Source organism: Chitinibacter sp. SCUT-21, from assembly GCA_041874755.1.
Taxonomy (GTDB): Bacteria; Pseudomonadota; Gammaproteobacteria; order Burkholderiales; family Chitinibacteraceae; genus Chitinibacter.
In genome coordinates, this window is record CP102611.1 from 2,420,585 (window position 1) to 2,535,927 (window position 115,343).

At 51.1% G+C, this 115,343-nt stretch carries 111 protein-coding genes and 4 pseudogenes (2 of these 115 running past the window's edge); 65 read left to right on the forward strand and 50 right to left on the reverse strand.

Annotated features, from left to right (window positions below):
- A protein-coding gene (locus tag NT239_11270; protein XGA70356.1) for a hypothetical protein crosses the window boundary here: on the reverse strand, nucleotides 1-58 show its 5' end (the start). The gene continues 920 nt to the left of window position 1, outside the view; 58 of the gene's 978 nt are visible here — the first part of the coding sequence; it begins with the start codon at nucleotides 56-58; the stop codon falls past the left edge of the window.
- Between the two features lie 326 nt (nucleotides 59-384).
- On the opposite strand from NT239_11270, the gene NT239_11275 reads away from it, so the two are divergent.
- Nucleotides 385-909, forward strand: coding sequence for a hemerythrin domain-containing protein (locus NT239_11275; protein XGA70357.1), 525 nt, complete (start codon nucleotides 385-387; stop codon nucleotides 907-909).
- Nucleotides 910-930: 21 nt separating this feature from the next.
- Here the strand turns inward: NT239_11275 and NT239_11280 are convergent, their stop codons facing one another.
- From NT239_11280 to purE, 6 genes are all read right to left on the reverse strand, one after another.
- On the reverse strand, nucleotides 931-1,326 hold the full coding sequence (locus NT239_11280) for a protease inhibitor I42 family protein (protein ID XGA70358.1): 396 nt from the start codon (nucleotides 1,324-1,326) through the stop codon (nucleotides 931-933).
- A 270-nt stretch (nucleotides 1,327-1,596) separates the two neighbouring features.
- Nucleotides 1,597-2,334 carry a dienelactone hydrolase family protein gene (locus NT239_11285; GenBank protein XGA70359.1) on the reverse strand — a complete coding sequence of 246 codons (738 nt, stop codon included), beginning with the start codon at nucleotides 2,332-2,334 and terminating at the stop codon, nucleotides 1,597-1,599.
- Between the two features lie 57 nt (nucleotides 2,335-2,391).
- Nucleotides 2,392-3,270, reverse strand: coding sequence for a phosphoribosylaminoimidazolesuccinocarboxamide synthase (locus tag NT239_11290; protein ID XGA72802.1), 879 nt, complete (start codon nucleotides 3,268-3,270; stop codon nucleotides 2,392-2,394).
- A gap of 114 nt (nucleotides 3,271-3,384) precedes the next feature.
- Nucleotides 3,385-3,873: a GNAT family N-acetyltransferase gene (locus NT239_11295; GenBank protein ID XGA70360.1), complete on the reverse strand. Its 489-nt coding sequence runs from the start codon at nucleotides 3,871-3,873 to the stop codon at nucleotides 3,385-3,387.
- A 313-nt stretch (nucleotides 3,874-4,186) separates the two neighbouring features.
- Nucleotides 4,187-5,329 carry a 5-(carboxyamino)imidazole ribonucleotide synthase gene (locus NT239_11300; protein ID XGA72803.1) on the reverse strand — a complete coding sequence of 381 codons (1,143 nt, stop codon included), beginning with the start codon at nucleotides 5,327-5,329 and terminating at the stop codon, nucleotides 4,187-4,189.
- A 255-nt stretch (nucleotides 5,330-5,584) separates the two neighbouring features.
- Nucleotides 5,585-6,073 carry a 5-(carboxyamino)imidazole ribonucleotide mutase gene (gene purE / locus NT239_11305; protein XGA70361.1) on the reverse strand — a complete coding sequence of 163 codons (489 nt, stop codon included), beginning with the start codon at nucleotides 6,071-6,073 and terminating at the stop codon, nucleotides 5,585-5,587.
- A gap of 333 nt (nucleotides 6,074-6,406) precedes the next feature.
- Here purE and NT239_11310 point away from each other — a divergent pair, with 333 nt between their 5' ends.
- On the forward strand, nucleotides 6,407-7,201 hold the full coding sequence (locus tag NT239_11310) for a transporter substrate-binding domain-containing protein (GenBank protein XGA70362.1): 795 nt from the start codon (nucleotides 6,407-6,409) through the stop codon (nucleotides 7,199-7,201).
- A gap of 4 nt (nucleotides 7,202-7,205) precedes the next feature.
- Nucleotides 7,206-9,881, forward strand: coding sequence for a response regulator (locus NT239_11315; protein ID XGA70363.1), 2,676 nt, complete (start codon nucleotides 7,206-7,208; stop codon nucleotides 9,879-9,881).
- Here the strand turns inward: NT239_11315 and NT239_11320 are convergent.
- The 11 genes from NT239_11320 to rpmH form a co-directional block, all read right to left on the reverse strand.
- A complete protein-coding gene (locus NT239_11320; protein ID XGA70364.1) occupies nucleotides 9,871-10,317 on the reverse strand; it encodes a spore coat U domain-containing protein in 447 nt (148 codons plus the stop codon). The genes NT239_11315 and NT239_11320 overlap by 11 nt on opposite strands.
- Before the next feature lies 1 nt (nucleotide 10,318).
- Nucleotides 10,319-12,610 (reverse strand): hypothetical protein, encoded by a 2,292-nt coding sequence (locus NT239_11325; GenBank protein XGA70365.1) that lies wholly within the window; start codon nucleotides 12,608-12,610, stop codon nucleotides 10,319-10,321.
- The gene (locus NT239_11330; protein XGA70366.1) at nucleotides 12,598-13,326 is read right to left on the reverse strand and encodes a fimbria/pilus periplasmic chaperone; all 729 of its coding nucleotides are present in this window, start codon (nucleotides 13,324-13,326) and stop codon (nucleotides 12,598-12,600) included. Before NT239_11330 ends, NT239_11325 begins: the two co-directional genes overlap by 13 nt.
- A gap of 62 nt (nucleotides 13,327-13,388) precedes the next feature.
- Nucleotides 13,389-13,847 (reverse strand): spore coat U domain-containing protein, encoded by a 459-nt coding sequence (locus NT239_11335; protein ID XGA70367.1) that lies wholly within the window; start codon nucleotides 13,845-13,847, stop codon nucleotides 13,389-13,391.
- Nucleotides 13,848-13,969: 122 nt separating this feature from the next.
- Nucleotides 13,970-14,422 carry a spore coat U domain-containing protein gene (locus tag NT239_11340; GenBank protein ID XGA70368.1) on the reverse strand — a complete coding sequence of 151 codons (453 nt, stop codon included), beginning with the start codon at nucleotides 14,420-14,422 and terminating at the stop codon, nucleotides 13,970-13,972.
- Nucleotides 14,395-14,670 carry a hypothetical protein gene (locus NT239_11345; GenBank protein XGA70369.1) on the reverse strand — a complete coding sequence of 92 codons (276 nt, stop codon included), beginning with the start codon at nucleotides 14,668-14,670 and terminating at the stop codon, nucleotides 14,395-14,397. Before NT239_11345 ends, NT239_11340 begins: the two co-directional genes overlap by 28 nt.
- Before the next feature lie 44 nt (nucleotides 14,671-14,714).
- Nucleotides 14,715-16,058 carry a tRNA uridine-5-carboxymethylaminomethyl(34) synthesis GTPase MnmE gene (mnmE, locus tag NT239_11350; protein ID XGA70370.1) on the reverse strand — a complete coding sequence of 448 codons (1,344 nt, stop codon included), beginning with the start codon at nucleotides 16,056-16,058 and terminating at the stop codon, nucleotides 14,715-14,717.
- Nucleotides 16,059-16,162: 104 nt separating this feature from the next.
- A complete protein-coding gene (gene yidC / locus NT239_11355) occupies nucleotides 16,163-17,821 on the reverse strand; it encodes a membrane protein insertase YidC (protein XGA70371.1) in 1,659 nt (552 codons plus the stop codon).
- Between the two features lie 35 nt (nucleotides 17,822-17,856).
- Entirely contained in the window at nucleotides 17,857-18,066 is a 210-nt protein-coding gene (gene yidD, locus NT239_11360) for a membrane protein insertion efficiency factor YidD (protein XGA70372.1), read from the reverse strand.
- Nucleotides 18,039-18,416, reverse strand: coding sequence for a ribonuclease P protein component (gene rnpA / locus NT239_11365; protein XGA70373.1), 378 nt, complete (start codon nucleotides 18,414-18,416; stop codon nucleotides 18,039-18,041). The genes yidD and rnpA overlap by 28 nt, the downstream gene beginning before the upstream one ends.
- A gap of 19 nt (nucleotides 18,417-18,435) precedes the next feature.
- A complete protein-coding gene (gene rpmH / locus NT239_11370; protein ID XGA70374.1) occupies nucleotides 18,436-18,570 on the reverse strand; it encodes a 50S ribosomal protein L34 in 135 nt (44 codons plus the stop codon).
- Between the two features lie 242 nt (nucleotides 18,571-18,812).
- Here rpmH and dnaA point away from each other — a divergent pair, with 242 nt between their 5' ends.
- The 3 genes from dnaA (at nucleotide 18,813) to gyrB (ending at nucleotide 23,945) form a co-directional block, all read left to right on the forward strand.
- The gene (gene dnaA, locus NT239_11375; GenBank protein XGA70375.1) at nucleotides 18,813-20,231 is read left to right on the forward strand and encodes a chromosomal replication initiator protein DnaA; all 1,419 of its coding nucleotides are present in this window, start codon (nucleotides 18,813-18,815) and stop codon (nucleotides 20,229-20,231) included.
- 103 nt (nucleotides 20,232-20,334) lie between these two features.
- Entirely contained in the window at nucleotides 20,335-21,441 is a 1,107-nt protein-coding gene (gene dnaN, locus NT239_11380; GenBank protein ID XGA70376.1) for a DNA polymerase III subunit beta, read from the forward strand.
- 86 nt (nucleotides 21,442-21,527) lie between these two features.
- On the forward strand, nucleotides 21,528-23,945 hold the full coding sequence (gene gyrB / locus NT239_11385; GenBank protein XGA70377.1) for a DNA topoisomerase (ATP-hydrolyzing) subunit B: 2,418 nt from the start codon (nucleotides 21,528-21,530) through the stop codon (nucleotides 23,943-23,945).
- Nucleotides 23,946-24,240: 295 nt separating this feature from the next.
- Here the strand turns inward: gyrB and NT239_11390 are convergent, their stop codons facing one another.
- The 3 genes from NT239_11390 to NT239_11400 all read right to left on the reverse strand — a co-directional run bounded on the left by NT239_11390 (nucleotide 24,241) and on the right by NT239_11400 (nucleotide 27,383).
- A complete protein-coding gene (locus tag NT239_11390) occupies nucleotides 24,241-25,737 on the reverse strand; it encodes a DUF3472 domain-containing protein (GenBank protein XGA70378.1) in 1,497 nt (498 codons plus the stop codon).
- Between the two features lie 409 nt (nucleotides 25,738-26,146).
- A complete protein-coding gene (locus NT239_11395) occupies nucleotides 26,147-26,800 on the reverse strand; it encodes an OmpA family protein (GenBank protein ID XGA70379.1) in 654 nt (217 codons plus the stop codon).
- Between the two features lie 253 nt (nucleotides 26,801-27,053).
- Entirely contained in the window at nucleotides 27,054-27,383 is a 330-nt protein-coding gene (locus tag NT239_11400) for an NIPSNAP family protein (GenBank protein XGA70380.1), read from the reverse strand.
- A 164-nt stretch (nucleotides 27,384-27,547) separates the two neighbouring features.
- On the opposite strand from NT239_11400, the gene NT239_11405 reads away from it, so the two are divergent.
- The 3 genes and pseudogenes from NT239_11405 (at nucleotide 27,548) to NT239_11415 (ending at nucleotide 29,381) form a co-directional block, all read left to right on the forward strand.
- A complete protein-coding gene (locus NT239_11405; protein XGA70381.1) occupies nucleotides 27,548-28,321 on the forward strand; it encodes an isocitrate lyase/phosphoenolpyruvate mutase family protein in 774 nt (257 codons plus the stop codon).
- Nucleotides 28,308-29,090, forward strand: a pseudogene (locus NT239_11410) (helix-turn-helix domain-containing protein). Before NT239_11405 ends, NT239_11410 begins: the two are co-directional and overlap by 14 nt.
- A gap of 12 nt (nucleotides 29,091-29,102) precedes the next feature.
- A pseudogene (locus NT239_11415) lies at nucleotides 29,103-29,381 on the forward strand (methylated-DNA--[protein]-cysteine S-methyltransferase).
- 81 nt (nucleotides 29,382-29,462) lie between these two features.
- Here NT239_11415 and NT239_11420 read toward each other — a convergent pair.
- The 3 genes from NT239_11420 to NT239_11430 form a co-directional block, all read right to left on the reverse strand.
- Nucleotides 29,463-29,813, reverse strand: a complete 351-nt coding sequence (locus NT239_11420; GenBank protein XGA70382.1) for a hypothetical protein — start codon at nucleotides 29,811-29,813, stop codon at nucleotides 29,463-29,465.
- 4 nt (nucleotides 29,814-29,817) lie between these two features.
- The gene (locus NT239_11425; GenBank protein ID XGA70383.1) at nucleotides 29,818-30,147 is read right to left on the reverse strand and encodes a hypothetical protein; all 330 of its coding nucleotides are present in this window, start codon (nucleotides 30,145-30,147) and stop codon (nucleotides 29,818-29,820) included.
- A 98-nt stretch (nucleotides 30,148-30,245) separates the two neighbouring features.
- Nucleotides 30,246-30,923 carry a Crp/Fnr family transcriptional regulator gene (locus tag NT239_11430; protein XGA70384.1) on the reverse strand — a complete coding sequence of 226 codons (678 nt, stop codon included), beginning with the start codon at nucleotides 30,921-30,923 and terminating at the stop codon, nucleotides 30,246-30,248.
- Between the two features lie 134 nt (nucleotides 30,924-31,057).
- On the opposite strand from NT239_11430, the gene NT239_11435 reads away from it, so the two are divergent.
- The 16 genes from NT239_11435 (at nucleotide 31,058) to NT239_11510 (ending at nucleotide 46,156) form a co-directional block, all read left to right on the forward strand.
- Nucleotides 31,058-31,696, forward strand: a complete 639-nt coding sequence (locus NT239_11435) for a nucleotidyltransferase family protein (GenBank protein XGA70385.1) — start codon at nucleotides 31,058-31,060, stop codon at nucleotides 31,694-31,696.
- 23 nt (nucleotides 31,697-31,719) lie between these two features.
- Nucleotides 31,720-32,352 (forward strand): CREG family protein, encoded by a 633-nt coding sequence (locus tag NT239_11440; GenBank protein ID XGA70386.1) that lies wholly within the window; start codon nucleotides 31,720-31,722, stop codon nucleotides 32,350-32,352.
- Between the two features lie 4 nt (nucleotides 32,353-32,356).
- The gene (gene rstA / locus NT239_11445) at nucleotides 32,357-33,085 is read left to right on the forward strand and encodes a two-component system response regulator RstA (GenBank protein ID XGA70387.1); all 729 of its coding nucleotides are present in this window, start codon (nucleotides 32,357-32,359) and stop codon (nucleotides 33,083-33,085) included.
- A gap of 187 nt (nucleotides 33,086-33,272) precedes the next feature.
- Nucleotides 33,273-34,577, forward strand: a complete 1,305-nt coding sequence (locus NT239_11450) for an ATP-binding protein (protein XGA70388.1) — start codon at nucleotides 33,273-33,275, stop codon at nucleotides 34,575-34,577.
- A 149-nt stretch (nucleotides 34,578-34,726) separates the two neighbouring features.
- Complete coding sequence (locus NT239_11455) at nucleotides 34,727-35,245, forward strand: hypothetical protein (GenBank protein ID XGA70389.1); 519 nt, start codon at nucleotides 34,727-34,729, stop codon at nucleotides 35,243-35,245.
- A gap of 75 nt (nucleotides 35,246-35,320) precedes the next feature.
- Nucleotides 35,321-36,136 (forward strand): trypsin-like serine protease, encoded by an 816-nt coding sequence (locus tag NT239_11460; GenBank protein ID XGA70390.1) that lies wholly within the window; start codon nucleotides 35,321-35,323, stop codon nucleotides 36,134-36,136.
- Nucleotides 36,137-36,227: 91 nt separating this feature from the next.
- A complete protein-coding gene (locus NT239_11465; protein ID XGA70391.1) occupies nucleotides 36,228-37,484 on the forward strand; it encodes a glutamate-5-semialdehyde dehydrogenase in 1,257 nt (418 codons plus the stop codon).
- A complete protein-coding gene (locus NT239_11470; GenBank protein XGA70392.1) occupies nucleotides 37,484-37,759 on the forward strand; it encodes a chorismate mutase in 276 nt (91 codons plus the stop codon). Before NT239_11465 ends, NT239_11470 begins: the two co-directional genes overlap by 1 nt.
- Nucleotides 37,760-37,769: 10 nt before the next feature.
- Nucleotides 37,770-38,396: a nicotinate-nucleotide adenylyltransferase gene (nadD, locus tag NT239_11475; protein XGA70393.1), complete on the forward strand. Its 627-nt coding sequence runs from the start codon at nucleotides 37,770-37,772 to the stop codon at nucleotides 38,394-38,396.
- 10 nt (nucleotides 38,397-38,406) lie between these two features.
- On the forward strand, nucleotides 38,407-38,793 hold the full coding sequence (rsfS, locus tag NT239_11480; protein XGA70394.1) for a ribosome silencing factor: 387 nt from the start codon (nucleotides 38,407-38,409) through the stop codon (nucleotides 38,791-38,793).
- A gap of 173 nt (nucleotides 38,794-38,966) precedes the next feature.
- Nucleotides 38,967-39,893 carry a sulfate adenylyltransferase subunit CysD gene (cysD, locus tag NT239_11485; GenBank protein ID XGA70395.1) on the forward strand — a complete coding sequence of 309 codons (927 nt, stop codon included), beginning with the start codon at nucleotides 38,967-38,969 and terminating at the stop codon, nucleotides 39,891-39,893.
- A 272-nt stretch (nucleotides 39,894-40,165) separates the two neighbouring features.
- On the forward strand, nucleotides 40,166-41,611 hold the full coding sequence (cysN, locus tag NT239_11490; GenBank protein XGA70396.1) for a sulfate adenylyltransferase subunit CysN: 1,446 nt from the start codon (nucleotides 40,166-40,168) through the stop codon (nucleotides 41,609-41,611).
- A gap of 360 nt (nucleotides 41,612-41,971) precedes the next feature.
- Nucleotides 41,972-43,018: a type II secretion system protein GspL gene (gspL, locus tag NT239_11495; protein ID XGA70397.1), complete on the forward strand. Its 1,047-nt coding sequence runs from the start codon at nucleotides 41,972-41,974 to the stop codon at nucleotides 43,016-43,018.
- Complete coding sequence (locus tag NT239_11500; protein XGA70398.1) at nucleotides 43,015-43,503, forward strand: type II secretion system protein M; 489 nt, start codon at nucleotides 43,015-43,017, stop codon at nucleotides 43,501-43,503. The genes gspL and NT239_11500 overlap by 4 nt, the downstream gene beginning before the upstream one ends.
- Entirely contained in the window at nucleotides 43,500-44,243 is a 744-nt protein-coding gene (locus tag NT239_11505) for a type II secretion system protein N (protein XGA70399.1), read from the forward strand. The genes NT239_11500 and NT239_11505 overlap by 4 nt, the downstream gene beginning before the upstream one ends.
- A gap of 197 nt (nucleotides 44,244-44,440) precedes the next feature.
- Nucleotides 44,441-46,156 (forward strand): hypothetical protein, encoded by a 1,716-nt coding sequence (locus NT239_11510; GenBank protein ID XGA70400.1) that lies wholly within the window; start codon nucleotides 44,441-44,443, stop codon nucleotides 46,154-46,156.
- A gap of 82 nt (nucleotides 46,157-46,238) precedes the next feature.
- On the opposite strand, the gene gspE is transcribed toward NT239_11510, so the two are convergent.
- From gspE to NT239_11525, 3 genes are read right to left on the reverse strand one after another with little or no spacing between them, the layout of a single operon-like run.
- Nucleotides 46,239-47,705 (reverse strand): type II secretion system ATPase GspE, encoded by a 1,467-nt coding sequence (gene gspE / locus NT239_11515; GenBank protein ID XGA70401.1) that lies wholly within the window; start codon nucleotides 47,703-47,705, stop codon nucleotides 46,239-46,241.
- Nucleotides 47,702-49,789 (reverse strand): type II secretion system secretin GspD, encoded by a 2,088-nt coding sequence (gene gspD, locus NT239_11520; protein XGA70402.1) that lies wholly within the window; start codon nucleotides 49,787-49,789, stop codon nucleotides 47,702-47,704. The genes gspE and gspD overlap by 4 nt, the downstream gene beginning before the upstream one ends.
- On the reverse strand, nucleotides 49,786-50,598 hold the full coding sequence (locus NT239_11525; GenBank protein ID XGA70403.1) for a hypothetical protein: 813 nt from the start codon (nucleotides 50,596-50,598) through the stop codon (nucleotides 49,786-49,788). Before NT239_11525 ends, gspD begins: the two co-directional genes overlap by 4 nt.
- A gap of 242 nt (nucleotides 50,599-50,840) precedes the next feature.
- Here NT239_11525 and gspF point away from each other — a divergent pair, with 242 nt between their 5' ends.
- The 8 genes from gspF (at nucleotide 50,841) to NT239_11565 (ending at nucleotide 56,722) form a co-directional block, all read left to right on the forward strand.
- Complete coding sequence (gene gspF, locus NT239_11530) at nucleotides 50,841-52,043, forward strand: type II secretion system inner membrane protein GspF (protein ID XGA70404.1); 1,203 nt, start codon at nucleotides 50,841-50,843, stop codon at nucleotides 52,041-52,043.
- 9 nt (nucleotides 52,044-52,052) lie between these two features.
- Nucleotides 52,053-52,553, forward strand: a complete 501-nt coding sequence (locus NT239_11535; protein ID XGA70405.1) for a GNAT family N-acetyltransferase — start codon at nucleotides 52,053-52,055, stop codon at nucleotides 52,551-52,553.
- A 59-nt stretch (nucleotides 52,554-52,612) separates the two neighbouring features.
- The gene (gene gspG, locus NT239_11540) at nucleotides 52,613-53,029 is read left to right on the forward strand and encodes a type II secretion system major pseudopilin GspG (GenBank protein XGA70406.1); all 417 of its coding nucleotides are present in this window, start codon (nucleotides 52,613-52,615) and stop codon (nucleotides 53,027-53,029) included.
- 377 nt (nucleotides 53,030-53,406) lie between these two features.
- A complete protein-coding gene (locus NT239_11545) occupies nucleotides 53,407-53,904 on the forward strand; it encodes a GspH/FimT family pseudopilin (protein XGA70407.1) in 498 nt (165 codons plus the stop codon).
- On the forward strand, nucleotides 53,901-54,269 hold the full coding sequence (gene gspI / locus NT239_11550; GenBank protein XGA70408.1) for a type II secretion system minor pseudopilin GspI: 369 nt from the start codon (nucleotides 53,901-53,903) through the stop codon (nucleotides 54,267-54,269). The genes NT239_11545 and gspI overlap by 4 nt, the downstream gene beginning before the upstream one ends.
- A gap of 4 nt (nucleotides 54,270-54,273) precedes the next feature.
- A complete protein-coding gene (gene gspJ, locus NT239_11555) occupies nucleotides 54,274-54,867 on the forward strand; it encodes a type II secretion system minor pseudopilin GspJ (protein ID XGA70409.1) in 594 nt (197 codons plus the stop codon).
- Complete coding sequence (gene gspK, locus NT239_11560) at nucleotides 54,864-55,760, forward strand: type II secretion system minor pseudopilin GspK (GenBank protein ID XGA70410.1); 897 nt, start codon at nucleotides 54,864-54,866, stop codon at nucleotides 55,758-55,760. Before gspJ ends, gspK begins: the two co-directional genes overlap by 4 nt.
- A 71-nt stretch (nucleotides 55,761-55,831) precedes the next feature.
- On the forward strand, nucleotides 55,832-56,722 hold the full coding sequence (locus NT239_11565) for a DUF6268 family outer membrane beta-barrel protein (GenBank protein ID XGA70411.1): 891 nt from the start codon (nucleotides 55,832-55,834) through the stop codon (nucleotides 56,720-56,722).
- A 66-nt stretch (nucleotides 56,723-56,788) separates the two neighbouring features.
- On the opposite strand, the gene NT239_11570 is transcribed toward NT239_11565, so the two are convergent.
- Both NT239_11570 and NT239_11575 read right to left on the reverse strand, forming a co-directional pair.
- Nucleotides 56,789-57,349 carry a hypothetical protein gene (locus NT239_11570; GenBank protein ID XGA70412.1) on the reverse strand — a complete coding sequence of 187 codons (561 nt, stop codon included), beginning with the start codon at nucleotides 57,347-57,349 and terminating at the stop codon, nucleotides 56,789-56,791.
- 15 nt (nucleotides 57,350-57,364) lie between these two features.
- Complete coding sequence (locus tag NT239_11575) at nucleotides 57,365-58,138, reverse strand: DUF2092 domain-containing protein (protein XGA70413.1); 774 nt, start codon at nucleotides 58,136-58,138, stop codon at nucleotides 57,365-57,367.
- A gap of 185 nt (nucleotides 58,139-58,323) precedes the next feature.
- Between NT239_11575 and NT239_11580 the strand changes: the two genes are divergently transcribed.
- Nucleotides 58,324-58,821, forward strand: coding sequence for a glycine cleavage system protein R (locus tag NT239_11580; GenBank protein ID XGA70414.1), 498 nt, complete (start codon nucleotides 58,324-58,326; stop codon nucleotides 58,819-58,821).
- Nucleotides 58,822-59,787: a hypothetical protein gene (locus NT239_11585; protein XGA70415.1), complete on the forward strand. Its 966-nt coding sequence runs from the start codon at nucleotides 58,822-58,824 to the stop codon at nucleotides 59,785-59,787.
- A gap of 10 nt (nucleotides 59,788-59,797) precedes the next feature.
- Here the strand turns inward: NT239_11585 and NT239_11590 are convergent, their stop codons facing one another.
- A complete protein-coding gene (locus NT239_11590; protein XGA70416.1) occupies nucleotides 59,798-60,964 on the reverse strand; it encodes an SAM-dependent methyltransferase in 1,167 nt (388 codons plus the stop codon).
- A gap of 68 nt (nucleotides 60,965-61,032) precedes the next feature.
- Here NT239_11590 and NT239_11595 point away from each other — a divergent pair, with 68 nt between their 5' ends.
- The 8 genes from NT239_11595 (at nucleotide 61,033) to NT239_11630 (ending at nucleotide 69,890) form a co-directional block, all read left to right on the forward strand.
- Nucleotides 61,033-61,767: a pteridine reductase gene (locus tag NT239_11595; protein XGA70417.1), complete on the forward strand. Its 735-nt coding sequence runs from the start codon at nucleotides 61,033-61,035 to the stop codon at nucleotides 61,765-61,767.
- Between the two features lie 106 nt (nucleotides 61,768-61,873).
- Nucleotides 61,874-62,824: a tRNA 2-thiocytidine(32) synthetase TtcA gene (gene ttcA, locus NT239_11600; protein ID XGA70418.1), complete on the forward strand. Its 951-nt coding sequence runs from the start codon at nucleotides 61,874-61,876 to the stop codon at nucleotides 62,822-62,824.
- Nucleotides 62,824-63,612, forward strand: coding sequence for a fused MFS/spermidine synthase (locus NT239_11605; GenBank protein ID XGA70419.1), 789 nt, complete (start codon nucleotides 62,824-62,826; stop codon nucleotides 63,610-63,612). The genes ttcA and NT239_11605 overlap by 1 nt, the downstream gene beginning before the upstream one ends.
- A gap of 139 nt (nucleotides 63,613-63,751) precedes the next feature.
- Nucleotides 63,752-64,255, forward strand: a complete 504-nt coding sequence (locus tag NT239_11610; GenBank protein XGA70420.1) for an RNA pyrophosphohydrolase — start codon at nucleotides 63,752-63,754, stop codon at nucleotides 64,253-64,255.
- Between the two features lie 42 nt (nucleotides 64,256-64,297).
- Entirely contained in the window at nucleotides 64,298-65,881 is a 1,584-nt protein-coding gene (locus NT239_11615) for a HAMP domain-containing histidine kinase (protein ID XGA70421.1), read from the forward strand.
- A complete protein-coding gene (locus tag NT239_11620) occupies nucleotides 65,865-67,244 on the forward strand; it encodes a sigma-54 dependent transcriptional regulator (GenBank protein ID XGA70422.1) in 1,380 nt (459 codons plus the stop codon). Before NT239_11615 ends, NT239_11620 begins: the two co-directional genes overlap by 17 nt.
- A 54-nt stretch (nucleotides 67,245-67,298) precedes the next feature.
- Complete coding sequence (gene ampD / locus NT239_11625; GenBank protein XGA70423.1) at nucleotides 67,299-67,889, forward strand: 1,6-anhydro-N-acetylmuramyl-L-alanine amidase AmpD; 591 nt, start codon at nucleotides 67,299-67,301, stop codon at nucleotides 67,887-67,889.
- A gap of 108 nt (nucleotides 67,890-67,997) precedes the next feature.
- Nucleotides 67,998-69,890: a potassium transporter Kup gene (locus NT239_11630; protein ID XGA70424.1), complete on the forward strand. Its 1,893-nt coding sequence runs from the start codon at nucleotides 67,998-68,000 to the stop codon at nucleotides 69,888-69,890.
- Nucleotides 69,891-69,914: 24 nt separating this feature from the next.
- Here NT239_11630 and NT239_11635 read toward each other — a convergent pair whose 3' ends face one another.
- From NT239_11635 to argB, 3 genes are all read right to left on the reverse strand, one after another.
- Nucleotides 69,915-70,532, reverse strand: a complete 618-nt coding sequence (locus NT239_11635) for a pyrimidine 5'-nucleotidase (protein XGA70425.1) — start codon at nucleotides 70,530-70,532, stop codon at nucleotides 69,915-69,917.
- Between the two features lie 68 nt (nucleotides 70,533-70,600).
- A complete protein-coding gene (locus tag NT239_11640) occupies nucleotides 70,601-71,032 on the reverse strand; it encodes a CBS domain-containing protein (protein XGA70426.1) in 432 nt (143 codons plus the stop codon).
- Between the two features lie 110 nt (nucleotides 71,033-71,142).
- Nucleotides 71,143-72,021, reverse strand: coding sequence for an acetylglutamate kinase (argB, locus tag NT239_11645; protein ID XGA70427.1), 879 nt, complete (start codon nucleotides 72,019-72,021; stop codon nucleotides 71,143-71,145).
- 185 nt (nucleotides 72,022-72,206) lie between these two features.
- On the opposite strand from argB, the gene NT239_11650 reads away from it, so the two are divergent.
- The 8 genes from NT239_11650 (at nucleotide 72,207) to NT239_11685 (ending at nucleotide 84,056) form a co-directional block, all read left to right on the forward strand.
- On the forward strand, nucleotides 72,207-72,836 hold the full coding sequence (locus NT239_11650; GenBank protein ID XGA70428.1) for a TetR/AcrR family transcriptional regulator: 630 nt from the start codon (nucleotides 72,207-72,209) through the stop codon (nucleotides 72,834-72,836).
- Between the two features lie 2 nt (nucleotides 72,837-72,838).
- Nucleotides 72,839-73,930, forward strand: coding sequence for an efflux RND transporter periplasmic adaptor subunit (locus NT239_11655; GenBank protein XGA70429.1), 1,092 nt, complete (start codon nucleotides 72,839-72,841; stop codon nucleotides 73,928-73,930).
- A complete protein-coding gene (locus tag NT239_11660) occupies nucleotides 73,923-76,997 on the forward strand; it encodes an efflux RND transporter permease subunit (protein ID XGA70430.1) in 3,075 nt (1,024 codons plus the stop codon). The genes NT239_11655 and NT239_11660 overlap by 8 nt, the downstream gene beginning before the upstream one ends.
- A gap of 66 nt (nucleotides 76,998-77,063) precedes the next feature.
- Nucleotides 77,064-78,401 carry a TolC family outer membrane protein gene (locus tag NT239_11665; protein XGA70431.1) on the forward strand — a complete coding sequence of 446 codons (1,338 nt, stop codon included), beginning with the start codon at nucleotides 77,064-77,066 and terminating at the stop codon, nucleotides 78,399-78,401.
- 84 nt (nucleotides 78,402-78,485) lie between these two features.
- The gene (locus NT239_11670; GenBank protein ID XGA70432.1) at nucleotides 78,486-78,803 is read left to right on the forward strand and encodes an H-NS histone family protein; all 318 of its coding nucleotides are present in this window, start codon (nucleotides 78,486-78,488) and stop codon (nucleotides 78,801-78,803) included.
- A gap of 115 nt (nucleotides 78,804-78,918) precedes the next feature.
- Nucleotides 78,919-81,066, forward strand: coding sequence for a UvrD-helicase domain-containing protein (locus tag NT239_11675; GenBank protein ID XGA70433.1), 2,148 nt, complete (start codon nucleotides 78,919-78,921; stop codon nucleotides 81,064-81,066).
- 63 nt (nucleotides 81,067-81,129) lie between these two features.
- Nucleotides 81,130-82,818, forward strand: coding sequence for a tetratricopeptide repeat protein (locus NT239_11680; GenBank protein XGA70434.1), 1,689 nt, complete (start codon nucleotides 81,130-81,132; stop codon nucleotides 82,816-82,818).
- Nucleotides 82,819-82,934: 116 nt separating this feature from the next.
- Nucleotides 82,935-84,056, forward strand: coding sequence for a porin (locus NT239_11685; GenBank protein XGA70435.1), 1,122 nt, complete (start codon nucleotides 82,935-82,937; stop codon nucleotides 84,054-84,056).
- A 90-nt stretch (nucleotides 84,057-84,146) separates the two neighbouring features.
- Here the strand turns inward: NT239_11685 and NT239_11690 are convergent, their stop codons facing one another.
- The 13 genes from NT239_11690 to NT239_11750 form a co-directional block, all read right to left on the reverse strand.
- A complete protein-coding gene (locus tag NT239_11690; protein ID XGA70436.1) occupies nucleotides 84,147-84,794 on the reverse strand; it encodes a thioredoxin domain-containing protein in 648 nt (215 codons plus the stop codon).
- Nucleotides 84,791-85,234, reverse strand: a complete 444-nt coding sequence (locus tag NT239_11695) for a disulfide bond formation protein B (protein ID XGA70437.1) — start codon at nucleotides 85,232-85,234, stop codon at nucleotides 84,791-84,793. The genes NT239_11690 and NT239_11695 overlap by 4 nt, the downstream gene beginning before the upstream one ends.
- A gap of 604 nt (nucleotides 85,235-85,838) precedes the next feature.
- Nucleotides 85,839-87,095, reverse strand: a complete 1,257-nt coding sequence (locus NT239_11700) for an ABC transporter permease (GenBank protein XGA70438.1) — start codon at nucleotides 87,093-87,095, stop codon at nucleotides 85,839-85,841.
- Entirely contained in the window at nucleotides 87,088-87,816 is a 729-nt protein-coding gene (locus NT239_11705) for an ABC transporter ATP-binding protein (protein ID XGA70439.1), read from the reverse strand. Before NT239_11705 ends, NT239_11700 begins: the two co-directional genes overlap by 8 nt.
- Nucleotides 87,817-87,843: 27 nt before the next feature.
- Entirely contained in the window at nucleotides 87,844-88,338 is a 495-nt protein-coding gene (locus NT239_11710; protein ID XGA70440.1) for a DUF2796 domain-containing protein, read from the reverse strand.
- A 63-nt stretch (nucleotides 88,339-88,401) separates the two neighbouring features.
- Complete coding sequence (locus tag NT239_11715; protein XGA70441.1) at nucleotides 88,402-89,061, reverse strand: DUF3299 domain-containing protein; 660 nt, start codon at nucleotides 89,059-89,061, stop codon at nucleotides 88,402-88,404.
- A gap of 84 nt (nucleotides 89,062-89,145) precedes the next feature.
- Complete coding sequence (locus tag NT239_11720) at nucleotides 89,146-89,850, reverse strand: transporter substrate-binding domain-containing protein (protein XGA70442.1); 705 nt, start codon at nucleotides 89,848-89,850, stop codon at nucleotides 89,146-89,148.
- Nucleotides 89,851-89,909: 59 nt separating this feature from the next.
- Nucleotides 89,910-90,674 carry a peroxide stress protein YaaA gene (gene yaaA / locus NT239_11725; protein ID XGA70443.1) on the reverse strand — a complete coding sequence of 255 codons (765 nt, stop codon included), beginning with the start codon at nucleotides 90,672-90,674 and terminating at the stop codon, nucleotides 89,910-89,912.
- A gap of 67 nt (nucleotides 90,675-90,741) precedes the next feature.
- Nucleotides 90,742-91,359, reverse strand: a complete 618-nt coding sequence (locus NT239_11730; protein ID XGA70444.1) for a response regulator — start codon at nucleotides 91,357-91,359, stop codon at nucleotides 90,742-90,744.
- On the reverse strand, nucleotides 91,349-93,655 hold the full coding sequence (locus tag NT239_11735) for a PAS domain S-box protein (protein XGA70445.1): 2,307 nt from the start codon (nucleotides 93,653-93,655) through the stop codon (nucleotides 91,349-91,351). Before NT239_11735 ends, NT239_11730 begins: the two co-directional genes overlap by 11 nt.
- Nucleotides 93,648-94,643, reverse strand: coding sequence for a 2-hydroxyacid dehydrogenase (locus tag NT239_11740; protein XGA70446.1), 996 nt, complete (start codon nucleotides 94,641-94,643; stop codon nucleotides 93,648-93,650). Before NT239_11740 ends, NT239_11735 begins: the two co-directional genes overlap by 8 nt.
- Before the next feature lie 4 nt (nucleotides 94,644-94,647).
- Complete coding sequence (locus NT239_11745) at nucleotides 94,648-94,908, reverse strand: hypothetical protein (GenBank protein XGA70447.1); 261 nt, start codon at nucleotides 94,906-94,908, stop codon at nucleotides 94,648-94,650.
- 177 nt (nucleotides 94,909-95,085) lie between these two features.
- A complete protein-coding gene (locus NT239_11750) occupies nucleotides 95,086-97,068 on the reverse strand; it encodes a lytic transglycosylase domain-containing protein (protein ID XGA70448.1) in 1,983 nt (660 codons plus the stop codon).
- 219 nt (nucleotides 97,069-97,287) lie between these two features.
- Between NT239_11750 and glyQ the strand changes: the two genes are divergently transcribed.
- From glyQ to NT239_11790, 8 genes and pseudogenes are all read left to right on the forward strand, one after another.
- The gene (glyQ, locus tag NT239_11755; GenBank protein XGA70449.1) at nucleotides 97,288-98,196 is read left to right on the forward strand and encodes a glycine--tRNA ligase subunit alpha; all 909 of its coding nucleotides are present in this window, start codon (nucleotides 97,288-97,290) and stop codon (nucleotides 98,194-98,196) included.
- Between the two features lie 14 nt (nucleotides 98,197-98,210).
- Nucleotides 98,211-98,699 (forward strand): hypothetical protein, encoded by a 489-nt coding sequence (locus NT239_11760; protein ID XGA70450.1) that lies wholly within the window; start codon nucleotides 98,211-98,213, stop codon nucleotides 98,697-98,699.
- A 65-nt stretch (nucleotides 98,700-98,764) separates the two neighbouring features.
- Nucleotides 98,765-100,834, forward strand: coding sequence for a glycine--tRNA ligase subunit beta (gene glyS / locus NT239_11765; GenBank protein XGA70451.1), 2,070 nt, complete (start codon nucleotides 98,765-98,767; stop codon nucleotides 100,832-100,834).
- Between the two features lie 51 nt (nucleotides 100,835-100,885).
- Complete coding sequence (gene gmhB / locus NT239_11770; protein ID XGA70452.1) at nucleotides 100,886-101,446, forward strand: D-glycero-beta-D-manno-heptose 1,7-bisphosphate 7-phosphatase; 561 nt, start codon at nucleotides 100,886-100,888, stop codon at nucleotides 101,444-101,446.
- Between the two features lie 140 nt (nucleotides 101,447-101,586).
- Complete coding sequence (locus NT239_11775; GenBank protein XGA70453.1) at nucleotides 101,587-102,321, forward strand: 1-acyl-sn-glycerol-3-phosphate acyltransferase; 735 nt, start codon at nucleotides 101,587-101,589, stop codon at nucleotides 102,319-102,321.
- Entirely contained in the window at nucleotides 102,318-103,022 is a 705-nt protein-coding gene (locus tag NT239_11780; GenBank protein ID XGA70454.1) for a M48 family metallopeptidase, read from the forward strand. The genes NT239_11775 and NT239_11780 overlap by 4 nt, the downstream gene beginning before the upstream one ends.
- Before the next feature lie 333 nt (nucleotides 103,023-103,355).
- Nucleotides 103,356-104,240: pseudogene (locus NT239_11785) on the forward strand (lytic polysaccharide monooxygenase).
- 72 nt (nucleotides 104,241-104,312) lie between these two features.
- A pseudogene (locus NT239_11790) lies at nucleotides 104,313-104,606 on the forward strand (chitinase).
- Nucleotides 104,607-104,696: 90 nt separating this feature from the next.
- Here the strand turns inward: NT239_11790 and NT239_11795 are convergent.
- Complete coding sequence (locus NT239_11795) at nucleotides 104,697-104,996, reverse strand: lipoprotein (protein ID XGA70455.1); 300 nt, start codon at nucleotides 104,994-104,996, stop codon at nucleotides 104,697-104,699.
- Between the two features lie 85 nt (nucleotides 104,997-105,081).
- Between NT239_11795 and waaC the strand changes: the two genes are divergently transcribed.
- Nucleotides 105,082-106,038 (forward strand): lipopolysaccharide heptosyltransferase I, encoded by a 957-nt coding sequence (waaC, locus tag NT239_11800; protein ID XGA70456.1) that lies wholly within the window; start codon nucleotides 105,082-105,084, stop codon nucleotides 106,036-106,038.
- A 33-nt stretch (nucleotides 106,039-106,071) separates the two neighbouring features.
- On the opposite strand, the gene NT239_11805 is transcribed toward waaC, so the two are convergent.
- From NT239_11805 to NT239_11815, 3 genes are read right to left on the reverse strand one after another with little or no spacing between them, the layout of a single operon-like run.
- Nucleotides 106,072-107,397, reverse strand: coding sequence for a deoxyguanosinetriphosphate triphosphohydrolase (locus tag NT239_11805; protein XGA70457.1), 1,326 nt, complete (start codon nucleotides 107,395-107,397; stop codon nucleotides 106,072-106,074).
- Nucleotides 107,394-108,653, reverse strand: coding sequence for a GGDEF domain-containing phosphodiesterase (locus NT239_11810; GenBank protein ID XGA70458.1), 1,260 nt, complete (start codon nucleotides 108,651-108,653; stop codon nucleotides 107,394-107,396). The genes NT239_11805 and NT239_11810 overlap by 4 nt, the downstream gene beginning before the upstream one ends.
- Before the next feature lie 3 nt (nucleotides 108,654-108,656).
- Nucleotides 108,657-110,024, reverse strand: a complete 1,368-nt coding sequence (locus NT239_11815) for an HD-GYP domain-containing protein (protein ID XGA70459.1) — start codon at nucleotides 110,022-110,024, stop codon at nucleotides 108,657-108,659.
- A 240-nt stretch (nucleotides 110,025-110,264) separates the two neighbouring features.
- On the opposite strand from NT239_11815, the gene NT239_11820 reads away from it, so the two are divergent.
- From NT239_11820 to NT239_11840, 5 genes are all read left to right on the forward strand, one after another.
- Complete coding sequence (locus NT239_11820; protein XGA70460.1) at nucleotides 110,265-111,353, forward strand: ABC transporter ATP-binding protein; 1,089 nt, start codon at nucleotides 110,265-110,267, stop codon at nucleotides 111,351-111,353.
- A 10-nt stretch (nucleotides 111,354-111,363) separates the two neighbouring features.
- Nucleotides 111,364-112,293 carry an ABC transporter permease gene (locus NT239_11825; protein XGA70461.1) on the forward strand — a complete coding sequence of 310 codons (930 nt, stop codon included), beginning with the start codon at nucleotides 111,364-111,366 and terminating at the stop codon, nucleotides 112,291-112,293.
- A complete protein-coding gene (locus tag NT239_11830) occupies nucleotides 112,283-113,059 on the forward strand; it encodes an ABC transporter permease (GenBank protein XGA70462.1) in 777 nt (258 codons plus the stop codon). Before NT239_11825 ends, NT239_11830 begins: the two co-directional genes overlap by 11 nt.
- A 163-nt stretch (nucleotides 113,060-113,222) precedes the next feature.
- Nucleotides 113,223-114,290: a spermidine/putrescine ABC transporter substrate-binding protein gene (locus NT239_11835; protein XGA70463.1), complete on the forward strand. Its 1,068-nt coding sequence runs from the start codon at nucleotides 113,223-113,225 to the stop codon at nucleotides 114,288-114,290.
- A 49-nt stretch (nucleotides 114,291-114,339) separates the two neighbouring features.
- Nucleotides 114,340-115,343, forward strand: the 5' portion of a protein-coding gene (locus NT239_11840; GenBank protein XGA70464.1) for a VanZ family protein. 100 nt of this gene lie beyond the right edge of the window; the window shows 1,004 of its 1,104 coding nt (coding positions 1-1,004); its start codon is at nucleotides 114,340-114,342; its stop codon lies off the right edge, out of view.

Sequence of the window (115,343 nt, forward strand, 5' to 3'; positions counted from 1 at the left end):
CATTGGCGTGAAGAGCGAAAGTAGCTGCGAGGGTTGCAGCGATAAGATGTTTAAGCATAGTGTCCTTACTCTATGTGACGCGGAGTTGCGCGGTCTCCGATAAAAAAACAGACGTCTTTGCGTCCTTATTGTGACAAAATTATTACATTGTTTGTTGTGCAATAGTGTGTCTTTAAGCAAAAGCTGACGAAATATTTTGCTAGCTGTTAATTATGCTGACGTCATTTTGGTGCAAATGTTCCCTTACTATTGGATCTATTTGGTAATTTTTACGGTTTACTAGTAAGAAAGTCGCGGCAAATCGATTTCCGCATGGCAATAAACACCTTGGCAAATATGCAACAGCAGCGTAATTTAAGAGGCCGACCTGCATTGGAGTTGAAGATGCTCAATCCTTTTGCAACAGAATCTGTCACGTTTGATACCCCCGTTGCGATGTTAATGGCCTGCCATGAACGAGTTCGGCATTACGCGGCATTAACCGAAACCCTGGTGCAACATGTGGCGCAACATGGTGCCGATGCCGCCGCGATTGCAGGGGCACAATCAATTTTGCGTTATTTTGATGTGGCGGCACCGCTGCATCATCAAGATGAAGACGAAGATCTCTTTCCCGCTTTATTGCAAGTGGGCTCTCCCGAATTGAAACAAACGATCGCAGCCATTATGGCCGAGCACGCCGAGTTAAGCGCTCTTTGGTCACAAGTGAGAGCGGCGTTATTGTCTTTGGTGGCTGGAAACGATAATGAGCTGACGGCCGAGCTGGCCCATCAGTTTGCCGAGCGTTATCGCGCTCATGCACGGCGAGAGGATGTGGATATCTACCCATATGCCAAAGCCTTGCTTGACGTGGCACATCTACAAGCCTTGGGGCGCAAGATGGCAGCCCGACGTGGGCAGCGAGTTTAGTCTGGTTGGATCGGCGATGCCTTAGCCGATCACTAAGCGATACTCGCGTACGTCTAAAGGTGGCACCTCAGTGCCTTGCCATGGTTTGCGATATACAAAGCGCAGTGTTACCTCACCGGTTTGCCGCATGCTAAAGCGCCATGTGGTATCACCTTGCCCGTGCGCATTACTATTTTTGCGTGGGGTAAAGCGCCAATCTTGCACCATTTTGATAGCATCAGAAGAACGACTCTCCGCATCGAGAAACCACATATAGCCTGTTCTCAAATCTGTGGGTAATGTCACGATGATTTGTTCTTTGGGTTTGACGGTAATAATTTGCTGATGCTCGAGTGGGCTAAGCTGTTTATCGGCATAACAAAATGGGCTCAATAAAGCTAAGCCGATCACGCCCAGTTTGGTGATTAATCGCATCATATGCCCTCCTCGTGATTGAGTAGGCTTTAGATTACGTTGGCATATAATTACTTGCAGTGAAAAACTGCCGCTTGCTTTGTGTAAAATTAAAACACCAAGGGTATTGGCTTGAGTATTTTATAGTTAAAGACTTTTCTGGCTATACCTGTAGCGGTATAGAGGTTGATATGGAAAATTACCTGCGCTAAACCGCGCTACAGATGCTGTTTAGAAGCGCAAAAAATATAAAAAGCCGCAGTGTCATGCGGCTTTTTATAGCGATCAAGAATCTTACTTTAGGTTACGGCGGAATAGGTCAAACGCCAATTGATAGCCGAGCAAGGCCAATTGCGGATCATAGCGATCGCCTTCATCGCGCATAAACGCGTGCGGGCCGTTAAATTCGTGCCAAGTGAAGGTTTTGCCTGCTGCAACCAGCTGCTGATACACCTGTGCGCGGCCTGCCGCTGGAATATGCGGGTCTTGCTTGCCCCAAATCATCAGCAATTCACCGCTAATGTCAGCCAGGCGCTCCATGCTGTGTTGGCCGGGCTGATTTGGAATTACATTGGTGTGCAGGTCAGTCGCGTAAAAACACGCTGTAGCTTTGATTTCTGGCTGCAGCGCGGCGCGGAATGCTAAATGCCCGCCGATGCAAAAACCCATCGCGCCAAAATCACCGTTGTGCCAGCTTTGCTGTTTCGCCCAAGCAATCATCGCCGCGTTGTCAGTGTCGTAGCCTTCAACCGATTTAGCCATTTTGTCAGCGTTGCCTTTATCGCGGCCGGCGTCGTCGTAGGCGAGCACGGTGCCGATCGGATTAAGCTCATGGAACACTTCTGGCACCAGCACGTTATAACCATGGCCGGCGATAATTTTTGCCGCGCGCTCGATCGGGCCGGTTTGCTGGAAAATCTCGGAGTAAAACAGAATCGTCGGGTATTGGCCTGCTTCAGCAGGGCGGTGCACATAAGTGCGCATTACGCCAGTGGCGGTGTTTAAATCGGTGATTTCGCTTTTAATCATCATGATGCAGGATCCTTGATAGAAAAAAACGCCCCGCAGGGCGTTTGAAAGCAGTGCTAGTTACTTGGTCAGCTTTTCCAGCGCTTCGCGGTATTTCGCTGCGGTTTTTTCCGCCACTTCTGCTGGCAATGCTGGTGCTGGTGGCGTTTTGTCCCAGCCAGTGGTTTCCAGCCAGTCGCGTACGAACTGTTTATCGTAGCTTGGTGGGTTGGTGCCCGGCTGGTATTGGTCGGCAGGCCAGAAGCGGCTTGAGTCAGGCGTCAATGCCTCGTCCATCAAGCACAGCACGCCATTTTCATCGAGGCCAAATTCAAACTTGGTGTCGCCGATGATAATGCCGCGGGTGGCCGCGTATTCGCTGGCGGTTTTGTACAAGAGGATCGCGGTATCGCGTACTTTGGCTGCGAGTTCTGCGCCCAAGATTTCTTCACATTGCGCGTAGCTGATGTTCTCGTCGTGGTCGCCCACTGCCGCTTTGGTTGATGGCGTGAAGATTGGTTCTGGCAGTTTGTCGGCTTCAACCAAACCAGCTGGCAATTGGATACCGCACACGGTACCTTGCTGCTTGTATTCTTTCCAGCCGCTTCCAGCGATATACCCACGTACAATTGCTTCAACAGGAACTGGTTTTAGGCGTTTGCACACCACAGCGCGGCCTTCCACTTGTGGCAGGTCTTCGGCAGACACGACGTCTTCCGGTTGATCGCCAGTGAAGTGGCTAGGCACCACATCTTTCAATTTTTCAAACCAGAAGTTTGAGATAGAAGTGAGGATTTTGCCTTTTTCTGGAATCGGTTCGGCCAGAATCACGTCAAAGGCTGACAGACGATCGGTGGCGATCATCAGCATGCGGGTTTCGTCGATTTGATACAAATCGCGCACTTTGCCTGAGTAGATTTTTTTCAGGCTGGTCAGATTAGTAGAAGTCAGGCCGCTCATCATTGCTCCAGAAAGGTGGGTTTTGCCCACTAGGACGATTTAATGGCGTATTTTGCCTGAATCTGGCTCAGCCTGCATGTACTTACGTCGGCCGAGCTTGTGCGAGCGGGGAAATTAAATCTGTTTGGTGAGTCGAAATACTTTGACTGCCTCGCCGCGATGATCGCTCCGCGTTTCCCAGCCCTCATTGCTAAAGCCTAGTGAGGCGTAAAAATCGTAAGCGCTTTGGTTGTTGGCAAAGCAGATCGTCGCCATTTCGGTCGCGCGGTGGCGCTGTTGCGCAATCGTGGTCAGGGCTGTGACTAAATAACGCGCCACACCCATACGCCGTGCCCGTGGGTTGACGATCAAATGGCCAATCCAAGCTCTACCTTGGTTTTTGGCATTGTATAGGCTGGCATAACCCAGTGTTCGATCATGGTCACACACCACAAAACCATCTTCATGGTTGGCCAAGTGCTCGAGCAATTTAAGTGGTTCCATGGGCCATTGGGCATGTGGAAACAAGTAGCGCAATTCTGTTGGAGACTCAGGCCACGTAATGACGGTACTGAGATCATCCAGTGTTGCGCGGCGTAGTTGGTAGCGGGTCATCACATTCATGTTGGCGTTGTTTTAAGCGGTAAAAACTGAACGGTAAATGGATTACAGCGTTAGAAATATTACTCCCATGGCCTCATCCTGGCAAAAACCCTGTTTGAAGCACTGTTTTTTACAACGCTACGGAGATGAGCCGCTATAGCGCAGGGGAGCTAGCTAGGCTGGTGCATTGACTTGCGGGAAGTGTATTTGATTTAGCTGGACCCGGGGTATTTGCCCTGGGGTTAATTTAAACCTGACTCTCTTGGCTATACGTATGGAGGTATCTTGGCCGGACCTAGCCGCATAGTCGCTCGGTCCGGCGGTTCTGGCGTTATTAGAGTGTTTCTTTAATTGCGTTGGCTTGTTCTAGCGCGTCTTGCGCGGTTTCGGCCAGCACGTTGAAGTGGCCCATCTTGCGACCCACTCGGGCCATTTTCTTGCCGTACAGGTGCAATTTGGTGTTCGGCGCCATCATCAACACATCCCAACGCGGCTCGCTGCCGTCCTCGCCCCACACGTCGCCGAGCAGGTTGACCATCACCGTTGGTTTGAGCAGATCGGGTTTGCCCGGATACAAGCCGCACATCGCGCGTACTTGCTGCTCGAATTGGCTAGTTAGCGTCGCGTCCAGCGTGTAATGGCCCGAATTGTGCGGACGTGGCGCCATTTCGTTGATGACCAACTCGTCACCTTCGAGTACAAAAAACTCGACCGCCATCACGCCGATGTAGTCGAGCTTTTCAGCCAATGTCATCGCCATGGCGCGGGCGCGCTCAGATAGGGCGGGGTCAACGCGGGCTGGCACAATCGATACATCCAAAATGCCATTAACGTGCTCATTTTCGGCCACTGGGAAGCTAACGACTTCACCTGCGCGCGTGCGTGTCACCACCACTGATACTTCAGCCACTAGCGGCATCATTTTTTCCAGCACACAGGGCTGGTGTTTCATTTCGGCGTGGGCAAAACGCGCTTCTTCTGCGGTTTTTACGCGCACTTGGCCTTTGCCGTCGTAACCTAAACGCGCGGTTTTCAAAATGCCGGGCAGGTAGGCCGATAAATCGCCGTCCAAATCGCCTGCGGTTTTGACCGCCACAAACGGCGCAACGCTTAAACCGGCGTCGCGAATAAAGGTTTTTTCGGCGATGCGATCTTGTGCGATCGCCACACAGTCGCCGCTGGGCGACACGGTAATGCCTTGCGCGGCCAGCCAGCGCATTGAATCGGCATTCACGTTTTCAAATTCGGTGGTAATGGCGGCACAGTGCTGCGCCATATACTGCAAGGCTTCAGGGTCAGTAAATGATTTGCACAAATGCACGTCGGCAAAATCGGCCGCCGGTGCGTGATTATCGGGGTCGAGTACGGTGACGCCATAGCCCATATTTTTGGCGGCTGCCGCAAACATACGACCGAGCTGTCCCCCACCTAAAATACCCAGCATCGCAGGTGGGAGGATAGGTTTAGTAGTGCTCATCATTGTCTTCCTTAAATTGCAGTTGAGCTTTGTACGCTTGATGTCGCGCAAAGCCCCATTGGCCAAAGCCGTATATCCCGCCAGCAATTATTGCCATTGGGTTGGCAGCCAATACCCCGTGTTGAAAAGGGTAAACGCCGCTGTAATGCCATAGTGCTGCGAGTAAAATCGAACAGGTCAGCCCCCAAAATAAACAGCCCTTGACCAGTATGAAATACCAGCAAGGGCGTACCGAAGGGGTGCTGTTTTTCAGTGTCATTCTACCGCAGGTAATTCCATCGCGAGCACGGTTTGTTTTTGTGTTTCGCGGAAATCGTTGAGTTGTTGCGCTAGCGCAGGGTTGCCGCCCGCCAGCATCGCCACGGCAAACAGGCCCGCATTCGCTGCGCCAGCTTCACCAATCGCAAAAGTCGCAACAGGAATGCCTTTTGGCATTTGGACGATAGAGAGTAGAGAATCTTCACCGCGCAGGTATTTAGAAGGCACGGGTACGCCCAATACGGGCACCGTGGTTTTTGCTGCCAACATGCCTGGCAAATGTGCAGCACCGCCTGCACCAGCAATAATGCAAGTTAAGCCACGTGCTGCCGCTTCTTCGGCATATTGAAACAGTAAATCAGGCGTGCGGTGTGCTGACACCACTTTGCACTCAAACTCGACGCCAAAGGCTTTAAGCTGCTTGGCCGCGTGTTGCATCACATCCCAATCGCTGTTGCTACCCATTACTACGCCGACTTGAATCATCGCCGTCAACTCCAAACGCAAAAGCGGTCAATTTTACCGAAAAAACAAGCAAGTCCGATAGGGTTTTGGATAAAAGGTTGATGGTTTTACGCACTAATTAAGTATATTAGATTTGACTTATGGAGTGGGGTGCTGCATTATCATGGCTATATGGTTTGCCTTGGGTTTGTGGGGCAAGCCGTGCTGTAGTGTTTCATTTCCATCCTATGTCTTAATTGAGCGCCGCAATCGGTTGATTGTGGCGTTTTTTTTGGCTGATGAATATTGAAGCTTGGGTGAGGAGTTATATTGCTGCTAGATTGAATCTCAGTAGTTTCTGCGTGGGATCAGTCCATGATTGCTCGTTCAGTATTTGGTGCTGTCATTGGTGTTTTACTGCTATGGAGCCCGCTAGTGGCCGCATTTGATTGCGGACAGCAACCGATTAAAGTGGCGTTTTATCAATTTGGCCTGCTCTATGACCAAGGGAAAGGTATCGATAAAGATGTGATTGATGAATTGCAAAAACGTACTCGCTGCCAATTTGCCATTCAAGTGATGCCGCGGGCTCGCATTTGGGCTGATTTGGCTAGTGGCCAGCTTGATATGAGTGTTTCTGCGGTTGCAACCCCGGAGCGAGAGCAATTTGCAAGATTTATTCCTTATCTAGCCGGCAGAAATCGCACCATCTTGGATAAGAAAACTGCAGCGAGAGTCAAAACTGCTGAACAGTTTTTGCAGCTTAAGGAAGCGCAATTCGCTGCGGTACGCTCGATCAAGCATGGTAAAGACTATGATTTGTTTTTGGATCAATTACGCATGCAACAGCGGGTTCAAGACAGCCCGGATTTGGACGCCACCTTTAGTAAGCTCAGAGAGGGGCGCGTTCAAGGGATTTTTGCGCAGAGTGTTTTATATCGCTATGAATTGCGAAAATTGAATATGGAGCAGCAGGTTGAAGTACAAAACTGGTTTCCCAACGATCAAGGGGTAAAGGCTGGTTTGGTATTGGCTAAATCACGATTTAGCGCCGAGCAGGCTCAAGCTTGGCAAAGCCAAATCATTGCGATGCGTACTGATGGCACCCTGTACAAAATTTGCCGGCAGTATCTGCCCGAGGCGGAAGTAATGCAGCTATTGGATTTCTAAATCGATGCGAAAATCGGAGTCATTATCCCGGTATTTATTCGGCAAAATCTTGTTCTACAGTTTGCTGTTATCGTTACTAAGCAGCCTAGTGAATGGCTGGATTAGTTACCAAGATAGTATCCAACGTAGCCAAGAGCAGGTTGAATCGGTGTTGTCTGCCTATCGAGCGACGCTGAGTAAATCCATTTGGGAAGTGGATTACGAAGCTGCGAAATCGCATCTTCGCGGCCTAGACCATTTTCCTGCAGTGTTATCGGCCCGAGTGACAAGCGCAGGGCCGTTAATTGAATACACCAAGCATGACGCTGATCTACAGCAAAAATCCCCAGTATTAACCTATCCCCTATTATCGCAAGACGGTCAACGTGATTTGGGCCGCTTGGAAATCCGTTTAGATCAACACGCCTTAAACTTTGCGGTTTGGCGCGACACGCTGCGCTTTACCCTGATTGTTGCGTTTGAGTTGTTTTTGCTGGCGGTCTTGATTTTCTTTCTCTTTCGTCGCCATGTCTCCAGTCCGATTCAGGCTTTATCTGAGCACGTTCAGTCTATGAGTGAGGCGCGTCTGAGCGAGCCCGCCCCGATGCCAACGCAACATATGCGTAATGAATTACACCAATTGGCCGAAGGGTTTACTCGGCTACAAAGTGATTTGTTGGCGCAATTTTCTGCTCGTGATGCCAGTGCCAAAGAGCTGGAAGCGCATCGTGATCAATTAAACCAACTTTTGCAGCAACAAGAGCATCAGCTTGATATGGTCTTGCACCATATGGCTGATGGCGGCGCGGTGCTGGATGGAAAAGGGCAAATTCAATTTGCCAATCCAGCTTGGGCGCGAATGATGAATCGACAAAATCCGCAAAATCTGATCGGCAGCTGGCCGACTCAATGGCTCAATAGCCCCCGCTGGTCTGAGCTCATTGCGCAATTAAGTGAGCTCGACACCCTGACGGGTGAGTCGATATTACTGAATCGAATCGAGGCGGCTCCGGTGCCGGTCGAGGCGAGTATTTCAGTGTTGGAGCGTGATACGCAAGGAGCAGTACAGCGAGTTCAAATCATGGTGCGCGATTTAACCTCGCGGATTGAATCCGAACGTGTGCTGATCGAGGCGAAAGAATCGGCACTGCAAGCCAGCTTGGCTAAATCAGCTTTTTTGGCCAATATGAGCCACGAAATTCGCACGCCACTCAATGCCGTGCTTGGCTTTGCAACTTTGTTAGCCGATACCTCGCTGGATGAATTGCAAGGCCAGTATATTCAAAGCATCCGTACCTCGGGCACAGCTTTATTGATGCTTTTAAATGATTTGCTCGATTTTTCTAAAATCGAAGCAGGCCAATTACAGCTTGAACAAATCGATTACGATTTGCGCCGCTTGCTTGAGGACACGCAAGATATTGTGTGTGCGCAAGCGCAAGACAAAGGCTTGGATTTGGTGTGCTTGGTCGATGCTTCGGTGCCACTTAATTTAGTGGGCGATCCTAGCCGATTGCGACAAGTGCTTATTAATTTGCTAAATAACGCGCTGAAATTTACTCCACAGGGCGAAATCGTGACCCGTGCGCGTTTGGTCGCCAATGATGGGCAGAAGATCCGCATTCGCGTCGAGGTGCAAGACAACGGGATTGGTATTTCTGCAGAGGCCCAACGCGCCTTATTTCAACCGTTTCATCAGGCTGATGCGTCAACTACGCGCCGCTTTGGTGGCACTGGACTTGGTCTCTCGATTTGCCGTCGCTTAGTTGAGGCCATGAACGGGCAAATAGGCGTTGAAAGTGAATTAGGCCATGGTGCTACTTTCTGGTTTGAAATTGAACAAACGCTGGGCGAGCAAAAAACACCGGTCGCCGCGCATGCCGAGCTGGCAGGCAAGCTGGTTTTTGTGTTGTCGCCCTCGGCGAGTAATCGCCAGAAGTTGGCCGAAGATTTGCGTCTAATGAAGTGTGAGGCTAGGTGCGTAGCATCCGAAACCGAGCTGATTGATTTGCTGGCGGCAGAGCAAACAGCGGCGGATTTGGTTATGGTTGATTTGCCCGTCGCGGTGGAAATTAATTTGCGCTTACCCGCGACCCTACACGCAACGCCAAGATATGAAACAACGCCGCTGATTTTGGCCGTGACGCAGGGCGCTTTGGGGCAGGGGGCGTTGGCGGAACAAGCGGGCTATGCCGCTTATTTGAGTAAACCGATTCATTTTGATGATTTGCAAAAGTGTTTGGTGCAATTGCTTGATCAATCAAAACCAGCAGAGCAAAAAACATTGCTGACCCGTCATCGCATCGCTGAAATTGATGCACAAAGTCGGCATGCGGTCTTATTGGTCGAAGACAATTTGATGAACCAAAAAGTAGCGGCTTTGCTGTTGGAAAAACTAGGTGTTCGTGTTGATGTGGCGAATAACGGCGTGGAAGCGGTCACTGCCGTACAGAATCACAGTTACGATCTGATTTTAATGGATTGCCAAATGCCGGTGTTGGATGGTTATGGCGCCACGCGGCAGATTCGTGCGCTACCCGAGCAGCAAGGAGGTATGCCGATTGTTGCGCTCACTGCCAATGCGTTTGCGGAAGACAAAGAGCAGTGTTTTGATGCCGGGATGAATGATTACATGACCAAACCGATTCAAATTGACACCCTTAAAGCGATGCTTGCCAAGTGGTTACCCGTTATGGCGTGATCGTGATGGTGACACTATCGCGATATAAGCCAGCGGCAGCTTGAAACTCGCCGCCATAGATGCGGGCAAAAAACGAGAATCGCCCTTGATTGCGATCATCGATCACCACGCTGCCGATTTGATTGCCCGAGTTGCCAAATATCTTTGAACAATTGCCGTCAAGGCATAATTGATAGCGCAGAGTCGAAGTCTGATTGCTGTGCTTAATTCTACGGTTTTCGATGCTGCCCGTGGTATGTGACGGCCCTGCGGTGATGCTGGCCATACCGCCACCGCCTGTGCAATTGAGAAAAATAGCGTATTGGCGAGTGACATCGATTTCGGGGGTATAAACTCCTAAGTCGCCAATCGGCATTGAGCTGATATTGCAGCTCATCGCAAAGCTCTGGATCGGAAAGGCGATTGCGAGACAAAAGCTGGCTAATTGCGCGCGCATCTTATTGCTCCGTCGCCGTTGTGCAGCGCACGGCCGCTAATTCGCTGATCGGCTCGTCGCTAGGGGTAATGCTTAGCAAGGCTTTGCAATTATTGCCTTCAAGCACATACTCCCCTGATCCCAATTGTTCTGTATAAAAATGACCATCCATGCTGGTGCTGAGTAATACGCGTTCTCCATCGTGTTCGGTACTAAAAAGTAAATTGGCGAGTGGTTGGCCCGCGTGATCAAGAATTTGCCCGCTAATAGCGCGGATTTTTTTAAGTTTAAATGCGAGACGGCGCCCATCGCGATTGCCACTGAGTAAATCGCGCTGGAGCCGATCAACGCTGTATTCGATTGGAATATCGTTTTGTACTAGGCCGATTTGCTGGTAATTAAAGCTCGATACGTCGGGCAACATCAGCCACCCATCCTCATTCGTTTTCCCAATGAGCGCGCCATTTTGGGTGACGCCCACCTCAGCCAGCCCTGTTTCGACCAGCCCAAAGCTGTCATAAATATAGCGCGTCGCCGCCCATTGCCCGTGGCTATACGCTAGTGCACCTTGCCAAGTGGCGCGCCAGTTATTGATATTGCGCGAACCGTCTTGGCTTTGTAGCAGGCTGGCGTTGAATTGGCCGTGGCGCAGATTGCGCTCAAGCCACGCCGTATAATCGTGCCCCGTTTCTTGTTCTTGCGCGCTCAGGCTATATCCCCAGCCCTCGCCGCTGGGGGCGCTTTGGCTGAAGGTGGCTGAATGTAGTGCCTGCTGATTTCGGTATTGCACGCCACCATACAGACTTTGGCCGGGGCCAAAATTCAGCGTTAGATTGACAAAACCACTCCATTTTTTGGTTTCTGGCCCGTTCAAACGTCGAATTTGCGCATTAAATGCGGCATTTTTCCACGGTGAAATTGAGTAATTGAGCGTGTAGCGGTGAAAGTCTTGAGCGGGAGATGGACTTTTTTGGCGACCATATTCTAGGCCAATATTGCCCAAATCACGATGTCCCCAATTGGCACCCAGATTGGCTGTCCAATCAATGTGCTCTGTGCTCAATAGTGTGTTCTGCGCTGGCCAATAGCTTGGACTTTGCCGTTGAGCATTGGCGTAGACGCTCCATTGCTCGTTGCTGTAACGATACTGCACTTGCTGGGCATGGCCTCGCTCTTGGGTATCGTGCGCTGACCAAGATAATACGCTGCCTAGAACCCCATACTGCCCAAGTTTGAAATTGCTGATCAGACCATAACTGCGATCAGTTGGATTGCCGCTCGCTTGTGCGCCCAGCGTCCACCAATCGGTGAGGCCGACACGGTGAAAGGCCGAATAGGCAAGGCCCGCATAGTCGTTAAAACTGCCATTATTGCGTTGCACGCCTAGGTTGTAATTAAATTCGTGCAAGCCCGCTTTGAGTAAAGAGTCATCAAAATAATACGGAATCGTGTAATGGCTGATGCCACCGTATTGATCTTTGATGATGAGCTCGACATTTTGCAGGCCAGAGAAATATTGCAAATCACTGAGCTGATACATGCCCGGTTGTAACTGAATGGTGTTGACGCGCTGGCCGTTGAGGTAAACCTCGGCGGTTGAGGGTTGGGTAATTGCGGCTTGGGTTTGAAAGCTGGGGGCGCTGTCAAAATCGGGCTGCATGCTAAACACCCGCGAAATGCCAATGCCGGCCATGGCTTGGTTAAAACCGAGTGCGGCTTGGCGCGGGCTTAAATCACCAAGCGTGGCGCGCAGCATCAAATCGGGCCGGTCGTAATCGAGCGTGGTATTAAGACGCCGCCATTGATCCTGCTGTGTGTTGTAGTCATGCTCGCTGCGGAAATTGAAGTTTTGCGCATTCACATTCAGCGTAGGGCTGATTTGATACTCCAAGCCGCCATCCTGATTGCTGTGTAACGCAGACAGCCGATAGCTTAAATACGCTGATAATGGCGCTGGTGCTGGGAATCGTTCGCTATGTTGCTGCTTGAGCGCAATATTTTTCTCGCCAAACGTGCTGGCTGGTGCATCGAGGTAAACCGTGAGCTCGGCGGCATCAATTTTGCTGACGATGTCGCTTAATTGATCGGCCCGGTAGTAATTCGTACCCGCCAAGGTTTGCTGCACGCCCTTTGGGGTATTGATTCCTGAGTTAATGAGGGTCTGTTCTGCAAGCCAATACCCATCTTGATCGTAAATGGCTTCGACGTCCCCTTGGGTAACACCATTGACGATTAGATGCACCACTACCGCCTCGGAGGCCGCAGCACTGGCGCAACAGGCGGTAAGCAAAAGGCTGGCAATTAGTTTTTGCATGCACTGGTAGGAATATCAATCGTTTGACGCAGGGTTTGCAAGTCGGTCTCAATTTGAATCTCGGTACGGCTTTCTTGGCATGCTTGCGCCGGTAAGTCGAGCTGATAAGCGCGGCGTACCCCAGGGTGCAAATACCATTGATCGAATTGTTTGATTTCAGCACCCGTTTTGCCAATCAGCACGCGGCTTAGGCGTTGCGTGGTGTTGCCGGTGTTGCTGAGTTCAAAATGCAGTTGCTGCTGCTTAATTTGAATTGGGCTGGCTTCAAGCTGGGTTTGCACAGGGCTAGGGCGCAGAAAAATGGGCACACCAAAGCTGACGACCATCGCCACTTGGCCTTGATTTTCATCGCTTTGTAGTGGCGGTTGTTCATTAATATACAGGCGATAGGCGCGCTCTTGCGCATTGGCGATCCCTTTGCGGCCAAGGCGGATCACCTGTTTTTGGCGTGGCGGCACTTCAAATTGGCGTGGGAAAAAAATCAGCTCGTCGGGTGCTGCGGTATAGCTTTCATTGCCACTCGCATCCTGAGTCCAGCGTTTGAGCTCAAGGGCGATGCGCAGTGGCGTATCGCCCTGATTGCTGACGGTAATTGCTTGTGATTTATCGTTGGCACCAAATTCGATCCGAATAGGCGAAACGGCAAATTGCCCAGCAAACAGGCTGCCATGCACCAACAGGAATAGGGCGATCAAGTAATTTCGCATTTTCATCATCTCGCAGCCTTAAAAACATAGCTGTTGTTTACTTTAGCCCCATTCTTCACTTCCAGCGCAGTTTATGGCGTTAGCGTTAGGACTACGGTGTCGGTGTAGCCTGCTTGCACTGGCGCAACATTGATCGCGCTTTCAAGGACGGTGGCGGTTAATTTAACGCTATCTGGTGAGCTGATCCCTGCGCCAGTGCCTGATGTTTTGCTCAACGCTAAATCATATGGCAATAAATCGCTGCCACTTTTCATGTTTTTTTGTGAGCCTGCCGCATTTTGCCCGTCATTGGCACTCAGGGTATAAGGGACACCATTACTACACCAAAATTGCGCATCACCTTGTTGAGTTTTATCGCCTGAGCCTGCTTTCAGGTCGCCCAAATTAATCGTGACGTCTACATCGCTCACAAAGGCGCAGGTGCCGACGACATTGGCATTGATAATGACGTTTTTGCTGGCCGCCATTGCTGGGGTGATGGTGCCCAAAATGAGGAGTGACGAGATTAAAGAGATTGCGCTTTTTTTCATGCTTGATGCCCCTTGTTGCTGGGGTTTATCAACATAATAAACCCACTTGCCCGCAAGTTTAATGGCATGCCATCTGCAATTTGGATGGAATAATCTACCGCAGCTCAGCGACAAATTACCATTTAGGGGTTAACGCTTAATACCACGGTATCGGTATAACTACCGAGCGGTCGGTTGGAGTAATCGCTCTCGCGCACTGTGGCGCTCAGTTGTAAATTGATTTGCCCGCCTTGGCTGACGCCGCGACTTGGGCTGACGGTGATGTCGTACGGTAGTTTCGCGGTGCCTGTGCGCAGCATCATTTGCCGCTGTGTGCCACTTGGATACAGGCCATCGCTTAAACGCGCGTTAAATTCAGTGCCATTTGAGCAGGTGATCGGTACCTGCGTTTGTCGCGTTCGATCGCCGTGACTAAGGGCGCCAAAATCTAGAATGATGTCGCCTGAAGTTACAAAGCTACAGCTACCGAGCACGGTCACTTGCATTTGCAAATTAGCGCTGCCGCCAGCCATGGCGTTCATGCTCAAGCCGATTAGGCAGGCCAGGCTTAATAATCGAAGGAGATGCGTTGCCATTGTTGCTCTTTGAATTGATGAACTTTTGCCCAAGCCATTTTAGCTTGGCAATCGAACTTCATTTCAACCCGATTAGCGTCAATTTTACCGCCCTTGGCCGGGCTCATTTCCATTGCACGGCATTGCGGCTCAATATTGGCGCGGATTCGAATATCTTTGGCTAGTCCGAGTAGCGGCCAGGCCGTGATGACGATAAAGAATACAAAGCGCATGGACGATTCACGCCGCAACTGAAGAGATAGATTCATCTTAGCCTAGCCTTGCTATGACGTGAGCATCTTCGATGGGCGTGCTATTTACCAATGCAGAAGCGGCTAAAAATCACGCCGAGCAAGTCGTCGCTCGTGAATTCACCGGTAATCTCGTTTAAGCAATTTTGCGCTAGGCGCAATTCTTCGGCGAGGATTTCAATTTGCAAATATGCCGCATCGGCTGTCGCCAAATGTTCGCGCGCGGCGCGGATTGCGGTGAGGTGGCGTTCGCGCGCGATAAATACGCCGTCGTTAATACCCTGCCAGCCTATTTGCTTGAGTAGCTTGCTGCGCAATTCTTTCAGGCCAATACCCTGCTTGGCTGAAACGTGGATTTCGTCTTCCGCCACTTCGCCCGGTACTTCACCGGTTAAATCAATTTTGTTAAACACGCGCAGCACTTTCAAGCTGGCGGGTAATTTGGCCAGAATATTCTGATCGTGTTCGGTAATGCCTTCGCGGCTGTCGAGCAGCAGTAGTGCCAGATCGGCCTTTTCGACCGCAGCCCAGGTGCGCTCGATGCCGATTTTTTCAACCGTATCGTCGGTGTCGCGCAGGCCAGCGGTATCGATCACGTGAAGCGGTACGCCGTCGAGCTGAATCAGCTCGCGCACCGTGTCGCGCGTGGTGCCGGCGATGTCGGTGACAATCGCGACGTCTTCACCCGCTAGCGCATTCATCAAACTCGATTTGCCCACGTTGGGCTGGCCGATCAGCACCACGTGCATGCCTTCGCGCAGTAATTTGCCCTGCGTTGCTGTCGCGAGCGTAGTTTCGAGTTGGGCGGCGATGCCCGCCAGTTTGCCGCGAGCGTCTGCGGCTTCTAAGAAATCGATATCTTCTTCGGGGAAGTCGAGCGTGGCTTCGACCAACATGCGCAGCGTGATCAGCTCGTCGACTAGGGTATGCACTTCGCGCGAAAATGCGCCGTCGAGTGATTTAAGCGCCGATTTCGCGGCGGCTTCCGATTGCGCGTCGATAATGTCGGCGACGGCTTCGGCCTGCGCCAAGTCGAGTTTGCCGTTTAAAAATGCGCGTTTGGTGAATTCGCCCGGTTGCGCGTGCCGAGCGCCCAGCTCAATGCAGCGCTTCAAAAGCATATTCATCACCACCGGCCCACCGTGGCCTTGTAGCTCGAGCACGTCTTCGCCGGTGAATGAAGCCGGGTTGGGGAAAAACAGCGCGATGCCCTCGTCGAGCGTGCTGCCATCATGGGCTTTGAAGTGCGCAAAATGCGCAAAACGTGGTTTGAGTGCTGATTGTTCGCGACCTAGCAAACCACGAATCACGGCAGATAAATCCTTGCCCGAAACGCGAATCACGCCGACACCTCCTCGACCTGGTGCGGTGGCAATGGCGGCGATGGTATCGGGTGTATAGAGCATGTTATATCCTGCTGGGTATGTCTTTCTATTGATTATATTTATTGCTATCCAGGGAAATACCCTGACTGCATAAACAAACGCCACCTTGCGGTGGCGTTTTGAGTTTAGCTATTTTTGGCTAACTGCGATTGTTTTTCAACTTGCTTGGTAATCACGTACTGCTGTGCGATCGACAAGATGTTGTTCACGACCCAGTACAGTACCAAACCGGCCGGGAAGAAGAAGAAGAAGACCGAGAACGCAATTGGCATCCACTTCATCATCTTCGCTTGCATTGGATCCGGTGGAGGTGGCGACAATGATGATTGAACATACATCGACACCGCCATAATCAATGGCAAGATGTAGAACGGATCTGGGATCGCCAAGTCGTGAATCCAGAACTCCCACGGCGCTTGGCGCAATTCAACTGCGGCCAACAGCATCCAGTAGAAGGCGATGAAGACTGGAATCTGTACCAGCATCGGCAAGCAGCCGCCGAGCGGGTTTACTTTTTCTGTCTTGTACATTTCCATCACGGCTTGTTGGAACTTCATGCGGTCGTCGCCATGGCGCTGTTTCAACGCTTCCATGCGTGGTGCCAATTGGCGCATTTTCGCCATTGAGCGGTAGCTAGCACTCGCCAATGGGAAGAAGGCCAATTTGATCAAAATGGTCACCAAGATAATCGACCAGCCCCAGTTGCCAACGTACTCGTGGATGAATTGCAGTACGGCAAACAACGGCTTACTAAAGATCGTGAACATGCCGTAGTCTTTAACGAGGTCAAAGTCTTTGGCAACCGCCGTCAGGCGCTTGGTTTCTTGCGGACCAACGTACAGACCGACTGATTTTTCCGCTTTTTGGCCCGCTGCAATCGTTGGAATATCCACGGTTGCGCTCACTGCAAACATATTGTCTGGCAGTGCTTTCATTTCATAACGGCAAGCATTCGGTGTGCACAAAGCGGCGCTGTCTTTCGGCGAGAAGATCCAACCAGAAACAAAGTAATGCTGAATCATTGAAATCCAGCCGTCTTTCGCGCTTGGTACGTATTTGGCTTCACCCTTGGTGATTTTCTCGAAATCAACCTTCTGGAATTTGCCTTCGTCGGTGTAGACCGCAGGGCCAGTGAAAGTGTGAGTGCCAAACATGCCTGGGTTTTCAACTTTACCGTCGCGGATGAGGCGATAGTAAGCGCTGGCCGTCACTGGTGCTGCGCTGGCATTGTTGATTTCATACTTCACATCAACCACGTAGTTATCGCGTTTGAAGGTGTAGATTTTGGCGATCTTCACGCCGCTCGCCGTTGTGGTTTCTAGGCGAACCGCCACTTCGTTTTGACCGTCGGCCAATTGGTAGCTGGTTTTGGCGCTGGTAAATTGATCTTTATGCGTTGGCAGGCCATCACCGAGCAAGCCAGTTTGCGCCACATAAATGTGTTCGCCTTCATCTTGCAACAAGGTAAATGGTTTTTTCGGATCTTTAGTGTCGCCGTGTTTCAGCAATTTCACTTCACGCAGGTCAGCACCGTTGGTGTCGATTACGGCTTGCAGCAAATCGGTGGTCACGGTGATGCGTTGGCCTTTGGCAAGGCGACCGGCTTCAGGTTGCGCTACGGTGCTGGTGGTGGCTGTTGCGCTGGCAGCGCCTGAGGCGGCGGCAACAGAAGACGCTACCGCAGGTTTTTTAATCTGCGGGTAGGTTTTCTCCATATACTGCTGCCAGAAATACAAAATGCCGAACGACAGCGCAATAAATACGATGAGTCTCTTGGTATCCATGTTATACGGACGAGCTCCCAACTCAGATTAAGGTGTTAAGGTACCGGATCGTATCCACTGCCACCCCAAGGATGGCAGCGACACAAGCGGCGCACAGTTAAACTCGAGCCTTTGACAGCGCCGTGTTTTTGAATCGCCTCGATGCAATAGTGCGAGCAGGTTGGCGTAAAACGGCAGCGTGGCCCTAATAAAGGGCTAATCATCAGCTGGTAAAGTTTCACAAATGCGATGATAAGGCGCGACACGAGCGAATTTTCTTGAATAAACTCAATAAAGCCGCACGTGCGGCTGCGCCTTCGTGGCGATTAAACGCCTTGCGTGAACGAACCACAATATCTAGCCCTGCCAATTGAGTGGCATTGAGGCGGAAAGTTTCGCGGATCGTACGCTTAATATAATTTCGGCCTACTGCCCGCTTGTCGGTTTTTTTGCCAACCACCAGACCTAACCGAGCTTCGGTGCTCTGATTGGGTTTGCCTAGTAGTTGAAAGTAATCATTCCCAACAGACGCGCGCAAACTAAAAACGGATGAAAAATCATCCGTTTTTAGTATGCGCTGTGTGCGCGTAAAGCGGTAGCAAGGCAAGCTACTCATACTGTCGTGTGCTTATTGATTAAGCAGACAGTACTTTACGGCCTTTAGCGCGGCGTGCGTTCAGAACGCGACGGCCACCTACAGTGCTCATGCGAACGCGAAAGCCGTGAGTGCGCTTGCGTTTGATTACAGAAGGTTGGAAAGTACGCTTCATGATAAATCCTAGATTGACAAAGGTGCAGTAAACACGCGATTTAATCAGTGAACCAGTCCCGTTGTCAAGCCAAAAAGAACGAGTGGGGGCGAAGGGGGATTCGCTTAATGCCTGTGGATAAGTTGCGAATAAAGCGGTACAATCGCTCGCTTCCCATGATCAACAATATATCCATTCACCAACCGCGCAAACGGCATGCATTGTAAAAGCAGTCGAAATGGCGTGGTGATGGGCTGTCCCTAATGCAAATAAACGTCTCAACTGAAGACCTATGGTCCCATTGTCTCAATGAGCTCCAGCAAACTCTGGCGGCTAGCCAGTTTAATATCTGGATCAAGCCGTTGGCCAATAGTGCGCAGGTAGTGGATGGCAGCTTGATCATTGCGGTGCCAAATCAGATTTTTTTACAGTTCATTCGTGACCGCTATTTAGGCATGATTGAAATGGCCGCTGCCAAGGTATGCAATGGTGTGCCACCGCATATCGAATTAAAAGTAGGCCTGCTGCCTGCTGCAGCGCCAGCCAAGGCGGCGACTAAGCCGCAAGAAAATATTAAAGAAGAAGTGGCCGAAGCTGCGCCTGCCCCTATTGCTGCGCCAAAGCCAGCAAAGCGCTTTGATGCCGCGGGTTCAAACCATGAGCTCATGCGTCTTAATCCGGGTCATACCTTTGATACTTTAGTCACCGGTAAAGCCAATCAGGTGGCGCGCGCTGCAGCGATGCAGGTCGCGGAAAATCCGGGTGTCAGCTACAACCCATTGTTTGTCTATGGCGGCGTGGGCTTGGGTAAAACACACTTGACGCAGGCGATTGGTAATTTTGTACATCAGCACAATCCGCAGGCGAAAATTCGCTACATCCACGCCGAAAAATACGTGCAAGACGTGGTGAAGGCGTATCAGCACAAGTCGTTTGACGACTTTAAAAAGTATTACCATTCGCTCGATGTGTTGCTGGTCGACGATATTCAGTTTTTCGTTGGCAAAGATCGCACACAAGAAGAATTCTTTTATCTATTTAATGCGCTGCTCGAAAGCGGTAAGCAGATTATCTTAACGTCGGACAAAATTCCACGCGAAATCGAAGGCTTGCAAGAGCGTTTAACGAGTCGTTTCTCATGGGGCCTGATCGTACCGATTGAACCGCCAGAAACCGAGATGCGCGTGGCGATTTTGATGAAAAAAGCCGAAGCCGAGCACTTTAAGCTCGATGCTGCGGTGGCGTTCTTTATCGCCAAAAACATCCGCTCGAATGTGCGCGAGCTCGAAGGTGCGTTAAAACGCGTGATGGCCTACGCGCGCTTTACCAATCAAGCGATCACGGTTGATTCGGCCAAAGAAGCCTTGCGCGATATTTTGGCTTCGGGCAATCGCCAGGTTTCGGTAGAAAATATCCAAAAAACCGTCGCAGATTTTTACAAAATCAAAGTCGCTGATATGCATAGCAAAAAGCGCACGCGCGATATTGCGCGGCCGCGCCAATTGGCGATGGCTTTGACCAAAGAGTTGACGCAAATGAGCTTGCCGGCGATTGGCGACGCGTTTGGTGGTCGTGATCACACCACGGTATTGCACGCATGCCGAACGATTCAAGATTTTCGTCAAAGCGACCAAGAATTGGCGCACCAATACAGTGTGCTGCTACAGATGTTGCGTTCCTGAACGAAAACCACGCTGCAGTCTTTCCCTAGACTGATGTGGTGTGTGATTTCAGGTAGAATTAGCTTTCTTTTTTTATTTATCGATTTGGACTGGGTGAGGGAAAATGCAACTGCTGCAAGCTGAACGCGATTCGCTCTTAAAACCGCTGGCAACCGTAACTGGTATCGTTGAGCGCAGACATACTTTGCCGATTCTCTCGAACGTGCTGATTAAAAAGGACGGCGAGCGCCTCGTCTTCACCGGCACCGACCTCGAAATTCAAATTAGCAGCCAGCAAAGCGAAGGCTTTTCGGGCGGTGATTTTGCTATTACCGTTGCGGCGAAAAAGCTCTCAGATATTCTGCGCGCGATTCCGGATAAAACCGTCGTGTCGTTCGAAGAGGCCGATGGCCGTTTGACTATTAAAGCTGGCAAGAGCCGCTTTGCCTTGCAAACGCTGCCGGCGAATGATTTCCCGCAATTGGCGGTCGATACTAATTTGCGCGCGACAGTGCGTATGCCACAAGGCCAATTGAAAGCGCTGCTGAGCCGCGTGCAATTTGCGATGGCGCACCAAGACATTCGTTACTACTTGAACGGTATGTTCATGGTAACTGAAGGTAATTTGCTTAAGCTCGTGGCAACCGATGGCCACCGTTTGGGCTTTGCCTCAACCGAGCTGACTAGCTCGTTTGAAAAAAACGAAGTGATTTTGCCGCGCAAAACGATTCTTGAATTGTATAAATTGCTGGCGGACGTGGATGACGAAGTGGCGATTGATATCGCTGCGAATCAAGTGAAATTTAGCTTTGGCAATATCGTGATCCACAGCAAAGTGGTCGACGGTAAATTCCCCGACTACAACCGTGTGATTCCGCAAAACAACACGCGTTTGCTCAGCGTCGATCGCCAAGCGCTATTGTCTTCAATGCAACGCGCGGCGATTTTGTCGAACGAGAAATTCCGTGGCGTGCGTTTGGTGTTGACCGACAATATGCTGAAAATCCTGTGCAATAACAATGAACAGGAAGAAGCGCAAGAAGAGCTTGAAGTGGTATATGGCCACGACCCACTGGATGTGGGCTTTAACATTCAATACCTACTGGATGTATTGACGAATCTGTCGGTGGAAACGCTGCATTGCTACTTTGGTGATGTCAATTCCAGCGTGCTGGTGACGATTCCTGATAACGAGCACTTCAAGTACATCGTAATGCCGATGCGTATTTAGTCGTAGGTGTGACTACAAAAAGGGCGTTTTCGCCCTTTTTGTATCTTGCAGCCTTGTCTCTCACACCGAAATTCTGAATGAGTCCTATGAGCGAAAATAATCTCCCCGAAGTTCCAAGCCCAGAATATGGCGCCGACAGTATCCGTATCTTGAAAGGTCTGGAGGCCGTCCGTAAACGTCCCGGTATGTATATCGGTGACACGGGCGATGGCACGGGCTTGCACCATATGGTGTTCGAGGTCTTGGATAATGCGATCGACGAAGCGTTGGCCGGGCATTGCGATACGATCAAAGTGATTATTCATGCCGATAATTCGATTTCGGTTGAAGACAATGGCCGTGGTATTCCAACCGCGATTAAAGAAGACGACGAATTCAAACGCTCGGCGGCTGAAATCGTGATGACCGAGCTGCACGCTGGCGGTAAGTTTGACCAGAACAGCTACAAGGTTTCTGGCGGTTTGCACGGTGTGGGGGTATCGGTTGTTAACGCGCTGTCAGATTGGCTTCGCCTAACAATACGCCGGGAGGGTAAAGTTCACTCGATGGAATTTCGTCAGGGTGAAGCTGTAGCGCCGCTGAAAGTGATCGGCGAGACGGATCGTCGCGGTACCGAAGTGCACTTTATGGCCAGCGTTGAAACCTTTGGCCTGATCGAATTCCATTTTGAGATTTTGTCGAAGCGTATTCGCGAATTGTCGTTCCTGAATAACGGCGTGAATATTCAGCTGATCGACCGTCGCCACGGCAAAGAAGAAAACTTCAACTACACCGGTGGTGTGCGTGGTTTTGTTGAGTACGTGAACCGTAATAAAACGGTACTGCATCCGCATATCTTCTACGCGCTCGGCGAAAAAGACGGCATGAGCGTTGAAGTATCGATGCAATGGAACGACTCATACCAAGAGTCGGTGCAGTGTTTCACCAATAATATTCCGCAGCGCGACGGCGGTACGCACATGACGGCGCTGCGCCAAGTGATGACGCGTACGCTGAACCAATACATCGACGGTCACGACTTTGCGAAAAAAGCCAAAGTTGAAACCAGCGGCGACGATATGCGCGAAGGTTTAACCTGCGTGTTGTCAGTGAAATTGCCAGACCCGAAATTTAGCAGCCAGACCAAAGATAAGCTGGTGTCGAGCGAAATTGGCCCTGTGGTCAACGAAGTCGTCAGCCAAGCTTTGGCCGACTTCCTGCTCGAAAACCCGAACGACGCCAAAATCATTTGCAGCAAGATCGTCGACGCCGCACGAGCGCGCGAAGCGGCGCGTAAAGCACGTGAAATCACGCGTCGTAAAGGCGTACTCGATGGCCTTGGCCTGCCAGGTAAATTGGCCGACTGCCAAGAGAAAAATCCGGAATTGTCTGAACTGTATCTGGTCGAGGGTGATTCCGCCGGTGGCTCAGCCAAACAAGGTCGTGATCGTAAATTCCAAGCGATTTTGCCGCTGAAGGGTAAGATCTTGAACGTCGAGCGCGCGCGTTTTGATCGTATGCTCGCCAGCCAAGAGGTTGGTACGCTGATTACCGCGCTCGGTTGCGGCATTGGTAAAGACGATTTCAATATCGAAAAACTGCGTTACCACCGCATTATTATCATGACCGACGCGGACGTGGACGGCTCGCACATTCGTACGCTGCTATTGACCTTCTTCTACCGTCAATTGCCAGAATTGGTTGAGCGCGGCTACATTTATATCGCTCAGCCGCCGCTATTTAAAGTAAAGCAAGGCAAGCGCGAAACGTATCTGAAAGACGAGCAAGAGTTGAAGCAATACTTGCTACGCGCCGCAATGGATGGCTCGGAGCTGCTGCCAAATGGCGCCGATCAAGACGGTATTTCGGGCGAAGCGCTGGAAAGTTTGGCGAAGCAATACTTCGTCACCGAAGCGGTCATCGAGCGCGAAAGCCGCTTTATCGATCCGATGATTTTGAACGCCATGCTAACGATGACGCCGCTGAGCCTCGATTCCCAAGCCGCCGCGCAAGCATCAGCCGAGCAATTGGCCGCAGCCGTAAATCACCCTGCGTTTACGTTTACTGCCGAAGCAGTTGAAGCAGGCTACCAAGTGCGCATCAATCGCCATCTGCACGGCGTAACGACGATGCAATACATCGACAACGATTTCATCTTGTCGGGCGACTATGCGCAAATCAAACGCATGGCCGAAATGTTGCTCGGACTGATCGGCGACAAAGCGCTGATTCGTCGTGGCGACCATACCCAGCCAGTGAAGAACTTCAAAGATGCACTCGAATGGTTGATGAGCGATGTTCGTCGTAATATGAGCATCCAGCGCTATAAAGGTCTGGGTGAGATGAACCCAGAACAGCTCTGGGAAACGACGATGGACGTCACCGTTCGCCGCCTGCTCAAAGTGAACATTGGCGACGCGATTGCTGCGGACGAAGTGTTCACCACGTTGATGGGCGACCAAGTAGAACCACGTCGTCACTTCATCGAGCAAAATGCGCTGGTGGCACGTAATCTCGACGTTTAATCTTTTTTGTAGGATCCCATTAACTTCTAGATATTTCCCACTTTTCTAGATTTTTGGGATTTCAGTTTGAAGCTAAAAAAGCCCCGCAAGGGGCTTTTCTATTGAATTCTTGCAATATTAATAAACAAAAATCATCGTAGGATTGGCAATAAGCACTGTCGGATGATGTCTGCTACAGGCCACCAAAGCTGAAATTCTCAAGCTCGTCTTTCAAGGTCTAATGCTCGCCCTAAGTCGGCACCTGTTTGCGAAACATAGGGCGATCAAGCGAGCCTAATTTTAAGCCCCGGTTAGTTTAGTCTAAAGACAAATTAACCCGACTTGCTTGTCCCGGCAGATTTAGCGGTTGTCCAACTACTTCACCGCCCGTTCCCATCCAGAACCGACCCTGTTCGGTACCAAAGGCATAATTGCTGCAAATTTCATTGTGCCATTGGTTATAGACCGCGCTGCCGGTCGCTTTGCGAATCTCTGTCCACTGACCAGTACTTGGGCTGCGGTATTTCACATTGCTAAAGTATGCGGCCCGACGCGTATTGGCTAGACACGAGGTTTTTTCTTCGTACCAATCTTCAACAAAGGCTGCTGCACCATAGGGCGAAACTTTGGCTTGATAGCGCATGGTGGCAAATTTGGTGCGCGCGCCACTTGGTAGCTCAGTGAAATACAGTGTGTAATCGGTTTTCTCGTCGCTGGTTGCTGCGACTTCCAATTCAAAGCGATACGTCACATTCACCTGTGGTTTGTAGGGCGCGTAGCATTTTATGCCTGTGCCTTCGCCGCCAAAGTTAGAGCAGGTAGCAATACCCTTATCAATCACCGTCGGGCTGATGCCATTGACGTCCCATAGCGAGAACAACAATTGGTTGGTTTGAATACCGGTATACCCGCCGGGGAAATTGATGGCGGAGTAGTAGGTGGTTGGCGCCCAAGATTGCGGCGTCACATCAACGCTAAAGCCATTCCAAAGCGGTGAGGACCAATTCAGATGAATCGAATTGGCGCGGGTGGTGTGGGCAAAAGCTTGACCGGTTATTTCAGTTTCGCGGCTACTGCCATCGGCCAAACGAATGCTGGCGCGCACTTGCTGTGCGCTGGCTTTGCCCGCTATCCACCACGCACTGACTTCGCCTTGGGCATTGGTCTTTTCGGCCAATGGGAATACCCAACCGCTGTCGTTGCCATTGATTGGAGTCCAGTTGACTTTACAACCAGCCAGCGCTTTTCCACCATTGCTGACTACCACTTTAATTGCTTGGGGTTTGTGGGTGTTATTTGCTTCTGATCGTATATTTGGGTCGTACAGCGTACTTGAATACACCGAACCCATCCGTGCTACGCCAGCGCTGCGAGTGATCGCGACGATGCTGCTGCCGTTGGCGCATGCATCTGGCGCAATGACTGTTGGTGTTGCGCTTGGGGCTGCTGTTGGTTTGTTAGTTGGCACCGGAGTGCTGGTCGCAACAGGAGTAGGCTTTATCGTCGCGATCGGGGTCGGTGCTAGGGTCAAGACTGGACGAGACGTCGGTTTTACGGTGGCGAGCGGGGTTGCTGTGGTTACTGGAGTGGGATTAGGTTTGGCCGTCGCCACTTTGATCCATGCGCCCCATTGACCACTTTTGCTAGGGTCCTCACCGCGAGTCCACCATTTGTTCTGGTAGATTTGTCCCTGATGGCTTACTTGCATGCCTGGCGTGGCGTACACTTGTTGCGCATTCCAAGGGCTTACGGTTGTCGCTTGCGCCAGTGTTGCAATCAGAGCGCTGCTACTCAGTACCAAAAGATGATGCACGATAGACTCCTCATGAACTTCAAATACCTTTGTGGGGTATGTTTGTGAAGTTTATTTTGTATTTGATCTTCATTTGTATACCTATTGTTTAGGTCGCAAATAAAGTGATTTACATGAATAACGATGGCTTGACGCCCGCGCGGAGTATATCAGTAATTGTTAATGTTATGACATGGGCATTGTGCCGCCCGTCTACTAGGGAGGGGAGGGCTACTTATTGTCTCGGCCATCCCGTGTAATGTTTGCCGCCTATTTCATCGCGGCTCAATAAGGCAACTATGGCAGTTCGTTCGATTAGGCTATTGCGTGTTTCCTCGCGGACATTTCGGTCATTTTCGTGTCGAAATTCAAAAAAAACAGCCCGCAAAACGGGCTGTTGTAGGCTGCTAACTAAAGTGGCTGAGTGAAATTACTGAGCTTTGGCTGGCTCGGCGACAAAAATTTCAACGCGGCGATTTTGCGCTTTGCCCACGGTAGTGCTGTTGTCTGCCACGGGTTCACGAGAGCCACGGCCTTCGATGTTGAGTCGATTGCTCGCTACATTTTTGCCGATCAAGTAGCTTTGCACTGCGGCGGCACGGTTGACCGACAACGGCTCATTAATAGCATCACTACCCGTGCTGTCGGTATGACCAACGATGCGTACTAGGGTGACTGGGTTCTGATTTAATGTCACGGCCAATTTGTCGAGCACTGGGCGCATATTGGGTTTAATAATGGCTTTGCCAGTATCGAAAGAGAAATCGCTAGGTACTTCGAGTTTCAATTCATTGTTGGGTGTTTTACTCACTTCAATGCCAGTGCCTTTGGCCGCTTCTTCCATTTCTTTGCGCTGTTTTTCCATGTGTGCAGACCAGGCATAACCACCAATTGCACCAATCGCCGCACCAATTGCGGCATCACGGCCGGTGTGGCTGCCTTTTGATGCTTTACTAATCAAAGCGCCTGCCGCTGCACCGCCTAAGGCGCCGATCATCGCGCCTTGTTGTTCGGGGGTGATATTGGCACACCCGGTAACGCTCAAACTTAAAGCAATCATGCTCGTGATCAGTAGTTTTTTCATTTTGGCGTGTCCTATTGTTTTCAGTGGCGTAATCAGACCATATTTAGATGACATATGCTGTTAAAAATTGCCACCTTCTCTGTGAATTTAGCCACCAAATGTCCGTTTGGTGTGAATCTATCCAGGCCCAGCTTCTCAAGCGGTTCGCTGTGAGGTGTGAATACCCCTCTATTTTTAGCAGAGCTGGCATGAATCAATCCTGAACAACATCGCTTTTTGCACCGTGCAATCGTTTGCGCAATGTTGAGCTGGGCTATTCATTTATCGCTTGGATGGTATTAGCGGGAGCAGATAACACGACATTGGTGCTCGACTCAATTAAACCCACAATCGCTTCACGTGGTCCAAGACGCCAAGCATCGCTGGCGTAGAAGGTTTCTTGTGACTGATTTAAATCGTCCATGTCTCGAAAGGCGCGTATTAAAACATAGGTATCGGCATCATATTGCGATGATCCAAAGGCAATCACGCGAATACCCCATTGGCGTAATAAGGGCACACTTTGCGCGGCAACTAAGTGGTGAAACATCTGACCCGTACCCGCTTTGAGTTGATAGGTGCGAATTTCAAGCAATATTTCCATCTTGTTCCTTCAATGCGGCAGTCTTTTGCCCGCGTAAAGCGCTAAAAACCGCGTAATTTGCCTTATTTTTTGCGGCTCAGCAAAGAAAAATACTTGTCCAGTTTTCGGTTGCGAGTGCGGTGGGGCTGCCGTACTGTAGTGCCATTATTTGATTGGAAAGCAGTATGAATTTCAACGCACTACATCAGCAAAATACGCCGCTATTACTCGCCAATGTCTGGGATGCCAGTAGTGCCCAGCGGGCACAACAAGCCGGTTATCAAGCGCTTGGCACTTCCAGTGCCGCGATAGCCGCAACTATGGGCTATCTCGACGGTGAATGTATGCCTTTTGCTGAATTATTGTTTCTAGTTCAGCGCATCAAATCAGCCACCCATTTGCCGCTGTCGGTTGATCTTGAGGCTGGCTATAGCCGTGATCCGCAACTGATTGCGGCTCATATCCAAAAATTAGCCCAGCTTGGTGTCGTCGGCGTTAATTTGGAAGACTCTCTCGTCACTGCGGGGCGGCGCATCTTACGGCCCGTGGATGAATTTACTGCAACGATTGCCCAAGTGCGGGTGAGTTTGCGTGAGCAAGACTGCGAGATATTTTTAAATATTCGCACGGATGGCTATGTATTAGCACTCGCAGATGCACGATCAGAAACGATTCTGCGCGGTCAGCGCTACCATGCAGCCGGTGCCGATGGTTTATTTGTACCGGGTATTACCGCCGTAGAGGATATCGCTGCGGTGGTTGCGGGCGTGGAGTTGCCGATCAATGTGATGAGCCTGCCAAGTCTGCCAGATTTTCAGGTATTACAGCAATTGGGTGTGAAGCGGATTAGTATGGGGAATTTTGTATTTGATCGTTTGCAGCAACAATTAAGCGAATTGTTCGTCGCGATCCGCTGCGATCAATCGTTTACTCGGGTTTTTGAATATGCGCATCAATGATGAGCAACAAATTGCGACTTACTATCAAGCGCTGCTCGATCGTTCGCCTGAGTATGTGGGTAGCTTTTTTGTTGGGGTGAAAACGACTTTGGTGTTTTGTATTGCCACATGCCGAGCGCGCAAACCCAAGCGTGAAAATGTCGAGTTTTATACCCAATTCAAAGAAGCATTAGACGCAGGCTATCGGCCGTGCAAAATTTGCCGCCCCACCGAAAACGCCCATTTGGCTCCACCGCTAGTAGAAAAAGCTTTGCAATTGCTACGCGCCAATCCCAAAGAAAAAGTCAGCGATGATCAGTTGCGCAAATTGGGGATCAGCCCCGAAATGTTACGCCGCTGGTTTGGTCAGCATTATGGGATGACGTTTCAGGCCTTTCAGCGCATGTTGCGTATAAATACCGCATTGGAGGAGCTTAAATTGGGAAAACGGAGCACCGAAACGGCATTTACCGTAGGCTATGAGTCGATTAGTGGCTTTGGCTATACCTATAAAAAAGTGCTCGGGCATAGCCCGATGCACAGTGCGGATGCGGCGGTAATTGTGATTCAGCGCTTAACTACGCCACTGGGGCCGATGTTTGTGTGTGCAACCGAGCAAGGCATTTGCTTATTAGAATTTGTCGATCGGCGCATGCTGGAAACCGAATTTAAAGATCTGCAGCGTTTGCTAAAAGCTCGAATTATTGCGGGTGAAAATCAGCATACCCGACAGGCTGAGCAAGAGCTAGCCGAGTATTTTGCAGGCCATCGCCAATATTTTGGTGTGGCGATACATACTCCAGGTACAGACTTCCAGCTCTCAGTATGGAAGGCGCTACAAGGCATACCCTATGGAGAAACGGTGTCGTATCAGACGCAGGCTGATGCCATTGGCAAGCCGCTGGCCGTGCGCGCCGTGGCGTCCGCCAATGGCTGCAATCGAATCGCGATCATCGTCCCGTGTCATCGAGTGATTGGTAAAGATGGCTCACTCACCGGCTATGGGGGCGGTTTGGAGCGTAAACGCTGGTTGCTGGAACACGAACAAGCGTACGTAAGAACAAATGACACCTTAATTTAGAAACGGACAGCCCCACCACGGTGGGGCCTAGATGGGGATATCTTCTTGTCGATTGTCCGCTATAGATTTGATGCGAATACCCTAGTTAAAAAATCGTCGCCATTCAGATGCTTTCACTAACTGGCGACAGTGATTGCTGTCGAGGCGGCGACCAAGATAGCGACCGCGATCGTAGGCGATGTTGCGAGCGGCAATGGCATCGAGTTTGCGTTTGGATGACATGGCGTCGACTTCTTTGAATGCACTGAGTCGAGCCAGCTTGTAACGTCCTTCGCGACGATCTTCGTGTTCGGCGCAATATTTCATTGCGCCAGCAAAAGCCCCAATGCGATGTGCGTCTTGGCGACTATCGGCCCAAGTGGGGGAAGCCATCAACAACAGGGCACTAACCATAAACAGCAAAATTTGAATCAACGTGAGTTTGTTTTTCATGAGCTTAGTTCCAACGGTCTTTACGGATTTCACGGCGAATTTCGCGGCGGGCTTCACGACGCTCTTGGCGAACTTCGCGCTCGGCTTTGCGTTTGGCTGAGCGCACTTCACGCGCACCTTCGCGAATCGCTTGGCGACGCTCCCACGCGTTATCGGCTTCGTAAAAATCTTTCGCGGCTTCGCGGCGCTCGGCAGCCACTTCGCGCGCACCGTCAATCTTGGCTTTGGTAACTTCCCGCACTCCATCGCGGTAGGCATCGTGAACGCTGGCTTGGCTTTGGGTGGCAGTCAGCCCGATCAATAGGGTGGCAATCAGGGTAAGAATGCGTGACATCTGTGGCTCCAATATGCTTTTGGCAATAAGCGGCATCATAGGGGCGCAAGATGGTGGGATGAATCGTTTGTGCGGTTTCGCACAAACGATTTAATGCGTCAAAATTCGTGTGGTAAGGCTTGTAAAATGCGAAACACACCGCGCTCGTCTTGGGTGATGTAGTTGCCATTGCGCAGTTGCGTCAGCATGCGATTGACCATTTCGCGCGATAGGCCGATGCGCTCGGCGATTTCCTGCTGGCTTAAAACCAAGCCGCTCTTTTGGTGGCCCGACTTGCTCGCGCGTCTATCCAATTGAATCAACAGGCGGCGCAGGCGGTGGTAGCCATTCGATTGGGAGATCAGATTAATCGTATTGATCAGGTGGTAGACGCCGTGCGCTAGCTCTTGCGCTACCGCTTGCCAAGCCGCAGGACAGAGGGCGAGCGCTTGGCGTAAATCGGCGAGCGGCAATTGTAAATAATGCGCGTCTTCTTGTACCGTGAGCTGAATCTGCATCGGCTCGCTAATAAAGAGTGCGTGCAATCCGGCAATCGAGCCTGCTGCCATATGGCCATACAAAAAACGTCGCTGACCCGCATGCGCATTCGCTGCCGCCAAAATGGTGCCGGAAGAAAAAAATAACACCTGATCAACGCTTTGCCCCTCAAGCCATAATTGCGTACCCGCAGGCGCATCAAATTCTTGCCCTTTGGCAATCAGCGCTTCTCGCTGCTCGGCGGGGAACGCCTGTAGTAGCGGAAATAGCAGGGGCAACATCGGGTCTTGGGTTGACATCGCGTGGGCTAATTGGGGTTGGGGAAGGCAATTTTCGCATTTTGCGGCGGAGTAAGGGGTTTTTCTTGTGATCTCTGGCCGCTTGAACACGATGATTGATTTAGCTTTGTTTGGCCCCCAATTAGGATGAGGCAATGTGTGCTGAAATACGCTTGGGGACGATCGATTTGCTGCCACAAAATATGCAACAGTTAATTCAGTGGATTCGGGCGGAAGAATCGCTAATGGCCGCGCTGCGCCTCGCTCGATCGCTTGAATTACCCCAGTGGTGTATTGCCGCAGGATCTATCCGTAATTTGGTCTGGGATCGAATACATGGCTTTGATTTTCAGCTGGCCGAAATCGATCTGATTTATTGGGATGACCGCGACATCTCGAGCGAGCGCGATCAGGCTGCGCAACAGCAATTGTCGCAACTCGCGCCCCACTGGCAATGGGATGTGTGCAATCAAGCTGGCGTGCATCGCTGGTATCGTAATCAGAACGGCCAAGCGATTGTGCCGTTTTCATCGACCTTGGCGGCCATGGCCAGCTGGCCAGAAACCGCCACCGCAATTGGCGCCTCACTCGATCAGCATGACGCATTGCACATCTGGGCGCCGCCCTTATACGGCGGAGAGTCGGCTTTGCTGGATTTATTCGCTTTGCGCTTACGTCACAATCCAACGCAAGTATCGCGCGCGGTGTTTGAGCAGCGAGTACAGGACAAGCAGTTTTTACAGCGCTGGCCCAAATTGCATTTGATGAAAGCATACAATCAGGCAGACTGTTAGAATGGAGGAAAAAAGGAGCTGCAATGTTGTGGTCTGAAGCGATTGCTTTGATTCGCCGCCGCCGTACACTGGCGCTGGCGAGTATGTCGGCGCAGATGCCCGGTTATCCGCATGTGTCTTGGCTGCCTATGGTGGCCGATGAGGCTGGGCGACCATTGTTGGTGATGAGCCGTTTGGCCGAACACACCCAAAATATTCTGCAAGACGCCAAGGTCAGTGTGTTACTGCATGAGGAAGAGATGGCGCTAGATAAAGCGCGCCTCACTATTGTGGGGGATTTGCAGCCCGCCACGCTCGATGAGCTGCTCGCCGCACGCTTGGCGCGTTACAATCCTGAATTAGCCAGTTATCTGCAAATGAGTGATTTTGCAGTGTGGCGCTTGTGGCCGCGCCGTGCGCGGTATATCGCCGGTTTTGGCAAAATGGGCTGGATCGAAGGCGAGCAGTGGGAAAGTGCTTTTGCGCTCAGTTTGCCGCAAGAAGCACAATTAATCGCCGAATTTAGCCCCGCCACGGCATTTGAGCTGGTGGGAGTTGATCTCGGTGGCTGTGATTTGCGCCGCGATCAAGTGTTGCAACGTTATGAGTTTGCACAAGCTGCCCGCAGTATTGATGAAGTTACAATGGCGCTAGAACAATTATTGCAAGGAATTTAATCGAATGAGCACGCGCGTTTTATTTGTGGAAGATGATGCTGATCTGGCCGAATTGATCGGTGGCTTTTTGCGCTCGTTTGAATTTTCGGTTGATGTTCTCAGTGATGGTAATGGTGTTATCGACAGCGTGAGAGCCAATCCGCCCGAGTTGATTTTGCTCGACATTATGTTGCCCGGCAAAGATGGATTAACGCTGTGTCGTGAGTTGCGCGAGTTTTACGCCGGCCCGATTATTTTGCTGACCTCGCTCAATAGCGATATGAATCAGATTTTGGGTTTTGAAATTGGCGCGACCGATTATGTGGTGAAAACCACGCCGCCATCGGTGTTGCTGGCGCGCATACGTGCGCACTTGCGCCATGTCGGCCAAAAAGGCTCGGATTTGATTGCCTCGGCGCCGGCGAAAGATCAATCGGTACTCAATTTTGGCAAACTACAAATCGACGCGCGCAATCGCAGCTCGAAATACCGCGGCCAGCCTATGGGTCTGTCGACCAGCGATTTTGATTTGCTGTGGGAGTTGGCCAGCCACGCCGGTGAAATTCTAAGTCGCGATCATTTGCTGAAAAAACTGCGCGGCATCGAATACGATGGCTTGGATCGCAGTATGGACGTAGCGATTTCGCGTTTGCGTAAAAAGCTCGATGACGATCCGCTGGATCCGCTGAAAATCAAAACCATCCGTAACAAGGGGTATTTGTTTGCGGCCGATATTTGGTGGCAAGAAGAGTAAGATACGCGGCGGGGTATGTTGTTTTTTGCCATTGCAGTTCTCGGCAAAGCCGAGCCCTAGAGTTAATGCTGTCGACTGCCGCCTTATGTTCTATTCCCACACCCCCCGCCCTCTCCTGGAGAGGGGACCTCGCTGCGCGAGTTGATGTGAACTGAATGGATAGCAATGCAATGATTGAAATGAGTCCATGATGCGCCAGGTTTTTATTCGCTTTTATCTCACCGTGGTGCTGTGCTTTTTGGTGTCGTCTTTGCTGATTGGCGGTTTATACAAGCAAATGATCGAGCGCACCAATCAGCGTTATTTGAGCGATATGTTTTTGTCGACCGTTTCGCTGATCGAGAAAGAGCTGGGCGATTTGCCGCAATCGATGTGGCACGACGAAGCTTCGCGCCTGCGCGGTAAATTGCCAGTGCCGGTGGATATTGAATCGCTCGATGCGTATGTGTTGTCACAAGAAAACCAAGAATCGCTCGAGCGCGGCGATATTATTCTGCTGAAAGATCGTGGCCTGTATTTGCACCGTATCCACCAAACCAAGCAAATGGTGGTGTTGGGCCCGATTCCGTTCTTGCAGTCGCTCGATGGCATTTCCTGGCCCGATATTTTGGCGCTGGTGCTGATGTGTTTGGCGCTGGGCATCCCAACCTGGCTGTGGTTACGTCCATTTTGGCGCGATTTGATTCAAGTTATTCGCCAAAGCCGTCGCCTGGGCGCGGGCGATTTTAGCGTACGGGTGAATTTGGAAGACAGCTCGCCCTTGGCGGCGCTGGGCTCAAACTTTAACCGGATGGCGCATGATGTCGAAGAATTAACCGCCTCGCGCCGCGCGATGATCGATGCGGTGTCGCACGATTTACGCACGCCATTAGCGCGCTTGCGCTATCGCCTTGAAGCCATTAAAGCGGGAGCCAATAGCCAATCGCAAGTTGAAGGGATCGAGCGTGACTTGGGGCAAATTGACCAGTTGATCGACGAATGGCTAACGATGTCTAGCCTTGATAGCCCGCAATTGCGTATGGAAGTGCAGCCCTTGGAAATTGTACCGTGGCTACAACGCTTGCTGGGTGAATACACGCTCGATGGTGCAGAGCCGACATTTGAGAATACCACCGGGCAAGAAAGCCCGCTATTGGATGTTGATAGCTATTACTTTGGTCGCGCGGTGGGCAACTTGCTGTCGAATGCGCGTCGCTATGGCGGCAAACAAATTCATGTGACTTTGCTGTGGCAAGACGGCACAGCCACTTTACACATTGACGATAATGGCGACGGTATTCCCGTTGAAGACCGCGCCCGCTTGCTGCAACCCTTTACCCGCCTGGAAGGTAGTCGCAATAAAGCCACAGGTGGTTTTGGTCTGGGTTTGGCGATTGTGGCAATGATTATGCGTGGCCATGGTGGCGCAGTCAGCATCTTAGATGCACCCAGTGGTGGTGCGCGTTTAAGCCTTACGTGGCCTACGCCGATGCGTTCAGTCGACTCACTGTAAGAACATGTAGTAAGGTGTAATCAAATTACGTACTTTGCGTTACACAATCTCACTAAGTATGTAGTGCAGGAATATTACCAAAACCGCATAATCCGCCGCGTTGAAGCATTCACGTTGAATGCCGTTAAAGATTATTGCGGAGTTTTAAGATGAACAAGATCGCTGCTGGCGTTATCGCTACTGTATTTGCTGCTGCTTCAGTTTTCGCTGTTGCAGCTCCTGCTAAGAAAGCTTCTGAAGCTTCTAAAGCGTCTAAAGTTGCTGTTGCTTCTAAAGCTTCTGCTGCACAAAAAGCACAAGCTAAAGCGGCTTCTAAAGCTTCTGTAGCGTCTAAAGCTTCTGCTGCACAAAAAGCACAAGCTAAAGCAGCGTCTAAAGCTTCTGTAGCATCTAAAGCTTCTGCAGCACAAAAAGCACAAGCTAAAGCGGCTTCTAAAGCTTCTGTAGCGTCTAAAGCTTCTGCTGCACAAAAAGCACAAGCTAAAGCAGCGTCTAAAGCTTCTGTAGCATCTAAAGCTTCTGCAGCACAAAAAGCACAAGCTAAAGCGGCTTCTAAAGCTTCTGTAGCGTCTAAAGCTTCTGCTGCTCAAAAAGCACAAGCTAAAGCAGCTTCTAAAGCTTCTGTAGCTTCTAAAGCATCTGCAGTTAAAGCTTCTGCTGCTAAATAATCTAGAATTTATTTCTAGCTTAGAGAAAAGGACGGCTTGCCGTCCTTTTTTTATGGTGGCTTGAAAGGATAAATCATGAAGCGTTGGGTAATTGCGGTGCTGGCTCTGTGGCTCACTTTGCCTGTTAGGGCCGAGGACGAAGCGCAAATTCAAAAAGAGCGCTTGGCGCTATTTTTTGGCCACGATGACCGCATCAATATTCCTGCGCCGTATGCTGCACCGTACAATGCGATTGGTCGGCTAGAAGTCAAATCGGGCGGCACGTGTACTGCAACCTTGATTGCACCTGATTTGGCGATCACTGCGGCGCATTGCTTTTTGATGACCCCGCGTAAAATTGATGCCGGTCGCTGGTTTATGGCTGGTTTTCATGACGGTAAATATCAGGCGCGCTATCAAGTCACTGGCCAAGTATTTCATCCTAAATTTCGCCAAGGTCTGCGCTATGAGGGTGACGATGTCTATATCGAGCCCAGTGCTGCACCGTATGATATTGCGGTCATGAAGTTGAAATTGAAAGACGGCCAAGCACCAGAGCCGATGCCATTTTTTCAAGGCAGCCGCAAACAGCTAATGCAAACGATTTTGCGCGCCGAGCAGCAAATTAATCAGGGCGGGTTTGCCGAAGACCACGATACGATTTTGTCTGCGCATTTGGGCTGCACGCTAACGCAGCTACGGCGCAATGGCACGATTTTCCATCGCTGCGATACCTTGTCGGGCGATTCGGGCTCGCCGATTTGGCTGGATTTGCCAACTGGGCCGACTTTAATCGCGGTGCAAAGCTCTGCGCCTGATTGGTTTAATCGCAAGCTGGCCGACAATGTGGGCGTGACGGTGCTGCAATTGCCGCCTGCTGCGCGCAAATTGATGAAAAATACAGGCCAGTAAGGCCGATTTTGCCGGCCTAATCCATTTCATCGCCACGCAGTAAGCGATACAATGGACTGATTCGATTATAAAAATAGCAGTGGAAGTGAATATGGATATCCAAGCCTATATGTTAAACGTGGGCCGTCAGGCTCGCGCCGCTAGCCGTGCGATGGCCAAAGCCAGCACCGGTGCAAAAAATACTGCGCTGAACGCGATTGCCGATGCAATCGTGCGCGACGCAGATAAACTGCTAGCGGCCAATGGTCGCGATATGGAGCAGGCGCGGGCGGATGGCTTGGAGCCGGCGATGCTCGATCGCTTGCAGCTCACCGAAAAAACCATCGCGACGATGGCGCAAGGTCTGCGCGAAATGGTGGCGCTGCCAGATCCAATCGGCAATATGGGCGACTTCAAATATCGTCCAAGCGGCATTCAAGTCGGTAAAATGCGCGTTCCGCTCGGCGTGATCGGCATTATTTATGAAGCGCGTCCGAATGTGACTGCGGACGCGGCAGGTCTCTGTATTAAATCGGGTAACGCCACGATCTTACGCGGCGGCCGCGAAGCATTCCATTGCAATCAGGCGATTGCTGAATGTGTTAAAGAAGGTTTGGCGGCAGCAGGCTTGCCAGCCACTGCAGTGCAAATCATCGAAACACCCGATCGCGCGGCGGTGGGCGAGTTGATTACGATGAGCGAGTTTGTCGATGTCATCGTGCCACGCGGCGGCAAAGGCCTGATCGAGCGTATTTCGCGCGACGCGCGCGTGCCAGTAATCAAGCACTTGGACGGCATTTGCCACGTCTATATCGACGACGAAGCCGATCCAGCCAAAGCGATTCGTATTGCGGATAACGCCAAAACGCATCGTTACGGCACGTGCAATACGATGGAAACTTTGCTGGTCAACGAAAACGTAGCCGAGCTGATTTTGCCTGAGCTGGCGAAAGTTTACGCCGCCAAATCGGTTGAACTGCGCGGCTGCGAAAAAACGCGCGCGATCTTGCCAAATATCGTTGCGGCGACTGAGGAAGATTGGGCGACTGAATACTTGGCGCCGATCTTGGCGATTAAACTCGTCGCCGATGTGGATGAAGCGATTGCGCACATTAATCAATGGAGCAGCGCGCACACCGACGCGATCATTACCGAAAACTACACTAAAGCGCGTCAATTTCTGCGTGAAGTCGATTCAGCCTCGGTGATGGTTAACGCGTCAACGCGTTTTGCCGATGGTTTTGAATATGGTTTGGGCGCTGAAATCGGCATTTCTACCGACAAAATCCACGCGCGTGGTCCAGTAGGCTTGGAAGGGCTGACGAGCGAAAAGTGGATCGTCTTTGGCGACGGCGAGGTACGCGTTTAATGAGCGTGCCCGCCGATTTGCAGGCTTTGCGCGAGCAGATTGACTTGCTCGTTCAGCAACTCTTTGCCGTGCTGTCCGAGCGTTTCAAAGTCACCGCACAAGTGGGGCAATTGAAAAAGCAGCATCAATTGCCCGCGCAAGACACAAACCGCGAAGCACAGCAGTTGGAAAAAACCGCCGCGCGCGCGGCACAAACCGGCTTAGATCCAGACTTTGCGCAACGTTTGCAGCGCTTAATTTTGGATGAGGTCGTTGCGCAGCATCAACGCTGCTAGGGCTGCGCCTATGCAAAAAATCGGCGTATTTGGCGGTACGTTTGACCCGATTCATTACGGTCACATCGAATTGGCGCGCTGCATGCGTGATACTTTGCAGCTCGATTGTGTGCGGCTGATACCCACCGGATTGCCGCCGCATCGCGCGCCATCGCGCATTAGCCCGCAGCAGCGTTTTGACTGGGTGAAGGCGGCGATTGCCAATGAAAAAGGTCTAGTCGCCGACAATAGAGAAGTGGTTCGTGATGGGTATTGCTATACGATCGATACCCTGATTGAGTTGCAGCAAGATACCCTTGCTGCTTTGCTGGTGTGGTTGATCGGTGCTGATTCATGGTTGAGCTTGAACCGCTGGCACCGTTGGCGCGAATTGCTTGATATCGGCCACTTGCTGATCGCCGCGCGGCCAGACTATGCTTTAGAAGGCTTAAGCGCTGATTTATCAGCAGAATTTCGCAATCGCAGTGTAATTGCCAACACCGAAACGCTGTCTCGGGGTAAAATCAGCCTATTATCAAGCCCATTGATGCCTGTTTCGTCGACGAAAGTGCGAGAAATGCTCGCACGTGGGGAAGATGTTTCAGCACTCACCCCAGTGTTTGACCAAATTAAAGCCAGTGGGCTTTACCGTTTTTGAAGGAAATACAATGAATGAAACTTTAAGCGCAATGCGCGATGTGGCTGTCAACGCTTTGGAAGACATCAAAGCCAAAGACATCCAAGTACTCGATACATCTAAACTGACTGATTTATTTGAATGCATGATCGTCGCAACGGGCGACTCAAACCGTCAAGTACGCGCTCTGGCCAATAATGTTGCGGTTGATTTGAAAGCCAAAGGCTACGAGATCATGAGCACCGAAGGTGAAGAAACCGGCGAGTGGGTCTTGGTTGATGCCGGTAGCTTGGTGGTGCATGTGATGTTGCCAGCTGTGCGTGATTACTACGATCTGGAACAACTGTGGGGCGGTCAAAAGCCAACCTTCAACCCAATGGGCCGTGCCTGGTCCGCAGCTAGTTCGGTTGATGATTAATCCAGCGCAGCAGCAATAAATAACAATGGCGGTTTAGGTTTATTCCTATGCCGCCATTACTATTTTGCTTATTGCATATTTAGATCTATGGATATAGCCACACGATCTTTTTAATTGCGGAATTTATCCGTAAATTCCGTTTCTTATGATTTTTAAGTCTGAAAGTCCACGCCATGAATACCTTGTCTGAAGCACGGCTGACGCACCTAAAGCAGCTTGAAGCCGAATCCATCCACATCATCCGTGAAGTGGCTGCCGAATTTGAAAACCCAGTAATGCTGTACTCAATTGGTAAAGATTCAGCCGTGATGCTGCATCTGGCCAAAAAAGCCTTTGCTCCGGGCAAGCCACCGTTCCCGCTGATGCACGTGGATACAACTTGGAAATTCCAAGATATGTACAAACTGCGCGAAAAGCAGAAAGCCGAGGGTTGGAATCTGATCACGCACGTTAATCAAGAAGGTGTTGATGCGGGTATTAACCCGTTTACCGCGGGTTCTGCCAAGCACACCGACGTGATGAAAACACAAGGCTTGAAACAAGCTTTGAACAAATACGGTTTTGACGCCGCTTTCGGTGGCGCGCGCCGCGACGAAGAAAAATCGCGTGCCAAAGAGCGCGTGTATTCATTCCGCGATAAGAACCACCGTTGGGACCCAAAAAACCAGCGTCCAGAATTGTGGAACATCTACAACTCGAAAGTCGACAAAGGCGAATCGATCCGCGTGTTCCCGATTTCGAACTGGACCGAACTCGATATCTGGCAGTACATCTACCTCGAAAACATCGAAATCGTGCCGCTGTATTACTCGGCTGAGCGCGAAGTGGTGGATTACAACGGTACCTTGGTGATGATCGACGACGATCGCATCTTGCAATACCTAACACCTGAGCAAAAAGCGTCGATCCAGAAAAAATGGGTGCGTTTCCGTACGCTGGGCTGTTACCCATTAACGGGCGCGGTAGAGTCGAAAGCGCAAAGCTTGCCTGAAATTATTCAGGAAATGCTGCTGGCGACGACTTCCGAGCGCCAAGGCCGCGCGATTGACCATGATAGCGCTGGGTCGATGGAGAAGAAAAAAATGGAAGGCTACTTCTAAACACGTCGATTCGCTGGCTGCGCGACTGCATGTCCGCGTTGTGCGCTCCTCGCAATCCGCATGGACTTGATGTCCATTTACGTTTGCTGCGGTGCTGACGCCTTGACCTGCAGCCGCTCGCGGCGCGACTGAACGTGTTGATGATGAAAGCCCGTACGGCCTTGAATGAAATAGTTGTGTGTAGGGTGGGTTAGGCCAAAGGCCGTAACCCACCATGATTACCACGGTTTCGCGGCCGTTTCGTACGAATATATTGAGATTGGAAGAACACTATGTCACATCAATCCGACTTGATCGCCAGTGATATCCTGGCCTATTTGAAACAGCATGAAAACAAAGACATGCTGCGCTTTATTACTTGCGGTAACGTCGATGACGGCAAATCTACGCTGATCGGCCGTTTGCTGCACGACTCAAAACTGATTTTTGACGATCACCTCGCGGCGATTCAAAAAGACAGTAAAAAATTCAACACCACCGATCAAGAAATCGACTTGGCCTTGCTGGTGGATGGCTTGCAAGCCGAGCGCGAGCAGGGCATTACCATTGACGTGGCCTACCGCTACTTCAGCACTGAAAAACGCAAATTCATCATCGCCGACTGCCCAGGCCACGAGCAATACACGCGCAATATGGCCACCGGCGCGTCAACGTCTGATCTGGCGATTATCCTGATCGACGCGCGTTACGGCGTGCAAACGCAAACGCGTCGCCACAGCTTCATCGTGTCGCTGCTAGGCATCAAGCACGTGATCGTGGCCGTGAACAAAATGGACTTGGTGGATTTCTCTGAAGCGCGTTACAACGAAATTCGCGCGCAGTACTTGGAATTTGCCAAAGAGCTGAACATCGCCGACATCCGTTTCGTTCCGCTGTCTGCGCTGCGTGGCGACAACGTCGTCAACGAATCGGACAAAACGCCATGGTACGAAGGCGAAACGTTGATGGGCTTGCTGGAAAGCGTGCAAATCAATAAAGACGCCAAGCTCGACGCATTCCGCCTGCCAGTGCAATACGTGAATCGCCCGAATCTGGACTTCCGTGGCTTCTGCGGCACGATTGCGGCGGGCCATGTATTGCCGGGCGACGAAATCGTTGCGCTGCCATCGGGTAAAAAATCGAAAGTCAAAGCGATTGTGACGTACGAAGGCGAGCAAACCGTCGCGTTCTCAGGCCAAGCAATTACGCTGACGCTGGAAGACGAAATCGATATTTCGCGTGGCGATATGATCGTTCGCGCGCAAGATGCGCAGCCGCACGTCGGTAGCGCGTTTGACGCGCACGTGGTGTGGATGAACGAAGCGCCGCTGGTGGTTGGTAAGGAGTATGTGGTTAAGCTCGGCGGCAAGCAATGCTTTGGGCGCATTACCTCGGTACAGTATCGTATCGACGTGAACAGCCTTGAGCACATCAACGCGAGCGAGCTCAAACTGAATGAAATCGCCTTGGCGCGTTTCGAGCTGACTGCACCAATCGCCTATGACAAATACAGCGATTGCCGTGGCACAGGTAGCCTGATTGTGATCGATCGCCTAAGCAATGCCACTGTTGGTGCTGGCATGATCGTTGCGCCAGCGGAGGCGAGCGCAGCTTCACAAAGTATTGCTGATCTGGATGAATTGAGCCGTCTGCGTGCGTTTGAAGCGGATCTGAATGCTCTTGTGCGCAAGCACTTCCCGCATTGGGGCGCGAAGGATATTCGTGATTTATTGAAATAATCATCGCAATGTGATGAGAAAACGGCAGCCAAGGCTGCCGTTTTTTATGGCTAGCCCTCCTCGCAAAGCGAGGCTCCCCTCAAGGAGGGGACGGGAGGGGTGGGAATAGATTATAAAGGCTGCAAATATGCCAGCCTGTTTGCTAGGCTCGGCTTTGCCGAGACTTGAATAATTAGGTTCTTCCACTTTGTTCGCAGCCTGACGGCAGCTTTGGCTGCCGTTTTTTTATGCTCAACTCGATTTTGCTGACTTTTTTTGCAACGGCTGCAGTGTAATGGTGTAAACCGTCATCATTTTCACGGCACAATACTGGGCTAAGCTTATTAAGTAGTGCGCCGTGGACGGCGCAGATAGGAATGTATGGCGCAAAATGTGTCCCGTGTGGTGCTGCGATTAAGTCACGAGCCGATCAAGGTGTATGACTGGTTCGCCTTTGATGCCGAAGGCGAGCAAATAGCGCATCAACTCACTAGCAATCAGCACTGGCCTAGTGCTGCTCAGCTCGATTTAGCGATTCCAGCGCAATGGCTGACCGCTCACCGCTTAGCTCTGCCCAAAGTCAATGAAAAACAGCGCCAGCAATTAATTACGCAAGCGCTTGAAGATCGCGTACTGGGGCGTTTGGACGACTATCAATGGCAAGCTGGGCCGGTTGAGAATGGCCACTGCACGGTGTGGTTGCTGGAAATTAGCAAATTGGCACAGCTCAAAACATGGGCGAACGAACAAGGCTTGCACTTCACGCGCTGGATTACGGAATTTGCGCTGCTGGGTGAGCAAAACGATTGTATGTTGGCTGCCAGCAGCGGCCTGATGGCGCGATTGGGCGGCGAGTGTGTTTGGTTGGCCGACGAGAGCGAATTGCTGGCGCTGCGCGGCGAGCGAGTGCTGCAGGCTTTAAATTTTAATCAAGTTGTCGCACCCAGCAAAACAGCAGTCAGCTTTTATCATGGCAAAACTCCTGCGGTATCGCTCCACATGTCTTGGCAGGATTGGCGTTGGGCGGTATATCTACTGGGGGTATGCATTGCGCTGGTACTGTTGAGCATGATGCTGCAATGGCGTACTTTGGCGCAACGTGAAAGCGCTTTGCGCCAAGAAATCCGCCAAACTTTTGCCAGCCTGTATCCGGGTATGCCGATTGTGGACCCGATGTTGCAATGGCAAAGTCTGCAAAAAAAGGGCGAGGTACGTGGCGGTGATGCACTTGATCTGCTGTATCGCAGCGCTGCGCAAATGGCTGGCGATTACAACGCGCACAGCATTAGCGTTAAAAATGGCAAAGTCAGCTTGATTGTTCCCGCGGCACAAGGCGCAGCTTTGCTGAGTCAATTGCAGGCGCAGGGCGCCCAAGTGCAAAGTACAAATCTGCCCGATGGGCGCTTGAATGTGGAGTTGCAACCATGAGCGACCCAATGATTAGCCACGGCATCATCAGCAAGGCACGCTTGTATTGGCAAGCGCGTAGCCCGCGCGAGCAACGCGCGCTGCAAATCTGGGCCGGCGCATTGTGTGCCGCCGCGCTGTATTTTGGCGTGTACGAGCATTTGCGAACGCAAATTGCTCGTTTAGAGCGCAGCGTGCCGTTGCTGGAAAGCCAGTTAATGACGATGCGCGGTAGCCAGAACGAGATCTCCATTCTAAAGCCTAATGCCGCGCAGGCCGATTTACGCTCGGCAGCATTTGCTGCTTTGAGCGCCAAACAAATCAGCGCCGATGTGCGCTCGATCAGCGCCAAACAAGTCGAGCTGAGCGCCACGCTGCCCAATGTCAGCGAAGCCGTGAATCTGGCGCACAGTTTACGCAGCGAAATCAGCGCCCAAGCGCTTAGCGTACAAATCACCGCGACCGAGCAAGGCGCGTCTTTGGTCTTAGTGTTGGAGCGGCCATGAGTCGGGGAAAGAAAATCAGCTTAGGCTGCGCATTGGCGCTGCTGTTCACCGCGATCTTATTGTTACGCATGCCGGTGGCGGCTATCCCCTTGCCCGCATCGATGTCGCTGGTACAGGCCAGCGGCACCGTGTGGCAAGGGCGAGCAAGCGCACTGGGCTTGGAAGGCGTGGCGATACAGCAAAATCTAAGCTGGCAATTTGAGCCACAAGCTTTATTGCACGCACAGTTGGCTTGGCAATTACATGCACAAGCGGCCTCCGCGCAAAATCCAGTACCGAGTCAGGCTCGCGTGGTAATCGGCTGGCGTGGACTCGCAATGGAAAATGTCGATATCACGCTACCGTTGGAAGGCGTGCTACGCAGCATGCCGAAGATCGCTAGTTGGGGGCTTGGTGGCACAGCGCAAATACGTAGCGCTCATTTATCCAAGCAGGTGGGAGATAGCGCCGAGCTGATCCTCAACCCCCTCTTTAGCCAGCTAGTGCCAGCGCTCAGCCCTTTGGCCACCCTGCGCGCCAATCTGCAAATGAATGAAACTGGCGCAAATTGGAGCATCAACCCCGCAGGAGCTAGCGCCATCAGCGTGAATGGCCAAGGCACGCTGCTATGGCAAGGTGGGCGACTGATCAGCAAACAAGGCGAAATCAATTTGCAGCCAGATGACAAAGTCAAACAACAGCTCGCGCCGCTGCTGCTGCAAATTCCGGCTACGGCGAATGGGTATCAGATTAAGTTCTAAGTTTTGATTGGCTCATACAGGTTAACTGGTACGTTGGTCTTCCCGTGTCTGCGTATCAAGAAATATTGCTATATTCTAATATTGACTTACATCATGTTTTCAAAATAAATACAAAATATCTGTGGTTTGCACCGTTGACATTCTTTTATTTGCTGACTTTTATTGTTAGCATATTCCCTTTCAAGAGGGGGTGTAGAATGTCAGGAAATAAATCTTTGGGGCTGTTGTTGTGCTTAAGCCTAGTGGCGTGTGGAGGCGGTGGTGGTGATGCGCCAACTGCTAGCGGTTCAATACCTGCTACAACTGCAATACCTCCTTCTGCAACTGCAGCGCCGAGTGCTGCGAAGTCAGTTTCTGGTGTTGCAGCTTATGGTGCGGCATTAGCCAATGCGGATATCATTATTAAAGGCGCTAACGGCAAAACCGTAACGGCCAAAGCCGATGCAAACGGTAAATGGACGGTAGCGGATGTGAGTGGCCTGAATGCGCCGCTGATTATTCAAGCCAAAGGCACGGTCGGTGGTGTAACTCAAGAGTTGTACAGCGTACTAAGCACCGCGCCTACAGGCCCAGTGACTGCTAACGTAACACCATTAACAACAGCCTTGCTTAGCCAAGCGGCAGGTGTAACGCCCGCTGCATTATTTGCAGATCCAGCCAAGATCGTGGCGCTGAGCCCGGCTAAAGTAGAAGCGGCTAAAGCCAAGTTGAAGGCGGCTTTGAGCGATTACATGACCGCACTCGGCGTTGATGCCAGCAAAGTCGATCTGATTTCCACGACCTTTGAGGCCAATAGTAAAGGCTTAGATAAGTTGATGGATTTGGTCAAAGTATCATCAAGTGGCACAGGTGATGCGACTGCGATTGTGATTAAAGATCATGGTACAGGTGAAACGGTTGAATTTAAAGCCGCTGAAACGCCGAAAAAGCTAAGCAAACCAAGTGTCGAAACCCAAAATCTAAACTTGGCAGGCATACGCGATTTGATCGCAAAATTTAATGCCCTTGCTCAAAGCAAAGATGGTGTTATGTCCAGCGATTTTGCAACGCTGTGGGATGATGCTTTCTTAGATGATGGCATTACTAAAGCACAAGACGTTTCTTACTTCCGTGAAGAATATAAAAAAAATCCAAACCTAGTGTGGAAAATTACTCTGCTTGATATCAAGGGGTGCGTTAAAGATGTCTGCAAACTCGATTTAAAATTTGAAAGTTCAAAGGGTGATATCGAGGTGGGAGGAGATAACCCAGTTCGCCAGAATGCCGCTGGAAAATGGCTGATTTATGGGAATCAGCAACAGCAAAAACGCTGGGATGTGAATAGCTATAAGGTATATGGCTACGATGGTAGCTTGCTGGATCAATCGCCATTTAGTATGAGCGAAAAATACGCGGCTATAACGATTGCCAATCAAACCATTCAAATGGAAGCGCTGGATGGCGGAAATTTAAAATTAACAGGCTGGAATGGCACTTACGCCCATAAGGTTGATCGCCGTGCAATTATGTTGTGCAATCCGGTGAGTAATGGCGTAAACCCTAGCGACACAGCTAAGTATGTACTGCTAGCAAATACTAGCCAAGCCGCTACTTTAAATGATCTTAAAGGGGCGAGATTTGAGCACAATGAAGGTTGCGGCTATAGCACATCGACTGTTGCTATTAATGCATCTGGTGAAGGCGTATTTACTGATGCAAAAGGCAGCGAAACCGTGCCTGCCACTGATATTGCAAAGGCTTTCTCGCCTAGTGGTTTGGATACGGGTGATGAAGTGATTTATTTAAAAGCATTCAAAGTGTTCTACCCTGGTCCAGAAGGTTACTACTGGCATATGGTAGTTGAACGCACCATGGTAAAAGCAGATCCTTCGAAAAGTTATCTGGCTTGGTGGAAAGAAACTGTCGCTCAATAATGTTCATTTGAGTTAGGTAAAAGTAAAAGCCACTGATGATTGTCAGTGGCTTTTTAATTCAACCGCTTCTCGTTGGCGTCAATTATCCCCGCGTAATTCTCAGCATCTCTTCCACACTCGTTACCCCTTCTAATACTCGCAATGCGGCGTCTTTGCGCAGGCTGTGCATGCCCAGTGTTTCAGCATGGCTGCGGATGTCTTGCTCATTAGCTGAGTTGTGAATTTGCATACGCATGGCTTCGTCGACGATCAGCAATTCATGAATGCCGGTACGGCCACGGTAGCCAGTGTGGGCGCAAGCGGAGCAGCCGATGGGGCGGTAGAGGGTAATACTCTGCTTGGTATCAATCTCTAGCTCTTTTAATTCTTTTTCGCTAGCGATATACCCCTGCTTGCAACTTGGGCATAAAGTGCGAACCAAACGCTGTGCGAGTACGCCTATCGTTGATGAGGCGAGCAAGAACGGTTCGATGCCCATATCGACTAGCCGCGTGATCGCGCTGCTGGCGTCGTTGGTATGCAGCGTGGCGAGCACCAAATGGCCGGTGAGTGAGGCTTGCACGGCGATTTGCGCGGTTTCCAAGTCGCGAATTTCACCGATCATGATAATGTCGGGGTCTTGGCGTAGGATGGCGCGTAACGCGCGGGCAAAGCTCATCTCGATGCGCGGGTTAACCTGCGTTTGGCCGATTCCGTCCAAATCGTATTCGATCGGGTCTTCCACCGTCATGATATTGCTGTTTTTCGCGTCCAAACTGGCGAGCGCGGCGTACAGCGTGGTCGTTTTACCTGAGCCAGTCGGGCCGGTCACCAGCACAATGCCGTGCGGTGCGGCGAGCAATTGCGTCAGTTCTTTCAGTGTTTTGTCGCCCATGCCGAGCTTGGCGAGCGACAGCCGGCCCGCAGATTTATCGAGTAAACGCAGCACAGCGCGCTCGCCGTGGCCCGTCGGCAAAGTCGAGACGCGCACGTCAACCGGACGGCCTGCGATGCGAAGGTTAATGCGGCCGTCTTGCGGTAGGCGTTTTTCGGCGATATCGAGCCCCGCCATCACTTTAATCCGCGATACCAGCGCGGCGTGCAGCGCGCGATTCGGTTCGATCACGTCGCGTAATGTACCGTCGACGCGGTAGCGCACCACCGAGCGCGTCTCGAACGGCTCGATATGTACGTCGGATGCGTTTTCGCGCAGCGCTTCGGTGAAAATGGCGTTAATCAGCTTGATGACCGGCGATGATTCTTCCGCTTCCATCAAGTCTGACACTTCGGGCATATCTTGAATCAGCCGCGCTAAATCGGCCGATTCTTCAATATCGTCGACCAAGTTGGCTGCGCCGCCTTGCTGGCTGCTGCTGAAGGTTTGATTCAGTAAGGTTTCAAACTCAGCGGTATTCACCGGATGCAGTCGGCTTGCCCCCAGTTGGCGACGCAATTCGCTCATGGCGGATAAGCTGCCGCCGTGGCGAAAATATATCGGTGTGACGCCATCGTGTTCTGCGCCGTCGAGCACACCAAATTCGCGCGCATAGCTATAGGATACAATCGTCATTGCGGGGTATTGCTCTGTACGGAAGGTTTATTCTTGTTTTCTGGTGAATACACCGATGAGCCTGCGTCTGGTAATTGCTCGGGTAATTGCACTTTCGGCAAATCTTGCAAGAACCAATGCTCGCCTACTTTGTACTCGCCCTGCTGATTGCGCAGGTATTGGTATCGATCGTTCGACAGGCTGAAATTCGATACCGCATCTTTGATCAATACCGGGCGCAGGAAAATCATCAAATTGACTTTCTGATAACTGCGGTTTTGGTATTTAAATAATTCGCCCACCACCGGAATATCGCCCAAGCCTGGAATTTGATTGCCTGAGTTGGCGAGCCTATCTTCAATCAGCCCGCCGAGTACGACGATTTGTCCGTCGTCGACCAAAACTTTGGTTTCAATTGTGCGCACCTTGGTCGCCAAACCGGTGCCATTGGTATTGACCGAGTTATCAATGCTGGAGACTTCCTGATACACATTCAGTGTAATCACGCCGCCCTCGGAGACTTGCGGGCGCACGCGCAGCTTGATACCGATGTCTTTACGCTCGACGGTGGTAAACGGGTTGGGGTTATTACCGGTCGCCGACTGAGTGCCGGTAATAATCGGAATATTCTGCCCGACAGTGATTTTGGCTTCTTCGTTGTCGAGCATCAGCAAATTCGGCGTTGAGAGCACATTGCCGTTGCCGCTGCTTTGCAGCGCCGATGCAATTACGCCCAGTGAAGCAGTGCCGTCACGCGGGTCACCATTAAACAGCCCCATCGTCAGGCCGAGCGGCACGGCGGCTGGCGTTTTATTGATAATCGCCGTCGCGATATTGCCCAAGGTATTGCTGCCAGTTGAAATATTACTCACGCCGCCGGCGCCGATTTTGTCGTTGCCACCCGCCACAATCCATTGGAAACCAAATTCCGATAGTTTGGATAAATTGACTTCGGCGATCATTGCCTCAACATAAATTTGGCTGCGTCGTACGTCGAGCTTGTCGATCACCGCGCGCAAATTGTTATACACATTTTGCGGCGCGGTAATAATCAGCGAGTTGGTCACGGTGTCAGCCTGCACGCGCACCGTCGCGCCAGCTACTTGCACCGTGGTGGCGGTGCTGGTGGTTTGCGGTGAGCTGTTATTAAACGCCGAGCTGTTGGCTGCGGAATTATTGTTATTAGTTTGCGGCGCAGGGCTGGCGTCGTCTTGACCGGTGAGCAAGCCTTTTAAGGTATTGGCGAGCTTGGCCGCTTCGGCGTTGCGCAGGTAGATTACATTAATGCTGCTATCGTTCGTCGCCGCTTCGTCCAATTGCGATACCAGTGCGCGCAATTGCGAGGTTTGTGCGGCATTAATCGCGCGGATCATTAAGCGATTACCACGCGGGTCGGGCACCACAATCGAGCGGCGTACACCATCGGGCGCAGGGATCGCGCTCGCGCCATTTTGTACGCTCACTTCGGGCATCAGTCGCGCGATATTTTGCGCCACATCCAATGCTGAAGCGTGCTCAAGTTTCAGGGTAAAGATTTCGCTGTTTTTTGGCTGGTCGATATTGTCGATAATGCGTGCCAGGCGGCGCACATTGTCGGCGTAATCGGTAATCACAATCGTGTTGCTGGTGCCCGATTGATACGCGCTGATCAGGCTATTGGGCGTGGCCAGCGGGCGCAGCATCGTCGCCATTTGATTGGCGCCTTCATTATTCAGATTAAAAATCTGCGTAATGATTTGCTCGCCATTGGCGTTTTCGCCGCGCACCAGTGTTTTATTGCTCAGCGCCTTGCTGTCCGCTTCGGGCTGGATTTTGATTGCACCATTGCTTTGCACTGTGGCAAAACCCGCTTGGCGTAGCGCCGATTGCAAAATCGGGTAGACCAGCTCTTTGCTAACGGGCTGAGTCGAGACGATATTAATCGTGCCTTTGACGCGCGGATCTAGAATGAAATTCTTGCCCGTAATCAGGCTAATGGCTTTGACCGTGGTTTCGATGTCTGAATTGACAAAATTCAGCATCACTTTTTCGTCGTTATTGGCCCAACTTAAGGAGCTCAGGCAACTGGCGAGCAAAACGGCCAACAGGGTATTTTTGATTTTCATGGATTTACGGTATAGCTCAGGTTCTGCTGTTGATCTTGGCGCGTAATCAGCACCGATAATTGGTTTTGCTGACTAAATGCGGCGTACAGCAAGGAAATATCGTCGAGTTTATTCAGCGGCCGCCCATTGACGGCCTTGATAATGTCGCCATCGCGTAATTGCAAGACTTGCGCCAATTGCTGCTCGCTGGCGCGCTCGACCGCAATACCACCGGCAGGGCTGGTATTTAAACCGCGGCTCCAATTGGCCAAATTGCCCCCCTGCAAAATGCCGGTAAGCTGGCCACGTGTCAGGCTAATGCCACTGCTCGCAACCGGTGCGACTGAGTTGCTTTGGGGTATGGTGCTGTGGCTAAGCTCTGAATTGGCTTGTTGGGCAATACCCGATGCATTCAAAAATACTTTGCGCTGCGCGCCATTTTTATCGAGCACGATATGATCACGATGGGCCGCAATTAATTTGCCGTATTGGCCCGCTTCTTGGCCGAGCTTAACGGCGACAGCGCTTGCTTCTATGCCATCAATAATCGCGACGCCGTTGCTGCCCGAAATCAGCGCGCGCAAGCTCAAGCTACTCGCTTCAGCGGAAACGGTGTTTTGGCCTGTTTGATTAAATAGCCGTGTTACGCTGGCAGGATCGATGTGTTGCACATTTGGTGCCGCTTGCGGTAAACGTATTGGGCGAGGCGAACTAGTTGGGGTGATTAATTGCCAAATTAGCCCCGCGAAGAGCCAAAGCGCCCATAGCCCGAGCAAGCTTTGTACTGCGCGTGCCAGCCATTTGGCATTCATAAACGAGGCTAATTGCATATTTCCTAATAAGCTAAAGCGATGAATTTTGATCGGCAAAATGAAGCACTAAAGTTCAGTGTAATAAATTCGCCGTTAAGGCTGTCTTTGTGTGTCATATCAAAATGATTTTGCCATAGAATAGTCATATTGAAGCATTGTTAAATGACTTCCTTGTGTATTACAGACGACTTGAACGATAAATTGAAATTTTTTTGTCGGCATAATGCCTTTTTTAGCTTTTTAAAGCGATTCCACCTGCTGTGACAGCCTTTCGTTATCAAGCCATTGCCGCGAGCGGTGGCAAACCCCAATCGGGTCAAATCGACGCCGAATCATTGCGCCATGCGCGTAGTCTGTTGCGCGAGCAAGGTTGGCATGTCTTGACGATTGCCGCGGCGAATGCCGAATCGGGTGCCGCGCAGCGCTTGCGCATTTCTAGCCAAGACTTGGCCACGCTAACACGCCAATTCTCGGCACTACTTGACGCCGGTTTAACCATTGATGAATTGCTTGTCGTGTTGGCCGAGCAAGCCGATCAGCCTAAAGTGCAGCAAATTTTGGCGCAATTGCGCCAAGACGTGATGGCCGGCATGCCGCTCTCGAGCGCGATGGATTCTTTCCCGCGCGTTTTCCCGCTGCTGTATCGCACACTGATTCGCGCCGGGGAGGAATCGGGCAAGCTCGCTGGCGTAATGCAGCGCTTGGCCGATTATTTAGAAGCGCGGGGCGAGCTCAATAGCAAAATTGCAATGGCGTTTATTTATCCTGCGGTCGTGATGTTCGTCTCCGCCCTCGTGATTTTGGGCATGCTGACGTGGGTGGTGCCGCAAATGGTGCAGGTGTTTGAATCGGCCAAGCAAACCTTGCCGTTTTTAACCCGCGCGCTGCTGTGGATCAGCGCCGCGCTGCAAAGCATGGGCATTTGGATCGCGCTTTCAATCGCAATCGCGGCCGTGGCCGGATTTTATGCACTCAAAAAACCCGAGCTTAAATTTCGTTTTCACACTTGGCGTTTAACATGGCCAGTCTTGGGCTACCTTGATCGCATTGCCAATACCGCACGCTTTGCCAGCACGCTGTCGATTTTGGTCGGTAGCGGCGTGCCGCTGCTTAAATCACTCGACGCCGCCGAAGGCGTGATGAGTAATTTAAAGCTGCAGTCTGCGGTGGGCGAAGTGGCTGGGCAAGTGCGCGAAGGCGTTAGCCTTGCGCGCGCGATGCGAGCAGCCAATGAATTTCCGCCGCTAATTTTGCATTTGGTCGCCAGTGGCGAAGCTACCGGGCGGCTCTCGCAAATGCTCGATCGCGCCGCCTCCGAGCAAAGCAAAGAGCTCGATCGCAAAGTCACCGCCTTCACCAGCCTACTGGGCCCTGCGATGGTGCTAGTGATGGGCGCGGTGGTGATGATGATCGTGCTGGCGATCTTGTTGCCGGTGTTTGAAATGAACCAATTGGTTAAATAAGGGTAGGGAATGACGACTGTTCAGATTCGCCATAGCACCAGCGCGGATATCGATGCGATTACGCGGATTTATGCCGGAAAAAAAGCCTATACCGGCACTTTGGGCCTGCCTTATCCGTCGCTAGAAGTTTGGCAAAAGAAACTCGGCACGATGCCTCAAGGCTCGTATAGCCTAGTTGCCGATTTAAATGGCGAAGTGGTCGGCAATTTATTTTTGGGCGTCGAGCAAAACCCGCGTCGTAAACATGTTGCGAGTTTTGGGATTTGGGTGCGCGATGATCTGCAGGGGCAACAGATTGGTAGCCAGCTGATGGCGGCAGCGATTGATCTGGCCGACAATTGGCTCAATGTGCATCGGCTTGAAATCACCGTTTACACCGACAATGACGCGGCAATTGCTTTGTACCGTAAATTTGGCTTTGAGATCGAAGGCGAAGGTAAAGATTTTGCCTTTCGCGATGGGAGCTACGCCAATGTATTTTACATGGCGCGAATTCGCTCTGCTGCATGATGTATTGCTTTGAATGACTTTTTGGGCTTTGATTGTGGGGCTATACCCCTGAGGATGAAATGAAAAAGAACCGTGGTTTTACCTTGATTGAGATTTTGGTCGTTGTGTCGATTCTGGCGATTTTGGGCGCGCTAATTGTGCCTAAGATTATGGATAGACCGAATGAAGCGCGCATTGTGGCGGCCAAACAAGATGTGGCGTCGATTATGGCGGCGCTTAAACTATACAAATTGGATAACGGCCGCTACCCAACGACCGAGCAAGGGTTGAAAGCCTTGGTGCAAAAACCGCAAACCGAGCCGGTGCCGAATAATTGGAAAGCGGGCGGCTATCTGGAAAAAGCGCCGAAAGATCCTTGGGGGGCCGACTACGTGTACTTGAACCCCGGTGCGCATGGTGAAATTGACGTGCTGAGCTACGGCCCGGATGGGCAGGCTGGGGCGCCGGAGACCCAAATCGGCTCGTGGCAGCAATAAAACAGCGGCTGCGAGACTCGATCACGGCGTTAGAAAAGCACTCAAAATCCTCATGTACTGCAGTACATTCCGGTTTTTCGTGCTTTTCTGCCTTGTGCTCAAGCCTCTCGCTCGCCGTTTTGTTTGAGCGGCAAAAGAGCGATATGTGTCAGGCTGGGGCTTGAAGTCCCGTGTAGCGAAAACCGCAGCAAGGAGAGAGACAAACGGCTTTATCGTTTGGCTCACGACGAAGCAAGGGCAGCGCGGAGCGCTTTTCGCCCGGGGCGCCTTCTCTTGCTTACTTCTCTTGGCGAAGCAAGAGAAGTAAGTGCCGCGGCGCATAGCCGCCAATCCAAGGTTCAATATTTGAAGCACGTTCTAGTGCCACCAGAGATATTTTGAAAAAAGCGCACTCACAATCCGGTTTCACCCTGCTCGAAATTCTGGTCGTTACCGCGATCATTTTGATCGCGACGAGCATGGTCGCGTTTCAATTTAATCGCGGCAGCGGCGTGCCGGAGGCGGGTGAGCGGCTGGTGTTGCAATTTGAAGCGGCGCGCGATGAGGCGGTGGCGAAAGGGCGGATGGTGGCGTGGAGTAGCGATGGCGCGGGCTATCAGTTTTGGTGGCAAAACGAGCGCCTTGAATGGGAGCCTATGCAGCATAACGACAGCTTGCGCAGTACACGTTTGGCCGATGGAGTGCGTATTCGCGCTCAGCGCGTCAATCAGCAAGAACGCCCTTTGGGCGAGCGAGTGTTATTCCCCAGTGATGGTGTGATTGAGCCCTTTGTGATTGAAATCAGCGGCGGCGAGCAAACCCTGCTGCTGAGCGCCGATGTGATGGCGCGCTTTACGCTGGCCGATAGCGCCATCCACGCGACACATACGCCATGAAGACGCAGCGTGGTTTTACCTTGGTTGAAGTTTTGATCGCGCTGGCGGTGTTGGGGATTACCTTGGCGGCGGCGGCGCGGCTGGTGATCGGCAGTACCGATACCTTGATCGATTATCGCACGCGCACCTTGGCGAGCTGGGTGGCGAGTAATTTGGTTAATCACAGCTTAGCGACGCGTGCTTTTCCTGAAACTGGCTCAACGCAGGGGCAAGTTGAGCAGGGCGGTGAGCAGTTTATTTACCGCATGAATGTCAGCCCCACACCCAATTACAGTTTTCGGCGTATCGAGCTCTCGGTGATGGCGGCCGAGCGGCCTGAGCATATTTTGTCTTTACAGGTGTTTTATGCCTCTAGGGCGGAGTAATGTGATGCAGGCTAGATCTAATATGGCTTGTAGCGGTATACCCAATAAAGCTACGCAGCGTGGCTTTACCTTGCTTGAGCTGTTGGTTGCGCTGGCGATTTTCGCCATCATGAGCCTGATTACTTATCGCGGCGTGAGCATGCTGATCGATACGCGCAGCGCGGTGGTGAGCGAAACGCAATATTGGCGAGAGCTGACTTTGGCTTTTGAGCGGCTTGAAAACGATTTAAGTCAATTGGCGCCACGCCCTTGGCGTGATCAGCAAGGCCAATGGCAAGCGCCGTTGCGCAGCACCGAGCAGGGCTTGGAATTTATCCGCTTTGACGCTAATCGCGCGCCGTTGCATGGGGTGTATGAGTGTAGCGAGCAAGCGTTGCGACTCAAACTTTACCCGCAAGCCGATTTAGCTTCGGGCGATCAAGCTGCGGTGCATGTGTTGCTCAAGCCCTTAAGCCAGTGCGAGTTTGCGTTTATGGATAAAAATAATCAATGGCAAAGCAGTTGGCGCGAGGCCGAAACCAGGCCACGTGCGATTCGGATTCGGCTCGCGATTGCGCAGCGGCAAGGCGTGTACGAACGGGTGTTTTTAATTCCATGACGATGCCGCCAATTCAAGCTCACTCAGGTTCACGGCAGGCGGGCGTCGCGATTATTGCCGTGTTGATGGTCGCCGCCTTGGTTGCGTCCATTGGTGGGTTGCTGATGTTGCGTCAGCAGCGGGCTTTGCAGCAATTGGAGGTGCGTAAAGACAGCGCCGAAGCGCGTGCCGCCACATGGTCGGTTTTACAATTGGTTCGCCTCACTTTGCGTGACGACGCGCGCCTGGCCCAGCCCGACCATATGCTCAAACCGTGGGCGGTGCCGATTCCAGAAATTCAAATTGAAAACGGTGGTTTAAGCGGCCGGCTGATTGAGCTAAATGGCCGCTTTAATCTAAACCATGTGCTCAGCACTGACGGTAAAATCGACGCGCAGGGCTTGGCCGCGTATCGGCAATTGCTGGTCAATTTGGCGCTGCCCGCGCAATTGGCCGATGCGCTTGAGCGATCTTGGCCCACGCAGGCGAAAAACACGCCGCTGCAAGCGGTGGTGGAAATTAACGAATTAGCCAAAATAGACGGGTATAATGCCGCCGTTCTGCAAAGGCTGGAGCCGCATTTAGTGGCGCTGCCGGTTAGCACACAAATCAATGTGAATTTTGTGTCGGCTGAGGTGCTGGCCGCGTGGATGCCAAAGCTTGGGGTATCTCGTGCTGAGCAAGTATTAGCAAGCCGTAGGGGTAAATACTTCGCCAGTGTCGATGAGTTTGCCGCTGTGGTGCCTGCTCAATTGCGCGGTGATATTCCGCAAGCGAAACTCACGGTAAAAAGCAGTTTCTTTTGGGCTGATATGGGCGCACGCTTTGGCTCTGTATTTTTGCAGCACCGCGCTTTGCTTGATCGCTCGAAAGCCGATATGCCCACGGTATTGTGGATGCGACGAATTTATTAAAAATACCCGTTGATGCGATCAGCTCACGGAAATATAAGGCCAATAGTTGGCTCAATTACAGAGAGATGAATATGTTAAATAAAGCCATCACCTGTGCAGTTCTCAGCGCCGCGGCGATGACTGCGCAGGCCAGCGATACCACGATCAGCTACGCCATCACGCCCGTGATGGTGCCCGAGTTTGATTTAAACAAGGGCGGCACAGCTGATGCCACGTGGATGATGGCGTCGATTGGCGTCAATAAACAGCTGGATGCGCAACGCAGCATCGGTGTTGATGTCTCGGCAATGCGCCAAGATTGGAATTTTAACCAGCCTGTTGCTTGGGGTAATGTGAATCCGCCGTGGGGCACTTTGCACCGCTGGACGATGAGCGTGCCGATGACTTACGCCAGCGCATCTGGCTGGCTGTACAACATCAGCCCGGGCGTTGAGCTATCGTCTGAAAGTGGCGCTGAAAATTCGGATAGCCTGAGCTATGGTGCTACGGCATTCGCGGCCAAGATGTTTTCGCCTAGTTTGCTACTGGGTTTGGGTTTGAGTGCTTGGACAGGGTTGGAAGAGGGAGAGCTTTTTCCATTTGTGGTCGTGAAATGGAAAATGACCGATAGCCTCACATTACAAAACCCATTCCACGCCGGCCCTGCCGGCCCTGCCGGCTTGGAAGTGAGCTGGCAAGCAACGCCAGCACTCGAAGTGGCTGCTGGCGGTACGATTCGTCAATTTACCAGCCGGTTGTCAAACACCAATGCCGTTGCCGCCAATGGTTTGCTGGAAAACAGCTCTACGCCCTTATTTGTGCGCGCAGCTTATACGATCAGCAAAGAAGTACGCTTTGATGTGTATGGTGGTGCGGCAATGGGTGGAGAGCTGACCATCAGCGATCAGCATAATCAACAGGTCAGCACGGAAAAATACGATGCAATGCCATTTTTGGCCTTGTCGTTGTCGGGCCGTTTCTAAGTCTGTCCGTTTGAAAAAAAAAGCCCGTTTTCATACGGGCTTTTTTCTTTAAAGACTCGGTTGCGCTTAACGCGGGGCGTTGACCACGATGTAGTTTACCGTGCTGCCTGAATATTGGGGCTGATACCAGGTGCTGCCACACTGTTGGTAGGTAATGCCGTTGATATTCACGGGCACGCAATTGCTTGGCACTGAGTTGACAATCGAACCAATCACTGCGGCAGTACCAACGACTGCTGCGGTCGTTACAATGGCTTGACCTACATCCCAATCATCATCGTCATACCAACCGCCGCAACCATGGTGGCAACCGCCATTACCGTTCACATTGACGTTTACATTGCGATTGTTGTCGACATTGACATTGCGTTTGCTGTTATCGATGTTGACCTTGTTGTTGCCCTTATTCACTGTGTTGCCAGAGGCTACTTTATTGCCTTTTACCGCGCGATTATTGCTCACCTTTGGCGCCGACTTCATATTGGCTTTCGGCGCAGGGCGTGCCGCCGCAGCTTTGCCGCCGCCACCTCCCACGGCACGTGGGCCTGCTTGGACAACGGGTACACTCAAGGCAAGGGTTAACATGGCACAAATTGGAAGCACGGTAGTACGTAAAATATTCTGCATGATCAATTCCCCGGATTATTGAGCAGCACGTTCGCTGAATTTGATTGCCGTTGCATTGGCGGGAGCTTTAAACGTGAAATGTGTCGCGGCAAATTTCGGCGCAGTGTTCCAGTCTAAAATTTCAACGTGTTGTGGCATCGCTGCATCAGCTGTGTTGGTGATGGCAACTTTGCGGGGCAGCAATCGCTCGGTGCTTTCAATCCAGATTTGCCAATCGACGCTGCCTTGGCGGAAGGCATAGTGATCACACAATACTTCGCCGACGAAATCGCGTCCCACATAAATGGCTGAGTCAAATTGGACGTTGTCAGCTTCTGGGGTGCCCCAGATAAACAAATCTTTTAAAGGCACGGCTAAGCCATATTTGCTCTCAACCGTATCGAGCATTTCGCGCACGCTGCCGGTGTAATCTACGGTGCTGTAATACCCTTTTTTCGGGCTGTAAAGTGTTGCTTGTTTGCCATCAAAATAAAAATCGACGGCTTTATTCGCGGTTTCAACGCTAGCGTTAAATTGATTTGGGGCGACGTATTCAATGAGGGTGGAGCCACCAATTTGGATTTTTTGTCCGTTGGTTAACACTTTTTCATGTGTTGCTTGCGTTGTGATTTCAAATGCCTTTAACTCTCGTAATGCCGCGCCCATCCGTTTTAGTGCGGTGATCGGGCGATAATCAATATTGACTTGCTCAACCACCACCGTCGCTTCGGTGGCATGGCTCAATGGCGATAGTGTGGCGAGGCCAATTAGGCAGCTGCCGAGTAAGGTTCGATACATGTGAGGATGCATTGCTCAACTCCTTGGGTGCGATGAAAAGTGAGTTTGAAACCTGATGTGCTTGCAGCACGCTGTAGTGAATTACTCATTGTTTTTATAAGTAAATGTAATTATGCGTCAATAATTTTTTATTTGGCACTGTTTTTGTGTAAGTTTAATCAAAGAATGGGTATTTTTGCGAGGGCAACAAGGTGGCGATGAATGTATTAGTAGTTTCCGTTTTAGGGAAAGATAAGCCGGGCTTAGTTGAGCAGTTGGCCGCTTTGATTTCAGCGCAAGGTGGCAATTGGCTCGAATCATCTTTTTCCCGCTTGGCTGGGCAATTTGCGGGCATTGTTAAAGTCGCAGTCGAAAAAGACGGTGCGGCTTTATTGGCGGCTTTGCAGGCGGTGCCTGATTTAGACGTGCGTGGTGTACTCGATCAAGACCAAGTCGCACAATCGCAACAATTGTTTGGCTTGCATCTGGTTGGGCACGACCGAATTGGAATTGTGAAAGACGTCGCGTCGATTTTGGCGCGCTATCAAGTAAACGTCGAAAAATTGACCACTTGGCTAGAGAGCGCTCCGATGTCGGGTGACACGATGTTTCATGCCAATGCTGATTTATCAGCGCCTGCCCAGCTGGATTTGGCGACTGTTCGCATCGCGCTTGAAGCTATTGCCGATGATTTGATGGTTGAATGGATCGCTTAAATGCGCCGCCATGCCTTGCTTGCCACGCTGCTTTCGTTGCCAATTTCACAGGTAATGGCCTTGCCCTTGGTCACAGTGGTGGAGAGCTACCATCCAGAGAATGCATGGGACAAGGCATATTTGCAGGGCATTAAAAGCAAGCTTGATGGGGTGGCTGAGCTGCAATTTATCGCACTTGATACCAAGCGCTTGCCAACCGATGAGCATTTGCAGCAGGCGGCTTTGGCGCTGGAGCAAATTCAGCGGCAACCGCCAGCCGTGGCTATCTTGGGCGACGATGCCGCGCTGGCCTTGCTTGGGCCCAAACTCTCGCGCATGAATATCCCCAGTATTTTTTTGGGGATTAACGCCAACCCTGAGCGCTATTTTGACGGTGCAAAGTTGCCAAGTAATGTCAGCGGCGTACTCGAGCGGCCGCAATATAAAAGCAGTTTTGCGCTGATTCGCGAATTGATTCCTACTGCGCGGCGCATTTTGGTGCTGCTTGATCAGGATCGCTCTGCTGCAATTTTGCACGATGATATCGTGCAGTTGAAAGATGCGCATGTCGATGTGTTGATGGTAGCGAGCATTGATGAGTGGAAAAAAAGCATTCATCAAGCTGCAGGCAAATATGATGCAGTGCTCGTTGGGACTTACCAAGCCTTGGTTGACGAAAAAACGCAACAAAATATCGAAGCGGATGTCGTCATGAAATGGACGAACACCAATAGCAAAGTGCCCTTATTTGGTTTTTGGGATTTCCAAGTGGGGCGCGATGCCACCGTGGGCGGAGCGGTGATTGCCGGTTTTGAGCAAGGCGAGGTCGCAGGGAAAATGACCAAGTCGCAATTGCAATTGCCCAAGCAAAGCCAAGCCATCAAGCAAGGCAGCACGGCTCGTTTGATGTTGAGCCGCACTTTGGTTGAGCGCTGGAAATTAAGCATCCCCAGCGCGATGCAGAACCGAATTAGCTGGCTGCCTTAAGTAGCAAGGCTTATAGCTCGCCCGAGCGATCTTGCCCACGCAAGCCTGGCGCGGTTGCGCCTTCCAATCCGCGCGAGAAGGCGATGACTTTAAATAATTCGCCCATCTCTGCCTGACCTAATAATTTTTGCAGCGCCGCTGCGGTGCGTAAGTATTCAACCGATTTGCTATCGAGTTGCGCCGCGCGATCCAAAATGCCGCAATCAATTAAATAGCTGGCCTGAGAGGTATAGCCGTCTAGCGCAAGGCCGGATTGCTCTGCGGCGCTATACATCGCAGAAAAATCCACGTGGCACGTTAAATCGGTCAGGCCCGGAAAGTGGAACATATCGTGCACCGTGTGGTGGCGATAATGGCCGATCAGCGTGCCCATGCTGCGCTCGGGATGATAAAACTCGCCGGCTGGAAAACCGTAATCAAGCATTAAAATCATGCCGCGTTTGAGGCTATTGGATAGCGCCTTGATAAAGCCTTGCGCTTCGATCTGGATTTCGCTGGTGTAGCCCGGAATCTGCGGCCACGTGGCGCAAGTGGCCAAAATCGCCGCGTCTTTGCTTGGATCAAGCTGGCGGCTTTCCCATGCGAAACCGTCGTCGTTCGCGACAATGCCGCGCCGTTGCCATTCGCCATCGTGAAGCTGTACGACTTCACACGGCATCGCGTCGAGCACTTCATTGCCAACGATGACGCCGGTAAACTCGCTCGGTAGCGAGTCTAGCCACACCGCGCGATCGGCCAAATGCGGCACCAAGGTTTGCAGCGTTTGCAATTGGCGCTCGCGCAATTCGCCCGATAATTCCAAAATGCCGTATTGCGCCGGCAATTGTTCCAATCGCTCAAGTTCAGCCAGAATTTGCGCCGCCAGTTGCCCCGTTCCCGCGCCGACTTCGATGACATTGCCGCCACTTTCGGCGAGCACATGTGCAATCGTCGTCGCGACGCAGCCGCCAAATAGCGGTGACAAGCCCGGCGCGGTAATAAAATCGCCTGCCGTACCAAACTTAGCCGCGCCGCCGCTGTAATAACCTAAACCGGGCGTGTAGAGCGCGAGTCGCATATAATCGACAAACGGCAGCCAGCCGCCGTTCGCGGCGATTTGCGCGCGAATGTGTTGGCACAGTTGCTCGCTGGCGGCGAGTGCTTCGGGGCTTGGGGTAGGCAGTTGCGCTTGAGTCATGGTGCGGGCAAGTCAAATTCAAACAAAACGCTATTGTATTGGGTTTTCATCGGTGAGATTGCGAAGTGATGAATAAAGTCGTTCTGATTACCGGCGGTGCCAAGCGCGTTGGCGCGGGTATTGCGCGCTATTTGCACGCGCGCGGCTGGCGCGTGTTGCTGCACTATCGTGCATCCAGCGCCGAGGCGCAGGCTTTGGCCGATGAACTCAATGCGCTGCGCGCCGATTCAGTGGCTATTTATCAGCTCGATTTGCTGCAGATTGAACGCTTGCCCGAGCTCGTTGCCGCCGCCATCGCGCAATTTGGCCGCCTTGATGCGGTGATCAATAATGCGTCGTCTTTTTTCCCGACGCCGATTGGCGAGTTTAGCGAGGCGGCGTGGACCGATTTGCTTGGCTCAAACCTGAAAGCGCCGCTGTTTTTAGCACAAGCCGCGTGCGATGAGTTAAAGAAAACCCAAGGCTGCATCGTCAGCATTGCCGATATTCACGTCGAGCGACCTTTTCCGTTGCATACCTTGTATACCGTGGCGAAAGCGGGTTTGGTTGCGATGACTAAATCACTGGCGCGTGAATTAGCGCCAAATGTGCGCGTCAATGCCGTGGCGCCCGGCGCAAATATTTGGCCGGATGACGGGGGTATCTTTACGCAAGAATCGCGCAGTCAGATCTTGGGGTCGATACCACTGGGACGTATTGGTCGGCCCGATGATTTGGCGCAAGCGATTCACTTTTTACTCGAAGCGCCGTATCTGACGGGCGTGGTGTTGCCGGTCGACGGCGGGCGCAGCGTCGTTTTGTAGGCTGTATTGCCGGCTAAAAGGCGCGACTTGTAAGGCGTTTTGCGGTAAAATCGCTGGCAATTCAATCATCTATCACGGGGCGGCCAAGCTGCCCCGTCGCTTTTTTATGACCGATACCGTGCTTACTGACGACGAAGTTGCGCGTCAAACCGAGGCTGCGAAAAAGCAGCAATATAATTTCAATAAACTCGCCAAGCGTTTGCGCCACAATGTGGGCGACGCGATCAATCATTTCAATATGATCGAAGAGGGTGATCGGGTAATGGTGTGTCTGTCGGGCGGCAAAGACAGCTACACGATGCTCGATATTTTGCTCAGCCTGCAAAAATCAGCACCGATTAATTTTTCGATTGTCGCGGTCAATCTCGACCAGAAACAACCGGGTTTTCCTGAGCATGTTTTGCCTGAATATCTGAGCAAAATCGGCGTTGAATACCGCATTGTCGAAGAAGATACGTATTCGATTGTGACGCGCGTGATCGAGCCGGGCAAAACCACCTGTAGCCTGTGTTCACGCCTGCGTCGCGGCATTTTGTACCGCGTGGCCGATGAGCTGGGCGCGACCAAAATTGCTTTGGGTCACCACCGTGATGATATTTTGGCGACGCTGTTTTTGAATATGTTCTACGGCGGCAAACTCAAAGGCATGCCACCGAAATTGGTGTCGGACGACGGCAAGCATATGGTGATTCGCCCGCTGGCTTACTGCAAAGAAAAAGACATCGAGAAATACGCGATCGCGAAAGAATTCCCGATTATTCCGTGCAACCTGTGCGGCTCGCAGCCGAATTTGCAGCGCCAAGTGGTGGGCGAAATGTTGCGCGATTGGGATAAACGCTTTCCTGGCCGTTTGGAGACGATGTTCTCTGCGACGTGCAATGTGGTGCCATCGCATTTGAATGACCCAAGCATTTATGACTTTGTAAACGCCAAAGCTGACGGCACACCGCGCGCTGATGGCGATAAAGCGTTTGATAAAGAAGAATTTAAAGACCCAAGCCGGATTTCGATTTTTGCGACTAAATCGCTCGACAGCGGCTGCGGGAGCGACGATTAATGTTATTTCGCTCTAAACGATTTTCTAAAGCCAACGACGACGACATCGTGATCGATGTGTCAGAAGAGGGCGGCATTCGCAAACTGCATTTTGGTCAAGACGATACGCAAAGCGCGATGAAAATTAACGCGCCAAATGAATTGCTATTGGCCTACTCGCGCTGCGTGTTTGGTAGCCTGCTATTTCTTGATCCGCCGCGCGATATGTTGCTGATTGGTTTGGGTGGCGGCTCGATTGCCAAATGGGTGCATGAATATCTGCCGGAAACCAAGCTCACTTGCGTTGAGTTGCACCAGCAAGTGGTGAATGTGGCGCGCAGCATGTTTTACCTGCCGCCCGACGATGAGCGCTTAACGGTGCTGACCGCCGATGGCGCTGCGCATGTGTACGGCATGGAAGACGAATCGGTCGATATGATTATGATGGACGCGTATTCGTCGACTGGCATTGCCGCGCCACTGGCGAACGCCGATTTTTTCCAAGCATGCAAAAATAAGCTGACCGATAACGGCGTGCTGGCGGTCAATTTGTGGAGTATTGATCGCAAATTTGATCAGTATTGCGCGCAAATTTCGGAAATCTTTGACGGCCGTTTGCTGTGTCTGCCGGCGCGGCAAAAAGGCAATGTGATTGCATTTGCGTTTACCCGTGGGCAAAACAGCCCGCAGTGGGAGCGTTTGGCGGATAAGGCGAAAAAACTCGAAGCGCAATATGGCTTGGAGTTTGGCGAGTTTGTCAGCGATTTGGCCAAAATGAACCCGCATAACGATAGACGTTTGTTTATCTGATTTTACTTTTGTGCTGCAGTAACGGCGTTTGCCGATGTGCCACGCTGAAAGTCGCGCGCAGATTGCATTTAAAGGTTTGCAAGAGCGCGCGGATGTGAAAAAATTAAGGTAATCAACGAAATCTAACATAGGTAGTTTTATGCTCGACCGTGACGGCTATCGGCCAAACGTCGGCATCATCATTGTTAACCGCCAAAACCAAGTGTTTTGGGGCAAACGGGTGCGTGAGCACTCATGGCAGTTCCCGCAGGGTGGTATCAAGCAGGGGGAAACCCCAGAGCAAGCCATGTTCCGCGAGTTGGCCGAAGAAGTTGGTCTATTGCCGGAGCATGTTGAAATCGTCGGTCGGACGCGGGATTGGGTGAAATATGATGTGCCGACCAACTGGGTGCGCCGCGAATGGCGCGGTACCTATAAGGGTCAAAAGCAGATCTGGTTCTTGTTGCGACTGATCGGACGCGATTCCGATGTGTGTTTGCGCAAGACGACGCATCCAGAATTTGATGCGTGGCGCTGGAATGAATATTGGTCGCCGCTGGATGCGGTTATTGAATTCAAGCGCGGGGTCTATGAAGCAGCATTGGGTGAACTGGCGCGTTTAATTGGTCAGACACAAGATCCGCCGCTGTTGGGTGGTAATTAACACACGGGTGGCTTTGGCCGCCCGTTTTTATTTGTGCGAAGAATGACGCAAACCAATCGCAGTATTAGCGAAGCGCTGTGGCGCTCACTGGCCTTATTTAATGTATTTCGATTGCTGACCATTATCGGTTTGATGGTGGGCATCTACACGTTCACCCATGCATCTTGGGCGCGCGGTGACGAGCGCCTCGTTATCTCGGCGATTCTGGGTGTATACACGCTGTTTGCTTTGGTATTTATCTGGGCGATAGCCAAGCGCTGGCCGCGTTTTGATTTGCAATTGTCCTGCCAAGTAATGGTCGATATCACGATGATTGTCGGCTTGATGCATTTTGGTGGGGGAATTAAAAGCGGTCTCGGTATTTTGCTGTTACCGTATCTAGCCGCTGCCGGCTTGATTGCGCGTGGCCGAATGAGTTTGTTTCACGCATCGATTGCGACGATTGCGCTGTTGTTAGAGTTGAGTTGGGCGTACTTGACGGGGGATGTGGACGAAATCAACCCAATGTCGAGCGCGCTGCTATCAATTGCTAGTTTTGCCGTCGCTTGGTTGGCGTTTCGTCTATCCCGTTATGCGGAAGAAAACCGTGTTCTGGCCGAACAGCGTAGTATTGATTTGGCTAATTTAGCTCAGGTCAACGAGCGTATTTTGCAAGACGTGTCCGACGGTGTCTTTGTGGTGGATGAGCAAGGCTTGATCCGCCAATACAATGAACAAGCGGTGCGGGTGACAGGGCTTAGACCCGAAATTGGTTCACAGTTGTCAGCCGATATTCCCGAGTTATCTGCCCCTTTGGCACGTTGGCGCTTGCAGCAGGGTGTGGCGACGGAATTGGTACAAACCGCCGATGGTCGCAATACGCTGCGGGCGCGTTTTGTGCCCTTAAGTGCCGACGGCAATAGTAGCGTGTTAATTTATCTGGAAGACATGGCTCGTTTGCGACGCGAAGCGCAGCAGTTAAAGTTAGCTGCTTTGGGGCGTTTAACGGCCAATTTAGCGCATGAGATTCGCAATCCATTGGGCGCCATTAGCCACGCAGCTGAGCTGTTGCAAGAAGAGGCGAATGAGAGTCCTTATCTGCAAAAACTCACGCGGATTATTACCGATAATAGCCAACGACTTGAGCGGATGGTGAAAGATGTGCTGGAACTTAATCGGCGTGATCGGGTGAATCGACAAGATATTAAGTTGGCTGAATGGTTGGCAACGTTTAATGAACAATTTGAATTGCAAGAAAAAACAGGCGTGGCGATCTCGATAGAATGTGATTCACACGTTTTGGTGCGCTTTGATTCCGGGCATCTACAGCAAGTATTGTGGAATTTGGCGCGCAATGGTTGGCGTTATTGCACCCAAAAAGCCGGTAGTTTGCATATGGTCGTAACCCGTCAACATGATTTTTGGGTGCTCGATGTAGTTAATGATGGGCCGCCTGTGCCGGCGGATGCGCAATCACAATTGTTTGAACCTTTTTTCACCACTGAAAGTAAAGGCACGGGCTTGGGCTTGTACATTGCGCGTGAAATTTGTGCAGCGAATGGTGCTTTGCTCGAATATATCTCGCCGCCCAACGGCGGAGCTTGCTTCCGTATAGTTTTTGGATACTCTGATGGCCAAAAAATCTAAAGTTCTACCGCGCGTGCTCGTCGTCGATGATGAGCCCGATCTGGCTGATTTACTCGAGCTGACCTTATTAAAGATGGGCTTGGATGTGGTCAAAGCGAATGGCGTTAGTGTCGCTAAAAAACAGCTCGATTCACAGCGATTTGATCTGTGCTTAAGTGATATGCGCATGCCGGATGGCGAAGGGCTTGAGTTGGTCAAGCATATCCAAGCTCAGCGTTTAGACGTGCCGATTGCGATTTTTACCGCCTATGGTAGTACCGATAATGCGATTGCCGCGTTGAAAGCGGGCGCTTTTGACTATTTGGCCAAACCTGTTTCGCTGGAGCAACTACGCACCTTGGTTAAATCGGCACTCAAGTTGGAGCCGGTCGAAGCCGCGGTGCAGCAAGCTGTTTCGCCCGACAACCCATTGTTGGGCTCGTCACCCGCGCTGCTGCACGTGCTGGGCTTGGTCGATAAATTGGCGCGTAATTTGGCACCCGTGTATATCACTGGTGAATCAGGCTCGGGTAAAGAGCGGGCCGCACGTTTGATTCACGCTAAATCAGCTCGGGCGGATAAACCGTTTATTGCGGTGAACTGTGGCGCAATTCCTGAAAACCTGATGGAAAGTGAATTTTTTGGTTATCGCAAAGGCGCATTTACCGGTGCCAATGAAGACCGCGATGGTTTTTTTCAGGCAGCGCATGGCGGAACCTTGTTTTTAGATGAAGTCGCCGATTTACCCTTGGCGATGCAGGTGAAATTGCTGCGCGTGATTCAAGAGCGCAAAGTACGCCAAGTCGGTGGCGTGATCGAAACTGATATTGATGTGCGTATTATTTCGGCCACGCACCAAAATCTGGCGAAATGCGTCGAGATCGGCAAGTTTAGGCAAGATTTGTATTATCGGCTGAATGTGATCGAGCTCAAAATGCCGCCGTTGCGGGAAATGGGCGAAGATGTATTGCTGATTGCGCAGGCGGTGCTGAAGAAAATCGCGCAACGACATCATCTCGATGCGCCGACCCTGATGCCCGATGCTTTGCAGGCGCTGCGCCGTTATGATTTTCCGGGCAATGTGCGTGAGCTAGAAAATCTGCTGGAACGTGCATTAGCGCTGTCCGATGGCGCGCATATTTATGCCGAAGATTTGCATATTCAGCAAGATAGCGCCGATCGCGCTGAAGCGCAGGCGGCCAATTTAGGTGACACTTATCCATTGCAGGATTACCTCGATCGCGTGGAAAAAGCGGCAATTTTGGCGGCGCTGGATAAAACCAATTTTAATCGCACCCAAGCTGCAAAACTGCTAGGCATCACGTTCCGTAGCATGCGTTATCGGCTTGATCGCCTTGGAATTTGCCAAGAAGGCGATGAATGATGCAGGGTATTGCTCTGTAGCTATTGTTAAATAATTATTAAGAGGCAATACCCTATGCAGGATTTGCAGCGGTTTCAAATTGATGACGCCGGTTGGTGTGCCGCGGCGCGTTGCGTGCCCAGCCCCAATTGCGATGAACGTACGCCTGCAATGCCTATTGATATGGTCGTCATCCATAATATCCATCTGCCACCTCAGCCGCCCGGATGCCGCGAGTTTGGCGGCGCAGATATTGAGCGGCTGTTTACCAATTGCTTGAATCCAGATGATCATGCTTGTTACGCCGAGTTGGCGAACTTGCGAGTTTCGGCGCATTTTTTGATTCGCCGCGACGGAGAATTACTGCAATTTGTTTCGTGCAATCAACGGGCTTGGCACGCGGGTATTTCTAGCTGGCAAGGACGAGAGCGGTGTAATGATTTTTCGATAGGTATTGAGCTAGAGGGCTCGGATTTCGTGCCTTTTGAAGCCATACAGTATGTGGTGCTGAATAATTTATTATCTGCTTTGGACGTGCGTTACCCATTGCAATCTCTGGTTGGGCATTCTGACATCGCTCCGCTGCGAAAAACTGATCCGGGGCCTTTTTTTGACTGGGCAAATTTGCCTTTGCCGCTGCAGAAATTACGACAAACTGCCTCCTAACGACAAAATGTCTTATTTTGGTGCATTGCCGCAACGTTTGTATTGAAATCATGCATTTACGGTGGAGCGGGCATATAATCCGCTTCCCATTTTGGACAAATTGACATCATGTCTCACCCTCACACCCACGATCCCAAAAAATTGGCCGGCCTTGTTGTTGGCGCGATTGGGGTTGTTTATGGCGATATTGGCACCAGTCCGTTGTATACACTCAAAGAGTGTTTTAACGGCCACGTCCCGCTAGAGCTCAATGCCTTCAATGTTATGGGTATTCTATCGCTGATCTTTTGGGGCCTGATGCTGGTGGTGTCGCTCAAATATGTGGCGGTGATTTTGCAGGCCGACAATCGTGGCGAGGGCGGTATTTTGGCTTTGATGGCCTTGGCGCTGCGCAGTGCGACGAATAATAAGCAAAAAGCGCTCAAGCTAGCGATTTTGGGGATCTTTGGTGCGGCGTTGTTTTCGGGGGAAAGCATCATCACACCGGCCATTTCGGTGCTCTCGGCGTTAGAAGGGATTAGCCTCGTCTCGCATACTTTAGAACCGTATATTCTGCCCGTGGCCATCATGATTATGGTCGCACTGTTTGCGATGCAATCGCGCGGAACCGCACTGGTCGGCAAGCTATTTGGCCCGATTATGGTGACTTGGTTTGTCGTTTTGGCTGTGTTGGGCATCATCAATATTATCAAAGCGCCGCAGGTCTTGGCCTCGGTCAATCCGCTGTATGCGATCGAATTCTTCTTTGCCCATCCGTGGGTGAGCTTTGTGCTGCTCGGCGCGGTGGTGTTGTGTTTGACTGGGGTTGAGGCGCTGTATGCCGATATGGGTCACTTTGGCCGCCCCGCCATTCGATATGCGTGGTTTGTGCTGGTGCTGCCGGCCTTGATGCTGAATTATTTTGGTCAAGGTGCGTTGCTGATTTCAACGCCAGAGGCGATCAAAAATCCGTTTTATTATCTTGCGCCAAGTTGGGCGCATATCCCGCTGGTGATGTTGTCGACGATGGCGACGGTGATTGCGTCACAAGCGGTGATTTCAGGCGCGTTTTCGGTGGCGAATCAAGCGGTGCAATTGGGTTTTTGCCCGCGCATGGATATCCAGCACACTTCAGAGCGTGAGATGGGGCAGATCTATATTCCCGGCATTAATTGGTTCTTGCTGCTGTCGGTTATTCTATTAATTTTGGCGTTTCGCACCTCGAGTAATCTCGCCGCCGCTTATGGTTTTGCCGTGACGTGCACGATGGTAATGACCACATTATTGGCCTTTGTCGTGGCGGGGCATTACTTCACTGGTCGCAAAAAATGGGCATATTGGAGTTTATTGGCCTTCTTGCTGGTGATAGATCTGGCGTTTTTCTCTGCCAATATCCTCAAAATCCACGAAGGCGGCTGGTTCCCACTGATGCTCGGCTTGGTGGCCTTTACTTTGATGATGACGTGGAAGCGTGGCCGAGAATTGCTCTCGACGAAATTGCGCGAAGGAGAAATGCCGCTCTCTGGTTTTGTTGAGAGCTTGGAGTCTAGCCCACCACAGCGTGTCGAAGGGTTGTCGATCTTTATGACCGCCAATTCTGATACGGTGCCGCATGCATTACTGCATAACTTAAAACACAATAAAGTGCTGCACGAGCAGGTCGTGTTCCTCACGATTCGCACCGACGATGTGCCATTCGTACCTAGCCGCGAACGCGTGGTGGTGCGGAAAATGGGTGAATCGTTTTATCAGGTGATTGCTACATTTGGCTTTAAAGAAGAGCCGAGTGTGCCGCTGGTATTGCAGCAAATTACTCAGCTGCAGCCGGAACTGGAATTCGATGATATGAACACCTCGTTCTTCTTATCGCGTGAAACGATTGTTGAGGCGAAATATCCATCGATGAGCTGGTGGCGTAGACGTTTGTTTAGCTTGATGAGTCGGAATGCAACACGTGTGACCAACTTCTTTAAAATCCCACCCAACCGCGTGGTTGAAATGGGGATGCAAGTTGAGTTGTAAAAAAGCAGCCTGCGGGCTGCTTTTTTATTTGACGAGTTGATGTAACTGTTGAATGACCATATCAGCTGCTGGGTGATTGCGGTTTGACGGCCGTAACCACACGGTGCGCATCCCCAGGCGTTTGGCGGTTAAGAGATTATCTACGCTGTCTTCCACCATGATGCATTGCTTGGCTTGAAGCCTAAATTGGCGCAGCATGGCCCGATAGCTACTGCTAAATGGTTTGGGCTGTAGTTTTACTGTATCGATAGCCGCGATGCCGGAGAAATATTGGCTAATTCCGAGTTCAAACAGCATCATCTCGGCATACTGCAGGGGGCCATTGGTAAATAAATATTTTTTACCTGGTAATTGCGCGAGCGTGGACTTTAGCCTGGGCATTGGATGAAGCTGTTGTTTGAGCTGCTGTAATGGGTGGCAGGCGGCAAGAAAATGATGGGGGTTGAGGTGTTGGTGGTGTTTGCGCAAACCCAGCATCGTTGCCCCATAACGTCGCCAGTATTCTTGCCGGATTTGATTAGCTGCATCGTGATTTAGATTGAGGTGAATTTTGAGCCATTCGGTCATCGCCGCATCAATCACTGGAAACGCATGCCGACTGGCATTGTGCAAAGTGTTGTCGAGATCAAAAATCCAATTCATGTTGCGCATCATAAAAATAGCCGACTGGTAAGCCGGCTATTTTATCGTTGAATGTTTAATATGGGCGTTTAACCATAAATGTAATGCGTCATTTGGTCGATAACGAATTCTTGATCGGCGATTTTTTCGCGCACTAAATCGCCAATTGAGAGGATGCCCAGTACCTTGTCGTTTTCCAGCACGGGTAAATGGCGAATGCGCTTTTCGGTCATTAAACCTAAGCAATCATCAACCGTGGCCGTTGGTGGTACACACAGCAATTTGTGGGTCATGATTTCAGAGATTGGTGTGCCAGCCGACGTTTTTCCCATTAATACGACTTTGCGGGCGTAATCGCGTTCAGAAAAAATGCCGACTAATTTTTCACCATCCATAACCAGAATGGCGCCAATATTATTGTCGGCCATGATTTGCAAAGCTTGATATACGGTGCCACTAGGCGCAATAGAGACTGTACGTCGCTCGGCTTTGTCGCCTATTAATTGGCGCGCTGTTTTCATGGATAGACTCCCGTCTGGTGTGGGTACTATCACTTTAGTTGGCGGTAATTAATAGGCAAGAAAAAGGGGCGTTGTTGCGCCCCTTTTTTTGTTAAAACACTGATTTACAATTACTTCGCGCGAATCATCGTACCCACACCTTGCTCGGTTAAAACTTCCAGCAAGAGCGCGTGTTTAACGCGGCCATCAATAATGTGTACTGAATTCACGCCGCTTTTTGCCGCGTCGAGTGCCGAGCCAATTTTTGGCAGCATGCCCCCAGAAATCGTACCGTCGGCAAACAATTCATCAATGCGTTTAGCGGTCAGTTTTGTCAGCAAAGTACCTTCTTTATCCAATACGCCTGGGGTATTGGTCATCAGAATTAATTTCTCGGCTTTCAATACTTCAGCAAGTTTGCCTGCAACGAGGTCGGCATTGATATTTAAGCTTTCGCCCGTTGCATCAACGCCAATCGGTGCGATCACGGGGATAAAATCGGCGGCATCCAAGTGCTGCACGATGGCTGGGTCGATTTTGTCGATTTCGCCGACTTGGCCGATATCGACCGTTTCTTCGCCTGCTTCGTTTTTCAACATCATTTTACGGGCACGAATGAAGTGACTGTCTTGACCGGTTAAACCAATCGCTTTGCCGCCATGCTTATTGATCAGTGACACGATTTCTTTATTAACGTGGCCGCCCAATACCATTTCAACCACGTCCATGGTTTCCGCGTCAGTCACGCGCATGCCCTGAATGAACTCGCCTTTTTTACCAATCCGATCGAGCAAATCATTGATTTGTGGGCCACCACCGTGAACCACGACTGGGTTCATGCCGACTAATTTCAGCAGTACCACGTCGGATGCAAAGCCGTCTTTTAACTCTTCATCGATCATGGCATTGCCGCCGTATTTGATCACGATGGTTTTATCAAAAAAGCGCTGAATATAGGGTAGCGCTTCAGACAGAATTTCGGCTTTGGTTTGGGCGGTGATGTCGTTCATGACTAGCTCCGGCAGCAGATAAAAGAGTGCGCAGATTGTACCGCAGAACAAGCATTGCTTAGCGCGATTTTACAGTGATTTCAGTGACTCTTTTGCTGTTGGAATATGGTTTCAACTGCTTGACGTTGTCATTAAGCAAGGTGGATAATAAATGAACGTTCATTTATTTATTTTCGGTGCGCACTATGAATTGCCCGATCAAGCGCTGGACTCGCCGCAAAGAAGCACGGCCACAGGAAATACTGGCAGCCGCATTATGTTTGTTTGTCGAAAAAGGCTATGCCGCAACCAAGATTGAAGACATCGCGCGTGCCGCAGGGGTGACGCGCGGCACGCCGTATTTGTACTTTGCTAATAAAGAAGAAATTTTCAAAGCGGTGATCAGCGAGCTATTGCTGCCGCAAATCGCGCAAGGCGACGAAATTGTCAACGGCTGGCAAGGCTCGGCGCGTGATTTATTTATCGAGTTGATGCGTTTTTGGTGGGGACAAATGCGTAACCCGCAGCTTTCCGCATTGCCTAAACTCATGCTCGCCGAAGGCGGTAATTTTCCTGATGTATTGGAGCTGTATCGTGAAGGCTATGTGCAATCAGGCAACGCGCTGATTCGCCGTGTGCTGCAACTGGGTATCGACCAAGGCGAATTTACGCCCTGTGATTTGGATTACGCAGTCCATGTGGTGTGTTCGCCCGTCATTATGGCCCTGATCTCGCAGCACTCTTTGAACTGTTTACCCCCCGATTATGATCCGGAACGTTATTTACAAACGATTTTGGATATTTTGTTAACCGGACTTATGCACCGCAAAGGCTAAGCATGAAACTCCTTACTATCGTCGCGCTTTTGGGCGCATTTACCTTGGTTGGCTGCCAAAAACCAGTAGAAACTGTGCAAGATATTCGTCCGGTGCGAACGATGACGGTGGGGGCGCTACACGCGAGTTCCATTGGTGAAGTCTATAGCGGTGAAGTCAAAGCCCGCCATATTGTGCCGATGGGCTTTCGCATCGGCGGCAAGATTAATGCGCGCCCGATTAATGTGGGCGATGTGGTCAATAAAGGCCAAGTCTTAGCGACGCTAGATCCGAGCGACGTGCGCCTGACCGCCGATGCCGCGCGCGCGCAGTTTGAATCGAGCAAGGCGCAATTGGCGCAAGCTGAGCTCGATTACCAGCGTGGCAAAGAGTTGCTCGCGCAAAAATTCATTAGCCAAGCCGAAGTTGATAAACGCTTTACGCTGCTCACCGCGGCCAGACAAACCTTTGAGCAAGCGCGCTCGCAATCGCAATTGGCGCAAAATCAAAGTAATTACGCGCAACTCATTGCTGATCAATCAGGCATTGTCACCGCCACCTTGGCCGAGCCCGGCTCTGTCGTCGCGGCAGGGCAAGCCGTATTGCAGTTGGCGAAAGATGGCGATCGTGAAGCGGTGATCGATGTGCCGGAAAACAAAGTCAAAGCCTGGCGCGAAGGCCAAAAGGTGACCGTATCGCTGTGGGCGGGTGAGCAAAGTGATTTTGAAGGCGTGATCCGTGAAGTGGCGCCAGCGGCTGACGCACTCACTCGCACCTATCGCGTTAAAGTGACTTTACCAAAATCGGACAATATCAAGCTGGGTATGACTCTGCAGGTAAAACAGCAAGCTGATCAGAAAGAGATACTTGCAGGTGTATCTTTGCCTTTGCCCGCTTTGTTTGGTAAAGAGCAAGCGCAGCGCGTTTGGCTGGTGAGCAATATCAAGGGCGAGCAAGGCGTGGTGAAAAGCATTCCGGTGAGCATTGTTGGCGTAGCTGGCTCAACGGTGAAAGTGAGCGGCGTACAAGCGGGCCAAGTGGTTGTCACTGCGGGTGCCAATTTGCTGCGCGAAGGCCAGCAAGTGCGCGTGTTGGCGGGGGCGAGCCATGACTAAGCCGAGCGAGTCTTTTAATTTATCGGCGTGGGCACTTAAGCACCAATCGCTGGTGCTGTATCTGATGGCGGTGCTGTCGCTGGCTGGGATTTTGGCCTACACGCAGCTGGGGCAAAAAGAAGACCCAGAATTTACTTTTAAAGCGATGGTCGTGCGCTCGTTCTGGCCCGGTGCTTCAGCAAGCGAAGTCGAGCAACAAGTCACCGATAAGCTCGAAGAAGCGCTGCAGGGCATTGCGTATATTGATTACACCAAAAGCTATTCTCGTGCGGGCGAATCGCTGATCACGATTATGCTGTACGAGCATGTGCGCGCCAAAGAGGTGAACGACGCTTGGTATCAAGTCCGCAAACGCTTGAACGACACCAAAGGTAAGTTGCCGCAAGGCGTGGCGGGGCCATTTTTTAACGATGAATTTGGCGAAACCTATGGCAGCTTGTATGCGTTTACCGCCGATGGTTTTAGCTCGGCAGAACTCAAAGAATACGTTGAAAAAGTACGTACCGAGCTGCTGCGCATTCGCGATATCAATAAAGCCACGTTGATTGGCGCGCAAGATGAAAAAATCTACGTGCAATACAGTAGCGCCAAGCTCGCAACGATGGGCGTGACGCCGTTTCAAATCAACCAAGTGCTGGCGGCGACCAATACGATGAGTCCCGCTGGGGTCGTGGAGGGGCAGGATGAGCGTGTGTTTTTGCGCGTGACCGGTGGCTTTGATGCTATCGATACGATTAAGAATACGCCAGTTACGATCAACGATCGCACCTTCAAAGTCGGCGATGTGGCCGATGTGTTTCGCGCCAATATCAACCCGGCAACGAGCAAAATGCGCTTTGCCTTGCAGGGCAATACTGGGCAAGAAGCGATTGGGCTTGGTATTTCAATGAAGCAGGGCGGCAATGTGCTGGCGATGGGTAAGCAGATTGATGCCACGCTGGAAAAAATGAAACGCGATTTGCCGATTGGTATCGAGTTTCACGCGGTATCCGATCAGCCTGCAGTGGTGAAAAACGCTGTGCATATTTTTATGAAATCGCTGCTCGAAGCGGTGGTGATTGTCTTGGCGGTGAGCTTTCTATCGCTGGGCTGGCGCACGGGCATAGTGGTGGCCTTGTCGATTCCGCTGGTGTTGGCACTGACTTTCTTATTTATGAAAGTGTTTAATCTGGAATTGCAGCGCATTTCGCTTGGCGCTTTGGTGATTGCCTTGGGGTTGCTAGTTGACGACGCGATCATCGCAGTTGAGATGATGGCGCTGAAACTCGAAGAAGGTTGGGATAAATTTCGTGCCGCAACCTTTGCCTATACCTCGACAGCGTTTCCTATGCTAACGGGTACGCTCATTACTGCGGCGGGGTTTCTGCCGGTAGGTCTTGCTAAATCGAATGCCGGTGAATATACCTTCTCAATTTTTGCTGTAGTGGGTTTGGCGCTGATTCTGTCGTGGGTCGTTGCGGTCTTGTTTACGCCGTATCTGGGCTATCACCTGTTGCCAGAAAATCTGAAGCCGCATGGTTCGCACGATGCGCATTCTGGGAAGTTTTATACCCGTTTTCGCCGCGCAGTCACGTGGTGCATTACCTACCGCAAAACGACGATTGCACTGACTGCTGGGGCGTTTGTGGCGTCGGTGCTGCTGTTTGCGGTGGCGGTGCCCAAGCAGTTTTTCCCCGCGTCCAGCCGGCCAGAGTTAATGGTTGATCTGTGGTTACCGTATACCGCATCGTATGAAGCGACCGAGCGCGAGGTGAAAAAGATCGAAGCGATCATGCTGAAAGACCCAGATGTAGTCTCGGTGACAAGCTACGTTGGTGTCGGTTCGCCGCGTTACTACATGCCGCTCGATGAGCAAATGCCGAATTTGAATTTTGGCCAGCTCACGGTGATGACCAAGGATGAACACGTTCGCGAGAATGTATTAAAGCGAATTAAAACGCTGTTTGCCAATGATTTTGCTAGCGTGCGAGGTCGGGTGACACGGCTGGAAAACGGCCCACCGGTGGGTTACCCAGTGCAGTTTCGCATTATTGGCGACGACCAGAAAAAACTAAAAGAAATCGCCGAACTGGTGGCCGAGCCGATGCGTGCGCATCCTAACTTGCGTCAAGTGCATACCGACTGGGGCGAGAAGGTCAAAGTCGTACGTCTGAATATTGATCAGGATAAATTGCGCCAATTGGGGCTAACCAGCCAGCAATTATCGCAAACGCTACAAATGGCCGTGTCGGGTGTCACTGCGACGCAATTGCGCGAAGATAATTTGCTCATCGATGTGGTTAGCCGGCTCGAAGACGCCGAGCGCACGCAGCTCGACTTTTTGGAAAACTTGCCCATTGCCTTACCAAACGGGCGTAGTGTGCCATTGGCGCAGATCGCCAAGTTATCGATCGAAAACGAGGAAAGCATTATCTGGCGGCGTAATCGCGTTCCTGCACTGACGGTCAGAGCCGACGTCAGCGGTGCGCAAGCCCCTGATGTGTCGATGGCTTTACTACCGAAAATGAAAGAGATCGAAGCTAAGCTGCCCGTGGGGTATCACATCGAAGCGGGCGGCACATTGGAAGCATCGAAGATTAGCCAAGATTCGATTGCTGCGGTGATGCCCTTAATGCTGATTGTGGTGATGACTTTATTGATGCTGCAATTGCAAAGTATTCAGCGTATGTTGATGGTATTGCTGACCGCGCCGCTTGGCATGATTGGTGTCACGCTGGCTTTGTTATTGTTTCAAGCGCCATTCGGTTTTGTTGCCACGCTGGGGGTAATTGCGCTATCGGGCATGATTATGCGCAATTCAGTGATTTTAATGGATCAAATCGAGCAAGATATTGCCGCGGGCGTTACGCCATGGGATGCCGTCATCGATTCGGCGGTACGACGTTTTAGGCCGATTATGCTGACGGCGCTGGCGGCGATTTTGGCGATGATTCCACTGACGCGCGATACCTTTTGGGGGCCGATGGCGATTGCAATTATGGGCGGCTTATTTGTGGCCACGGTGCTGACACTGTTGTTTTTGCCTGCACTGTATGCCGCATGGTTCCGCTTGAAGCCTAGCAATTAAATGATTTCCTGCAGTCAACGTTTTGGCAGATAAAACGTTGATAGAACAAATGCAAAAGGTTAAACAATGAAATTAAAATCAAGCTTAATGGGTTTGAGTTTGCTGTGCCTGTATGCGCAAAGTGGTGCGGCAGATTTACTGCAATCGTGGCAAGCGGCATCTAAATATGATGCACAAATATCCGCTGCCCGTAATGCGCAAATCGCTGGACAAGAAAAAGCCGAACAAGGGCAGGCTTTATTACTCCCCAAAATCACGCTCAATGGCAGCACCGCATATTCGCAAACAGAATATCAACCGGGGCGTAGTGGTTTGCCCGATACAAAAGGCGATGGCGAAAGCTATGGATATTCGATTTCAGCTGCGCAGCCGATCTACCGCGCCGAAGCTTTTGCTGCCGCCGATCAATTAAAGAAACAAACGGATTTAGCGAATCTGCAATATCGGCTGGCGGAGCAAGATTTAATCTTGCGCGTAGCAAAAACCTATTTTGAGTTGATTGCAGCGCAAGAAAAAGTGCAATTGGTTCAGGCGCAAAAACAAGCAGTGGCCGAGCAATTGGCTTTTGCGAAAAAATCATTCGAAGTGGGTGTGGCGACGATCACCGATACCGATGAAGCACAGGCGAGTTTTGATAGCATTTTGGCGGCAGAAATTTTGGCGCAAAATGATTTAGCGGTGAAGGCGAGTGCTTATACGCTATTAACTGGGCTAGATGCAAAGCAATTGGCCAGCATTGGTGATCAACATCAGCCAACCGCTCCTGTTCCAAATGATTTAGCCGCTTGGCTAGAAAAATCTCAGGCGAATAGTTTAAGCAATACGGGTCAACAATTGGCCTTAGATATTGCGACACGTGAAATAGACAAATATAAGGCTTTGAGTGCCCCAACCTTAGATTTAGTGGCCAGCTATGGCAATGATTGGACGGGAAGTGGATTATCGCGTTCGGGGGCGACGGATCAAAGCAATGCTGGTGCCATTAAATTGCAATTATCAATTCCAATTTATACCGGTGGCGATCGCTCTTCTCGGTTGCGTGAAGCGGCTGCAAAAAAAGATCAGCAGCGCGATACGGTCGAGGCGACTCGGCGCGATGTTGAGCAATCTACGAAACAAGCATTTTTAGGTGTTAACGCTGGAGCTGCGCAAATTCGTGCTTTACAGCAAGTTTTAAAGTCGAGTGAAAGTCTACTGGCTTCAAGTAAATTAGGCCGTGAAGTAGGGGTAAGAACAACGATCGATGTCTTGAATGCCGAACAGAAATATTATGCCACGCGATATGATTTAGTCGTGGCGCGTTACACCTATCTTTATGCTCGATTACTACTCGCGGCGGCCGCTGGCGAATTGGCAGAAAAAGACCTAATTGCTGTGAACGAATGGTTGGTAAAAAATAATTAATTAATTATTTCACCTTGAATAATTTAAAATCGGGCCTCATAATCATAGGGTATAGTAATTAATCAGCCTTTCGGGAGTAATGCAATGGATTTATCAAACTTCGATTATCAGCAATTGGTTGAACTACGCGCTCAAGTTGACGTTGAGTTGGTGCGTCGTAAAGAGCAAGAAAAAGCACGTATCTTGAGCCAATTGCAAAGCGCAGCAGCTGCAAGCGGTTTCACTGTGGCTGAATTGCTTGGTGAAGTATCAGGCGGCAAAAAAGGCAGCAAAAAGCCAGTTAAAGCACAATACGCTAATCCAAGCGATCCAAGCCAAACTTGGACTGGCCGTGGCCGTAAACCACAGTGGGTACACGATGCATTGGCAAATGGCGCTACTTTGGACAGTATTCGTATCTAATTGCACGCCAAGATCAAAAAAATGGGGCAGCGATAGCTGCCCTTTTTTTTGCCTCCCCCAAGGCGCAATTTCCGCGCTAATATAGCTAGCTTAAGCCTTAATAGTAGAAACCCTTATGTCACACCCATTAACTGCCAAACTCAATCCAGAACAAGCTGCTGCCGTTGAATTACCCGCAGAGCATGCGCTTATTTTAGCGGGAGCGGGCAGTGGTAAAACACGGGTATTAACAACACGAATTGCATGGTTATTATCGACGGGGCAGATTAGTCCTTCGGGATTAATGGCGGTGACATTTACGAATAAGTCCGCCAAAGAAATGATGTCGCGGATTACCGGTATGTTGCCATTAAACCCACGCGGTTTATGGGTGGGTACTTTTCACGGTTTATGTAATCGAATGTTACGTTTGCATCATCGTGATGCCGGATTGCCAGAAACGTTTCCAATTTTAGATACACAAGAGCAATTAGCTGCGATTAAACGAGTATTAAAACTACTTAATTTAGACGACGACAAATTTCCGCCGCGCACAATACAGCATTACATCAATGGGCATAAAGAGAATGGCCGCCGAGCGGGTGATGTTGATGCATGGGATGATTATTCTCGCCATTTGCGAATTGCATATGAAGAATACGAAAAACAATGTAATCGCGAAGGCGTGGCTGATTTTTCAGAATTGCTGCTGCGCTGTTATGAATTGCTTAGCCATAATGCAGCGATACGCGCACATTATCAGCAACGATTTGCGCATATTTTGGTCGATGAGTTTCAAGATACTAATCGCTTGCAATACGCATGGTTGCGATTATTGGCCGGGGATAAAGGCGCGATCTTCGCCGTGGGTGACGATGATCAATCGATTTACGCTTTCCGTGGCGCGAACGTTGGCAATATGCAGGATTTTCAACGCGATTACGCGGTCAAGCACGTGATTCGCTTGGAGCAAAACTATCGCAGCCACGGCAATATCTTAGATGCAGCCAATGCGGTGATTGCCAATAATAAGCAGCGCTTAGGCAAGCAATTATGGACCGAAGCCAGCACCGGTGAGCCGATTCGCGTGTTTGAAGGTGCGAGTGATTTTGAAGAATCGCAGTTTATCGTCGAAGAGGCGCAAACCTTAATCCGCGAAGGCATGCCGCCTTCTGAGGTCGCCATTTTGTACCGCAGCAATGCGCAATCGCGCATTATCGAGCACGCGCTGTTTAGCGCTGGCGTGCCGTACCGAGTGTATGGCGGTTTGCGCTTTTTTGAGCGCCAAGAGATCAAGCACGCGCTGGCCTATTTGCGCCTGATCGCTAATCCGTCGGACGATAATGCTTTGCTGCGCGTGATTAATTTCCCAACCCGTGGCATTGGCGCGCGTTCGGTCGAAAGTGTGCAAGAAAAAGCGCGTTTAGAAGGTTCTACACTGTGGCAAGCGGCGTGCGGTGTGGGTGGGCGCAGCGCCGCGTCGATTGGCAAGTTTGTGCATATGATCGAAGCGATGCGCAATCAGGCCGATGGCCTGCCGATGACCGAAATCGTCGACATGATGCTCGACTTATCGGGTTTGCTCGAGCACTACCGCAATGAAAAAGATGGCGAAGAGCGCGTTGCCAACTTGGAAGAATTGATCAACGCAGCAGCCACCTTCCAAGTCGAAGAAGATCAAAACCCACTGATCGCGTTTTTATCGCACGCCAGCCTTGAGGCGGGCGACCATCAAGCAGGAGCGCACGAAGAAGCGCTGCAGTTGATGACGGTACACGCGGCCAAAGGCTTGGAATTTAAAGCGGTGTTTTTATCTGGCCTCGAAGAAGGCTTATTCCCACACGACAATAGCGCCAACGATCCGCAAGGCATCGAGGAAGAGCGTCGCCTGATGTATGTGGCGATTACGCGCGCACGCGAACGCCTGTATCTGACTTTGGCACAAAGCCGCATGCTGCATGGTCAAACACGTTACGGCGTAGCCAGCCGCTTTATGGATGAAATTCCGCAAAATTTGATGAAATTTTTAAACCGTGGTTATGCGCCAAGTAGCTACAGCTCGGGTAATAGCTATAGTGGCAATAGTAGCTACGCCGCGCCAGCGGTCAATAAATCCACGCCTGAGCATGGTTTGGGGATCGGAACACAAGTTGAGCACCATAAATTTGGTCGCGGCATTGTGACCGACCACGAAGGTGGCGCTAGCGGCAATGTGCAGGTGAATTTTGAGCTGCATGGCAGTAAATGGCTGGCGGTGGCGTATGCCAAGCTCACAGTGATCTAAGGGTATTTGCTTGTAGCTATTCATAGAAATGGTTTGCAATTAAATACATTAATGGAGTATTCAATGCCCCCCAAAGTGAGAGCATATTCTTTTGTCGATCGAGCGCCGGTAGATGCCGCGCCCGAAGTCGACGTGCGTGATTTATCCCAATTTAAAATTTTGGTGATCGATCATGTACCTGAAATGCGCACCACGATGGGGATGACGCTGAGCCAGTTTGGCGCGCAATCGGTGGAATACGCCAACCGCAGTGCCGAGGCCATCGGCATGCTGCGCCGCACGCCCTACGATATTGTGTTGTGTGCTTACGATTTAGGTACCGGTTTTGATGGCCTGTATTTATTCGAAGAAGTACGCCGCCACGGTCTGCTCAAAGCCAGTTGCGTGTTTATGATGCTGACCGGCGAGCGTCAATCGACCAAAGTCATCGGCGCGGCTGAGCTCGCTCCCGATGCGATTATTTTGAAACCCTTTAAAGGCGAGGCGCTGTACGAGCGATTAGTGCGGGCGCTGCGCAAAAAGCAGCGCCTCAAACCGATTGATGCCGCCAGCCTGGCGCACGATTATTTGCGCGCTATTTCGCTATGTAATTTTGAAATCGAGCAGGGCGGTGACGATGCGCTCGATTTTCTGCGCATGAAAGTGCATTTAATGCTCAAAATCGGCGATTGGACTGGCACGCGCGATTTATGCCGCACGCTCTTGGTTAAAACCGATTTGGCTTGGGCCAAAATGGCCTTGGGCAAGGCGCAATTGCAATTGCGCGAATACGACGAAGCGCAGCTGATTTTCCAGCAAGTGATCGCCGAGCATGAATTGGTGCTCGAAGCCTATGATTGGCTGGCACGTGCACAGCAAGCGCAGCATCAAGTGGACGAAGCCAAGCGCACTTTAAACCGCGCAGTTGAAAAATCACCGTTTGTCGTGAATCGTATGCGTGAATTGGGCGAAGTCGCGATGGTCGCCGGAGATTTAGCGCTGGCCGAACAATCGCTGGCTGAAACGGTGCGTATGGCAAGGTTTTCGTTTTGGCCGCAGGTTAGTGACTACGGGCTACTGTCTGATGTGCAATTAGCGCGTGGCGATGTGGCTGCGGCGCGCAAAACGGTAGACAACCTACGAAAAGATTTTCGCGCCAGCCCAGATCGCATGATGGCCGATGTGCTTGAAGTAGATGTGGCTCTGAAAATGGGCGACAAAGCCAAAGCGCAGCAGTTGCTCGATGGCGCCTTGTTTATGCTGAAAGGGCATCTAGAGCCCAATCCGGCGATTAGTCTGGCGCTGGCCAAAAGCTGCTTAGCGCAAAACCGCACGACTGAGGCACAAAAACTCACCAAGCAAGTGCTGAAAAACCGCCACGACGATCCGCTCCTCGCCGCCAAAGTGACGCGTATTTATAAAGAGCAAGGTTATGAAGACGACGCGCTAAAACTGATCGAAACTACGGCTGCTGATATTGTGGAAATGAATAACGAAGCCGTTCGATTGGCACAAAGCGGCGATTTGCAAGCCGCCGCCGAACGCTTTTTGAAAGCCGCCAAAGAAATGCCGTCGAATGTGCAAGTGTTACTCAACACGATCAACGCTTTGCTCGCCTTTGTGAATAAAAATGGCTGGCATGTAAGCTATATGCAGCGCGCGCAAGAGCTGTTGACCCGCGTCACCACGCTAGAGCCGGCCAACGGCAAAGCCTTGCAAATGGCTGAGGTCTATCGCAAAACGCAAAGGCGCTTTGGCATTAAGACTAGCTAAGCATGGATTGTGGCCTTTTTTAGCACAAAAAGGTTTGAAATTAGTTGCTTGATTGAAGTCAGTTTTTCCCTGTTATTGACCGTGTTATGCTTTATGCCAACTAAATAGGGGGAATTATGAAACGACTAAGCTTGGCTGTTCTATTGGCGGGTATCACAGCAGGAAGTGCAATGGCCCAAGATTTTGGTGCTGTTGCATTGAGCGGTTCAGCAGAGATGGATTTGTTCTATCGCACCAACAATACCGCAGATGGTGATGGTAAGTTGCTCGAAGAAATTGCCATCGTGATTAATCTGGATGGCAAAGAAAAGCTAGATTCTGGCAATACGCTGAAATGGCGCTTGGCACAGAAAGTGGCAACCGATTATCGTTTTGATAGTTTTGGTCAACGTGAAGCTTGGATTGGCTATGCAGGTGGCTGGGGTGAATTACGTTTTGGTAACCAGTTTTCCAATGCTTATTTAACGAATGATTGGCCGTATGGCGCAAAAGGCGCAACCAATCTAACGGGTGATTTTGGCGCGCACAGCGTGCAATACACTCGCGCGATTAGTTACTTTTCTCCAAATTTAAACGGTTTTAATCTGCAGGCCCAGTATGATTTGGGGACGGGCGACGGTGATTTATATGCCTACGAAGTAACGGGCAGCTACGCCGCAGGCCCACTTGCACTGGATCTTGGTTATACCAATGGTCATGGTTTTAATAATGGCACTGAGGCATTGGCACCGGGTTGGGACGGCGGCTGGGGTAAGGGTGGCAAATACAGCGCAAGCAATCAAGATTCAGGCCAAAGCACTTATTACATTGGCGCACGCTACAACCACGAAAGTGGTTTTGGCTTAGCCGCATTGTATAAGCACCATGAATGGGATAAAGGCACTTTTGGCGGTTGGGGCAATGCTGGATCGACGTCAGTGAGCTACAACAATGCCAGCGCAGATCAATGGTTGATTCGCGGTTCGATGAGCGTGGGTCAGCATTCATTTGCATTGGGCTACCAAGCAATAACTGATATGGATGTAGACAGTGGCAAGCTCAATTCGGGAATTAGCCAAATTCACTTCCAATATGATTATCCATTATCAAAAGCCACGGGTTTCTTCGTGCAAGCTCGTCACGAAATGATGGATAAACAAGCCGGTATCGTAGCGCCTGGCGGTTACCAAATCGATGGCTGGAATGGTAAATCGGATAATGTAACTCGGGTCTTGGTTGGTACTTGGACTGGTTTCTAATACCCAGACTACGAAGATTGCGTTTAAAAAAGAAAACCCTCGGTTTAAGCCGAGGGTTTTCTTTGCCTAGGGGCCGCTCAAATACAGGTTTTATTTGGCTGCCAAGGCCTGATTAATTAAGTTTTCCAGCTGCTGATAGCCAAAGCTTTGCAGCGGTTGGCCGTTTACATAATAACTAGGCGTTTTATTGACGCCCAAGGCCTGCGCATCGGCAATGTCTTGCTGCACAATCGCTTGTACCGCAGGCGATTGCATATCGGCTTGCAGTTGCGTCATATCCAAGCCCAGTTGCGCCAAAATCGGCAGCGTGCGATTGACGTCGGCTTGGTGATTAATCGCCCATTGCGCTTGGGTTGATAGCAAGGTTTCCAGCGCTTCCCAATATTTACCCTGTTTGCGCGCCGCTTCGAGTGCCGCAACCACTTGATCCGCGCCTTGATGCAGTGGTGCATAACGCACGACAAGGCGAATCTGCTCGGGGTTTTTCGCCATAATGTCTTTCACAAAGGGATAAAACGCTGCGCACGCTTCGCAAGCGGGGTCGAGAAATTCAACAATCGTCACTTTGGCGTTTTGCGCGCCCATAATCGGTGAATGCATGCGCATTAAGGCTTGCTGGTTCACCTGAACTTGTTCAACCACTTGTGCTTGCTGGTTTTGTTTAAATAACAACGTGCCACCAATAAATAGCGCAACAAGGACAACGGCGGCGGAGATGAAAATGGTTTTTTGTTTCATTTTTTGTCTCGAATAAAAGTGGCGAAAAGGGAAATATTAATCAGCGCAAACGCGCCCACCGACATCAGCGGAATCGTTAAAAAGCCAAACCACTCGGCACTCACTTCCGAGCATGAGCTGCCTTTGGCGCACGGGCTGGCGCTGGCGGGGATGAGCCCCAGCTGCAATAGCCAATGGTAAACCGCAAAACCGAAGCCAAGCAGCGCCAGCGGCAGTGCGTAGCGCACCACTTTTTCATCCAGTGGAAACAGCGCCAGCGGCAGGAATATGGCGAGCGGGAACATGAAAATGCGCTGATACCAGCACAGCGTACACGGCGCGATGCCCATCACTTCGCCAAAAAACAGCGCTCCAAGCGTACTGCCCGCGGCGATTAGCCAAGCAAAAAAGATCAAGCACCACGTGCTGTTCAGTTCGTTGGAATGGGGTTGTTGCGGCAAGATAAACCCTTAGCCCAGCGGGCAGCCAAAATACGATAGACCGTGGATTGTAATTTGGGTTCAGGGAAAAGAAGAGGTAGTTTTACCTTCGCATCTACTTTTACTTTGCGGAGAGGTTGGTTTGTGATGCTGTTATTTAATTTTTACGAATGCTTATTTATATATTCCTTTGAGTTTGTGCCTGAATTCTTGTACCAATCTTTAGGGAATCTTGACTTGAAGGCATAGTTTTTAAGTTCTTCTGGTTTCATGCAGTCAAAGCGTATCAAAAGTAGTCCACCTAGCCATGCAACTGTGACTCCCGCGAAATAAAGGCAGATAGGTAAGGATAAAAACCATAGCGCAGTCCAGGCTAGGACGGTGTTTGACCCACTAACTGGAGTGTTGAAATCCATGTTTAGAAGTGAAGCAAGGCCTATCGAAGTGTAGTACATGAGTATTGCCGCAAGACATGCAGCTAACGTTCCGATTATGGATGTGATCCAATAGAATTTGGGTTGCAGCAATTTAGTCGAGTTCGCGTTGGCTAGTATTTCTTTTAGAGAGTTCATTGATTTCATTTCACAACATTTGTTTGGCATCGGCCTAGTGGCCTGGGTCAGTTTTAATGCGGGCTCAGACCATCGCTCAGCGACATTCGATACGCGCGCCAGGCGGGGATGGCGCCGATTAGAAAGCCGGCGAGCAAGGTCGCGGCGATCAGTTGCCATTCGAGTGGGCTGGGCGCGTTGATGGCGATATTCAGGCTATATACCTCGCGCAGTATTGGCTTGCAGGCCAATAGCAAAGCATAGAGTAGGGCAATACCTGCGGTGATGCCTGCGCTAACTAGTAGTAAAGTCTCGCCCATGACCAGCGCAAAAATCTGCCACGCGCGTGCGCCGACTGAGCGCAAGATCGCCATTTCACGCCGCCGCTCGTTTAAGCCCGTCAGCAGTGCGGTCAGCATGCCCATCAGCCCGATCACCAGTACAAAGCCCGATACGACGGCGAGCGCTTGCTCGGCAATGCGCATTAGCTGCCACAGCTCAGACAGCGCCACGCCGGGCATAATCGCCATCAGCGTTTCGTCGGTGTATTGATTCACTGCGCGTTGGTAGCTAAAAATCGCCGTGCGCGATTTGAGCCCAACATAAAACGCGGTGATGCTGCTTGGCGGTGGCAGGGCGCGATTTTCGTCGGCGGCCAACACGCCTGTGCTCGATAGCAGCGATGCGCTACCCGATTCCCAGCCTTCGTGAATTGCGGTCAGGCCGTCGAGCGACACATGCACCGTGTCGTCGACCGGCGTGCCAGTGGGCGCGAGTATGCCGACGACGGTGAAGGGTTGGTCGCTGTGTTCCGACATTGCGCCTTCACCGCTACCGTGCGTTAGCACGATTTTTTGCCCTAGCTTATAGCCCATTTTGCTGGCGACGTGCGCGCCGAGCACGGCTTCATGCGTCTTTGCGAAAGGCTGGCCCTTGCTAAATTGCAAAGCCGAGTTTTCGCTGTAGCGCAGGTATTTAAAATAGTCGCCCGTCGTGCCAAGCACCGCAAAGCCGTGGTGGCTGTCGCCGAGCGAGACGGGAATCGTCCACGCCACGCGGCGATCTTTGGCCAGCGCTTGGTAGCTGTCCCAGCCGATATTATTGGTTGCGCTGCCGACGCGGAACACGCTGTACAGCAGCAATTGCACCGAGCCGGTGCGCGCGCCGACGATCAGATCGGTGCCGCTGACGGTATTGGCAAAGCTATTGCGTGCCTCGCTGCGTAGGCGCTCGACGCCGAGCAACATCAGCACCGACAGTGCGACGGTCAGCACTGAGAGCAATACGGTGAGGCGGCGGTTGAGCAGACTGTTCAACGCGATTTTAAACATGGCAGCCTCCTGCGGTGTTAATCGCACTCAGGCTAACGCTGCGATCAAACGCCGCGGCCAATTGCGGGTCGTGGCTGACCATCAGCACGGCGGTGTTGTGCTCATGCGCGCATTCAAACAGCAGTTCGATAAAGGCGCTGCGGCGCTCAGCGTCGAGCGCCGAGGTTGGCTCGTCGGCAATCAAAATTTCCGGCGCACCGATCAGTGCGCGTGCCAGCGCGACGCGTTGTTGCTGGCCGACCGACAGCTCGCTAACCGGGCGCTGCAAATAAGCTGTTAGGTCTAGCCGTTCGAGCAAGTGCAAAGCTTGTGCCTTGGCGGTACCAGAAAATTGCTCCGCGCGCGTGCGGCGAAGTTTGGAGAACTGGCACGACAGCAACACATTGTCGAGCACCGACAAATAGCTGAGTAAATTAAATTGCTGAAACACATAGCCAAGGTGATCGGCACGAAAATGATCGCGTTGCGGGCCGGAGAGCGCGGCCAAATCCTGCCCCAAAATCGTTACCGAGCCTTGCTGCGGCAAATGAATGCCGGTGAGTAAAGAGAGCAAAGTACTTTTGCCGCTGCCGCTTGGCCCATGCAAAAACAGCCGCTCGCCTGCCGCAAGGCTAAAACTAGGAATGGCCAGCGTGGGCTGCGTGGCGCCACGCCAAGTAAATTGCAGATTGCTCAGCTCGATTAACAACGCGATGATCCTTGTTGGGCGCGGGCGGGGCATGCGCGCCGCCCTGCAAACTGATGAGGCTTATTTCAAATTCAAATCTTGCGCTGGCTTGAGCTTGATTTGTTTTTGCCCCTGCGCCGTGGCGATATTGGCGTTCAGGTTTTTAAATTTCGGAAAATTTTTCCACAGCGGCAGCGCAACGCTGCTGGGCACGCTGGCGCAAGTGAATTGATATTCGGCGCTAATATCGCTGTGCTCGCCTTTTTTAAAGCTGGGCATCGTCACCACGGGTGCGGCGGCTTTGCATTGCGCTGTGGCGGCGGGCGCGAATAATAATTCGGCTTTGTTCAATTGCTCGGTCACGGTTTTAAGCTTGGCTTTTTCCGCATCGGTTTTCGGTGCACGCTCAAAGCCGAGCAAATTATCGGCTGGGCTTTCGAGTGTAATCAGCAAAGTTTTGCCATCAATCGCCACGTCGATTTCGGCTGCGCCATGCACGTGGGCGCCGTGACTGTGTTCTTTAGCAATAGAGAGTAGGGGTATTGCCATGCAGGCAACAGCAATTAAGCGTTTCATATCGATACCTTGTGGTGGCCGACAGTGATTGATAAAAAATCACCTTGGCTGCGAAAAGTTGAATTATTTACCAGTAGCTTTTTTGTATTCGCGTACTTCGTTAGCAGCCAGCGTATAGCCAACAGGCACATCGCTCGCGCCGTCGGCCAAGCTTAAATTGGCGGTGGATGACTTAATCGCCAATTTGCCGCTGACGGTGACTGCAGCAAATAAATTACTTTGCTCATAGCCTTTCGGGTATTGCACGACGATCAGCTGATTTGGCGGTGGCGCAGGCACGTGAATACAGGCGCCAATCACCGGCACCAGTAAAAACTCGACGACTTTTTTGCCATTTTGCTTCAGTGGCAAGAGGTAGCCATCGATTTCCACCACTTGGTTATTCAGTGCCGGAATCATTTCCTTGGTACGCTTTTTCTCAAAAGCTTCGATCTCAGCGATCAGCGGTTTTAGATCGCTGTAGTTTTCTTTGATCAGCTTGATGTCATTTTGCGTTAAATCGGACGCTTTGAGCTTGCCGTTGTCGAGCATGATTTTGAGCTCGCGCTGCTGCACCGCGCGCATCAGACGAGTTTTTTCGTCTTGGCTCATTTTATTCACGGTGGCACGCAAGGTCGGCGAATCGGGTTGCAGGTCGGACCATTTAATATTTTTAACGTCGTTCGCCCATGTATTGAGCGAGAAGACGGTGAGAGCAATCAGTAGTAATTGACGAAACTTCATCGCCTTTCCTTTCTATAAAATTCAGCTGGTATTGTAACTAAGTTGCATTTGTTTGTGCGCTGTTTTGCGCATTAGTTCCAAGATTTATTGCGCAGCAATCGGGGGTGGGTTGCGAAACAACTGTTGATAGCGCGGTAATGAGCCGTCTTTTTGCATGCTTTTTAGTGCGCTACTTAATTGGCGGGCGAGGGGCTGGTGCCGTGGTAAAAGCCAAAGATGCGTAGTTAAATGGGTAAATTCACTTAAAACTAGTGCAGGTTTGGCTTGGGTAAACTCGGCATCTGGCGGAATACCGGCCGATAAAATACACACATCAATGCGCCGCGCTTTCAGCATCCGTACACAGGCGCTCGCGCTATCACTGGGGCTTAATGGGCTGCGCTGCTGTAATTGATTTTCCACTAACACTACGCCACGGATATAGCCCACTTTTCGTCCGTAAAGCTCGGACCATTGCGTGATTTTGAGCTCGCGCGTAATGGCAAATACGGGCAGGCTAAAAAAGCTGGGTTCAACACGCAGAGCGCTTGGATTCTGTTTCGCGAATTCGCCGGTGCGACCGGCATCACCGTCAAAATGCCCCGCCTTGAATTCGAGTTCAGCACGTTTGGCTGGGCGAAACACTAACTGTACTGGGGTATGGATACGGGCAAATAGGTCGTTGATAAATCGTACTTGCACCTGGCCGGTCGGCGATTCTAAGGGCACGATCGTGACGAGCTTAATCGGGCCTTGGGCCAGACTAAGGGTGCTAAAGCTCAAGAACAATAAAGCACTGAATACGCGCATCAGGCAAAACACAGCAACAAGATGGTCTAGTTATAGGTTTTTTGCTGATGCGCTGCTGATTAATCGATTAAGTTGCGACGAAATAGCCAGTGTGTTTCGCTACTTTCATCGCGCTCGAATCGGTAGCCTTCAAGGTCAAAGTCTTTTAGCTCGTCGGCATTTTGAATCTGATTCAGCGCTGCGTAGCGCACCATCAAACCGCGCGCGCGTTTGGCATAAAAGCTGATGATTTTATATTTGCCGCCTTTAAAGTCTTCAAACACAGGGGTGATTAAACGCGCGTTCAGTAGCTTGGGTTTAACTGATTTAAAGTACTCGTCGCTAGCCAGATTGACCACGGTTTTGTGTTCAAGCGCATTGATCGTGTCGGTAATGCGCGTGCCCCAAAACTCATACAGGTTTTTGCCGCGTGGGTTGGCCAAACGCGTTCCCATTTCCAAACGGTACGGTTGCATTAAGTCGAGTGGGCGTAATAAGCCGTACAGCCCCGACAAAATGCGCAAATGCTGACTTAAGTAATCCAGCTGCTGCGCGTTCATGCTGTTCGCCGCCAAGCCTTCGTACACATCGCCCATAAATGCTAGTACCGCTTGCTTGGCATTGCTGGGGTTAAATTCAGGTAGCCAGCTGTGATAGCGGCCGACGTTGAGAACCGCTAATTCGTCGGAAATCTTCATCAGCTCGGCAATCTCGGCTGGGGATTTTTTGCGCAACACGTCGATCAAGAGTTGCGATTCGGCTAGAAAATCGGGTTGGCTAAATTGCGGCGTCGTCGGTGCGGTGGTGTAATCCAGCGTTTTGGCTGGCGAAATAAGCATTAGCATTTTTAGAGGGTATATGAATAAAGGCCAATACTAGATTGGCCTTGGGGTTGATACATGCAAGAGTATATTAGTTGACGTCAACGCCCGCGTCGCGCAGACGAGCGGCAAGTTCCATGGCGGTTTTGACCTGCATTTTTTCTAAAATACGCGCGCGGTGCACTTCGACCGTTTTCATCGAAATCGACAAATCATCGGCGATTTGTTTATTCAGGCGACCTGTTAGGATCAATTTCATCACTTCGGTTTCACGTGGGGTGAGGCAAGCCAGACGCTCGCCGACCGCAGTGCGGTTTTCCCATTCGCTGCGATTCATTTGATCCATCGACAGGCAGCCTTCGACCAAGTCGACGATATCGTTATCGGAAAACGGTTTTTCAATAAAATCAGCCGCGCCTTGTTTGAGCGCCGCCACCGCCATCGGCACATCGCCGTGGCCGGTGAGGAATACGACTGGTGGCGTGTAGGAATGTTCTTGCAGCTTGCTAAAAAGCTCCATGCCGCCCATGCCCGGCATGCGCACGTCGAGAATCAGGCAGCCAAATTGATCTGGGTTGTATTGCGCGAGCAACTCTTCGGCGCTGGCAAACAGCTGAACGGAATGATTTCGCGTTGAAAACAACCACGACAGCGCGTCGCGGATAGCGTCGTCGTCATCAACAATGGCAATGTGGCGATTAAGGCTCATAAGCTTCGCTCTCTATAGAAAGTGGCAGTGTAAAGTGAAAACAGCTTCCGCCCAAGGGGTTTGCTTCAACCCACAGGCGGCCTTGATGGTGTTCGATGATCGAGCGGCAAATATTCAAGCCCATCCCCATGCCGCTACTCTTGGTGGTATAGAACGGTTTGAATAATTGTTCCATTTGCTCGGTGCTAATCCCTGGGCCGCGATCGGTGATCGCCACGGCCAGCATATCGTCTTCGCGGGTGACTTTGACATCCAGTGTACGCTGTTTCACCGGTGTATCAGCCATCGCTTCAATCGCATTTTTCATCAGGTTGAAAATCACTTGTTCTAGCATCACCGCATCGGCGTAGATCGGCGGAAAAGTGCGTGTGTCGCTGACGCTGAGTTTTACCTGCGATTTTTTGATCTCGGCATTCAGCAGTGTTTGTACCGTTTCGAGCAAATCCCTGAGCTCGCAACGCTTGCGATGCGGCGCACGGCGTTGCACAAATTCGCGAATCCCGCGAATAATTTGCCCCGCGCGTTTGGCTTGCACCGCCATTTTTTCAATCGCTTGATCGAGCTGGGCAATATTGGGCTCTTTTTGCGAGAGTACATTGCGGCAGCCGGTGGCATAGCTGGCAATCGCGGCGAGCGGTTGATTGAGTTCGTGCGCGAGGCTGGATGCCATTTCACCCATGCTGATGAGTCGCGTGGTTTGTTGCAATTGTTCTTTTTGCTGGCGCTCGTTTTCTTGTGCTGTTTTTAGCATCGTGATGTCGGTGGCGATTTCCAGCCAGACCTCCGAGCCGTCGACCCATACGCTACTGCGGCTTTTTACTTGATACCAATGCTGGTTGAAGTCATCAAACCATTCGCTGTCGACTGGTGCACCTTTATTGCGGCGAACAAACGGAATATTGCAATAGCGTCCGTGACGCTCAGGAATATTAAACGCTCGATCAAAATGGCGATTCGACAGTAATAACTCGCCCGTATTGGCATCGCTGACCGAAACCGCGGCATCCAAGCCATTGAGTACGGCAACGAAACGCTCGTGCGAAGCTTGCAGCGCCTCGCGTTCACGCTGCAATTCGGTAATATCATAAATCGCGCTAATCCAGCCGGTATGCACGCCTTCACCGTCGATCAGTTTGGCTGCATATAGCCGCACGTCAAAACGCTCGCCATTGCTGCGCATAAAACGCATCTGATAGCCGGTCGAATCGGCTCGGCCATTTAAAATGGCCCGATAAATGGCCATGCATTGCTCAATATCTTCGGGTGGCCAGTAGGGCATAGGGTGTGAGGCACCAATTAGGCTTTCTTGGCTGTAGCCCACCATTTCACAGAAAGCGCGGTTGGCATAAAACAGCCGCCCCTCTAAATCCATTGCCCGAATACCCGTGACGAGCGAGTTTTCCATTGATTCGCGTAGGGCTTGCTCTTGGCGTAATTTCGCTTCGGTGTTTTGCCGCTCTTTAATGTGACGACGCAGAGCCCATGTTGATGCCAGCATCAAGATTGAGAGTGCAGCAACCACCACGGTTAATGAGGTTTGCCAATTATTGCGTTTTTGCTCGTAAATATGCGCGGTTAGCGCCAATTTGTTGGGCGGCCAGTCCAGTTGAATGCTGCTGCTTTGCTGGCTAGCGTCATAAGAGCGATCAAAACGGCCGGCGATGAATTTTTGCTGATCCCATAGGCTAATTTGATAGCGCTGGGCAATCCACCATGGCACTTGTTGTTGCAGCATGGTGCGCAAATTGAGCTGCGCAATCAGTACATGTCGACCACTGTAATTAAGCTTGATTGGTACTGCGATGGCTAAAATCGGGGTTTCGGGATCGTTGAGAATAATTTTGCTAAAACTACTCGACTCTCCCGCTAAGATTTTTTCACGAATTTCCGCAATGTATGGATGCCGAAAATCGGGCAGTCTTTCGATTTTTTGCTCGGGTTCCCGCCAACGCTCTTGGCCTGTTTCATCGATGTATTCTAGCGAAATGATCTCGGGTGAGTCTTCGCGCAATGACAGCGTGCGGGCGGTAAACTCAGCCGATGCAAGCCCATCGGTGGCCATGCTGGCGGCCACCGTTCGTAATTGATGCGTGAAATTGTCTACCCGGGTATTGAGCGCCTGTTTTTGCCACAGCAAGTCTTGTGTGAGGCTGTGCTGACGTGCGGAATGCTCACTGTATGCGCTGGCAATTAAAAACAAAGCGAGCGCTAAACTAAATAGCGCTGCCGCGAAAGATGGAAGAGTGAGCAACCAGCGGGATGTAGCTGGGTTCTGCGATGCATGCTGTCTAAGCACTCAATTTAACCTCATTGACCAAGGCTTGTCCTGCGGCAAAGTCGCTGATGTTTTGCAAGGTGGTCGTGGCGATATTTTTGAGCGCTTCATCCGTTAAATAGCCCTGGTGCGATGTAATCAAGACATTTGGGAATGTCGTTAAGCGTGCCAAGATATCATCTTTGAGTACACTGTCGGAAAGGTCTTCAAAAAAGACGCCTTCTTCGTGTTCGTACACATCCAAACCCAGCCCACCAATTTGCCCTGATTTTAATGCTGAAATCGCCGCACGGGTATCGATCAAACCGCCGCGACTGGTGTTGAGGATGATGACTCCGTGCTTCATCGTGGCCAGTGAAGTGGCGTTAATCATGTGATGCGTGCTTTCGAGTAATGGGGTATGCAGAGAAATAATATCCGCATTGGCCATGACTTCTTCTTGCGACATAAATGTGCAATCAACATCGCATTGTTTGGGCGGGTAGGGGTCATACGCGAGCACTTTACAGCCAAAGCCACGCGCAATCCGTGCCGTGGCAAGACCTATTTTACCTGCGCCTAAAATACCAAAGGTTTTGCCATGGATATTGAAGCCTTCCAAACCTTCAAGTAGGAAATTACCTTCACGTACGCGATTGTATGCGCGGTGCGTTTTGCGACTTAAGCTTAGCAATAGGGCAAATACGTGTTCCGCGACGGCTTCGGGTGAGTAGGCTGGAACGCGGGTGACTTTGATGCCAAATTCGGCAGCAGCCGCCAAATCGACGCCATTAAAGCCTGCGCAGCGCAGCGCAATCAGCTTAACGCCCAATTTGGCGAGTCGAGAAATGGTTTTATGATCGAGTTTGTCATTTACAAACGGGCAAACCACGTCAAAATCTTCGGCCAATGGCGCGGTGTGGGCGCCAAGGCGTTCTTCAAAAAAAACCAGCTCGTGGCCAAATTGTGCGTTAGCAGCTTCAAGCGTTGAGCGATCGAATCTTTTGCTATCAAAAATGGCCACGCGCATGGGCTTACTCCTTAAAGTTATGGGTCACGGCGGCGTCCAAATCATGACCTTTGTAGTGCAATCCAGAAATTTTATCGTCCAATACTCGACCTAAGGTTTCTGGCGTGTCATTGGGGTAACGAACAAAAGCCAGCGCATTGCGCCCACCTTCGCCAACCTCGACGCGCACTTCAAGCGGCTCTGGCGCTCCCAATTGCTGGGTGAGCAGCGATAATACTTCTGCTTGGCTGGTTTCAACGGGTAAATTGCTAATCAGTAATTGCATATTCAACTCCTTCGCAGTGGCTAAAAACAACAATACAGAAACGGTGAGTTCAACATCTAATGCAAATACAAGCGCAGTATCTTGATCTACTGCGCTTGTGGATTATGCTGCTTGGCTATACCCATCCAGCCTATCAGTGTGCTCACTGAAGGCAAGCGTCATGCGCGATTAGCGACGTTACTGTGCGCTTTCTTCAACGGGTGTCGCTTTACCTGCGACAGGCGGTAAGCGCTTCATTAATTGCGCAGGGCTGCCGTTAAAGAAATGCGCGTAATGTGTCGCATTGGTCAGTACCGCTTTCACATAATCACGTGTTTCAGTAAACGGAATGGTTTCAATATAAATTGCCGCTTCCATTTCTTTATCATCACGCCATTTAGCGGCATTGCCTGGCCCTGCGTTATAGCCCGCCGTGGCCAGCACTGGATTGCCGCCGAAACGCTCGTTCCAGTAGGCTAGATAATAGCTGCCCATTTGTGGGTTGATTTCTGGGTCGCTCATATCAGACATTGTAAAGTCGCTCATCCCCATTTTCTTGGCGACCCACGTAGCGGTGGCGGGCATTAATTGCATTAAGCCCGTCGCGCCCGCGCTGGAGCGAATATCAGCAATAAAGCGGCTTTCTTGGCGGATTAAACCGAACACCCAAGCGGGATCAAGACCGTGAGCCTTGGCGGCGGGCTCAATGCTACTGCGATACGGCATTGGAAAACGCAGGCTAAAGTCTTGGATTTGAGTCGGACGCATCGCTGAGAAAATGCTGCGGTCGTACATCTGATTGCGCGCGGCTAATTCGGCCGCAGCGAGCAATTGCTGATCGCTTAAACCTTTCATCGCCCAATTCCATTCGCGGTTGGCTTCGGTGCGCCAACCTTGCGCGTTCAGCTCGAGTGCTCGCCGAACGGCAGGGATCGTTTGAATCGCCTTAATGTCCTCGGTGTTGGCTTTATAGCTAGGTTGTGGCGCGCTCAAAATAGCGCCCAGCTCTTCTCTTGCCAATAGGCCATAAAAGTCGATTTGATCTGACAGCGAAACCCACAAGGCATTGGCCGCCGCGGTTTTATTTTGCGCCAATAGTGCGCGGGCCTTCCAGTAGCGCCAGCTATTTTCTTGCTGCTCGTTGGCGGGTAAGGCATTGATGCGTTGTTCAACGGCTTGCCAATCGCCAATGCGCAGCGCCGAGCGAATTCCCCACGCCCGATCTTCTGGGCTTAAATCCTCCAAATGCCCTTTGGCCAACCATGCCGACGCTTCAGGAGTGAGTTTGCGCGCCGCGGTCAGCCCTAATTGCTGCCAGGCAAATGCCAAATCGTCTGCTTTTAGTGATGTTTGGGCGCTAATCAGCCGTGCCGCTTGGTGTGGATTGTTGCGGCCAATTTTTTCCACTGCAAATAACCATAACTCACGGCCCGCTTGCGTACTTAAATCAATTTGATTAACCCAACGCTCGGCATTGCTATTCACCGTGTTGATATTGGCGGTCTCAATCGTGATGGTTTTTTTCTTTTTTTGTTTGATCACTACAGGCGGTTTTGGGACCAAATATTCTGGGCTGCCAACACGGCTTGCCAGTTGGCGGGCTAAATCAGGCTGATTATTGGCTAACGCCAAGCGAATTCTGGCCCACGCGTCTTGCTCGTTTAACACACCCTTGCTAAACAAGGTATCAAAATAGGTATTACACGCTTGCGGTTGCGCTTTGCCGCTAAACCAAAGTTGTTTGTGGTTGGCGAGCTGGCTATAGTCGCCGCGGTTGATTGCCGCTTGCTGCTTATTGCAAATTTGCTCTGTATTGGGGCTTTCTAGCTTGCTGTATAGCGCTTCGTATTGCGCCCAGCTTTGCCGCCGAGCCAATTCTTTGAGCCAATCGTTGATAAAGCGCTCCGCCATTGGGCTTGGGCTGTAGCGGTTGATAAAGCTATTGGCATCGTTTTCGTCAGTTTGATTGATTTGCGTTGTTAAGTAGTAATAACGCGGGTACATCTCGAGTGGGTCGCCAATGCTTTGTTCGCTGATGGTGGCAAGGCTGACTAAATCGCGTGAGCGACTGGCTTCGCGAACGGAATCAAGGTCAATGCGGGCGTTGGCGCTGGCGGCTAATAAGCAGCTTAATACGAGGAGCGTGGTTTTTTTAAACATAGTGGTCGATACAATAAGCATTAGCCCTCAAGCATAAACGAGCAGGGCAGGCTTGTCTTGCATCGAATGCCTGAAATTATTCAGTTTTGCGTAGGTATTTTGTCGCATTTGCGGGGGAGTAGTAATAAATACCTGTTGCGCACAATGGCTTGTCATTCAGACACATGGCTATTTCGCCCTAAAAACAAGTAGAATTGCGCATATTCAGAACGTATACGCGCTTATTGCGCCCAAAGAGCCATGCTGACTTTTCAGGAAATTCTATTAAAGCTCCAGAACTATTGGAGTGACCACGGTTGCGCACTATTGCAACCCTACGATATTGAAGTGGGCGCGGGTACATTCCACACCGCCACTTTCTTGCGCTCATTAGGCCCAGAGCCTTGGAATGCTGCATATGTACAGCCTTGCCGCCGCCCGAAAGACGGTCGCTACGGTGAAAATCCAAATCGCTGCCAGCACTACTACCAATACCAAGTGGCGTTGAAACCATCGCCAGATAATATCCAAGAGTTGTATTTGGGCTCGCTCGAATACCTCGGTATCGATACCAAAGTGCACGACGTTCGTTTTGTTGAAGACGACTGGGAAAGCCCAACTTTGGGCGCTTGGGGCTTGGGCTGGGAAGTGTGGCTCAATGGTATGGAAGTAACGCAATTTACCTACTTCCAGCAAGTGGGTGGCCTCGATTGCAAGCCAGTATTGGGCGAGATCACTTATGGTGTGGAGCGTCTGGCGATGTACCTGCAGGGGGTAGATAATATCTACGAGATCGTTTGGACTGAATATCCAAATGGTCAGAAAGTGACCTACGGTGACATTTACCACCAAAACGAAGTTGAGCAATCAATCTACAACTTCGAACAATCGAACGTGCCATTCTTGTTTGATCAATTCAATCACTTTGAATCTGAAGCGCGTCGCCTGATTGAAGGTGGCTTGGCGCTGCCAGGCTTTGAGATGGTGATGAAATGCTCGCACATGTTCAACTTGCTCGATGCGCGTGGCGCGATTTCGGTGACTGAGCGTGCGGCGTATATCGGCCGCGTCCGTAATTTGGCGCGTCTGGTGGCGCAGGCTTATTACGATTCTCGTGAAGCTTTGGGTTTCCCAATGTGCTCGCCTGCTGAGTTAGGGGCTGCGAAGTAAACAAGGAGTTTGCCATGCGTCATCTTCGTACGATTTTGCTGAGTGTACTGATTCTGCCTTTGGTGGGGTGCGGCAAGTTTGAAGATGGCATGGAAGGCCCGGAGCCGGTGCCGTTCAAAAATACGGATTGGCGTAGTTACGGCGTGATGCCTGAGTTTGAAACGCTGGTTGATATTAATTCGATCAAGCACGACGAGGGCTATGCCGAGCAAAACTACACTTTTGTCTGGATGGTGCAGCGCTTTAAGGAAGACCAAATTGACGGTACTTCCAAAGGCAAATACCGCAATAAATACACCCGCCAAGTGATCGATTGCCCATCGGGCAAAATGGCGGGCGTAGCGGTATCGATGAACGATGAAAATGACGACGAAGTTGCGCGTTACGATGTGCCCGGCTTTCAGTGGGAATTTAGCAAGCCAGAAGCCGGCACATTTGGCGAAGACTTCGTCAACCAAATTTGTAAAATGATGGCGGCCAAAGACGCTGCAGAAAACGAATAAGCGCAAAGCGCCCATACACGCTTTGTTCAACGATTAAGAGGTGGCTGCGCAGCAGCGAATTAAACATGAATCCAACATTACTGATTGAACTCTTTACCGAAGAATTGCCACCGAAAGCTTTGCCAAAATTGGGCACGGCGTTTGCCGATGGCATTTTTGCTGAGTTGGTGAGCCGAGGATTTGCTGCTGCCGACGCTGAGGCGGTTACTTTCGCCAGCCCACGTCGTTTGGCGGTAACGATTGCCAATGTGGCCGCAGTACAACCGGAACAAACCATCGAAAAACGCGGCCCAGCGGTGAGTGCGGGCATGAAAGACGGCAAACCTAGCCCTGCTTTGCTCGGCTTTGCACGTTCATGTGGCTTGGCGCCAGAAGCGGTGGATAGTTTGGAGACCGTACACGACGGTAAGCAAGACGTGTATGTGTTTCGCTCGGTCAAAGCGGGTGAGCCACTCGCAGCCGTGTTGAGCGACATCGTGGCGGCAACGTTGAAAAAACTGCCAGCGCCAAAAATGATGCGCTGGGCTGACCGCGAAGGCCAGTTTATCCGTCCGGTACACGGTTTAACGATGCTGCACGGCAGTGATGTGATCGCCGGTAAAGTGCTGCATTTAGATGCTGGCCGCACGACCCGTGGTCACCGCTTCTTGTCAAACGGTGAGATCAGCATCAATACGGCTGAAGGCTACGCACGCCAAATGCACGATGAAGGCAAAGTGATCGCGAGCTTTGCCGCGCGCCGTGCCTTAATCGGCGAAAAATTGAAAGAAGCTGCTGCCGCATTGAACGCGACGATTGCGGCGGATGACGCGCTGTTTGACGAAGTAACGGCCTTGGTTGAATGGCCGGTGGTATTGAAAGGCGAATTCGAAGCTGAATTCCTGAACGTGCCACAGGAATGCTTGATTTTGACGATGCAGCAAAATCAAAAATACTTCCCGCTGCTCGATAGCAATGGCAAGTTGATGAACCAGTTCTTGCTGGTATCGAATCTGCAAACCGCTGACCCAAGCCATATCATCAACGGTAACGAGCGCGTGTTGCGCGCGCGTTTGTCGGACGCGAAATTCTTCTTCGAGCAAGACAAAAAAGCCAAGCTCGACACGCGTGTGGGCAAATTGGCGAATGTCGTTTACCACAACAAGATCGGCTCGCAGCTCGAGCGCGTAACGCGACTAGAATCCATCGCAGGCGAAATCGCCAAACTGCTCGGCGCGGATGTGTCGAAAGCGACGCGCGCGGCGTACTTGGCCAAGGCCGATTTGTTGACCGATATGGTCGGCGAATTCCCAGAATTGCAAGGCATTATGGGTCAGTACTACGCCAAGCACGACGGTGAAGATACCGATGTGGCGTATGCCGTTGAAGCGCATTATAAACCTAAGTTTGCGGGTGATACCCTGCCGGAAGGTGCAATTGCGCAAGCCGTTTCATTGGCCGATAAGCTCGAAACCTTGGTCGGTATCTACGGTATCGGTTTAATTCCTACCGGCGATAAAGACCCGTTCGCATTGCGTCGCGCTGCATTGGGCGTATTGCGCATGGCTTTGGTGCAACCACTCGATTTGAAAGTGCTGCTGAGCACGACTGCGGCGAGCTTCCCAGCTGGTTTGATCGCTGAAGGCACGGTAGAAGGCTTGTACGGCTTTATGCTTGATCGCCTGAAAAACCTGTTGGCGGCCGAATACCCAGCTGCGGATATCGACGCGGTATTGGCTTTGAAACCGACGCTGATCAACGATGTAACGACGCGCTTGGCGGCCGTGGCGCAATTTAAAGCTTTGCCAGAATCAGCAGCTTTGGCGGCGGCCAACAAACGTATTCGCAATATCTTGAAGAAAGTGGAAGGCGAAGTACCGGCGCTAAACGCTGCGCTACTGCAAGAAGCGGCGGAAAAAGACTTGTACGCCGCGCTGCAAGCCTTGCAAGCGCCGGTGGCGCAAGTTTTGGCGAGCAACGACTTTACCAATGCGCTGAAACAACTCGCGGCACTGAAAGCGCCTGTCGATGCCTTCTTTGATGGCGTGATGGTAATGGCTGATGATTTGGCGGTGCGTGGTAATCGTTTGGCGCTGCTGAGCAGCTTGGCTGAATTGATGAACCGAGTGGCTGAGTTGTCTTTATTGGCTGACTAATCGAATTGGGGCTGCTGAGCAGCCCCTTCTTTTATAGAGCGTTGAAACTGCATGGTGACGATTAAGAACGACACGGTTAAGTTGCTGATCTTGGATCGGGATGGCGTGATTAATCACGATAGCCCGAATTTCATCAAATCGCCCGACGAATGGACTCCAATTGCGGGTAGTTTGGAGGCGATTGGTGAGCTAAGCCGCGCCGGTTGGACCATCGTGGTGGCCACCAATCAAAGTGCGGTAGGCCGTGGCATTATTGATGTGGCTATGCTCAATCAAATTCATGCCAAAATGCACCGCGCGGTAGTGAATGCGGGCGGGCATATTGACGCGATTTTCTTTTGCCCTCATGCGCCCGATGCAGGCTGTGAATGTCGCAAGCCTGCGCCGGGTATGGTGCTGGATATTGCACGGCGTTTTCGGGTTGATGTGCAAGATTGCTTGATGGTGGGCGATTCGCTGCGTGATTTGCAAGCGGTAGCTAGCGCGGGTGGTCAGCCGATTTTGGTGCGCACGGGCAACGGTCTCAAAGCAGAAAGCTCGCCCGATTTGCCTGAAAATACTTGGGTTTTTGCAGATTTGGCTGCGGTGTGTGATTCCTTGTTAGCCGCTTAGCTGTGAAAATCTGTCAATTGCTCGCGTTACGACAACGGCATTCTCGTTGTAGGATGTCGAACCAATCAAGGTGTTATGGCTGTAGCACGATTTGATCAGTCCTAATTTGATAATCCCTTCTGACTTTAAAAAGTAGCTCGATGATCTGGTTCCGCTCTGTTTTGTATAGTTTGGGTTTAGTTGTTCTTACTCCGATTTTTGCCATTATTGCTTTGCTGATATTTCCGTTGTCGGCGGTGAATCGCAATAAAGTGATTGCATGGTGGTCGCGCCTGATGTTTGCGTGGCTCAAAATCACCTGTGGGCTGAGCTTTAAAGTCGAGGGCGCAGAGAATATCCCGCATGGCCCAGCAATGATTATGTGTAAGCATCAATCGGCGTGGGAAACCATGGCGCTGCAGCTGATTTTTCCGCCGCAAGTGTGGGTGCTTAAACGTGAACTGCTGAAGATTCCTTTTTTTGGTTGGGGTTTGGCGGCCACATCGCCGATCGCAATCGATCGCGGCCAGCGTGCGCAAGCGCAGCGCCAGCTGATGGAGCAGGGGCGTGATCGACTCAATAAAGGCTTATGGATTGTAATCTTCCCCGAAGGCACGCGCATCAAGCCGGGTGAGCGTGGTCAATACAAGCAAGGCGGTGCACGGTTGGCAAAAGATTTGGACGTGCCAATTGTGCCGGTGGCGATGAATTCAGGCGAATTCTGGCCGAAAAACTCGTTCTGCAAATGGCCGGGTGAAATCACCGTGCGCATTGGCAAGCCAATCTTGCCCGAAGGGAAAAATTCGCTAGCGATCATCAGTGAAGTGGAAGACTGGATCGAAGGCGAGATGGAACAGATTACTGGACGTGGGCCTTGCTATAACAAACCGGAATGAGTATTGCTTTGCAAGCCAGCATCAATCTCGATTCTGGCACTATACCCTATGTGGTTCAGCGCAGTGCCCGCCGACGCAGCATTGGTTTGAAGATCGATGCCACGGGCCTGACGATTATCTTGCCGCAACGTGCTCCGCTGTCTGAAGCTGAGCGCGTTATTCGTTTGAAACAAAATTGGATTCAAGCCAAACTCGCCGAGCGTGAGGCTCGTCCAGCCAGCCCGATGGTGCCTTCGCTTCAATGGGGCACCGAGGTGTGGTGGATGGGGCAGACGCGCATCGTGCAAAGTGCCTTGCGCAGCAAATTAAGCAACGAGCATTTGTATTTATGTGCGGCGAGTGAGACCAAAATTAGCCTGGCGTTGGCGCGCTTTTATCAAGCAGCAGCGCGGCCCTATTTTGCCGAGCGTATTGCGTATTGGTCAGAGCGAATGAATTTATACCCCAAGCAAGTCGCGCTGTCTTCGGCGCGAACTCGCTGGGGAAGTTGCACGTCAAAAGGCGTGGTGCGTTTGAATTGGCGTTTGATGCAAGCGCCTGCTTCGGTGATCGATTACGTGGTGATTCATGAGCTAGCCCATTTGGCCCAAATGAATCATTCGCCGCGGTTTTGGGCGCTAGTTACCGCGGTTTGTCCTAATTGGAAAACTGAGCGTGCGTGGCTAAAACAGCACGGTTCAGACTTGCTAGCGTGGGGCTAGTTTGTGTAAGTCTGTGATAAACAAGGCATTTCTATGGCGCGAAAATGCGCTGGTATTGTAGTGCTAAGCACTGTACTACAAGTCACTTGTCATTTCTTCCACTCACTGATAAATTTGGCGCTCCCGAAAGCGGGGCTAGATTTTGAATTAAAACATATAAAATCAAGTGCTTATATACGAATTGAATCAGTAGATTCTGATATACGGTTTGAAGCACACCACATGATGGAGAAGACAATGCAAGTACAACGCTTAGGGCGTGCTTTGCCCGTACGTCTCGCGCTTGGCCTCGGTTTGCTGGCCACGTCGCAATTGGTTTTGGCTCACGGCTCGATGGAAGTGCCTGTAAGCCGTGTCTTGAGCTGCTTTAACGAAGGCCCAGAAAACCCAAAATCAGCAGCTTGCCAAGCGGCGGTTGCCGTGTCTGGCCCGCAGTTCTTGTACGACTGGTCTGGTGTTAATCAATTACCTGCAGGCAACCACAAAGCATTTGTGCCGGATGGCCAATTGTGCGCGGGTGGTAAAGCCAACTACGCCGGTTTGAACTTGCCACGTACCGACTGGCCTGTGACCAATATCGCGCCTGATGCCAACGGTAAATTTGAATTTGTCTTTAATGCGCCAGCACCGCACGCAACTACCGACTGGGTGTTCTATGTAACGAAAGACGGTTGGAATCCAAACCAGCAGCTGTCTTGGAGCGATTTGGAAGGCGTTTACGGCGAAGGCTTCTGCAAATTTAGTGATAAGGCGAAGAACCTGCCGGTTGTAACTGCCGACAAACGCTACAAAATGACGTGTACTTTGCCGAAGAAAACCGGCAAGCACATCATTTACGCGACTTGGCAGCGCTCGGATAGTGCTGAAGCGTTCTACTCTTGTTCAGACGTGAATTTCTCTGGCGCGATTTCGACTTACAAAGAATTGGGTCAATTGCGTGCTCAAACGAATTTGGCACAAAAATCAACTGTGACTTTCCGTCTGTTTGATAAGAACGGTGTTGATCTTGAGTCAGCGCAGATCGTGGCTGATTATGATGCACAAACCGGCGCTGATTTAACGCAAATGAATATCTGGCCATACTTCTTGGCTCAGAAAGTAAACGGCACTTCGAAGTTTGTTAGTATTGGTACCTTGCAAGCTAATGGCGCTGTAACGCCAGTACAAAGCGCGCAAGACAACCGCGTTTACAGCCGTAATGGTGAAGAGTTCATCTACCGCGTAGATATTTCTTCTCCTGCCAATGTGACGCCGAAGCCTGTTGTGACCCCGACGCCTGCGCCAGTTGTAACGCCAACACCAGCGCCAGTTGTGACCCCAACGCCAGCTCCGGTTGTGACTCCAACTCCTGCGCCAGTAGTTACGCCAACACCAGCACCAGTGGTAACACCAACGCCTGCGCCTGTGGTTACAACGCCGCCAAACAATACCTGCGTTGCCGCTTGGGATGCAAGTAAAGTGTACGCTACTGCGGGTACTCGAGTGAGCTACGCTGGTCGCAACTATTCGAACAAATGGTGGACGACAGGTGAAAAGCCAAATCCTGCTAGCCAGTGGGGTGTTTGGAAAGATTTGGGCGCTTGCCAGTAATCTATCCAACAAAGCGAATTAAAAACCCACCATTTCGGTGGGTTTTTTTATGGCTGAGCAGCGGAGTAAATTACAGGACTTTAGTTACTCTGTTAGCGGAATACTGGTTGCTGGCTCGAACGTAGGTGTTGGCAGGGGGGCTTTTGGGCTAGGGCTACTGCTAGGTTTTGGAGGTTGAGTTGCGGTTGCGGCATCATAGGCATAACCACCTGCGGCAATAGCGCCGGTGGCGACCGCCTTGGTTGCATCATAAGTAATACCAACTGCCGTGGTCGCTACACCTACAGCGGCAGCGCCAACAACAGCGGTTGTCGTTATGACGGCGCAGCCACTTAATAAGGCGGCAGCGAGCAGAAAAATTAAGCGCTGTGAGTACTTCTTCATCACTTCTAGCCGTGTCAATGGGAGGGGGGGGGATTTTCGGTTAAACTGAGCGATTAGTCGAGCCCGCCTATCTAGCCAATCTTTTATGCAGCGGATACTAGTTTCAAAAATCACCTCCCTTGGCGATGTGTTATTCACTTTGCCAATGATTACCGACATTCGACAGCATTTTCCTGAGGTCAAAATCGATTGGGTTGTCGATCAAAGCTTTGCATCTCTACCTGCCCTGCATCCCGCAATTGACCGCGTAATTGCAGTTCCGCTACGTGGTTTAAAAAAGAAAAAATTGCCGGATGCCGTTGCGGCTTTGCGTGTTGCTATTGGCCAGCTGCGCGAACAACCTTATGACTTGGTCATTGATTGCCACGGCATGATCAAAAGTGCACTATTAAGCCGCACTGCAAAGGCTAAAAAAGTGGTTGGACCACCTAATTATCGCTTGGGTGAAGCGGTGGCGCGGTTTGCGTATCACGAACAGTTAAGCCCAGCGGCAGAGCTGCCTGCGATTGAGTGGTATCGCGAATTTGCTGCTTTGGCGCTCGGTTATCAGGTGCAGGGTCTGCCGCAATTTGGATTGTCTGCGCCGAGTTGGCAACCTAGTTGGTTACCCGCTCAGCCATATGTCATGTGTTTTCATGCAGCATCGAAAAGCGAAAAAACCTGGCCAATCTCTGCTTGGGTGGATGTATTGGCGAACTTAGAGGCACAAGGGATTGCGGCTATTTTGCCGTGGGGCGCTACGCACGAACACGAAGTTGCGAATTTGATCGCTCAAGATTTATCACTTGCCGTGGTGGCGCCGCCGTTGAGTGTGAGCGAAATTGCTAGCCTAATTTGTGGGGCGCGCGCGGTGATTGGCGTTGATACAGGCATGACACATCTGGCTGAAAGCTTGGAAAAGCCAACAATAGCGTTGTATACCGTGACCGATCCCAATATCTTTCATCCGTACTGGAATCGTTTCGCCGTTTCGCTCGGAGGCAATGGTCAAGTCCCTAGCGTGGCAGAGGTGCTTGAGATACTGCCTAAGGTATTGCTTTGAAATAAAAGCCAGTATTGGTTTGGGTGGCTATACCTATTTAGCCATCCCGCCGACTTGTTGCGCCAGATAAGTGGCGTAGTTATCGGTCATGCCGCCGATAAAGTCGAGTACACGGCGGTAGGTTTCGTACATGGTCCAGTCTTTGCGCGGCGCGTTGTATTCCATTAAATCGAGCACGCGCTTCATCCGAAACGGCATATGCGTGCTGACTTTCAGTTCGTACGACGCTTTGCAAAATGCACCGAGCAAAATATCCAGGCAAGTAAACGAGCCGACTTCAATTTCAATCTTGCGTCGTTCGTTAAAGATGCGATCACGCGCCAATTGCTTGGCCTCGTTAATCCCTTGCCGCATCGTGTACGGGCAATCGTTGAGTAAATCGCCTTGGTAACTACCTTCCATCAAGCGTTGATAATTGGCCATAAACGTATTGGCCACTTCGCGCACGCAGCGGTCGATCGCTTTACCGCGTAGCAAGGAAATTTTGCGGCGGATGGATGGCGCGGCAGCGATTTCCAGCTCCAACAGACTGCGCTCGCCGCCGCAAATTTTCATCAGCAAGGGTTCAACCGTTTCATACGGCAACATGCCAATCTCGATGCCGTCTTCCAAATCGAGAATCGCGTAGCAAATATCGTCGGCCGCTTCCATTAAATACGACAGTGGATGGCGTGCCCATTTGCCAGGCGCGATTTGCGGTAAACCGAGCTTTTCCGCGACGTGTTTTAAGATGGCTTTTTCCGATTCGTAGCAGCTAAATTTGCCTTTGCCACCCGCATGTTCGCTGGTCCAAGGGTATTTCAGTGTGGCGCCCAAGGTGGCGTAGGTTAAGCGCAGACCGCCTTCAAAACGGTGGTTTTCCAATTGTGTGATAATTCGAAAGCCTTGGGCATTGCCTTCGTACGTCGTTAAATCACGCCGCTCTTCGGCGCTAAGGTTTTGCATTAAATACGCGTGCTCTGGACGGCGAAACCAATCACGAATCGCGTATTCACCCGCATGGCCAAACGGGGGGTTGCCAATGTCGTGCGCCAAACACGCGGCTTGGACGATGCCGCCCAAATCATACGGCGTAATATGGCTGGGCAATTCACCTTGCAAGCGCTCGCCAATTAACACGCCCAAGCTACGCCCGACGCAGGCGACTTCGATGCTGTGCGTGAGCCGAGTATGCACATGATCGTTTTCGGTCATTGGGTGCACTTGCGTTTTGCGCCCCATGCGGCGAAATGGCGAGCAAAACACGATGCGGTCGTGGTCTTTGTGATAATTGCTGCGACCAGCATCGGTGTCGCTCGATTCTGCATCATCCACGCCAAGTCGCTGTGCGCTCAGTAATTGCGGCCATTGCATGCTCATTGCGACGATCTCTCTGTGAGGTAGGTCAGCACTTCATTGAGTGCCAACGGTTTGCTGTAATAGAAGCCCTGGATCGTATTGCAACCGAGTTGTTGCAGAATGGTTTTTTCCGCTTCGGTTTCCACACCTTCCGCGGTAACGGTGAGTGAGAGTCGATGTGCCAATTCAATGACACTTTGCACAATAGCGCGATCTTGTTCATCGCTCGCTAGATTCATAATAAAGCTGCGATCAATTTTCAGTTCATCAATTGGCAGGCGTTTTAAATACGCCAAGGATGAGTAGCCGGTGCCAAAATCATCCAAAGCCAGCTGGCAGCCCATTTCTTTAATTTGTTGCAGCTGTTTCAGCGCGGTGGCGAATTCGTCGATAACGGCAGATTCGGTGATTTCAAAAATAAGTTTATTGGCCGGTACGCCCCATACGGCAAGTGCGTTAGAGATGAAGTCGGCCAAATAGTGATCGCGTAGATTGTTTGGCGCTAAATTGATGCTTAAGGAGCCTTGGTAACCATGTTGCCGCAAGTGGGCAAAATTGCGTAATGCGGTTTGGATAATCCATTGTGTTAGTTTATCCATGAGGCCTAAGTATTCGGTGACGCTGATAATTTGATATGGCGATACCGAGCCAAGCTCAGGATTTTGCCACCGTAGTAAAACCTCAAGTCCACTGATGTTGTTTGTGCTGGTGCTAATCTGCGGTTGGAAGGCCAAATGAAATTCGTTTTGATGCAGCGCTTCTCGCAAAGGGGTTTCAAGTCGTGCCAGCTGTTGCCCCAACCAGTCCCGCCCTGGGTCATAGATGCCAATCTGCTCTTGGGCAAATTGATGCGCTGCAATTTTGGCGGCATCAATCAGGGTTTCACTGTCGCGGCCATGATCTGGGGCAATTGCAATTCCAATTTGCGGATAGACTTTTTGCTCATCAGTCGGCACGTCTATCAGCACTTGTTGCGCGCGATGGGCGGCCAAAGTGGCGTGACTGCTGCCACTGAGTTGGTTGAGCAATAGCAGCGCAGAGTGTGAATCGAGCTGAAATAACCGATCGCCTGGGCGCAGCAGCGTTTTCAGGCGCTGCATCATTAATTCGATTAATCGGTCACGATAGTAGCCAGGATGCAGATGACGTAATTCAAGATATATGACGACACTTTTTTTGTCGTTACCAGAAAGCTCAAGCCCTTGCGTAATGGATTCATCCAGCAAGTGGCGCGGGGTAATGGTAGCGCTGGTATTGCTGTGCGAGCTGGAACGCATGGTTTACTCCAAGAAGTATTCGCGCGGATCGATGTTATAGGCGCCGCGGCTCAATTCTCGACGCAGCGAAATGGGGAGTCCATTTGGGGCTGTAGGATTATTGATTAAATCTAGCGTATGTGGTTTGGCGTAGGGTTTTTTGTCGCTACCTAAAATCACCATCAACTTAGGCTTGAGGCGGCGCACCCGATTTTGTCCTATCACAATACCGACTTCGCCGGTCGAGAGTTCCACCACGGTGCCGACGTGAAAAATGCCGACGCATTGTGCAAATTGCTCGACCAAGGCGGGGTGAAAGTATTTCTCGCTCCATTTGTATAGCAATTGCAAAGCTTCATGGGCGGGTTTGGCATCTGAATAATTGCGCTCGCTCGTGAGTGCCGTGAAACAATCAACAATGCCCGCCATGCTACCAAATATACCGATATCCTCTGCTTTCAAGCCATATGGATAGCCGCTGCCGTCGTAGCGCTCGTGGTGTCTCGCTACCATATCCAGCACATCAATCGGCACCCCTTCCATTTGCGCCAAAATATCTAAGCTGTGCTGCACATGGGTTTTCATCAGCATAAACTCACCCTGAGTAAACCGCCCAGTTCGATTGAGCAATTCGGTGGGTAGTTTCACTTTGCCAATGTCGAGCATTAAGCCAGCCAGCCCCAGTTTTTTCAATTCTTCAATTGGGTAGCCCAGATGACGACCAAATGCTAACAAATAGATGGCAGTATCGATGGAATGTGAGTAGCTGTATTGATCTCGATCTTTGAGTTGCGTTAGCAGTAACAGTGCGTTCGGATTACGAACTATCGACTCGACCAAATCATTGACCACCTGATTGGCTTCTTCGATTTTTGGGTACAAATCTTGTCGGGCCGAGCGCATCATGCTTTGCATGAATTCACGCGAGTCACGATGGATGCGCTGCGCTTTGGGAAGCTCAACTTCGACTTTATCTTCGTGATCGTAAAGCACAACGGGGATATTCGCCCGACTGCCAGCCGCGCTGGCATTGTTGTTGCTGCCACTGAGCATGCCTGAAAACAGGCGGCGTAATTCTCGCAGAATGTTGATTCTTTCGCGCCGTTCGCGTTCTTTGGCGGGTGGTGGAATCAGCGCACTGAGAACTGGATTGTCAAAATTATCGGGTATTGGTTTGAGGCCAGCTGCTAGGTTGCTCCACTGGGCTATACCCCCAAGTGATCGACTTAGGTCAACGGTGACGTATTCACAGTGTTCTCGTAGCAATTCTAATTGCTGCGGTGTTTCAAGTAGAAAACCCTGCATTAAAAAGGGTGTGTCTAGCCACGGACGATCAAGTTCCGAAACATAAAGACCACTTTTCAAATCGAGGACGTGAACGCGTGTTTCCAAGGGGGTTCTATTCAGCCATGTTGGTTGTATGCTAGTGCGCCGTTCTCGCTGCGCGAGTACATGACAATTGTATCTGAATCATCATTGTAGGCTAATACTCGCTTGGCTTGGGGTGACAAAAATCTAACTTTGCCGTGATTAATTGCGATATTGCCGTGAAAAAGTGGGCAATATCGCCGATTTTTCCCCCCGCTGAAGGTGAGTTTGATAAAATGTCGCGGCTTTTTCGTGAGGATAATCATGGCGCTGCTTGAGATTCGGGATGTTGTAAAACGCTTTGGTGATTTTACAGCGGTTAACCACGTTAGCCTCTCGGTGGAGGCAGGTGAGTTTTTTACTTTGCTAGGCCCATCTGGCTGCGGCAAAACGACCTTGTTGCGGATGCTGGCGGGCTTTGAGCAGCCAGATTCTGGTGAAATCGTCCTTGATGGCGTCAATGTGGCCAGTGTGCCGCCAGAAAAACGCCCTGTGCATACGGTGTTTCAAAATTACGCGCTCTTCCCGCATATGACGGTGGCGCAGAATATCGCTTTTCCGTTGAAAATGGCCAATGTGCCAGCGGAAGAAATCAAAGCGCGTGTCGCCGAAGTGATTGAAGACGTGCGTTTGAGCCAATTTGCGACGCGTTACCCGAATGAGTTGTCGGGTGGCCAGCGCCAGCGTGTCGCGATTGCGCGCGCTTTGGTCAATCGCCCACGTCTGTTGTTGCTCGACGAGCCTTTGTCGGCGCTCGATGCCAAATTACGCGAAGAAATGCAGATCGAATTGATCAATCTGCAAAAAGAAGTCGGCATTACTTTTGTGTATGTTACGCACGATCAGGGCGAAGCTTTGGCGCTGTCGCACCGTATCGCGGTAATGAATAAAGGTGAAGTGGCGCAGCTGGACGCGCCAGAAACGATTTACAGCTATCCAAAAAGCCGTTTCGTCGCCGACTTTATCGGCCAATGTAATTTGCTCGACGCAACGATTAAATCGATTAGCCACGATCGCATGCAGGTGGAAATCGCTGGCGTCGGCATTGCCGAAACCTTGCCGGTGGCTGGCGCGCAAGTGGGGCAAAGCGGTTGCCTGACGCTGCGTCCAGAGAAAATCAAACTCGGCGCAACGCTGCCAAGTGACGACGCGGACGAAGTGCATTTCAAAGGCAAGGTGCACGATTGCTTGTATTTGGGTGATGTGACGATTTATATCGTTGAGCTCGATAACGGCATGCTGGTTGAAACGATGTTGCCAAACTCTGCGCCAGGCCGCGCAAAGTTTTTTGATGACAATGATTTGGTGGAATTGGCTTGGCGCTTTGACGCTGGCCATTTCATTTTGGCTTAAGGTTTGAAAGATGGCTAAATCAAGTCGGTTGAATAAGTGGCTGATTTCCGGTCCGCCGCTAATCTATCTGATTATTTTCTTTGCGATTCCCTCGCTAATTATGGCGTTTGCCGCCTTCCGTTTTCCGGGCGACTACGGCGGTTTGCTGCCGCTGATCGCGACAAACCCGGAAACGGGCGCGAACGAGCTATTGGTGAACGCGCAAAATTGGCGCGATTACCTGACATTTGAGAATTTCGGCCTGTTTTTTACCGATTCGATTTATGTCGAGCTATTCGCCAAATCGTTCTGGTACGCCGGTTTAACGACGTTGATTTGCTTGGTAATGGCGTATCCGCTGGCGTGGTTAATTGCGCGTAGCCCGAAAAAATACCGCGATCTGATGATCTTGCTGGTGATTTTGCCGTTCTGGAGTAACTTCTTGATCCGCGTTTATGCGTGGATGATTATTCTGGGGCCGCAAGGCTATTTCAGTATGGCGATTAATCAGGTCTTGGCGCTGATTGGCGTTGGCCCAGTGCAGCTGATGTTTAGCCACTTTGCCGTGATTATCGTGCTGGTGTACGTGCACTTGCCGTTTATGGTGTTGCCGCTGTACGCCAATTTGGAAAAACACGATATGGCGCTGCTGGATGCGGCACAAGACCTAGGGGCATCGGGCTGGCAGCGTTTCTGGAAGGTAACTTGGCCGCTATCCCTACCGGGGGTATGGGCTGGTGCGGCCTTGGTGTTTATTCCTGCGCTAGGGATGTTCGCTGTGCCTGATCTGGTCGGCGGTACGGATGGGATCATGATTGGTAATTTGATTAAACAGCAATTCCTCGATAGCCGCGATTGGCCATTTGGCTCGGTGTTGTCGATTATGCTGACGTTGGCGGTATTGTTATTGGCCGGTTTGGCCGCGCTGATTGGTCGTGGAGGCAAACGCAATGCACTCTAAACAATCAAAATGGCTATGGGCTGCGGCGCTATTCGCGTATGCCTTTTTATATGTTCCGCTGATTATCGTTGTTGTTTACTCGTTTAACGATTCAAAACTGAATGCCGAATGGGTGGGTTTTACCTTCAAATGGTATGAAGTTTTGTTTAATAACGAGCAGATGCTGGTCGCTGCGCGTAATTCGCTGATTATTGCGATTATTACCAGCTTCTGCGCGACGGTATTGGGGACTTTAGCTGGCTTGGCCATGCATAAATACAAGCTGCGCCTGCTGCCGCTGCTGGTGCTGACGCCGATTGCGATTCCCGAAATCTTGATGGGCGTGTCTTTATTGATCTTCTTTGTGATGCTCAATATGACGCTCGGCTTGGTATCGGTGGCGCTGGCGCATATCGCCTTTTGTATCGGTTTTGTCGCGATTGTCGTGCGTTCGCGTTTGCAAGGTATGGACGAAGCCTTGGTGGAAGCCGCGCGTGATTTAGGCGCAACGCCGATTCAGGCTTTCCGTTTGGTGACAATGCCATTGATTATGCCGGGTATTATTGCTGGCGCTTTGATGGCATTTACCTTATCGATCGATGACTTTGTCATTACCTTCTTTACCGCAGGGGCGGGGGCGTCTACATTGCCATTGCAGATCTATTCGATGATCCGTATTGCGGTCACTCCGGAAGTGAATGCAATTTCCACCTTGCTGATGTTGCTCACGCTGTTCTTAATTGTCGTGGCGAGCAAAATCGCGCCGAGTGCTTTGCGCGCAGATTAAGGGAACAAAAAAGCAGATGTCGAGTCTGCTTTTTTTCGCTTGCTGGTGGTGTTGAAAAAAAGTGCAACAAACTGGCGCGGCAAATAGCCCGCGCCCATTTCATGGCATAATCAGCCGACTTGGCAATGACCGACCTCTGACTACCCTCTTTCATGGTGACAAAATGAAGAAAATCATTCTTGCGTTAATGTTGGCAACCGGCGCAGTTCACTCTGCTTCAGCCGAAGACAAACTGCATTTGTATAACTGGAATAACTACATTACGCCAGAAACCGTGAAAGGTTTCGAAGCCAGCTGTAAATGTAAAGTCGTGCAAGATTACTACGGCTCAATGGAAGAAATGTTAGCCAAATTGTCTGCTGGCGCTAAAGGTTACGACGTGATCGTGCCAACTGGCTTTGCGATTCCTCCACTGGTGAAACAAAACTTGGTTCAGCCTTTGGATAAAACCAAACTGCCAAACGCGAAAAATCTGAACCCAGCATTTTTGAATAGCCAGTTTGATAAAGGCAATCAAGTTTCATTGCCGTACGCCTTTACCACGACTTTGGTGGGCTACAACGATAAAAAAATCAAAGAGCTGGGTATCGACCCAACGTCTTGGTCGGTGATTTTTGACCCAGCAGTGTTGGCGAAAATTAAAGGCAAGGTAACGGTACTGGACGACAGCCGCGAAGTATTTGCAGCTGCGTTGATGTACAACGGTTTCTCTGCGAACTCGACTAAACCGGAAGAGCTGAAAAAAGCCCAAGAAACCATCATCAAAGCGAAGCCATTCTGGGCTGCATTCAATGGCCAGAGCTATATTAAAGAGCTGACGCTCGGCAATATCTGGGTGGCGCACGGCTACTCAAACGATATGTTCCAAGCGAATACCGATGCGAAAGCGGCTAAACGCCCATTTGGTATCGCATATGGCTTGCAAAAAGAAGGCAATACTTTGTCGGTGGATAGCATGATGGTACTTAAATCAGCGCCACGTCCAGACTTGGCGGCTAAGTTTGTTAACTACATGCTCGACGGTAAAAACTCAGCGCAATTGACCAATATGATTGGTTCAGGCAATCCAAACACCGCTGCGGCGCAATTTGTGAAACCTGAAGTGAAATCAATCAGCGCGGTATTCCCATCTAGCGACGCGATGAAAAAACTGCAGCAATTAAATGCTTTGGAGGGTAAAGCATTGCGTGATTTGGGCCGGATGTGGACCCAAGTGAAAACTGCAAAATAATTCAGTATTGATCAACGGGGGGCTAGCCCCCGTTGTGTACTGAGTACTTATGGCCCAATTCCCCCCGATTCGATATCTGGCCCGTCAGGCCGAACCCACCCGCATTTCGCCTTTTCTCGTGGCGGTCGCCTTGCTGGTGATTTTCATTGTTAGCTTATTCCCATTTTCTAATTGGCGTTATACCGGCGAGCCGGTTTTTGCTTTCTACAGCTATCCGCTGCCGTACTACGCGACCATTTTTGATAATGTGATTAACGTACTGGCCTACATTCCGCTAGGGCTAGGCTTCGTATTTTTATTTCGCCAACGCCTTATTGGCGCACTCTTTTCCATTATTTGTTGCATATTAATTTCGGGTTCGATTGAGTTTATTCAGCAGTTCCTTCCGGGTCGTGTTGCATCCAATCTTGATATTTTAAGTAATGCTACGGGCGGCTTTATTGGTACCTTATTGGGGCTTTTGCTGCGTAGTCGGCGCTGGACTCAGCGCTGGTTAATCTTTAGGCATGAATTTTTAGCACGCGGGCGTGTGATGGAGTGGGGGGTGGTTTGGCTGATATTGTGGTTCGTCGCTCAGTTGGATCCTACACAGCCGTATTTAGGGGTCGTGGTTGAGACTCGCGGTTTGCCACAGCCATTTGTTACGCCGATCGCGAATGCCGCGCTGTTTTTGCGCCTGCTTGAAGGGGGAGGCATGATGCTCAATCTTGCTGGGGTTGGCTTGTTTGTTTCGGTTTTGCTGGCTTATGGCCGAGATATTCCCCGGGTAATCACGTCTGTTCTCGTGCTTGCTCTAGTGTTAAAGATGGGTTTTGCGGGAATGCTGCTCAAACCGGAGCAATTTTTTGCATGGTTGAACCTCAATATTGTTTTGGGGGGCTTGTGTGGGTGTTTGATTCTAGTTGTGGCTTGGCGCTTGCGGCGTCGGTATCGCGCTTTGCTGGCTATTGCCTGCCTGAGTTTTGCGACGGTAATTAGCCTTGTTTGGCCACTGACCCCGCAATTGCCTGCCATGCTGCCGCTCTTTAAATGGCAATATGGCCATTTGCTGCA

Coding starts and splice junctions, on each gene's coding strand:
- NT239_11275 (XGA70357.1), top strand. CDS start 385: ATGCTCAATCCTTTTGCAACAGAATCTGTCACGTTTGATACCCCCGTT.
- NT239_11280 (XGA70358.1), bottom strand. CDS start 1,326: ATGATGCGATTAATCACCAAACTGGGCGTGATCGGCTTAGCTTTATTG.
- NT239_11285 (XGA70359.1), bottom strand. CDS start 2,334: ATGATGATTAAAAGCGAAATCACCGATTTAAACACCGCCACTGGCGTA.
- NT239_11290 (XGA72802.1), bottom strand. CDS start 3,270: ATGAGCGGCCTGACTTCTACTAATCTGACCAGCCTGAAAAAAATCTAC.
- NT239_11295 (XGA70360.1), bottom strand. CDS start 3,873: ATGAATGTGATGACCCGCTACCAACTACGCCGCGCAACACTGGATGAT.
- NT239_11300 (XGA72803.1), bottom strand. CDS start 5,329: ATGAGCACTACTAAACCTATCCTCCCACCTGCGATGCTGGGTATTTTA.
- purE (XGA70361.1), bottom strand. CDS start 6,073: ATGATTCAAGTCGGCGTAGTAATGGGTAGCAACAGCGATTGGGATGTG.
- NT239_11310 (XGA70362.1), top strand. CDS start 6,407: ATGATTGCTCGTTCAGTATTTGGTGCTGTCATTGGTGTTTTACTGCTA.
- NT239_11315 (XGA70363.1), top strand. CDS start 7,206: ATGCGAAAATCGGAGTCATTATCCCGGTATTTATTCGGCAAAATCTTG.
- NT239_11320 (XGA70364.1), bottom strand. CDS start 10,317: ATGCGCGCGCAATTAGCCAGCTTTTGTCTCGCAATCGCCTTTCCGATC.
- NT239_11325 (XGA70365.1), bottom strand. CDS start 12,610: ATGCAAAAACTAATTGCCAGCCTTTTGCTTACCGCCTGTTGCGCCAGT.
- NT239_11330 (XGA70366.1), bottom strand. CDS start 13,326: ATGATGAAAATGCGAAATTACTTGATCGCCCTATTCCTGTTGGTGCAT.
- NT239_11335 (XGA70367.1), bottom strand. CDS start 13,847: ATGAAAAAAAGCGCAATCTCTTTAATCTCGTCACTCCTCATTTTGGGC.
- NT239_11340 (XGA70368.1), bottom strand. CDS start 14,422: ATGGCAACGCATCTCCTTCGATTATTAAGCCTGGCCTGCCTAATCGGC.
- NT239_11345 (XGA70369.1), bottom strand. CDS start 14,670: ATGAATCTATCTCTTCAGTTGCGGCGTGAATCGTCCATGCGCTTTGTA.
- mnmE (XGA70370.1), bottom strand. CDS start 16,058: ATGCTCTATACACCCGATACCATCGCCGCCATTGCCACCGCACCAGGT.
- yidC (XGA70371.1), bottom strand. CDS start 17,821: ATGGATACCAAGAGACTCATCGTATTTATTGCGCTGTCGTTCGGCATT.
- rnpA (XGA70373.1), bottom strand. CDS start 18,416: ATGAGTAGCTTGCCTTGCTACCGCTTTACGCGCACACAGCGCATACTA.
- rpmH (XGA70374.1), bottom strand. CDS start 18,570: ATGAAGCGTACTTTCCAACCTTCTGTAATCAAACGCAAGCGCACTCAC.
- dnaA (XGA70375.1), top strand. CDS start 18,813: ATGCAAATAAACGTCTCAACTGAAGACCTATGGTCCCATTGTCTCAAT.
- dnaN (XGA70376.1), top strand. CDS start 20,335: ATGCAACTGCTGCAAGCTGAACGCGATTCGCTCTTAAAACCGCTGGCA.
- gyrB (XGA70377.1), top strand. CDS start 21,528: ATGAGCGAAAATAATCTCCCCGAAGTTCCAAGCCCAGAATATGGCGCC.
- NT239_11395 (XGA70379.1), bottom strand. CDS start 26,800: ATGAAAAAACTACTGATCACGAGCATGATTGCTTTAAGTTTGAGCGTT.
- NT239_11400 (XGA70380.1), bottom strand. CDS start 27,383: ATGGAAATATTGCTTGAAATTCGCACCTATCAACTCAAAGCGGGTACG.
- NT239_11405 (XGA70381.1), top strand. CDS start 27,548: ATGAATTTCAACGCACTACATCAGCAAAATACGCCGCTATTACTCGCC.
- NT239_11420 (XGA70382.1), bottom strand. CDS start 29,813: ATGAAAAACAAACTCACGTTGATTCAAATTTTGCTGTTTATGGTTAGT.
- NT239_11425 (XGA70383.1), bottom strand. CDS start 30,147: ATGTCACGCATTCTTACCCTGATTGCCACCCTATTGATCGGGCTGACT.
- NT239_11430 (XGA70384.1), bottom strand. CDS start 30,923: ATGTCAACCCAAGACCCGATGTTGCCCCTGCTATTTCCGCTACTACAG.
- NT239_11435 (XGA70385.1), top strand. CDS start 31,058: ATGTGTGCTGAAATACGCTTGGGGACGATCGATTTGCTGCCACAAAAT.
- NT239_11440 (XGA70386.1), top strand. CDS start 31,720: ATGTTGTGGTCTGAAGCGATTGCTTTGATTCGCCGCCGCCGTACACTG.
- rstA (XGA70387.1), top strand. CDS start 32,357: ATGAGCACGCGCGTTTTATTTGTGGAAGATGATGCTGATCTGGCCGAA.
- NT239_11450 (XGA70388.1), top strand. CDS start 33,273: ATGATGCGCCAGGTTTTTATTCGCTTTTATCTCACCGTGGTGCTGTGC.
- NT239_11455 (XGA70389.1), top strand. CDS start 34,727: ATGAACAAGATCGCTGCTGGCGTTATCGCTACTGTATTTGCTGCTGCT.
- NT239_11460 (XGA70390.1), top strand. CDS start 35,321: ATGAAGCGTTGGGTAATTGCGGTGCTGGCTCTGTGGCTCACTTTGCCT.
- NT239_11465 (XGA70391.1), top strand. CDS start 36,228: ATGGATATCCAAGCCTATATGTTAAACGTGGGCCGTCAGGCTCGCGCC.
- NT239_11470 (XGA70392.1), top strand. CDS start 37,484: ATGAGCGTGCCCGCCGATTTGCAGGCTTTGCGCGAGCAGATTGACTTG.
- nadD (XGA70393.1), top strand. CDS start 37,770: ATGCAAAAAATCGGCGTATTTGGCGGTACGTTTGACCCGATTCATTAC.
- rsfS (XGA70394.1), top strand. CDS start 38,407: ATGAATGAAACTTTAAGCGCAATGCGCGATGTGGCTGTCAACGCTTTG.
- cysD (XGA70395.1), top strand. CDS start 38,967: ATGAATACCTTGTCTGAAGCACGGCTGACGCACCTAAAGCAGCTTGAA.
- cysN (XGA70396.1), top strand. CDS start 40,166: ATGTCACATCAATCCGACTTGATCGCCAGTGATATCCTGGCCTATTTG.
- gspL (XGA70397.1), top strand. CDS start 41,972: ATGGCGCAAAATGTGTCCCGTGTGGTGCTGCGATTAAGTCACGAGCCG.
- NT239_11500 (XGA70398.1), top strand. CDS start 43,015: ATGAGCGACCCAATGATTAGCCACGGCATCATCAGCAAGGCACGCTTG.
- NT239_11505 (XGA70399.1), top strand. CDS start 43,500: ATGAGTCGGGGAAAGAAAATCAGCTTAGGCTGCGCATTGGCGCTGCTG.
- NT239_11510 (XGA70400.1), top strand. CDS start 44,441: ATGTCAGGAAATAAATCTTTGGGGCTGTTGTTGTGCTTAAGCCTAGTG.
- gspE (XGA70401.1), bottom strand. CDS start 47,705: ATGACGATTGTATCCTATAGCTATGCGCGCGAATTTGGTGTGCTCGAC.
- gspD (XGA70402.1), bottom strand. CDS start 49,789: ATGAAAATCAAAAATACCCTGTTGGCCGTTTTGCTCGCCAGTTGCCTG.
- NT239_11525 (XGA70403.1), bottom strand. CDS start 50,598: ATGCAATTAGCCTCGTTTATGAATGCCAAATGGCTGGCACGCGCAGTA.
- NT239_11535 (XGA70405.1), top strand. CDS start 52,053: ATGACGACTGTTCAGATTCGCCATAGCACCAGCGCGGATATCGATGCG.
- gspG (XGA70406.1), top strand. CDS start 52,613: ATGAAAAAGAACCGTGGTTTTACCTTGATTGAGATTTTGGTCGTTGTG.
- gspI (XGA70408.1), top strand. CDS start 53,901: ATGAAGACGCAGCGTGGTTTTACCTTGGTTGAAGTTTTGATCGCGCTG.
- gspJ (XGA70409.1), top strand. CDS start 54,274: ATGCAGGCTAGATCTAATATGGCTTGTAGCGGTATACCCAATAAAGCT.
- gspK (XGA70410.1), top strand. CDS start 54,864: ATGACGATGCCGCCAATTCAAGCTCACTCAGGTTCACGGCAGGCGGGC.
- NT239_11565 (XGA70411.1), top strand. CDS start 55,832: ATGTTAAATAAAGCCATCACCTGTGCAGTTCTCAGCGCCGCGGCGATG.
- NT239_11570 (XGA70412.1), bottom strand. CDS start 57,349: ATGCAGAATATTTTACGTACTACCGTGCTTCCAATTTGTGCCATGTTA.
- NT239_11575 (XGA70413.1), bottom strand. CDS start 58,138: ATGCATCCTCACATGTATCGAACCTTACTCGGCAGCTGCCTAATTGGC.
- NT239_11580 (XGA70414.1), top strand. CDS start 58,324: ATGAATGTATTAGTAGTTTCCGTTTTAGGGAAAGATAAGCCGGGCTTA.
- NT239_11585 (XGA70415.1), top strand. CDS start 58,822: ATGCGCCGCCATGCCTTGCTTGCCACGCTGCTTTCGTTGCCAATTTCA.
- NT239_11590 (XGA70416.1), bottom strand. CDS start 60,964: ATGACTCAAGCGCAACTGCCTACCCCAAGCCCCGAAGCACTCGCCGCC.
- NT239_11595 (XGA70417.1), top strand. CDS start 61,033: ATGAATAAAGTCGTTCTGATTACCGGCGGTGCCAAGCGCGTTGGCGCG.
- ttcA (XGA70418.1), top strand. CDS start 61,874: ATGACCGATACCGTGCTTACTGACGACGAAGTTGCGCGTCAAACCGAG.
- NT239_11605 (XGA70419.1), top strand. CDS start 62,824: ATGTTATTTCGCTCTAAACGATTTTCTAAAGCCAACGACGACGACATC.
- NT239_11610 (XGA70420.1), top strand. CDS start 63,752: ATGCTCGACCGTGACGGCTATCGGCCAAACGTCGGCATCATCATTGTT.
- NT239_11615 (XGA70421.1), top strand. CDS start 64,298: ATGACGCAAACCAATCGCAGTATTAGCGAAGCGCTGTGGCGCTCACTG.
- NT239_11620 (XGA70422.1), top strand. CDS start 65,865: ATGGCCAAAAAATCTAAAGTTCTACCGCGCGTGCTCGTCGTCGATGAT.
- ampD (XGA70423.1), top strand. CDS start 67,299: ATGCAGGATTTGCAGCGGTTTCAAATTGATGACGCCGGTTGGTGTGCC.
- NT239_11630 (XGA70424.1), top strand. CDS start 67,998: ATGTCTCACCCTCACACCCACGATCCCAAAAAATTGGCCGGCCTTGTT.
- NT239_11635 (XGA70425.1), bottom strand. CDS start 70,532: ATGAATTGGATTTTTGATCTCGACAACACTTTGCACAATGCCAGTCGG.
- NT239_11640 (XGA70426.1), bottom strand. CDS start 71,032: ATGAAAACAGCGCGCCAATTAATAGGCGACAAAGCCGAGCGACGTACA.
- argB (XGA70427.1), bottom strand. CDS start 72,021: ATGAACGACATCACCGCCCAAACCAAAGCCGAAATTCTGTCTGAAGCG.
- NT239_11650 (XGA70428.1), top strand. CDS start 72,207: ATGAATTGCCCGATCAAGCGCTGGACTCGCCGCAAAGAAGCACGGCCA.
- NT239_11655 (XGA70429.1), top strand. CDS start 72,839: ATGAAACTCCTTACTATCGTCGCGCTTTTGGGCGCATTTACCTTGGTT.
- NT239_11660 (XGA70430.1), top strand. CDS start 73,923: ATGACTAAGCCGAGCGAGTCTTTTAATTTATCGGCGTGGGCACTTAAG.
- NT239_11665 (XGA70431.1), top strand. CDS start 77,064: ATGAAATTAAAATCAAGCTTAATGGGTTTGAGTTTGCTGTGCCTGTAT.
- NT239_11670 (XGA70432.1), top strand. CDS start 78,486: ATGGATTTATCAAACTTCGATTATCAGCAATTGGTTGAACTACGCGCT.
- NT239_11675 (XGA70433.1), top strand. CDS start 78,919: ATGTCACACCCATTAACTGCCAAACTCAATCCAGAACAAGCTGCTGCC.
- NT239_11680 (XGA70434.1), top strand. CDS start 81,130: ATGCCCCCCAAAGTGAGAGCATATTCTTTTGTCGATCGAGCGCCGGTA.
- NT239_11685 (XGA70435.1), top strand. CDS start 82,935: ATGAAACGACTAAGCTTGGCTGTTCTATTGGCGGGTATCACAGCAGGA.
- NT239_11690 (XGA70436.1), bottom strand. CDS start 84,794: ATGAAACAAAAAACCATTTTCATCTCCGCCGCCGTTGTCCTTGTTGCG.
- NT239_11700 (XGA70438.1), bottom strand. CDS start 87,095: ATGTTTAAAATCGCGTTGAACAGTCTGCTCAACCGCCGCCTCACCGTA.
- NT239_11705 (XGA70439.1), bottom strand. CDS start 87,816: ATGCCCCGCCCGCGCCCAACAAGGATCATCGCGTTGTTAATCGAGCTG.
- NT239_11710 (XGA70440.1), bottom strand. CDS start 88,338: ATGAAACGCTTAATTGCTGTTGCCTGCATGGCAATACCCCTACTCTCT.
- NT239_11715 (XGA70441.1), bottom strand. CDS start 89,061: ATGAAGTTTCGTCAATTACTACTGATTGCTCTCACCGTCTTCTCGCTC.
- NT239_11720 (XGA70442.1), bottom strand. CDS start 89,850: ATGCGCGTATTCAGTGCTTTATTGTTCTTGAGCTTTAGCACCCTTAGT.
- yaaA (XGA70443.1), bottom strand. CDS start 90,674: ATGCTAATGCTTATTTCGCCAGCCAAAACGCTGGATTACACCACCGCA.
- NT239_11730 (XGA70444.1), bottom strand. CDS start 91,359: ATGAGCCTTAATCGCCACATTGCCATTGTTGATGACGACGACGCTATC.
- NT239_11740 (XGA70446.1), bottom strand. CDS start 94,643: ATGCGCGTGGCCATTTTTGATAGCAAAAGATTCGATCGCTCAACGCTT.
- NT239_11745 (XGA70447.1), bottom strand. CDS start 94,908: ATGCAATTACTGATTAGCAATTTACCCGTTGAAACCAGCCAAGCAGAA.
- NT239_11750 (XGA70448.1), bottom strand. CDS start 97,068: ATGCTTATTGTATCGACCACTATGTTTAAAAAAACCACGCTCCTCGTA.
- glyQ (XGA70449.1), top strand. CDS start 97,288: ATGCTGACTTTTCAGGAAATTCTATTAAAGCTCCAGAACTATTGGAGT.
- NT239_11760 (XGA70450.1), top strand. CDS start 98,211: ATGCGTCATCTTCGTACGATTTTGCTGAGTGTACTGATTCTGCCTTTG.
- glyS (XGA70451.1), top strand. CDS start 98,765: ATGAATCCAACATTACTGATTGAACTCTTTACCGAAGAATTGCCACCG.
- gmhB (XGA70452.1), top strand. CDS start 100,886: ATGGTGACGATTAAGAACGACACGGTTAAGTTGCTGATCTTGGATCGG.
- NT239_11775 (XGA70453.1), top strand. CDS start 101,587: ATGATCTGGTTCCGCTCTGTTTTGTATAGTTTGGGTTTAGTTGTTCTT.
- NT239_11780 (XGA70454.1), top strand. CDS start 102,318: ATGAGTATTGCTTTGCAAGCCAGCATCAATCTCGATTCTGGCACTATA.
- NT239_11795 (XGA70455.1), bottom strand. CDS start 104,996: ATGAAGAAGTACTCACAGCGCTTAATTTTTCTGCTCGCTGCCGCCTTA.
- waaC (XGA70456.1), top strand. CDS start 105,082: ATGCAGCGGATACTAGTTTCAAAAATCACCTCCCTTGGCGATGTGTTA.
- NT239_11805 (XGA70457.1), bottom strand. CDS start 107,397: ATGAGCATGCAATGGCCGCAATTACTGAGCGCACAGCGACTTGGCGTG.
- NT239_11810 (XGA70458.1), bottom strand. CDS start 108,653: ATGCGTTCCAGCTCGCACAGCAATACCAGCGCTACCATTACCCCGCGC.
- NT239_11820 (XGA70460.1), top strand. CDS start 110,265: ATGGCGCTGCTTGAGATTCGGGATGTTGTAAAACGCTTTGGTGATTTT.
- NT239_11825 (XGA70461.1), top strand. CDS start 111,364: ATGGCTAAATCAAGTCGGTTGAATAAGTGGCTGATTTCCGGTCCGCCG.
- NT239_11830 (XGA70462.1), top strand. CDS start 112,283: ATGCACTCTAAACAATCAAAATGGCTATGGGCTGCGGCGCTATTCGCG.
- NT239_11835 (XGA70463.1), top strand. CDS start 113,223: ATGAAGAAAATCATTCTTGCGTTAATGTTGGCAACCGGCGCAGTTCAC.